Annotated in this window: 87 protein-coding genes, 2 tRNA genes and 2 pseudogenes; 47 read left to right on the plus strand and 44 right to left on the minus strand. The window is 68.7% G+C overall.

The window, feature by feature from the left end; translation table 11 throughout:
* Nucleotides 1–359 precede the first annotated feature (359 nt).
* From QZ258_RS08710 to QZ258_RS08725, 4 genes and pseudogenes are all read right to left on the minus strand, one after another.
* Nucleotides 360–599: pseudogene (locus QZ258_RS08710) on the minus strand (IS3 family transposase); the annotation flags it as partial.
* Nucleotides 598–1,668 (minus strand): IS110 family transposase, encoded by a 1,071-nt coding sequence (locus QZ258_RS08715; protein ID WP_294180650.1) that lies wholly within the window; start codon nt 1,666–1,668, stop codon nt 598–600. The gene QZ258_RS08715 and the pseudogene QZ258_RS08710, both read right to left, overlap by 2 nt.
* A gap of 201 nt (nt 1,669–1,869) precedes the next feature.
* Nucleotides 1,870–2,622: an IS3 family transposase gene (locus QZ258_RS08720; RefSeq protein WP_294180652.1), complete on the minus strand. Its 753-nt coding sequence runs from the start codon at nt 2,620–2,622 to the stop codon at nt 1,870–1,872.
* Nucleotides 2,619–2,933: a transposase gene (locus tag QZ258_RS08725; protein WP_294180654.1), complete on the minus strand. Its 315-nt coding sequence runs from the start codon at nt 2,931–2,933 to the stop codon at nt 2,619–2,621. The genes QZ258_RS08720 and QZ258_RS08725 overlap by 4 nt, the downstream gene beginning before the upstream one ends.
* 281 nt (nt 2,934–3,214) lie before the next feature.
* On the opposite strand from QZ258_RS08725, the gene QZ258_RS08730 reads away from it, so the two are divergent.
* A complete protein-coding gene (locus tag QZ258_RS08730) occupies nt 3,215–6,796 on the plus strand; it encodes a hypothetical protein (protein WP_294180657.1) in 3,582 nt (1,193 codons plus the stop codon).
* On the opposite strand, the gene QZ258_RS08735 is transcribed toward QZ258_RS08730, so the two are convergent.
* The 3 genes and pseudogenes from QZ258_RS08735 to QZ258_RS08745 form a co-directional block, all read right to left on the minus strand.
* The gene (locus QZ258_RS08735; protein ID WP_294180659.1) at nt 6,793–7,206 is read right to left on the minus strand and encodes a hypothetical protein; all 414 of its coding nucleotides are present in this window, start codon (nt 7,204–7,206) and stop codon (nt 6,793–6,795) included. The genes QZ258_RS08730 and QZ258_RS08735 overlap by 4 nt on opposite strands.
* A gap of 71 nt (nt 7,207–7,277) precedes the next feature.
* A pseudogene (locus QZ258_RS08740) lies at nt 7,278–7,472 on the minus strand (transposase); the annotation flags it as partial.
* Nucleotides 7,473–7,661: 189 nt separating this feature from the next.
* A complete protein-coding gene (locus QZ258_RS08745; protein ID WP_294180661.1) occupies nt 7,662–8,846 on the minus strand; it encodes a CdaR family transcriptional regulator in 1,185 nt (394 codons plus the stop codon).
* Between the two features lie 155 nt (nt 8,847–9,001).
* Between QZ258_RS08745 and QZ258_RS08750 the strand changes: the two genes are divergently transcribed.
* From QZ258_RS08750 to QZ258_RS08780, 7 genes are all read left to right on the plus strand, one after another.
* Nucleotides 9,002–10,729, plus strand: a complete 1,728-nt coding sequence (locus tag QZ258_RS08750; RefSeq protein WP_294180663.1) for an aldehyde dehydrogenase family protein — start codon at nt 9,002–9,004, stop codon at nt 10,727–10,729.
* An 82-nt stretch (nt 10,730–10,811) separates the two neighbouring features.
* Entirely contained in the window at nt 10,812–12,404 is a 1,593-nt protein-coding gene (locus QZ258_RS08755; RefSeq protein WP_294180664.1) for a GMC family oxidoreductase, read from the plus strand.
* Nucleotides 12,394–13,977: an AMP-binding protein gene (locus QZ258_RS08760; RefSeq protein WP_294180826.1), complete on the plus strand. Its 1,584-nt coding sequence runs from the start codon at nt 12,394–12,396 to the stop codon at nt 13,975–13,977. Before QZ258_RS08755 ends, QZ258_RS08760 begins: the two co-directional genes overlap by 11 nt.
* Nucleotides 13,978–14,098: 121 nt before the next feature.
* Nucleotides 14,099–14,764: a hypothetical protein gene (locus QZ258_RS08765; protein WP_294180665.1), complete on the plus strand. Its 666-nt coding sequence runs from the start codon at nt 14,099–14,101 to the stop codon at nt 14,762–14,764.
* A gap of 680 nt (nt 14,765–15,444) precedes the next feature.
* Nucleotides 15,445–16,455: a DUF3179 domain-containing protein gene (locus tag QZ258_RS08770; protein ID WP_294180667.1), complete on the plus strand. Its 1,011-nt coding sequence runs from the start codon at nt 15,445–15,447 to the stop codon at nt 16,453–16,455.
* 51 nt (nt 16,456–16,506) lie between these two features.
* The gene (locus QZ258_RS08775) at nt 16,507–17,406 is read left to right on the plus strand and encodes an ABC transporter ATP-binding protein (protein ID WP_294180669.1); all 900 of its coding nucleotides are present in this window, start codon (nt 16,507–16,509) and stop codon (nt 17,404–17,406) included.
* Nucleotides 17,403–18,995 carry an ABC transporter permease gene (locus QZ258_RS08780; protein ID WP_294180673.1) on the plus strand — a complete coding sequence of 531 codons (1,593 nt, stop codon included), beginning with the start codon at nt 17,403–17,405 and terminating at the stop codon, nt 18,993–18,995. Before QZ258_RS08775 ends, QZ258_RS08780 begins: the two co-directional genes overlap by 4 nt.
* Before the next feature lie 134 nt (nt 18,996–19,129).
* On the opposite strand, the gene QZ258_RS08785 is transcribed toward QZ258_RS08780, so the two are convergent.
* Nucleotides 19,130–19,675: a peroxiredoxin-like family protein gene (locus QZ258_RS08785; protein ID WP_294180828.1), complete on the minus strand. Its 546-nt coding sequence runs from the start codon at nt 19,673–19,675 to the stop codon at nt 19,130–19,132.
* Between the two features lie 84 nt (nt 19,676–19,759).
* Here QZ258_RS08785 and QZ258_RS08790 point away from each other — a divergent pair, with 84 nt between their 5' ends.
* The gene (locus QZ258_RS08790; RefSeq protein WP_294180675.1) at nt 19,760–20,914 is read left to right on the plus strand and encodes an aminotransferase class V-fold PLP-dependent enzyme; all 1,155 of its coding nucleotides are present in this window, start codon (nt 19,760–19,762) and stop codon (nt 20,912–20,914) included.
* 7 nt (nt 20,915–20,921) lie between these two features.
* On the opposite strand, the gene QZ258_RS08795 is transcribed toward QZ258_RS08790, so the two are convergent.
* Nucleotides 20,922–21,263 (minus strand): DUF2200 domain-containing protein, encoded by a 342-nt coding sequence (locus QZ258_RS08795; protein WP_294180677.1) that lies wholly within the window; start codon nt 21,261–21,263, stop codon nt 20,922–20,924.
* Between the two features lie 138 nt (nt 21,264–21,401).
* Between QZ258_RS08795 and QZ258_RS08800 the strand changes: the two genes are divergently transcribed.
* Both QZ258_RS08800 and QZ258_RS08805 read left to right on the plus strand, forming a co-directional pair.
* Nucleotides 21,402–23,771: a heavy metal translocating P-type ATPase gene (locus QZ258_RS08800; RefSeq protein WP_294180679.1), complete on the plus strand. Its 2,370-nt coding sequence runs from the start codon at nt 21,402–21,404 to the stop codon at nt 23,769–23,771.
* Nucleotides 23,764–24,063, plus strand: a complete 300-nt coding sequence (locus QZ258_RS08805; protein ID WP_294180681.1) for a metal-sensitive transcriptional regulator — start codon at nt 23,764–23,766, stop codon at nt 24,061–24,063. The genes QZ258_RS08800 and QZ258_RS08805 overlap by 8 nt, the downstream gene beginning before the upstream one ends.
* Before the next feature lie 54 nt (nt 24,064–24,117).
* Here the strand turns inward: QZ258_RS08805 and QZ258_RS08810 are convergent, their stop codons facing one another.
* The 3 genes from QZ258_RS08810 to QZ258_RS08820 form a co-directional block, all read right to left on the minus strand.
* Nucleotides 24,118–24,990, minus strand: a complete 873-nt coding sequence (locus QZ258_RS08810) for a sialidase family protein (protein ID WP_294180683.1) — start codon at nt 24,988–24,990, stop codon at nt 24,118–24,120.
* Nucleotides 24,980–25,558 (minus strand): DUF305 domain-containing protein, encoded by a 579-nt coding sequence (locus tag QZ258_RS08815; protein ID WP_294180686.1) that lies wholly within the window; start codon nt 25,556–25,558, stop codon nt 24,980–24,982. The genes QZ258_RS08810 and QZ258_RS08815 overlap by 11 nt, the downstream gene beginning before the upstream one ends.
* A gap of 95 nt (nt 25,559–25,653) precedes the next feature.
* The gene (locus QZ258_RS08820; protein WP_294180687.1) at nt 25,654–26,085 is read right to left on the minus strand and encodes a DUF6153 family protein; all 432 of its coding nucleotides are present in this window, start codon (nt 26,083–26,085) and stop codon (nt 25,654–25,656) included.
* A 162-nt stretch (nt 26,086–26,247) separates the two neighbouring features.
* Here QZ258_RS08820 and QZ258_RS08825 point away from each other — a divergent pair, with 162 nt between their 5' ends.
* Nucleotides 26,248–26,856 (plus strand): DUF4956 domain-containing protein, encoded by a 609-nt coding sequence (locus QZ258_RS08825; RefSeq protein ID WP_294180689.1) that lies wholly within the window; start codon nt 26,248–26,250, stop codon nt 26,854–26,856.
* Between the two features lie 3 nt (nt 26,857–26,859).
* The gene (locus tag QZ258_RS08830) at nt 26,860–28,371 is read left to right on the plus strand and encodes a carbohydrate-binding domain-containing protein (RefSeq protein ID WP_294180691.1); all 1,512 of its coding nucleotides are present in this window, start codon (nt 26,860–26,862) and stop codon (nt 28,369–28,371) included.
* On the opposite strand, the gene heR is transcribed toward QZ258_RS08830, so the two are convergent.
* Nucleotides 28,361–29,164, minus strand: a complete 804-nt coding sequence (heR, locus tag QZ258_RS08835) for a heliorhodopsin HeR (RefSeq protein WP_294180693.1) — start codon at nt 29,162–29,164, stop codon at nt 28,361–28,363. The genes QZ258_RS08830 and heR overlap by 11 nt on opposite strands.
* A gap of 76 nt (nt 29,165–29,240) precedes the next feature.
* Nucleotides 29,241–29,366, minus strand: coding sequence for a hypothetical protein (locus QZ258_RS08840; protein WP_294180696.1), 126 nt, complete (start codon nt 29,364–29,366; stop codon nt 29,241–29,243).
* Between the two features lie 250 nt (nt 29,367–29,616).
* Between QZ258_RS08840 and QZ258_RS08845 the strand changes: the two genes are divergently transcribed.
* Entirely contained in the window at nt 29,617–29,904 is a 288-nt protein-coding gene (locus QZ258_RS08845; RefSeq protein WP_294180698.1) for a Fe-S cluster assembly protein HesB, read from the plus strand.
* A 63-nt stretch (nt 29,905–29,967) separates the two neighbouring features.
* Here QZ258_RS08845 and QZ258_RS08850 read toward each other — a convergent pair whose 3' ends face one another.
* Nucleotides 29,968–31,221 carry a hypothetical protein gene (locus QZ258_RS08850; RefSeq protein ID WP_294180700.1) on the minus strand — a complete coding sequence of 418 codons (1,254 nt, stop codon included), beginning with the start codon at nt 31,219–31,221 and terminating at the stop codon, nt 29,968–29,970.
* A 109-nt stretch (nt 31,222–31,330) separates the two neighbouring features.
* Between QZ258_RS08850 and QZ258_RS08855 the strand changes: the two genes are divergently transcribed.
* A complete protein-coding gene (locus tag QZ258_RS08855) occupies nt 31,331–35,059 on the plus strand; it encodes an AAA family ATPase (protein ID WP_294180702.1) in 3,729 nt (1,242 codons plus the stop codon).
* The gene (locus tag QZ258_RS08860; protein WP_294180704.1) at nt 35,043–35,285 is read left to right on the plus strand and encodes a hypothetical protein; all 243 of its coding nucleotides are present in this window, start codon (nt 35,043–35,045) and stop codon (nt 35,283–35,285) included. The genes QZ258_RS08855 and QZ258_RS08860 overlap by 17 nt, the downstream gene beginning before the upstream one ends.
* 27 nt (nt 35,286–35,312) lie before the next feature.
* Here QZ258_RS08860 and mscL read toward each other — a convergent pair whose 3' ends face one another.
* From mscL to QZ258_RS08875, 3 genes are read right to left on the minus strand one after another with little or no spacing between them, the layout of a single operon-like run.
* Nucleotides 35,313–35,738 (minus strand): large conductance mechanosensitive channel protein MscL, encoded by a 426-nt coding sequence (gene mscL, locus QZ258_RS08865; RefSeq protein ID WP_294180706.1) that lies wholly within the window; start codon nt 35,736–35,738, stop codon nt 35,313–35,315.
* A 25-nt stretch (nt 35,739–35,763) separates the two neighbouring features.
* Nucleotides 35,764–36,057, minus strand: coding sequence for an FmdB family zinc ribbon protein (locus QZ258_RS08870; RefSeq protein WP_294180708.1), 294 nt, complete (start codon nt 36,055–36,057; stop codon nt 35,764–35,766).
* 25 nt (nt 36,058–36,082) lie between these two features.
* Nucleotides 36,083–36,673, minus strand: a complete 591-nt coding sequence (locus QZ258_RS08875) for a 5-formyltetrahydrofolate cyclo-ligase (RefSeq protein WP_294180710.1) — start codon at nt 36,671–36,673, stop codon at nt 36,083–36,085.
* 42 nt (nt 36,674–36,715) lie between these two features.
* Between QZ258_RS08875 and galU the strand changes: the two genes are divergently transcribed.
* Together galU and QZ258_RS08885 are read left to right on the plus strand one after the other, a co-directional pair.
* Nucleotides 36,716–37,612 (plus strand): UTP--glucose-1-phosphate uridylyltransferase GalU, encoded by an 897-nt coding sequence (gene galU, locus QZ258_RS08880; protein WP_294180712.1) that lies wholly within the window; start codon nt 36,716–36,718, stop codon nt 37,610–37,612.
* Nucleotides 37,609–38,259 carry a GNAT family N-acetyltransferase gene (locus QZ258_RS08885; RefSeq protein WP_294180714.1) on the plus strand — a complete coding sequence of 217 codons (651 nt, stop codon included), beginning with the start codon at nt 37,609–37,611 and terminating at the stop codon, nt 38,257–38,259. Before galU ends, QZ258_RS08885 begins: the two co-directional genes overlap by 4 nt.
* 3 nt (nt 38,260–38,262) lie before the next feature.
* Here the strand turns inward: QZ258_RS08885 and QZ258_RS08890 are convergent, their stop codons facing one another.
* Nucleotides 38,263–38,958, minus strand: a complete 696-nt coding sequence (locus QZ258_RS08890; protein WP_294180716.1) for a hypothetical protein — start codon at nt 38,956–38,958, stop codon at nt 38,263–38,265.
* A 126-nt stretch (nt 38,959–39,084) separates the two neighbouring features.
* Between QZ258_RS08890 and QZ258_RS08895 the strand changes: the two genes are divergently transcribed.
* The gene (locus QZ258_RS08895; RefSeq protein WP_294180718.1) at nt 39,085–40,056 is read left to right on the plus strand and encodes a hypothetical protein; all 972 of its coding nucleotides are present in this window, start codon (nt 39,085–39,087) and stop codon (nt 40,054–40,056) included.
* Between the two features lie 294 nt (nt 40,057–40,350).
* On the opposite strand, the gene QZ258_RS08900 is transcribed toward QZ258_RS08895, so the two are convergent.
* Nucleotides 40,351–43,065 (minus strand): HAD-IC family P-type ATPase, encoded by a 2,715-nt coding sequence (locus tag QZ258_RS08900; RefSeq protein WP_294180720.1) that lies wholly within the window; start codon nt 43,063–43,065, stop codon nt 40,351–40,353.
* Between the two features lie 107 nt (nt 43,066–43,172).
* Between QZ258_RS08900 and QZ258_RS08905 the strand changes: the two genes are divergently transcribed.
* Both QZ258_RS08905 and QZ258_RS08910 read left to right on the plus strand, forming a co-directional pair.
* Nucleotides 43,173–43,248, plus strand: a tRNA-Ala gene (locus QZ258_RS08905).
* A gap of 164 nt (nt 43,249–43,412) precedes the next feature.
* Nucleotides 43,413–44,273 carry an SDR family oxidoreductase gene (locus tag QZ258_RS08910; protein WP_294180722.1) on the plus strand — a complete coding sequence of 287 codons (861 nt, stop codon included), beginning with the start codon at nt 43,413–43,415 and terminating at the stop codon, nt 44,271–44,273.
* A gap of 5 nt (nt 44,274–44,278) precedes the next feature.
* Here QZ258_RS08910 and QZ258_RS08915 read toward each other — a convergent pair whose 3' ends face one another.
* Nucleotides 44,279–44,821, minus strand: a complete 543-nt coding sequence (locus tag QZ258_RS08915; protein WP_294180724.1) for a TetR/AcrR family transcriptional regulator C-terminal domain-containing protein — start codon at nt 44,819–44,821, stop codon at nt 44,279–44,281.
* A gap of 120 nt (nt 44,822–44,941) precedes the next feature.
* Between QZ258_RS08915 and QZ258_RS08920 the strand changes: the two genes are divergently transcribed.
* Nucleotides 44,942–45,967, plus strand: coding sequence for an NAD(P)-dependent alcohol dehydrogenase (locus QZ258_RS08920; RefSeq protein ID WP_294180726.1), 1,026 nt, complete (start codon nt 44,942–44,944; stop codon nt 45,965–45,967).
* On the opposite strand, the gene QZ258_RS08925 is transcribed toward QZ258_RS08920, so the two are convergent.
* Entirely contained in the window at nt 45,968–46,768 is an 801-nt protein-coding gene (locus QZ258_RS08925; RefSeq protein WP_294180731.1) for an SDR family oxidoreductase, read from the minus strand.
* Nucleotides 46,769–46,898: 130 nt separating this feature from the next.
* Here QZ258_RS08925 and QZ258_RS08930 point away from each other — a divergent pair, with 130 nt between their 5' ends.
* A complete protein-coding gene (locus QZ258_RS08930) occupies nt 46,899–47,321 on the plus strand; it encodes a pilus assembly protein CpaE (protein ID WP_294180733.1) in 423 nt (140 codons plus the stop codon).
* Nucleotides 47,322–47,324: 3 nt separating this feature from the next.
* Here the strand turns inward: QZ258_RS08930 and QZ258_RS08935 are convergent, their stop codons facing one another.
* Together QZ258_RS08935 and QZ258_RS08940 are read right to left on the minus strand one after the other, a co-directional pair.
* Nucleotides 47,325–47,663 (minus strand): hypothetical protein, encoded by a 339-nt coding sequence (locus QZ258_RS08935; RefSeq protein ID WP_294180736.1) that lies wholly within the window; start codon nt 47,661–47,663, stop codon nt 47,325–47,327.
* A gap of 51 nt (nt 47,664–47,714) precedes the next feature.
* Nucleotides 47,715–48,569 (minus strand): DUF4349 domain-containing protein, encoded by an 855-nt coding sequence (locus tag QZ258_RS08940; RefSeq protein WP_294180738.1) that lies wholly within the window; start codon nt 48,567–48,569, stop codon nt 47,715–47,717.
* 223 nt (nt 48,570–48,792) lie between these two features.
* On the opposite strand from QZ258_RS08940, the gene QZ258_RS08945 reads away from it, so the two are divergent.
* Genes QZ258_RS08945 through QZ258_RS08955 form a run of 3 tightly spaced genes read left to right on the plus strand, consistent with a single transcriptional unit; the run spans nt 48,793 to nt 50,850 of the window.
* The gene (locus tag QZ258_RS08945; protein WP_294180740.1) at nt 48,793–48,990 is read left to right on the plus strand and encodes a hypothetical protein; all 198 of its coding nucleotides are present in this window, start codon (nt 48,793–48,795) and stop codon (nt 48,988–48,990) included.
* A 39-nt stretch (nt 48,991–49,029) separates the two neighbouring features.
* Nucleotides 49,030–49,854, plus strand: coding sequence for an alpha/beta fold hydrolase (locus QZ258_RS08950; RefSeq protein ID WP_294180741.1), 825 nt, complete (start codon nt 49,030–49,032; stop codon nt 49,852–49,854).
* Nucleotides 49,855–49,863: 9 nt separating this feature from the next.
* Nucleotides 49,864–50,850 (plus strand): aldo/keto reductase, encoded by a 987-nt coding sequence (locus tag QZ258_RS08955; RefSeq protein WP_294180744.1) that lies wholly within the window; start codon nt 49,864–49,866, stop codon nt 50,848–50,850.
* A 10-nt stretch (nt 50,851–50,860) separates the two neighbouring features.
* On the opposite strand, the gene QZ258_RS08960 is transcribed toward QZ258_RS08955, so the two are convergent.
* Complete coding sequence (locus QZ258_RS08960; RefSeq protein WP_294180746.1) at nt 50,861–52,069, minus strand: MFS transporter; 1,209 nt, start codon at nt 52,067–52,069, stop codon at nt 50,861–50,863.
* A 274-nt stretch (nt 52,070–52,343) separates the two neighbouring features.
* Here QZ258_RS08960 and QZ258_RS08965 point away from each other — a divergent pair, with 274 nt between their 5' ends.
* The 3 genes from QZ258_RS08965 (at nt 52,344) to QZ258_RS08975 (ending at nt 56,485) form a co-directional block, all read left to right on the plus strand.
* Nucleotides 52,344–54,812 carry a ribonucleoside-diphosphate reductase subunit alpha gene (locus tag QZ258_RS08965; RefSeq protein ID WP_294180748.1) on the plus strand — a complete coding sequence of 823 codons (2,469 nt, stop codon included), beginning with the start codon at nt 52,344–52,346 and terminating at the stop codon, nt 54,810–54,812.
* A gap of 116 nt (nt 54,813–54,928) precedes the next feature.
* Nucleotides 54,929–55,918, plus strand: coding sequence for a ribonucleotide-diphosphate reductase subunit beta (locus tag QZ258_RS08970; protein ID WP_294180750.1), 990 nt, complete (start codon nt 54,929–54,931; stop codon nt 55,916–55,918).
* Between the two features lie 9 nt (nt 55,919–55,927).
* Entirely contained in the window at nt 55,928–56,485 is a 558-nt protein-coding gene (locus QZ258_RS08975; RefSeq protein WP_294180754.1) for a GNAT family N-acetyltransferase, read from the plus strand.
* On the opposite strand, the gene hrpA is transcribed toward QZ258_RS08975, so the two are convergent.
* Genes hrpA through QZ258_RS08995 form a run of 4 tightly spaced genes read right to left on the minus strand, consistent with a single transcriptional unit; the run spans nt 56,475 to nt 62,888 of the window.
* Nucleotides 56,475–60,320 carry an ATP-dependent RNA helicase HrpA gene (gene hrpA / locus QZ258_RS08980; protein WP_294180755.1) on the minus strand — a complete coding sequence of 1,282 codons (3,846 nt, stop codon included), beginning with the start codon at nt 60,318–60,320 and terminating at the stop codon, nt 56,475–56,477. The two genes, QZ258_RS08975 and hrpA, sit on opposite strands and share 11 nt — an antisense overlap.
* A 37-nt stretch (nt 60,321–60,357) precedes the next feature.
* Nucleotides 60,358–61,164, minus strand: a complete 807-nt coding sequence (locus tag QZ258_RS08985; RefSeq protein ID WP_294180757.1) for a MetQ/NlpA family ABC transporter substrate-binding protein — start codon at nt 61,162–61,164, stop codon at nt 60,358–60,360.
* Between the two features lie 18 nt (nt 61,165–61,182).
* A complete protein-coding gene (locus tag QZ258_RS08990) occupies nt 61,183–61,884 on the minus strand; it encodes a methionine ABC transporter permease (RefSeq protein ID WP_294180761.1) in 702 nt (233 codons plus the stop codon).
* Nucleotides 61,881–62,888 (minus strand): methionine ABC transporter ATP-binding protein, encoded by a 1,008-nt coding sequence (locus QZ258_RS08995; RefSeq protein WP_294180763.1) that lies wholly within the window; start codon nt 62,886–62,888, stop codon nt 61,881–61,883. Before QZ258_RS08995 ends, QZ258_RS08990 begins: the two co-directional genes overlap by 4 nt.
* A gap of 230 nt (nt 62,889–63,118) precedes the next feature.
* Here QZ258_RS08995 and QZ258_RS09000 point away from each other — a divergent pair, with 230 nt between their 5' ends.
* Genes QZ258_RS09000 through QZ258_RS09010 form a run of 3 tightly spaced genes read left to right on the plus strand, consistent with a single transcriptional unit; the run spans nt 63,119 to nt 65,629 of the window.
* Entirely contained in the window at nt 63,119–63,592 is a 474-nt protein-coding gene (locus QZ258_RS09000) for a helix-turn-helix transcriptional regulator (RefSeq protein ID WP_294180765.1), read from the plus strand.
* Nucleotides 63,589–64,419, plus strand: coding sequence for an aldo/keto reductase (locus QZ258_RS09005; RefSeq protein WP_294180766.1), 831 nt, complete (start codon nt 63,589–63,591; stop codon nt 64,417–64,419). The genes QZ258_RS09000 and QZ258_RS09005 overlap by 4 nt, the downstream gene beginning before the upstream one ends.
* Before the next feature lie 7 nt (nt 64,420–64,426).
* Nucleotides 64,427–65,629: an MFS transporter gene (locus tag QZ258_RS09010; RefSeq protein WP_294180771.1), complete on the plus strand. Its 1,203-nt coding sequence runs from the start codon at nt 64,427–64,429 to the stop codon at nt 65,627–65,629.
* Here QZ258_RS09010 and QZ258_RS09015 read toward each other — a convergent pair.
* The 4 genes from QZ258_RS09015 to QZ258_RS09030 form a co-directional block, all read right to left on the minus strand.
* Entirely contained in the window at nt 65,604–66,122 is a 519-nt protein-coding gene (locus tag QZ258_RS09015) for a CoA-binding protein (RefSeq protein WP_294180830.1), read from the minus strand. The two genes, QZ258_RS09010 and QZ258_RS09015, sit on opposite strands and share 26 nt — an antisense overlap.
* Before the next feature lie 62 nt (nt 66,123–66,184).
* Nucleotides 66,185–67,507 (minus strand): O-acetylhomoserine aminocarboxypropyltransferase/cysteine synthase family protein, encoded by a 1,323-nt coding sequence (locus tag QZ258_RS09020; RefSeq protein WP_294180773.1) that lies wholly within the window; start codon nt 67,505–67,507, stop codon nt 66,185–66,187.
* A gap of 28 nt (nt 67,508–67,535) precedes the next feature.
* Nucleotides 67,536–70,937, minus strand: coding sequence for a hypothetical protein (locus tag QZ258_RS09025; protein WP_294180775.1), 3,402 nt, complete (start codon nt 70,935–70,937; stop codon nt 67,536–67,538).
* Between the two features lie 88 nt (nt 70,938–71,025).
* Entirely contained in the window at nt 71,026–72,531 is a 1,506-nt protein-coding gene (locus QZ258_RS09030; protein WP_294180777.1) for a dolichyl-phosphate-mannose--protein mannosyltransferase, read from the minus strand.
* Between the two features lie 25 nt (nt 72,532–72,556).
* On the opposite strand from QZ258_RS09030, the gene rsmI reads away from it, so the two are divergent.
* From rsmI to QZ258_RS09055, 5 genes are read left to right on the plus strand one after another with little or no spacing between them, the layout of a single operon-like run.
* Nucleotides 72,557–73,366 carry a 16S rRNA (cytidine(1402)-2'-O)-methyltransferase gene (gene rsmI / locus QZ258_RS09035; RefSeq protein WP_294180779.1) on the plus strand — a complete coding sequence of 270 codons (810 nt, stop codon included), beginning with the start codon at nt 72,557–72,559 and terminating at the stop codon, nt 73,364–73,366.
* A gap of 30 nt (nt 73,367–73,396) precedes the next feature.
* The gene (gene metG, locus QZ258_RS09040) at nt 73,397–74,992 is read left to right on the plus strand and encodes a methionine--tRNA ligase (RefSeq protein WP_294180781.1); all 1,596 of its coding nucleotides are present in this window, start codon (nt 73,397–73,399) and stop codon (nt 74,990–74,992) included.
* Nucleotides 74,989–75,948 (plus strand): TatD family hydrolase, encoded by a 960-nt coding sequence (locus QZ258_RS09045; RefSeq protein WP_294180782.1) that lies wholly within the window; start codon nt 74,989–74,991, stop codon nt 75,946–75,948. The genes metG and QZ258_RS09045 overlap by 4 nt, the downstream gene beginning before the upstream one ends.
* Nucleotides 75,945–76,787, plus strand: a complete 843-nt coding sequence (gene rsmA / locus QZ258_RS09050; RefSeq protein ID WP_294180785.1) for a 16S rRNA (adenine(1518)-N(6)/adenine(1519)-N(6))-dimethyltransferase RsmA — start codon at nt 75,945–75,947, stop codon at nt 76,785–76,787. Before QZ258_RS09045 ends, rsmA begins: the two co-directional genes overlap by 4 nt.
* Before the next feature lie 33 nt (nt 76,788–76,820).
* Nucleotides 76,821–77,756, plus strand: coding sequence for a 4-(cytidine 5'-diphospho)-2-C-methyl-D-erythritol kinase (locus tag QZ258_RS09055; RefSeq protein WP_294180787.1), 936 nt, complete (start codon nt 76,821–76,823; stop codon nt 77,754–77,756).
* A 206-nt stretch (nt 77,757–77,962) separates the two neighbouring features.
* Here QZ258_RS09055 and QZ258_RS09060 read toward each other — a convergent pair whose 3' ends face one another.
* Entirely contained in the window at nt 77,963–78,502 is a 540-nt protein-coding gene (locus QZ258_RS09060) for a molybdenum cofactor biosysynthesis protein (protein WP_294180789.1), read from the minus strand.
* 23 nt (nt 78,503–78,525) lie between these two features.
* Here QZ258_RS09060 and QZ258_RS09065 point away from each other — a divergent pair, with 23 nt between their 5' ends.
* A complete protein-coding gene (locus tag QZ258_RS09065) occupies nt 78,526–80,349 on the plus strand; it encodes an ABC-F family ATP-binding cassette domain-containing protein (RefSeq protein WP_294180791.1) in 1,824 nt (607 codons plus the stop codon).
* Nucleotides 80,350–80,362: 13 nt separating this feature from the next.
* On the opposite strand, the gene QZ258_RS09070 is transcribed toward QZ258_RS09065, so the two are convergent.
* Together QZ258_RS09070 and QZ258_RS09075 are read right to left on the minus strand one after the other, a co-directional pair.
* Complete coding sequence (locus QZ258_RS09070; protein ID WP_294180793.1) at nt 80,363–82,234, minus strand: DUF2207 domain-containing protein; 1,872 nt, start codon at nt 82,232–82,234, stop codon at nt 80,363–80,365.
* 68 nt (nt 82,235–82,302) lie between these two features.
* The gene (locus tag QZ258_RS09075; RefSeq protein ID WP_294180795.1) at nt 82,303–82,866 is read right to left on the minus strand and encodes a DJ-1/PfpI family protein; all 564 of its coding nucleotides are present in this window, start codon (nt 82,864–82,866) and stop codon (nt 82,303–82,305) included.
* Nucleotides 82,867–83,029: 163 nt separating this feature from the next.
* On the opposite strand from QZ258_RS09075, the gene QZ258_RS09080 reads away from it, so the two are divergent.
* Nucleotides 83,030–83,806, plus strand: a complete 777-nt coding sequence (locus QZ258_RS09080) for an IclR family transcriptional regulator (RefSeq protein ID WP_294180798.1) — start codon at nt 83,030–83,032, stop codon at nt 83,804–83,806.
* A 30-nt stretch (nt 83,807–83,836) separates the two neighbouring features.
* On the opposite strand, the gene epsC is transcribed toward QZ258_RS09080, so the two are convergent.
* From epsC to QZ258_RS09095, 3 genes are all read right to left on the minus strand, one after another.
* Nucleotides 83,837–84,391 carry a serine O-acetyltransferase EpsC gene (gene epsC, locus QZ258_RS09085; protein ID WP_294180832.1) on the minus strand — a complete coding sequence of 185 codons (555 nt, stop codon included), beginning with the start codon at nt 84,389–84,391 and terminating at the stop codon, nt 83,837–83,839.
* Entirely contained in the window at nt 84,388–85,323 is a 936-nt protein-coding gene (cysK, locus tag QZ258_RS09090; protein ID WP_294180800.1) for a cysteine synthase A, read from the minus strand. The genes epsC and cysK overlap by 4 nt, the downstream gene beginning before the upstream one ends.
* A 113-nt stretch (nt 85,324–85,436) precedes the next feature.
* Nucleotides 85,437–86,156, minus strand: coding sequence for an MIP/aquaporin family protein (locus tag QZ258_RS09095; RefSeq protein WP_294180802.1), 720 nt, complete (start codon nt 86,154–86,156; stop codon nt 85,437–85,439).
* A gap of 24 nt (nt 86,157–86,180) precedes the next feature.
* On the opposite strand from QZ258_RS09095, the gene QZ258_RS09100 reads away from it, so the two are divergent.
* Both QZ258_RS09100 and QZ258_RS09105 read left to right on the plus strand, forming a co-directional pair.
* The gene (locus tag QZ258_RS09100) at nt 86,181–87,074 is read left to right on the plus strand and encodes a metalloregulator ArsR/SmtB family transcription factor (RefSeq protein ID WP_294180804.1); all 894 of its coding nucleotides are present in this window, start codon (nt 86,181–86,183) and stop codon (nt 87,072–87,074) included.
* Nucleotides 87,075–87,095: 21 nt separating this feature from the next.
* Nucleotides 87,096–87,506: an arsenate reductase ArsC gene (locus QZ258_RS09105; protein ID WP_294180805.1), complete on the plus strand. Its 411-nt coding sequence runs from the start codon at nt 87,096–87,098 to the stop codon at nt 87,504–87,506.
* A 13-nt stretch (nt 87,507–87,519) separates the two neighbouring features.
* Here QZ258_RS09105 and QZ258_RS09110 read toward each other — a convergent pair whose 3' ends face one another.
* Complete coding sequence (locus QZ258_RS09110; protein WP_294180807.1) at nt 87,520–88,020, minus strand: MarR family winged helix-turn-helix transcriptional regulator; 501 nt, start codon at nt 88,018–88,020, stop codon at nt 87,520–87,522.
* Nucleotides 88,021–88,095: 75 nt separating this feature from the next.
* On the opposite strand from QZ258_RS09110, the gene QZ258_RS09115 reads away from it, so the two are divergent.
* From QZ258_RS09115 to QZ258_RS09135, 5 genes are all read left to right on the plus strand, one after another.
* A tRNA-Gln gene (locus QZ258_RS09115) sits at nt 88,096–88,167 on the plus strand.
* 61 nt (nt 88,168–88,228) lie between these two features.
* The gene (locus QZ258_RS09120) at nt 88,229–88,990 is read left to right on the plus strand and encodes a hypothetical protein (RefSeq protein WP_294180809.1); all 762 of its coding nucleotides are present in this window, start codon (nt 88,229–88,231) and stop codon (nt 88,988–88,990) included.
* Nucleotides 88,991–89,048: 58 nt separating this feature from the next.
* Entirely contained in the window at nt 89,049–89,795 is a 747-nt protein-coding gene (locus tag QZ258_RS09125) for a glutamine amidotransferase (RefSeq protein ID WP_294180811.1), read from the plus strand.
* A gap of 76 nt (nt 89,796–89,871) precedes the next feature.
* Entirely contained in the window at nt 89,872–91,314 is a 1,443-nt protein-coding gene (gene glmU, locus QZ258_RS09130; RefSeq protein WP_294180813.1) for a bifunctional UDP-N-acetylglucosamine diphosphorylase/glucosamine-1-phosphate N-acetyltransferase GlmU, read from the plus strand.
* Nucleotides 91,315–91,363: 49 nt separating this feature from the next.
* Complete coding sequence (locus tag QZ258_RS09135; RefSeq protein WP_294180815.1) at nt 91,364–92,341, plus strand: ribose-phosphate diphosphokinase; 978 nt, start codon at nt 91,364–91,366, stop codon at nt 92,339–92,341.
* A gap of 14 nt (nt 92,342–92,355) precedes the next feature.
* Here the strand turns inward: QZ258_RS09135 and QZ258_RS09140 are convergent, their stop codons facing one another.
* Together QZ258_RS09140 and QZ258_RS09145 are read right to left on the minus strand one after the other, a co-directional pair.
* Complete coding sequence (locus QZ258_RS09140) at nt 92,356–92,718, minus strand: hypothetical protein (RefSeq protein WP_294180817.1); 363 nt, start codon at nt 92,716–92,718, stop codon at nt 92,356–92,358.
* On the minus strand, nt 92,715–93,986 hold the full coding sequence (locus QZ258_RS09145) for an APC family permease (RefSeq protein ID WP_294180818.1): 1,272 nt from the start codon (nt 93,984–93,986) through the stop codon (nt 92,715–92,717). Before QZ258_RS09145 ends, QZ258_RS09140 begins: the two co-directional genes overlap by 4 nt.
* An 87-nt stretch (nt 93,987–94,073) precedes the next feature.
* Between QZ258_RS09145 and QZ258_RS09150 the strand changes: the two genes are divergently transcribed.
* Nucleotides 94,074–95,450, plus strand: a complete 1,377-nt coding sequence (locus tag QZ258_RS09150) for a CoA transferase (protein WP_294180820.1) — start codon at nt 94,074–94,076, stop codon at nt 95,448–95,450.
* Between the two features lie 79 nt (nt 95,451–95,529).
* On the opposite strand, the gene gndA is transcribed toward QZ258_RS09150, so the two are convergent.
* Both gndA and QZ258_RS09160 read right to left on the minus strand, forming a co-directional pair.
* On the minus strand, nt 95,530–96,981 hold the full coding sequence (gndA, locus tag QZ258_RS09155) for an NADP-dependent phosphogluconate dehydrogenase (RefSeq protein ID WP_294180822.1): 1,452 nt from the start codon (nt 96,979–96,981) through the stop codon (nt 95,530–95,532).
* A 69-nt stretch (nt 96,982–97,050) separates the two neighbouring features.
* Nucleotides 97,051–97,426: FCD domain-containing protein (locus QZ258_RS09160; RefSeq protein WP_294180824.1), on the minus strand; the 376-nt coding region annotated here is incomplete at its 5' end.

Here is a 97,426-nt window from a genome sequence, read left to right on the forward strand (position 1 = left end):
CAACACTTCGGCTTTGCTCACCTGCTGACACTGCCGCGGCCAGGGTGTCCACGATGACGTGAGACATCACGGCCTCACCAACCCTGCTGTCCACGATGACGTGAGACAGGTGTCCACGATGTACCGAAACCACACACCTCCAGGGGCACCAAAGTGCTCTTACCAAAACAGATCCCTGAAAGAAGTCCGGGATCTTGGTCGGGCTCCGACGATTCGACCACTCTCTGAGCGGCGCTTCCCTGACGGAAGGTGCCGCTCTTTTCATCGGCCGGTGTCCTGGCCGGGTTGGTGAGGGTCGCGAATGGCTCCAGCATCTGCGGTCGCGTGGTTCGCCCTGGGTTTCGTTCCTATCGGGCGGTTTAGGAGACGGGTGTTCCCAAGGGTGTGTCGGGGCCAGCGTAGTAGTCGGCTTCCACCTCGGCGGGAGTGCGCATGTCGAGCTCTCCGTGGAGGCGCTGGTTGTTCCACCACCAGACGTATTCGAGCGTCGCGAGTTCGACCTGCTCGACCGTGCGCCACGGGCCACGGCGGCGGATCAATTCGGTCTTGTAGAGCCCGTTGACGGCCTCGGCCATCGCGTTGATGCTCCTATAGTTGTCAACTCATGATTTCGCCGGTTCTCGGGTCGGTTTTGATGAGGTGATAGACCTCGCGGATCACGTAGCGTTTCAGGCAGCGGATGATGTCGCGTTTGCTCTTGCCCTCGGCGGTGCGGCGGGCGACGTAGGCGATCGTGGGTTCGTGAAATCTCATCCTGACGATCACGGTCCGGTAGATGGCCGCGTTGAGCTGCCGGTGACCGCCGTGGTTGATGCGGTGCTTCCCGCTGGTCATCCCTGAACCGGTCGGAACAGGGCTGATGCCGACGAGTTTCGCGAACGCGGCCTCGCTCCGGATGCGTTCGGGGTTGTCACCGGCGACGATGAGGATCTCAGCGGCGGTGTCGACGCCGATGCCGAACTCGTCGAGCAAGTGCGGGGCGCGCTGGAGAACGAGTTGTTCGATCTGAGCTTCGAGTTCCTTGATCTCGTCGTTGAGAGAGATCCACCGTCTCGCGATCGATCTGAGCGCGTGACGATTCGCGTCCTCGGGTGTCTCCAAGCCCCGAGGACGGAGCGCGGCGCAGTGCCGGGCGATCATCTTCTGCGTCTTCTTCGCCGTCTCTCGCCGCAGGTCCTCGGTGGCGTGGACGAGCATCGCTTTGAGGGTGATCATCGCTCCGGTGCGGTCTCTCACTGCGGTATCGTGCGCGACTTTCAGCTGCCGGATCATCTCCACGACTCCGTCCGCGGTCTTCGGGATCGCGGTCGCGAACCCGGCAAGGACCGCCCGGGCGGCGTTCTCGGCGTCGAGGGTGTCAGACTTCCCGTTCAGCCTCCGCAACCGCCGATCGGGTCGTGAGACTTCGATGACTTTGTGTCCGTGGCGGCGGACGAACGAGGTGAGCCCGGCCCCGTAGGACCCGGTTCCCTCGATGCCGAACGCGATGATCTTCCCAAACCCTGCCGCCCATTCCAGCAACTGCCGGAACCCCGCCATGTCGGTCGTGATCGTCAGGGTCGCGAGGATCCCGCCGATCGAGTCCATCACCGCAGCGACGTGGATGTGTTTATGCGTGTCGACGCCGATCACGACGTGCCCGGAACGAGCGGTCTCGAGTTCGGTCATGTGTGCTGTCTCCTTCACCGGTTAGCGTGGTGTCACGCTGTCGCCGGCGGGTGGACAGGACTGTCATGGGGACGCGTTGTCGAGACTGCTCCAGGCTCCTATCAGGTCACGCCCGATCCGGCGGCAGCGGTTACTGCGCGCCCGGCCGGAGGCTCGACAGATCAACGCCAAGGCACCATGCGGGCCAATCGTATGCAGGGGTCAGAACACTCCAGCCAGGACTACCCCATCCTCGCGAGATCGGGCAGAAACAGACTGACAGTCGAAACTGTCCCCAACGGTTCCGGTCGACGGCGTCGCGCCGAGCTCCTCGATGCGGTCGGTGTAGACCACGGCAAAGTAGTTCGACCCGTGGTCGGCGTGATGGACGAGTCCGTCGAGGTTCCCGCCCGCAGCCCACGCCGCCATGTTCAGCGCTTGGAGCGGCAGGATGTCGGCTTTGAGCGTCGAGGCGACGTTCCATCCGACGATGCGGCGGGAGACCACATCGGTGACGAAAGCGACGTGAGCGAACCCGGACCACGTCGCAACATAGGTCACGTCCGCGACCCAGAGCCTGCGCGGCGCGTCCGCGGTGAACCTGCGTTGCACGAGATCCCTCGGCTTCTCGTTCGCTGGGTCGGACTTGGTGGTGAAGACCTTCTTCGACCGCTTCACGCCGCGAACACCGCCCAGGCGCATCAGCCGGCCCGTCCGATCCCGACCGATCGCCCAGCCCTGCCGCCGCAGCAACGCATGCATATTGCGGACCCCGTAGACGCCGTAGTTCTCCGCATGCAACCGCGTGATCTCCGGGATCAGCAGCTCGTCCCGCAGCTGCCGGGCTGATGCGGGACGAGCTTTCGCGGCCCGATATCCGCAGGCGGTGAGGAAGCCCACCTCGGCTCGCCGCATCACACGGCAGACGAGCTCGACCCCGAAACGATCACGCATCTTGTCGACGAACGCGATCATCGCGACGAGGGGCGGCCGAGCTCGGTCGCGAAAGACACGCTCGCAGACCAGAGGATCTCGTTCGCCTTCTCCAACTCGGCAACCTGCTTCCTCAACCGCTTGATCTCCGCCTGCGCCTCGCTCGAGGTCCCCGGCTGACGGCCCTCGTCGACGTCGAGGCGTTTCTTCCACAATCGCAGCGTCTCGGGGTTGACGCCGAGCTTGGCGGCGACGTGCTTGATCGCGGCGTGATCGGTCTTGTGATCGGGGCGAGTCTCACTCAGCATCCGCAGTGCGCGCTGACGAAACTCGTCCGGATACGGTCCTGCCATGAATCCATCCTCCAAAAGGAAAGGACGGAACGAAACTCAGGGCGAATCACACAACCTGTTCGCCGCAGTTGAGCCTGGGTCATGTCGGACAGCGCCGCTAGCCTGAGTGCGACCTCTGCGGACAAGTAGACGTAACCACCTCGTGTGGAGGAGACCCAGGTATGGCACGACCCGCAAGCAAGCAGCAGAAGACTCTCGAGCAGACGCTCTGGGAGGCTAAGGCCGTCGAGCTCGTGCTCGAGCAGGCGGAGCTGTTCGCGACTGGAGAGGCGGATTCGTAGATGCCCGACTTCGGCCCCTTCTCCGTTGAGCCAGCGCAAGTAGCGGCACTCGGTGGAGCAAACTTTGGCCAGTTCGTGAGCCGATTACTCGCGACTGAGGTAGCCGCACACGGCATGGCCGGCGAGACTCTCGAAACGACCTACCTCGAGAACGTCGGAGATGGCGGAGTCGATGCGGGCGTTCGGCATGCGATCCCGACGCGATGGATCCCCGCAGGCGAGAGTGCTTGGCAGTTCAAGGCAGGCGACTTGACCCCTGCGAAGTGCAAAGCCGAGCTGAAGGGTGCTACGTGGGCAGCCGAGATTCTCCGCAATGGCGGCAAGTATCGCCTGGTGCTCGGCGCGAGTCTGACCTCAGCGAAGCTCGCAGCTCGACGGGCGAAGTTGATCGAGGCCGCAACCGAACTCGGCATCGCTGACCCTGAGTCCAAGATCGAGATTGTCGCCGCGGACCGACTCGCAGGTTGGATCGAGGAGTATCCGGCTCTTGCCGTTAGCCCGCTCCTGCGCGGCACCGGCGTGATCGGACAGACCCTCGACGAGTGGAGCCGCTCCAACCGCCACGCAACCTCATGGGTGTCGTCCGACGACCGCGACAACAAGATCGAAGCGATCCGCAATCTGGTTTCCGGCTCGGATCCGTTGGACTTGCACCTTGACGGGGTGAGTGGCCTCGGAAAAACGCGATTGGTACTCGAGGCGTTGCGTGGCCAGGACTGCGAACCGCTCGTCGTCTATTCCCTCGCGGCCGATAGCTTCCCTGTCACCGTGCTGAGCCAGCTTCAGTCCCAAGGCCGGACAGCGATCGTTGTGGTCGATGAGTGCGATGGCAAGCAACATGAGATCTACGCCTCCGCATTGGCAACTGGGTCTTCTATTCGGCTGATTACAGTTGGAGAACCCGGAGGCATCGCAACCCGAACGCCGATGATCAATCTCGGAGCGTTCGGCGACGAAGCGATGAAGGAACTTCTGCGGGCGAACCGGCCGCAGCTTTGGCCAGAAGCGGAACGCGTGGTCGTCGAAGTCGCCGCTGGCAACATCGACTACGCGTTGAAACTGGCGCAGGCTCTGCTCGAGCGCGGACCGGGGTCGGCTGGGACACTCGTCACCGACGACGACATCCGGGCGTTCTTCCGAGCTCAACTCCCGGACGGGCAACTTTTTTTAGCTAGTTGCGCACTGGCGCTCTTCACTCGCTTTGGCCACGACGGCGAAGTCTCGACTGAGATTGACACGATCGCTGCCGGGCTCGGTCTCGCACCCGCCGATTTGAGGGGTGCCGCAGCGGCTCTGCAGCGACAGGGCCTTCTCTCCAAGCAGGGGCGATTCAGAGCCGTCTCGCCTCACCCCTTGGCGCTGTATCTCGCCGCCCAGGCATGGGCACAGCTTGGGCACGAGATTGTCGCGGTTCTCCTGCCGATGCTGGACCCCGAACTTTCCGAACGGCTGTTTCGCCGCGCGGCCGAAATTGGGGAGCTTGAGAGCGACAGCCCGGCGATCACCGCCGTCCTTGCGGCGAGTGGCCCATTGGCTTCACTCGAGTCGCTCGCGGCGGACCGGAACTCAGCGCTACTGATTCACTTCGCGATTCTCGCGCCTGGAGCTGTCTCGGAGCGGTTGTCGGAGCTCATCAGTCAGGCCTCGGGTGACGAGTTGCGCGGCAGGAGCGCAATTCGGCGCGACCTCGTCTGGGCCCTGGAAAAGCTGGCGTGGCACTCCCGGACGTTCGCCCAGGCAGCTGACTCGCTCCTCGCTCTCGCGGTGGAGGAAAACGAGACCTACAGCAACAATGCAACCGGGACCTGGGTTGAGTTCTTCGGGACCATGCTCCCCGGAACTGCCGCGTCACCAGATTCGCGGATCGCCTACCTCTCTTCTTCAGCGACTTCGCCTAGCTCGCGCGTTCGGTTGTTGGTTGCAAAAGCGGCCGGGCGAGCCCTCGAGATCCAGGAGTCGATCATGGTCTCAGGAGAGGTGCAGGGGGGAGTTGTCGTAGAGCCTCGCGGACGCCCCGCGACCTACGGTGACGCCTGGGCGTACCGAAATTCGGCGATTGACATCCTCGCTGAACTTGCTCGTGACGGAGATGCGGAGGTGGCCGACGCGGCTCAAAAGGAGCTTGTCGACTCGATCCACGGTCTGCTTGAGATTCGTTCGAACAGGGAACACCTCGGAAGCGTCCTCGCCGGGCTGCCCGAGACCGCGATTTCGCGTGTTCGTGTTGAAATCGAGGGTCTCAAATCACTCTTCGATCGGGCTGATGTCACTGATGGTCGTCCGGCAGCGCTCGAGTCCCTCGAAGCGCTACTGCCGGAGGAGACGCCCGCTGCACGCCTGAAGGTGATCTGCAACACCCACTCATGGGATCGCCAGGTCGACGATCTTGCATCCGAAATTGCGGCTCTGGCGCGGAGGGTGAACGCGCTCGAGCCTGCCGACCCACTTCGACACCTTCTGGATCAAGATTCGGAGATCCCCGCCGCCTACGCGATTGGCCGAGCGCTCGTATCGCTCGGAATTGAGTACGAGGCTGGGATTGAAATCGTTGGCCCGCTCGCCGACAGCATTCACTCCGAGGCGCTCTATGGGTTCCTGCACGGTCGAGTCCTGGCTGGAGAAGAATCAGCCTTCGACACCTTTCTCGATGGCGCGGATCTTCCGGCGCTGTCGACGCTGCGCGCATCGGTGAGGGGGCCAAGGACTTCGGAAGCCGAGGAGCGGGTTCAGCGGCTAGTTCAGGAAGTGCCCGTGGCTCAGGGAACCCGCCTGCTGTTTGCGTGGACGCGTGACGCGACGGAGGCGGAGCGTGCACGGTACGTGCGAGAGTGGGCGACTCGGCTGGGAGACCAGGCCGACTACAACGCGCTTGTGGACTACGCAGCGATGCAAGTGTTTCGCGAGAACGAGCCCCTTGAGGAACTTGACCCCGTCGTTGCGGAATTGGTCTCTAGGCGCCGCGAGTTCCCTGCCGTAGGACAGGAGGAATGGGACTGGACAATGCTTGCTCGTCGGCAGCTCGCAACCAACGCGGTCGGGCTTGGCGCCCTCCTCGCCGACCTCATTGAGGCTGACGCGCTCACGGCCTACTCGTCCTCGGAAGAGGCGAAGCTGATGCAGGACGTTGTCGAGGTGGGCGGCGAGCCGGTGTGGGTGGACCTGATGAACCGTCTCGAACGAGGCGAGTGGCGCCTCTCGTTCTCAGTACGCGATTGGCTTGGGGACGCCGTACCGCTGGAAGTGGCAAGGAACTGGGTCGGGGGCAGCGTTGACCGTGCGCGCGTCCTCGCTGATGTCACGAAGCCAGGTGGGTCGACCTTGGCGCCCGCAGCACGATTCCTTATCGAGGAGTTCGGCACGGATGAGCGCGTCCCCTCACACCTCGTCGGCCAGTTCTACAGCGGGATGTGGAGTGGCAATGAATCTGATCGGATTGCCCGCCAGATTTCCGAAGTTGAGTCATGGGTGGACGAGCCGGGTCAGTCCGCAGCGGTCAAGTCCTGGGCGCGACGTCTCGCCCAGAATCTTGCCGCTCGCCGTCGCGAGGTTCTCCATCGTGAAGAAGAGGACGACCGTTACTAGTCGCGACGCCCGGCGTGAGTAGTGTGCGTGTCGGCCCCCATCTTCGGTTCGCCGGAGAGGCGCTTCTTCATGGTCTTTGGGTCAATGCCGAACTTCGCGCCAAGTCGATTCAGCGACCAGCCTTCATCCTGGAGCTGCCGCGCCTCTTTCAGAGCGGAAGGTTCGATTTCGCCGTGCTTGCGGGTCGCCGCGCCAGCGCGCTTTAGCGCCAGTCGTGCCGTCTCGCGATTGATGCCCCAGCGTACGGCGATGCTGCGCAGCGCCTCGCCTGCGTGGTACTCAGCCGTGATCTGCTCGACCTCCGCCGACGTCAATCGATGCTGAGCTTGGGTGAGTACCCTCCGGCCGGCGCCTTCGCGATCGTGCCGGGCGGGTGACGTAGCTTCAAGCTGTCGGACTGCAAGCAACACTTGTCGGTGTTTGTTTTGGTCAGTAGCACCTAGGGGCACCAAAATGCTCGTACCAAAACAGATCCCTGATTCGCCGCCCGCAACTCCGCCGACTCCGATGAGGGGACGCCGGGCCTGCGGCCATGGTCGATGTCGTCCTGCCGGATCCAATTCGAGAGCGTGACAGGGTGGATGCCGAGTTCGAAGGCGGTCTGCTTGGCCTGTTTGCCAGCGCGCACAAGCGCGACAGCACGAGCACGAAACTCCGGCGGAGAGGGGCGTGGCATGTGAATGAGCCTTCCGGATCAGGCCACCAGTTAGCCAGCGAAACTGGAACCATTTCCGTGGGGCAGGTCAAGATGTCACCTACTCGTGCAGCAGTCCCATCCGTGGGGCAGGTCAAGTTGTCACCACCCGTTGCATCAGACCCTGGGGCAGGTCAAGGAGTCACCAGAGCTGTCAGCATCCCCCTGGCTTTATTCGTGACCCCGGAGGCGAAGAGCTCGTAAGGCGATGACGAGTTCAGCCGACTCGGCTGGATGGGAAATGCGGCGTCCAGTGAGCTGAGCAATACGTTGCATGCGGTAGAGGACGGTGTTCCTGTGGCAATGGAGTGCGGCCGCGGCCGCGCCGGTGGACCCGCCCGCCTCGACCCACGCGTCCAGGGTATCGAGCAGCGCGTTCGCTCCGCTGGAATCTAGCGATAGCACTCCTCCCAAGACTTCCGTGATGAGATTGCGAACCGGGTCGGGATTCGAGACGAGCGTCAGCTCTATCGGACGTTCACCGTAGAGACTCAGTCGGTGTTCGCCGGGAGTTAGGCAGCGAAGCGCACTGCGTGCCTGATTAGCTGCGCGCGGGAGGTCGGAGACATTCCCGAAGGGATGGCTGGCGCCCGTTGGCGCGACAGTGGTGGCCGTCACGGCCGCGAGACCTGCCTTGAGTTTCTCGAGCGTGGAAGCTCCCGCCAAGCCAATGTGCATCCCGACATCTTGTGCCCAAACGATCACCGCGAACTCTTGTGCGCTCGTGTAACGCGGTTCCGGATCATCACCGTCTCCTCCGAGCGACGACGCGAGTGCTGCGTACCAACCTGTTTCGGGCAGTCCCAGGATCCGCAGGGAGTCCGTCGGGTGGGGGGCCATTCCCGAGAGCAAGGCCAGCAGGTGAACGCGGCGTGCTTGCTCGCTGCGGCGTTCGCTCTCGTCAATGACTTCGCGGTAGGCCTCAACCGCAGCGGTTGAGAATCGGTCCAAGACCTTCCACAGCTTCGCGGTGGCCGCCATGGCAGCGTCAGTCTCCCCGGTACTCTGCGTGACTTCGTCGATCTCATGGAGGAGCGTGATGCCCGCGAGCCGGTAAGCGTGTAAGAGGCTTGCCATCGGAATGCCGTTCTCGGCTTTGGTGCGGCCCGCACGCCTTGCGGGACTCAGGCTCGGTGGGCCGCCTCGCAACTCCTTGATGATCTCTTTGAGGTTCTGGTCGACAATGTCACTGAGATCGTATTGAAGTTCGGGATCGCGGTAGACCGGCTCATTTCGCAGGATCGCTTCCACGATGCGGCCAACCAGGGTGCTCCGTCGTTCATCGATGTGTGTGAGAAACGACAATGCGTGCGCCTGGGGTGTGATTGGGCGAATCTCCGACGTCGTTGTGTCCATGCTTGAGCGTACTCCCTAGCTCGGCCCTTTCGCCGATCACCCTTGTGCATACGCATAAGCATGATGAGCGAAGACTGGGCGGCGACATCTGGCGAGGCTGACTAGCCCAGAGCAGGATTGCGTCAGAAACCGGCTCGTGCTCGAAGGAGAGAAGAATGTCGGACTTGCAGCTGCTAGACGGAATCAATCCTGCGCGGATCGATGAGTTGATCACAGACTTGGCAGCCGGTGCTCAAGCCTGGGCGTATCTCTCATTGACGCGACGAGCTGAGCTGCTAGCAGAGGTGCACGCGACGGCTGAGGGTGTTGCGGAGCAATGGGTGCGTCTGGCGTGCGAGATCAAGGGAATCCGCTTCGAGGATCCATACGCCGGTGAGGAGTGGATCTCCGGACCATATGCGCTAGCGGCAGGCGCGGGCACGCTTGCTCACACGCTGTCGGCGTTGGCGCAGGGTAAGAGTCCGATTGGGCGCGACCGCCTAGGTCGGGCGGCTGGGGACCGAATAGTCGTGAATGCACTGCCTCGCTCGGTGCAGCAATGGACGCTGATGCACGGTTTCACCGCTGGCGTGTGGCTTCGGCCGGGAATCACTGCAGAGCTGGCAAAGGCGCGAGCTGGCCTTGGTGCACTGGACCGCACTGGCGTCAGCGCGGGTGTGGGAGTCGTTCTGGGCGCGGGCAATATCACCTCGATTGCTCCTCTCGATGTGCTCTACGAGCTGGTCGCGTCGAACCGTTCGGTGATCCTGAAGCTGAACCCAGTGCTTGAGCGGTTGGAACCGGTGCTGAGCGCGGCGCTTGCGCCGCTTATCCGGGAGGGTTTCGTGCGCATCGTGACCGGCGGGGCGGAGGTCGGTGAGTACCTGACCGCGCACGCGGGTGTTTCGCACGTTCACATCACGGGCAGCGCCGCCACACACGATGCCATTGTCTGGGGTACGGGGGAAGAGGCCGGGCGGCGCCGCGCGAGTGGCGAACCGCGGCTGACCGTGCCGATCACGAGCGAGTTGGGCGGGGTTTCGCCGGTGATCGTCGTTCCAGGCCGGTGGAGCAAGGCGGACCTGAGATTCCAGGCCGAGCATGTGGTGACCATGCGGATGCATAACTCGGGACACAACTGTGTGGCTGGCCAGGTGGTGATCGTGAGCAGCGATTGGAACCAGCGTGACGAGTTCGTCGCTGAGGTCGAGCGGGTGCTGGCGGAGCTGCGTCCTCGTCCGGTCTGGTACCCGCGAGGAGAGGAACGGCTCGCACAAGCGTGCGACGCGTATCCCAGCATGCAGCGCGTCGGGCCTGATGGCAGTCGCGCAGTGATCGATATCCCGGCCGGTGAGGACGCCACCGCACTCGAGCAGACGGAGTTCTTTGCGCCAGTACTCGGCGTCGTCTCCGTGCCCGGAGTGGGCTCTAAGTTCCTCCGGGCCGCAGTTGAGTATGCGAACGAGAAGCTCGCGGGCACCCTCGGGGCCAATGTCCTCATCGATCCGCGCACCCGCCGTCGCATCGGCAAAACGTTTGATGACCTTATCGCCGAGCTGCGGTACGGCACGGTCGCGATCAACACCTGGACGGGTCTGGGCTTCCTCACCGCCACTGCCAGTTGGGGAGCATACCCGGGCGCCACGATCGACGACATTCAGAGCGGGACCGGGATCGTTCACAACGCACTGCTGCTGGACGATGTTGAACGCACAGTGGTCGAGGGTGCCTTCCGGCCTTTCCCTCGGTCGATCGCCGGCGGGGAGTTCTCGCTGTTCCCGAAGGCGCCGTGGTTCTCCACCGCCCGCTCCGCGCACACCACCGGGCGTCTCCTGGCTGGGTACGCGGCTCATCCGTCGTGGGCGAAATTGCCAGGCATCTTCCTGGCCGCGTTCCGTGCCTGATCGGACGGACCCGGTCCGACCAGTTCACCCACTCACCGAGTCACGAAGCTTCACACACGCACTGCGAAGAAGGAGATCGCGTATGTCCACTCATCCCACCCCCGAGCGCTATGACTTTGTCGTCGTCGGCGCTGGTTCCGCAGGCTGCGCCGTCGCCGCCCGGCTGAGCGAGGATCCCGAGACGACGGTGCTGTTGCTGGAGGCCGGTGGCACCGACCAGCGCCAAGAGGTGCAGATTCCGGCCGCCTTCTCGCAACTATTCAAGTCGGATGCGGACTGGAACTATCAGACCACCCCGCAGAGGAATCTTGGCGGGCGCAGAATCTACTGGCCTCGCGGCAAGGTCCTCGGCGGCTCCTCGTCAATGAACGCCATGATGTGGGTGGTCGGCTTCGCCGCCGACTACGACCACTGGGCCGAACTGGCCGGTCCCGAATGGTCGTGGGAAGCGCTGGCACCGCTGTTCGCGGACAACGGCATCACCGTGTCTGCGCAACGTGACCCACGCAGCCACACAGCGGCCTTTCTGCGGGCTTTCGAGGAAGCTGGGTACCTGGTCGAGGAGGCGAACAAGCCCGAGCCTGGAGGGTTCGCGCAGACTCTGGTCACACAGAGCGGTGGTGCGCGCTGGAACTCCGTGCGCGGCTATCTAGATGCCGCCGCGGGGCGCGAGAACCTCTCCGTTCTCTCCGAAGCCCATGTCGACCGGGTGCTTTTTGACGGGCGGCGCGCCACCGGGGTCCGATACCACACGGACGGACACTGGCGCGAGGCGGTCGCCGATGCAGAAATCATCCTCTCCGCCGGTGCGGTGAACACGCCGACCATCCTGCTGCGCTCCGGAATTGGCCCGGCAGACGATCTCCACAAGCTCGGCATCCCCGTGCTGGTCGACTCGCAGGACGTCGGGCGGCAGATGCGCGATCATCTCGTGACCTTCCTCACCCGTGAGGCCTTCGAGGACACCCTGTTCGATGCAATGACACCAGAACAGCTCGAGAAGTACGGCACAGAACAGATGGGCATGCTCACGTCGAACGTCGCCGAGTCGTACGGATTCGTGAAGACCGATCCGGGTCTTGAGCACGCGGACATTGAGATCCTCGCCGCCCCGGCTGCATACGTAAAGGAAGGGCTCGAGGGCATCCCCGGTCACGGTCTTTCGATCGGCAGCATCCTGCTGCTGCCGGAGAGTCGAGGCTCGGTGACCCTCGCCGACGCCGATCCCTTCAGCGCACCGCTCATCGACCCTGGCTATCTCACCGACCCGGGTGGAGCGGACCGTGCTCGGCAGCTAGAGGGTGTACGCGTCTGCGAACGCATTCTCGCCACGGATGCCATGAGTAGGCACATTGGGGCCCACTACATCGAGCCCGAGAACGGCGAGACGCTCGAACCGGAACAGCGGGCGGAGGTCGCGATTAGCACGCTCTCGCACACGCTGTATCACCCGACGTCCACGGCGCGCATGGGTTCTGACGAGGGATCGGTCGTCGACCCGGAGCTACGGGTACGTGGTGTGCACGGCCTGAGAGTCGCCGACGCGTCGATCATGCCCGAGATCATCCGGGGGCACACACATGCTCCGTCCGTGGTCATTGGTGAAAAGGCAGCGCAATTCATTCGTCGTAGCGTTGTTGAGAGTGCCCGCGAAGGAGCTTCTCGTGTTTCCTAGTCCGTACCCTGACGTTGAGATCCCCGAAGTGAGCATCTACGACCACCTCTTCGGGAGCCTTTCGGAGGAAGACTTCAAACGGGTTGCTTTCATCGATCCTGACTCCGGGGCACCGACCAGCTACGGTCAGCTGAGGGACGATGTCGATGCGCTGGCTGGCGCACTCGCCGCGCGCGGGATCCGAGAGGGCACCGTGGTCGGTCTGCTGAGTCCGAACGTCCCCGCTTTTGGCACCGTGTTCCACGCAGTGTTGCGCGCCGGGGGTACCGTGACCCCGCTCAACGCGCTCTACACAGCGCCGGAAATCGAGAAGCAGTTGCGTGATGCCGGCGCGACCGTCCTGTTCACAGTTGCACCGCTTCTTGACAACGCAGAAGGTGCGGCCGCGGCGGTCGGTATCGGCGCGGATCGGCTCATTCTGATGGACGGAGCGCCGGGCTACCCTGGCCTCTCTGACCTGCTAGCCGAGGCCAGGACTGCGCCGCGGGTTGACATCGAACCCGCGACCCACGTCGCTGTGTTGCCCTACTCTTCAGGAACGACCGGAACACCCAAGGGAGTTATGCTCACGCACCGAAACCTGGTCGCGAACGTCGAGCAGTGTCGAGCTGTGATCGACGTCTCGGCTGAGGATCGGGTATTGGCGGTGCTGCCGTTCTTCCACATCTACGGCATGACCGTCCTGCTGAATCTTGCGTTGCGCGCGCGCGCAGCGCTCGTGACAATGCCCAGGTTCGAACTCATGCGATTCCTGGAACTCATTCAGCAACACGCGTGCACCTTTGTCTTCGTCGCCCCCCCGATCATGGTCGCCTTGGCGAAGCACCCGATGGTCGATGAGTACAACATATCGAGCCTGCGGACAATCTTCTCGGGCGCGGCGCCGCTTGACGCTGTTACCGCCGAACGCGCGGCCGCAAGGATCGGCGCTCGGGTTCGCCAGGGATACGGCATGAGCGAACTCAGCCCAGTGTCACACGTCATCCCGGATGACCGTGACGACATCCCGCGATCATCGATCGGCGTGCCCGTTCCCAACACCGTTTGCATGCTGGTCGACGTCGAGACCGGGGAAGAGATTGTCGCGACGGACGAGCAGGGTCTGACCCGTCCGGGGGAGTTGTGGGTGAAAGCACCCAACGTCATGCTCGGCTACCTAGGGCGTGACGACGAGACCGCGCAGACCATCACGGCGGCCGGCTTCTTGCGCACCGGGGACATCGCCGTCCGTTCCGACGCGGGATGGTTCGCGATTGTCGACCGGGCGAAGGAGCTGATCAAGTACAAGGGGTATCAGGTGGCCCCGGCCGAACTCGAGGCATTGCTGCTCTCGCACCCGAAGGTGATGGATGCCGCCGTGATTGGGATACTCGATGAGGACGGCGAAGAGGTACCCAAAGCGTTCGTCGTGCCAGCGCCGGACAGCGGGCTCACCGACATCGAGGTCATCGAGTACGTCGCCGACCGCGTTGCACCGTACAAGAAGGTCCGGGCCGTGGAGTTCATCGACGCTGTCCCCAAGTCGACTTCGGGCAAGATCCTCCGGAAGGAGCTCCGGACACGCAAGGATTGAGCGACGAACATCGATCGTGGCGTCGAGAGGCTTGCGCAGTGATGAGAAGCCTGGCCCTGCCTGCGGGTGCCTGGCGCAGCCTAGACGCAGCGGCCCCATTCGACCGCGAGAGAGGTGAATCGTGCAGATTTCCGAGAAGTCTCGTCCAACAGGCGCCTCATCGCGCCGCGCACCGGCACATCGTGATCGTATGGTCAAACGTGTCGTGTACGCGGCCCGCGCTGCGCTGTCGGTGGGCCGGGGCGTATCGCCGGAGCTCATCGCCGATATCTGCGCGCAGATCGGACTGCACCCTCATGCCTTCCGCACTTTGTTTCCGACGGACGACGCTCTCCTCGATGAGGTGAACGAAGTCCTCGTGTCGGAGTGCGCCGATCGGCTCAAGGCCGGCATCGCTCGATTTCGCCCGGTCGAATCGGGCGACGCGGTGTTCGTCCAGGCTGCCGAAGCGCTCGCCGCGTCCTGGCCACTTGACCGCGCCGGCCTGACGATCCGCGCCGAACGACGCTTTCGAGCACTCCGCGACGGGCGCCACGGAGACACTGCGGTGGCGGGCGACCGGCGATTCGCTGCCGAACTCGCGGGGGTGTTCGAAGACCTGATGGTCGTGTTGGGCCGGAAGTTTGCTTGGCCGCCGCCGCTCGCGGTCCGTGTGATCATCGACACTTATGAGCGATCCTTCGAGGCATGGGTGCTGGACGGCAACCCGGAGAGCCAATTCGAGGAGTCGCCCTTCGTGCAGCGCACGCTGCCGACCCTCATACGCGAACTGAGTGTTCCCGCGTGATCCGATCGCAGTCGACGCCCGGTCGCGCAGGAACGCATCAGAACTTGGGACCTGGGAAGGTATTTGCGCCAGGTTCGGGTAGGCCGCGTCCATTCGCGCGGACAGGTCATCCTTCACGCTCGAGTCTCATCCGTCACGCCCGAGTCGATCAGGTGCTGACGGGTCCGGTGCAGGCACTGACGGCAGTTTGACATGCACCAGACCCTTCGGCCGAATAATGTCAGCCTTGGAGGGCACCCGAGTCGGATCAACCGTGATGAGAGCCACTAACTCGGCTTTGGGCGCCGTTTCCTGATTTCGTTTCGGTTCAGGCGGTGATGAACTGCCCATTCGCTGGTTCCGACTTCGTGCGATTTCGACAGGTCGTTCGCCATCTTCGTACATTGCCACAATCTGCCCTTTCTGTTCCGCCGATAGCCGTGTCGGCCCTTTGATCCGGAGGGATGGGCACGCTCGATGTGCTCGGATTCAGCACCCTTAGATGGGCGGTGTAACGCCTCGGCCTCCCGATTCGAGTGCCGTCCCAGTAGCCACACCTGACGTCGCTATCCCTCGGTCGTGATCGCGGCGTGAGGCCGGGCACGCGGGCGAGGCATCGGTGAGCCGGCATCTGCCAGCGCGCCGCCAGCGCCACCTCTAGCCTTGAATTGGGGAGCCCGCTCGACGAAGAGAGGCACCGCATGGCTCGGCTCGCAGTCGGCATCGGAATCGGCGTCACGGCAGCACTCGTGGCCGCGGGGGTCGTGGCCCTCACGATGCTGCCGCGCGGCGAGGACTCGACCGCGCCGACCGGGTCGGCGGAACCGCCGGGCTTCCTCGCTCTGCAGTTCCCCGGCATCGACTGGGAGACGGCCGATCCGGCGATCTTCGACGCGGTGTCGGGCGGGCCGCGGCGCGACGGAATCCCCGCAATCGACAACCCCGACTTCGTGCCGATCGCCGACATCTCGTGGGGCGATGACGTGCGGGCGATCGTGCTCGACGACGGCACCAACGCCGTGCGCGTGTACAGCTACAACGTGCTGGTGTGGCACGAGATCGTCAACGACACGGTCGGGGGAGTGCCTGTCGCGGTGACCTTCTGCCCGCTGTGCGGCAGTGCCAGCGTGTTCGAGCGCACCCTGCCCGACGGCACCGACACCACCTTCGGGGTGAGCGGGGCGCTCATCGAGAGCAACATGGTCATGTTCGACCGCGCCACCGAGGGGCTGTGGCAGCAGAGCACCGGGCGCGCGCTCGCGGGGGAGCACGTCGGCACGGAGTTGGCGCTGCATCCCTTCCAGCTTCTGACCCTCGGGGAGGTGCGGGCGTCGCATCCCGGTGCCCTCGTGATGAGCGACGATACCGGCCACGCCCGTGACTACGAGAACAACCCCTATGGCGACTACGACGAGAACGACGTCTTCTACTTCGCCCCGTCGACGCTGGATGGGCGATACCCAGCCAAGATGATCGTCGTCGCGTTCCTTGTCGGCGAGCAACGGGTCGCCGTGCCGTGGCTGGCCTTGCGCGAGGTCGGGACGTTCGAGGCGGAGGTTGAGGGCGAGTCGGTGACGCTTCGGGTCGAGGGAGGTGAGCTGGACGTGCGAGACGCCGGGGGGCAGTCCCTGCCGTTCTATTTCGAGATGTGGTTCAGTTGGGCTGTGCAGAACCAGGAATCGGGCATCGTGCTCGACCCTGAGGCCGGATAGACGGCCGAACTCTCGCGATCGCCCGGTTCCGCGGAAGGCGAGGAGTGGCCGATGGACACGCCAAAGGATGACGTCATCGTCATCGAAAACCTGCACAAGTCCTACGGCAGGTCCCCGGCGCTCACCGGGCTCGACCTCACCGTGCGCCGCGGCGAGGTGATGGGGTTCCTCGGTCCCAACGGGGCCGGCAAGTCCACCACCATCCGTATCCTGCTGGGCCTGCTGAAAGCGGATGCGGGGCGCGTCGAACTACTCGGCGGCGACCCGTGGCGCGACGTCGTCGCCCTCCACCGTCGGCTCGCCTACGTGCCGGGCGACGTGTCGCTGTGGCCCGCCATGACCGGTGGCCAGGCGATCGACCTGCTCGGCAAGCTGCGCGGCGGGCTCAACGAGCAGCGCCGCGCCGAGCTCATCGAGCGCTTCGAACTCGACCCGAGCAAGCGCGGCCGGCAGTACTCCAAAGGCAACCGGCAGAAGGTCGCGATCATCGCGGCCCTCGCCTCCGACGTCGAACTGCTCATCCTCGACGAGCCGACGAGCGGCCTCGACCCGCTCATGGAGGCGGTGTTCCAGAGCGAGATCACCCGCGAGCGCGAGAACGGCCGCAGCATCCTGCTCTCCAGCCACATCCTGAGCGAAGCGGAGGCGCTCGCCGACCGCATCAGCATCATCCGCGCAGGCGAAATCGTCGAGGTCGGCACGATCGACGAACTGCGCGCGCACACCGCGTCGACCATCACCGCCACCCTCGCCACCCTGCCCGACAGCCTCAGCGCGCTCGACTTTGTCGCCGATGCCCGGCTCGACGGGCACGTCTTCAGCTGCCGCGTCGAACGGCACGATCTGGCCCGCGCGCTCGACATCCTCGGCCCCTTCGGCTTCACCGACCTGACGGTTGCGCCGCCGTCGCTTGAGAGCCTGTTCCTCGAAAAGTACGAGGAGAGCGCGTGAGCAGCCCGGTCGCCGGCGTTCGCCCGCTGCTCGCGGCATCCCTGAAACAGGATGCCCGCAACTTCGCGCCGTGGATCGCACTCGTCTCGGTACTCCCGGCCTCGTCGATCGCGCTGTACATCTGGATCTTCCCCGAGCAGAGCGCCCGCGCAGAGCTGGCGATGGCGGTCGGGCTGAACCCCGCCCTCGCCCTCATCTTCGGCACCGCCGGCGACCTGCTCACCGACGAAGGATTCACCGCGTGGCGTTCGCTCGCGCTCGGCTGCTTCTTCGCCTCGCTGATGGCGATCTTCATCGTGGTGCGCACCAGTCGCGCCAGCGAAGACTCCGGCCAGGCCGAACTGTTCGCCTCCGGGGTGATGGGGCGCGAGGCGCGGCTGGCCGCCTCCGTCGGGCTCGCTTTTCTCGCCTCGATCGGTCTCGGCGTCGTCTCGTTCCTGGCGACCATCGCCTTCGGCGCCGACCCCGCCGCGATCGCCGTGCTGAGCCTCACCTACACCGCGAGCGGGTTCATGTTTGCCGGCGTCGCCGCGATCGCCGCGCAGCTGGCGTCGGAGGCGCGGGCCGCCACGGCGATCGCGGTCACCGTGCTCGGGGTGCTGTTCGTCGCGCGCGGATACTTCGAGGCGAGCGGCGCGGAGGAGTGGACAAGCTGGGTCACCCCGATCGGGTGGATGCAGCAGACCGATCCCGCATCCGAGCAGAATTACGCCCCGTTCCTCATCGCGCTGGCGTTCACGATCGTCACCCTCGGCATCGCGTTCGCCCTGCACGCCCACCGCGATTTCGGTGCCGGCGTGATCCCGCCGCGGCCCGGCCCCGCGCGCGGCGGGCTCACCTCGAGCGTGTGGGGGCTCGCGATCCGCCTGAACGCCGGCTCGATCGTCTCGTGGCTCATCGCCTTCGTCGCCCTCGGCTTCGTGTTCGGCTACTTGAGCATCTCGATCGCCGACCTGATCGAGACCGACGCGACCGTCGCCCAGCTGCTCGCCGTCGGTGCCGCCTCCGAAGACGAGCTCGTCTTCCGGTTCATGACGACGCTGCTCGCGCTCGCCGGCATCATCGCCGCGGTCAGCGGGGTCGGCGTCATCATGCGCGGCTACGCCGACGAGGTCGCCGGCCGGGTCGACCCGATCCTGGCCACCGCCGTCTCGCGCACGCGGTACCAGGCCAGCAACACGGTCGTCGCCCTGCTGACCTCGGGGTTGGCGCTGCTGATCGGGGTGGTCGTGATCGGCGTGGTCGCGGCGAGCCTCACCGACCAGTTGGAGGCGGGGGAGATCATCCGCCAGGGGCTCGCCACGATCCCGGCGATGTGGGTGCTGGTCGCCCTCGCCCACGCCGTCGTCGGCGCCGAACCCTCACGCCGCATCGCCGGCTGGATGGGCACCGTGGCGACGTTCGGCCTGACCATCCTCGGCCCGATCTTCAACCTGTGGGACTGGATCCTCGGGATCAGCCCGTTCTACCACGTGCCGATCGTGACCGCGGCGGACGCCGATTTCACCGGCTGGTGGATCGTCAACGGCGTGGGGTTGCTGCTACTCACGATCGGATTCGCCGGCTTCCGGCGCCGCGACCTCGCTTGACGACGCGGTCGCGGTCGCGCGTTCGGCGTCTCAGGCCCCGCCGAAACGGATTGCCGCCGTGAGCACGCGCGGATCCGGCCAGTCCTCGCAGTGCTGGTAGCGGTAGGCGAGTTGCACCGTGCCCGCGGCGTCGATCACGAATTCGCCGGGGAGCTGCCACGGCTGTCGACCGTCGCGCGATCGGTGCCGTGGCGCGAGGCGGCGAGCTCCTCGCCGGCCGCCGCGTCGCAGCGCAGGAAGGGATCGGGAGCGTCGAACAGGATCTGGGCGGGAGTACCGTCGAGCAGATCGAAAGCCCGGTACGCCGTGCGATCCGGGTCCGACAGGATCGAGCACTCGAGGACGTTGCGCGTGCGGTAGGCGGACGAGCGCTCCGGACTCGCCTGCCCGATGACCACCACCGAGGCACCGTGCTGGAGGAATTCCGCATACTCGGCGCGGAGCCGAGCGGCGCGCTCGATGCCGCAGCTGCACCCGAAGTGACGCCAGAACAGCACGAGCGCCGGACCATTCGCCCAGAATTGCGACAATCGCACCGGTTCGCCGGTGTGGTCATCGAGCTCGAGATCCGGCGCCGCATCACCGACCTGAAGTGGGATGTGATCCCATCGCAGATTCTGCGGGCCGACATGCCAGAAGTCGAGCCATCGTTGTTCGGCCTGTACCTGATCATCGAGCATGCTCACGGGGAGCCTCCGGATCTTTGCGGGTTGCGCCGAACTCTACTCGCTCGCCGATCGAGCCGCGCGAGTACGCTCCCGTTCATGACCTCCCCGGCGCCCCACGGCGCGCGTCCCGATGTTCGCGAGGCGCGCGAGCTCTACCCCGCGGCGGCGTCCCTCGCGTACTTCAACACGGCCTCGGTCGGGCTTGCCAGCACGACGCTCGCCGAAGTGTTGCACCGGGCCGTTAACGAGTGGACGGCCCGTGGGCTCGACTTTTCGGCCTGCGAGGCGGCGGCGGAGCGATCCCGGGGGCAGGTCGCGAGGCTCCTCGGCACGACGCCCGACAATCTCGCCCAAATCGCGTCGGTGTCGGCAGCCGCGGGTTTCGTGGCCGCGCAACTCCCGCCCGCGAGCACCGGGTGGAACGTCGTCATCGGCGAGCGCGAGTTCAGTTCCAACCACTTCCCGTGGCGCATGCTCGCCGACCGCGGCTACGAGGTGCGCCAGGTTCCGTTCCGCAACGGCGGAGTCGAGCCCGAGACCATCGAGTCGTACGTCGACGGTGCGACCCAACTCGTGGCGTTTAGTGCCGTGCAGACCGCGAGCGGACATCGCAGCGACATCGGAGGCATCGCCGAGATCGCGCACGCGCAGGGCGCGATCGTCTTCGTCGACGGGACGCAGGCCGTCGGCGCGCTTTCCCTCGTCGAGGAGTTGCCGAGCATCGACGTGCTCGCGGTCCCGGATCACAAATACCTGCTGAACGCCGCGCGGGGGGTGGGGTACTGCTACCTGTCCACCGCGATGCAGCAGAGGTTTCGACCGACCAGCCCGGGGTGGAAGGCAGGTCGCCGCCCCGCCGAGAGCTACTTCGGCCCGACGATGGATCTGTCGGACACCGCATCCCGTTTCGATCACTCGATCGGGTGGCTTGCCGCGCTCGGCGATGAGGCCGCGCTCGCCGTGTTCGATCGGTTCGGTGCCGACGCGATCTACGCGCGCAACCGGGAACTCACGGAGGTGCTGCGGGAGGCGTTGCGCGACGCCGGCTGGCCACCCACCGAGCTTCCGGAGGTGAATCGCAGCACGATCGTGGCCGTGCCCCTCGACGGACGCGAGCCCGGTCCGTTGCTCGCCGAGCTCGCCTCCCGGGGGGTCGTCTGTTCGGCGCGCGACGGCAACCTGCGCCTGGCGGTGAACTTCTACAACAACGCCGACGACGTGGCGCGGCTCGTCGACGCGCTGCCGCGGTGACCCGCGGCTACGCCCGCAGTACCTTCGCCATCGCCTTGCCCTTGGCGACCTCGTCGACGAGCTTGTCCAGGTAGCGGATCTTCTGCATGAGGGGATCCTCGATCTCTTCCACCCGCACCCCGCAAATGACGCCGGTGATGAGCGGCGCGTTGGGGTTAAGCGAGGCGGCGGCGAAGAAGTCCTCGAAGGTGGTTTCGGCGTCGAGGTGGTGGCGCAGCTCCTGCTCGTCGAAGCCGGTGAGCCAGTGGATGACCTCGTCGAGTTCGGCCTGGGTGTGACCCTTCCGCTCGAGCTTCTGCACGTACAGCGGGTACACCTTGGCGACGCTCATGGTGAAGATCCGGTGCATGGGTGTCAGCGTATCGGCCGCACCTTGCGGCGAGACGGAAATTTGTGTCGCGGCACCGGCGTTGAGATCGCTATTGACACGAATACCCTACCCCCCTAGGGTATTGGACAGAGAAGGTCCGAAGGGATGGAGAACGTCATGTCGAACGATCATGATCACGATCACTTTTCACCGACAACACTCGAGCGCCCCGAGCATGAGCTCGCGGTCTGCCCGGTGATGCCCAAGAACGTCGTCGTCAAGGCGCACGCCGAAGCGAAGGACCTGGTGCGCGACTACGCGGGCACCCGCTACTGGTTGTGCTGCTCAGGATGCGCGACGAAATTTGATGCCGACCCGGGGCGTTTCGCCGCGGACGCCGTGTCACTTCCGTCGCCTGCGGACGTGCTTGCTGCTCGCGGGGATCATGCGGGGCACACCGAGCACGGCGATCACGCCGAGCACGCGGGTCACGGCCATGGCGCTCACGGCGACCACGGGGGTCACGCGGGGCACGGCGACCACGTCGGCCAGTTCCGCCGGCTGTTCTGGATCATGCTGGGGCTTGCCGTTCCCGTCATCGCCTTCTCCGGGATGTTCGCCATGCTCCTTGGCTACGAGCAACCCGACGCGGCCTGGGTGGCGTGGGTGTCGCCGATCCTCGGGACGGTCATGTTCTTCTGGGGCGGCTGGCCGTTCCTGTCGGGCGCGGCCTCCGAGATTCGGGCGCTGCGGCCCGGAATGATGCTCCTCATCGGACTGGCCATCACCGTCGCATTCACGGCGTCACTCGGCGCGAGCCTGGGCATCCTCGACCATCAGCTCGACTTCTGGTGGGAGCTCGCGCTGCTGATCGTCATCATGCTGCTCGGGCACTGGGTCGAGATGCGGTCGCTCGCACAGACAACCTCGGCGCTCGACACGCTCGCGGCACTCTTGCCGGATGAGGCGGAGATCGTTGACGGTGACGAGATTCGTCCGGTCGCGCCGTCGGATCTTCGAGTCGGCGATGTCGTCGTCGTGCGAGCGGGAGGCCGCGTTCCGGCCGACGGCGAGATCGTTTCCGGATCGGCCAGCATGGACGAGTCGATGATCACGGGAGAGTCGCGAACGGTCCGGCGCGCCGAGGGTGCCGCCGTCGTCGCGGGCACGATCGCGACAGATTCCTCCATCCGGGTCGCCATCGCCGCGGTGGGCGACGACACGACGCTCGCGGGGATTCAGCGACTTGTGGCGGAAGCACAGGGCTCGAGCTCGCGCGCGCAGCGAATCGCAGATCGCGCCGCGGCCTGGTTGTTCTGGTTCGCTCTCGGTGCGGCGCTGATCACCGTCGTCGTGTGGAACATGGTCGGGCTGCCCGACGAGGCGATCATCCGCACCATCACCGTTCTGGTGATCGCGTGCCCGCACGCTCTCGGGCTCGCGATCCCGCTCGTGGTCTCGATTGCCACCGAGCGCGCCGCGCGTGGGGGAGTGCTCGTGAAGGATCGACTGGCGCTCGAAAGCATGCGCACCGTCGACACGATCCTGTTCGACAAGACCGGAACGCTCACCAAGGGAGAACCGACAGTTACGGCCGTGGAGCCGGTCGGTGGGCACACGGCAGATCAGGTGCTGGCGCTCGCGGCGGCGGCCGAAGTCGACTCGGAGCACCCTCTCGGTCGCGCCATCGTCGAGTCGGCCACGGACCGCGGGCTTGCGCTCGTCGCGGCGACCAGCTTTGCGTCGTCGCCCGCGGTCGGCGTCACCGCGACTGTCGACGGAGCGCGGATCCGGGTCGGCGGTCCGCACCTGTTGGACGAAGAGAACGCGAGCGAGTTGTCGGTCGCGGAGGCCTGGCGCGCCGAGGGGGCAATCATTCTCCACGTCACGCGGGACGGCGCCGTGATCGGGGCGCTCCGCCTCGCAGACGCCGTGCGCGAGGAGTCGCGTCACACCGTCGACGCGTTGCACGCCTTGGGACGCCAGGTGGTCATGATCACCGGTGACGCGGAAGCGGTCGCGAAGACAGTGGCGGCCGAGCTCGGGATCGACCGGGTGTTCGCGGGGGTTCGGCCCGAGGATAAGTCGACCAAGGTGCGCGAACTGCAGGCCGAAGGTCGGAAGGTCGCGATGGTCGGCGACGGCGTCAACGACGCCCCGGCGCTCGCGCAGGCCGATGTCGGCATCGCGATCGGGGCAGGCACGGATGTGGCAATCGCATCGGCCGGTGTCATCCTCGCCAGTTCCGACCCGCGGTCGGTGCTGTCGGTGATTCAACTCTCCCGCGCCTCCTACGCCAAGATGAAGCAAAATCTCTGGTGGGCGGCGGGCTACAACCTGCTCTCCGTTCCGCTCGCGGCGGGTGTGCTCGCGCCGCTGGGGTTCGTCTTGCCGATGTCGATCGGTGCGGTCCTGATGTCGCTCTCGACAATCGTCGTGGCGCTGAACGCGCAACTGTTGCGTCGCCTCGACCTGCGGCCGGGGACCAGCGCGCGCGATATTCTCGGCACCGACATCACCGAGCGGAAAGAGGTCGCGCATGTCTGACGGACACGCCGAGCACGGCTACATCTCGGATAAGGCGAAGTACCTGGCCCGGTTGAAGCGAATCGAGGGACAGGCGCGCGGCATCTCCCGAATGGTCGACGAGGAGCAGTACTGCATCGACATTCTGACGCAGATCTCGGCGCTCACGAGCGCGTTGCAAGGGGTCGCGATCGGCCTCCTCGACGATCACCTCAAGCACTGCCTCGCCGATGCTGCGCGTTCCGGTGGCGCCGTTGCTGAGGCGAAGCTCGACGAAGCAAGTCAAGCGATCGCTCGACTCGTTCGGTCGTAGAGCGCGGCAGCCGGTGCGAGGGGCGGCCCGGGCCGCCCCTCGCACCGGGCAGCATCACCCGAGCGGAATGATCGTTTCGATCGAGTCGTTGATCCAGATGAGACCGCGGTCGTCGATCAAGACGACAGCGCCGTCTGCCGAGACCCCGAGCGCCTGCACGCCACCCGTCGCGGTACCGAACGACTCCCAGTTGACGGCGTCCGCGCTTCGCCAGAGCACGCCGGCAATGTCCACGCCCACGATCACGCCGTCCGGCGTTGTCGCGAGCTGGTACAACAACGGCGTGCTTCCGATGACCTCGAAGGTCGCGCCGCCGTCGCCGCTTTGCTGCAGGCCGGCTTCGGTTGCGGCAATCAACCACCCGTCGGCGGTCACCGTGAGGTCGACCGCACCGACCTCGGCGCCGACGCTCCAGGTCGCCCCGCCGTCGACGCTCGCGCGCACGGCGGCAGTGCTGGAGCCAACCCCGTACAGCACGCCGTCGGGCCCGGACGTCAGGACGTGGAAGTCCTCGTCGCTGGCGAAGGCCTGCGAATACCAACTCTCGCCGTTGTCGTCGCTCCGGATGATGCCGAGGTGCGGCGACCCCAATTCGCTCGGAGTGGTTGCCCCCGGGTGCCCGGATGCCACGAAGCTTCCCGCGCTGACGGCGAGGCCCATTGCGTCGAAGTCGGCATCACCCAGCGGCCCCGCAACGACGCCGTCTCGACTGATCGTGTAGAGACCGGCGTGCGTTCCGAGGGTGACCTGGTCGCCCGACGGTGCGGCCACAATCTGGTGGACGTGACTCAGCGCGGCCGCCGTGGTCTCGGGCGTGCTCGAGTCGCTCGCCGCGGCGCACCCAGACACCAACGCGACGACGGTCGCGGCGACGAGGCCGACTTTCTTGGAGACCCCGGTGACCGGAGCGCGGAACTCAGAGTTCATTGAGGAGCTCCCGCATGATATTGATTTCGGTGGTCTGGCCGTCGATGATGGCCTGGGCTAGTGCGATCACGTCCGAGTCCTGCCCGCTGTCGACGACGGCTTGAGCCATCTCGATGGCGCCATCGTGGTGGACGATCATCTGTTCGAGGAAGAGGCGAGTCGCGTCGGCTCCGGAGGCAACGTCGAGCGCGGCGAGGTCGGAGTCTGACATCATCCCGTCTCCGTGGCCCATGTCCGCCATCGACGAATCCCATTCGGCAACTCCCCACTCGGCGAGCCACCCGCGCATCGTCTCGATCTCGGGCTCCTGGGCGTCCATGATCCCCTCGGCGAGTTCGACGACCCGGGGGTCGATGTCGTCCTTGGCAAGAATCAGTTCGGCCATTTCGACCGCCTGCTCGTGGTGCGGGATCATCATGAGCACGAACATCTCTTCCACGAAGCTGACCTCGACGGCCGATTCGGATGTGGATGAGGTGTCGACGTTGCTGGACGGGGAAGTGCATCCTGCGAGAAGCAGGGTGGTGAGCAGCGCGCCTGAGACGGCCGCGGTTGTGGTGAATCCCATGGGGAATTCCTTTCAAAGAGTCGTATGAAGTGTCGTGAAGTGTCGCCCGGGCAGGGCGAAACCAGGTTCGGGCGGAGACCCGAGACCCGGTGGGATCACGTTCGACTAATTGACAGCGCGACGAGAGAAGGCGGCGGCGCGAAGCGGGCGCGCAGGTCCTGGGGTGCGCTCGTTGGTCGCAAGACGGACGACGCGTGGCGAGTGAGAAGCGCGGGTGCCACGAGCGCGAGAGCCGCGACGACCAGTGCGAGTGCGCACACCATCAGGACCATCGAATGCGCGGGGTCGGACGGTGCGGCACTGCACGCGCCGGCGCAGTGGTCACCCGACGTCGTTGTGCCGTGAGCGCTGATCTCGGCGTCGGCCTGCACTGAGGCGACCGTCGAGCCGACGTCGGCGTGATCCGTCGACGCGGCGACGCTGTGCATCGCGAGGAGTCCGACAATGACCGCCGAGGCGATCACGAACGCGAAAATCAGGCGATGGGTCGCCGATCGCGGGTGCATCACCCCACGAATCACATCCATCGTTCCGCCTTCTCTCGACTCCTGAAGATTACCGCGCCGCGACTGAAGATGCCCCCGTCGGGACCTGAGCGACACAGTCACACCGCGCGCATTGTTCAGTCATAGAAAGCGCATAGCGAGCGCGAGTGGGATAGACCCTGTCACCCACCGACAGGAGTTCTCATGGTCACCGCCGTCATGATCGCGATCGATCTGGTCGCCATCGCCGTACTGACGTTCGGCCTCTACTTTCCGCGCCACCGCCGCAAGGATCTCGTCATCGCGTTCCTCGCCGTCAACGTCGGCGTGCTCGGGGTCTCGATCGTGCTCGCCAGCGCGACGGTCGGCATCGGTGTCGGGCTCGGCCTGTTCGGCGTGCTCGCGATCATCCGCCTGCGGTCCACGCCGATCAAGCAGCACGAGATCGCCTACTACTTCGCCTCGCTCGCCCTCGCGCTGATCGCCGGGCTCTCGACCACGATCGAGCCGCTCTTCCTCGGCCTCATGGGCCTCATGATCCTGGTGCTGTTCGTCGCCGACCACCCGCGGCTGTTCGCGCAGTACCGGCAGCAGACGATGCTGCTGAACCGCGCGTACACGAACGAGACCGAACTCACCCAGGCGCTCGCCGAACTGCTCGGCGCACGCGTGCACCGGGTCAGCGTGCAACACGTCGACCTGGTGAAGAAGACCACTCTCGTCGACGTCCGGTTCGAGCTTGACCCGCGCATCCGCCGCCTCGACGACGAGCCCCGCTACCAGCCCGCCCACCGCAACACCGAAGGAGCCTGACCGATGCGCAACCACACATTCACCCTGACCGCCGCCACGAGCACCCTGCTCATCGCGGGACTGCTTTTGAGCGGATGCGCGGTCGCCGCGACCACCGAGGCCACCACCAGCACCGAGACCTCGACCGCGCAGACGGCCGCGCTCGACTGGACGCTCGGCGCCGAGGAGGTGCTGGCCGAGAACGCCAACGCCACCACCGTGAACGATGACGAGTGGAGCATGACGGGCGCCGTGGAGATCGCGCTCGCCGGCAGCACCGCGAGTGCCGGCGGCGAGGGCGTGACGGTCGACGGATCCACCGTCACGATCACCGCGGCCGGCACCTATGTGCTGAGCGGCGAGCTGCAGGGGCAGGTCGTCGTCGCCGCGGGCGAGGAGGACGTCGTCGCGCTCGTGCTCGACGGTGCCTCCATCACCAGTCAGACCACCGCCGCCATCTCGGTCGTGAGTGCGGACGACGTGGTCTTCTCACTCACCGGCAGCAACACGCTCGCCTCGACCGGCGACGACGCGGAGGCCAACGCGACGCTGCACAGCTCCGCCGATCTCACGATCGCCGGCACCGGCTCGCTCACCGTCACGAGCGCCGCCAACGACGGCATCACCAGCACCGACGACCTGGTCGTCCTCGGCGGCACCCTCACGGTGACCGCCGCGGATGACGGGCTGCGCGGCAAGGACTCCCTCACGATCGAGGGCGGCGACATCACCGTCGACGCCGGCGGAGATGCGCTGAAGTCCGAAAACGAGGAGGAGACCGACCGCGGCTTCGTGCACCTCGCGGGCGGCACGCTCGACCTGAGTGCGGGCGACGACGGCATCCAGGCCCAGACCGACCTGGTGATCACCGGTGGCACAACGACGCTCACCGCGGCCGACGACGGCCTGAAGTCCGAGATCTACCTCGTGGTCGCGGGCGGCGACACCACCGTCGCCGGTTCCTACGAGGGCGTCGAATCGCTCTTCGTCACGGTCACCGGCGGCACGCTTGACGTGACGGCGAGCGACGACGGCGTGAACGCCACCACCGGCACGAGCACCACGACCGACGTCGGCGGCGTCGTGGAAGCCGACGACGGCGCCATGATCACGATCACCGGCGGCGACGTGACGATCGACTCGGCCGGCGACGGCCTCGACTCCAACGGCTCCACCATGATCACCGGCGGCACCACCACGATCTTCGGCGCCGCCACGGATCGCGAGGGCGCCCTGGATGCCAACGGCACCATCGCCGTCGACGGCGGCACCGTGCTCGCCGTCGGCATGGCGGGCATGGCCGAGACCCCCGAGTCGGACTCGGAGCAGGCCTGGCTCGCGGCGACGCTCACCAACTCGTACGCCGCGGGTCGCACCGTGCAGGTGCTCGACGCGAGTGGAACGGTGATCATCGAGTTCACCTCGGTGAAGGCGTTCCAGTCGGTCGTGCTCTCCGATGCGGCGCTCGAAGACGGGGCCAGCTACACGGTCACCGTCGACGGGCAGCGCTTCCAGTTCGTCGCGGCTACGCGGTGAACGCGGGGATGATCGCCCCCGAGAACACCTGCCAGGCCAGGGCGGTCTTGGCCACCAGGCTCAACGTGATGTAGACGCGTTCGCCGTAGAGGTAGTCGCGCCACTTGCCGACCTGGCGGTACTGCAGCGCCTGGTTGATCGCGAAGGTGTTGAAGAACAGGAACAGCGAGATCACGATCCCGTAGACGAAGGCCGGCGGCTCGGTGTCGCTCGACGAACCGGGGGAGAAGAAGTAGATCACGATCACGATCCACGGCACCGCCCCGACCATGGAGCCGAGGACGAACGGCGTGAAGTTGCCGCTTCCGGGCTTCTCGTACTTCTCCTGCAGCGCCCCGAAGCCGATCATGGCGGCGTTGACGGCGAAGATCGAGAACAACGCGGCGATGTCGGAGATCCCGGTGGTCTGGGCGATCAGCCAGATCATGATCGACGAACTCAGCGAGTATTCGACCCAGCGGAAGTAGTTGCGGCTCTGCCGCAGTCCGGCGCTGTAGCGGCCGAAGAACCACGGCGAGGCGACGAGGAAGTGGAACAGCGCCGAGAGCGCGAGGAACGCGACCACGCCCGCGCCGACGTTGACGGCGAACAGGTCGACGCGCTCGGGCGGGATCGGGAATCCGGGAGGGCCGGCGAGGTAGTCCGCGGTCACGCCGAAGGTCACTTGCGTCGACAGTTGCGCCAGGATCACCGTGAAGACGATCGCCTGCACCAGGTGCAGAACCCCCGCGACCAGGTTGTAGGGGCGAAGTCGGCGGATGTTGTCGTCGACCGTGCGGACCGTGCGAGCCATGGCGTACTCCTCGTCGAGCGTTCCGGAAAGGCTAGTGACGCTCACGCTAGCAGGGAGGCCTCACGGCGCGACGGGGCTACTCGGCGATCGGCCAGACGATCTGCGTCAGCGTGGCCTCAGGGTTCGCCTGGTCGGGTTCGGTGAGGTAGATCTCCCACATCTTCGGCTGCATCTCGAGCTTCTGCTCCTCGATCCACGCCATCAGGCGGTCCTAGCTACGCGTCAGCTCGTTGTAGCTGCCGACGTGCATGAACTGCACGGCGCGGCCACCGGGCAGCGTGTCGGCGCAGACATGGTGCCTCCTCGTATCGCTGGGGTTCACGCTACGCCGACCCGGCGGCGGAGGCGCGCTCGCGAGGTGTGAATTCCCTCCACGTCTGCGTCAAAGGTTGAGACCGACCGGGATTCTCGGAATCGTGGCTGGCTCGACGGAATCCCCGAAAGGACCCTTCATGCTGACTTTGACCGAGACCGCGAGCACCGTCATCAACACGATCGTCGCCCAGTCGCCGACCACCGACACCGGTGGCCTGCGCATCCAGGGCACCGGAACGCCGGAGACGGAGTTCCAGGTGACCGTGGCCCCCGCGCCCGAGGCGACCGACGCGGTCGTCGAGAAGGACGGCGCGCGCGTCTTCCTCGAGCCGAGCGCCGCACAGGTGCTCGACGACAAGACCCTCGACGCTCAGGTCGCCGACGACGGCTCGGTCCGTTTCGCGATCAGCGGCCCGACCGCGTAGGCGCGTCCGCTCCCGAGCCGTTCGGCCCCGTGATCTTCGGATCGCGGGGCCGTTTCGCTGTTCTCAGCCACGATAGCGGGCGAGCGCATCCGCGTCGCGCGCGTGGGTCTGCGCGCGCCGGGCGGCGTCGAGGGCCTCGACCGGGTCGGCTTCGTTCTCGGCCAGGAGCAGGTGGCGTTCCGCCTCAGCGAGCCGGGTCCGGGCGCCCACGCCCGAGCGGCGCGTGCCGATCAGATCCCGGACCGCCGCGATCTGCGTTCGCGCCGACAGCAACGCCCCGGCGAGAGCTCCGCGCGCGCCGTCGAGCCGGCGCTGCTGGTTGCGCGCGGCGGCGACCGCGACGTCGAGCTCGGCGCTGGACTCGACGAGAGCATCGAGCGCAGCAACGGGGTCGCGGCGCTCGCCGTCCTTCGTGCGGGCCGCCGCGAGTGCCGACTCGAGCCCCGCGATCGCGCGGCCGACCGCCGCACCCGAGTCCGCATCGGGAGGCGCATCGCGCAGCTCCCGCGCCGCGCGCAGGTCGGCCTCGATCTCGTCGCGCAGCGTCGCGAGCCCGGCGTCCGCATCCGCGAGTTCGCTGCGGCGGTGGTCGATCGCGGCGAGTAGGTGGGCGCCGCGTCCGAGCCCGGAACGGGCCTCGCGCAGCGCATCGCCGACCGCCGTGACGCGGGAGGTCTCGACGATCGCACGCGCGGCCTCGAGCTGTCGAGCGACGTCGTCGAGTTCGGCCTCGGCGCGGTCCGGGTTTTCGGCGATCGTCTCGACGAGGTTCGGGAGGTAGACCGCGCCGAGGGACTCGACCAGTTCGCGGGCCGACGGCAGCTCCCCGCGAAGCTCGGCGAGGCGCTTCTGAAGCTCCTCGGTGGCGGCGGCCGCCCCCGACTCCTCGTCGCGGCGGGCCACGAAGCGCAGCCGCTCCTCGGCGAGGACGCGTCGGGTGCGGCTCGCGATCGCGGCGACCTCGCGCGACAACGCGCGGCGTCGCTGGTCGCTGGCGGAAGGCTGATCGAGGCGCTGATACAGCTCGAAGGCGCGCCGCAGCTCCTCCTCGGCGACCGCCACCCGCGCGGCGAAATCCCGCGTCGAGTCGCTGCCGAACTGGGCGCGGGCGAACTCGAGGTCGTCGCGCGCGTCGCGGAGCGCGTCGTCGGCTCGGAGCAGCTCCGCTCCCGCCTCGGTGCGCCCGGGAAGGGCGCGGACACCGCCGGTGCGCGCACGTCGAGCGAGCAGGATGACGCCCACGACGGTGAGCGCGACGAATCCCGCCGCGCCGATGCCGACCACGACGCCGATCAGGGTCACCACGGCGTCGCTCATGACTGGAAAGTGTAGTTCGCGAAACCCGCGCAAGGTCCCGGGATTCGGGAGGATCGGGACGTATCGTGGCGGCGTGTGGTATGCGGAAGAGCGCGACGAGGAGCGTGACATGAGCGACTCCGAATCGCCGCGCGCCGAGCGCCAGCTGACGTCGCCGCACGCGATCGCGGTCGCGGGCGAAGACTGGTCGACGGCCAACATCGCCGATCCGCAGCGCACCGCCTGGCGGGCCGAACTCGCCGCGCTCGGCGGGCGCTCGCCGCTCATCCACTTCGCCGACCATCCCTCCACGCGCATCGAGTTGAGCGCGACCCACCCGGGCGGACTCGCGCGCTTCATCACCGGCTCGAGCACCCTGCTGTCGCAGCTCATCCGCGACGACGTCGCGCTGCGCACGGCACGGCTCGCCGCCGATCGGATCGCCGCGCGCGGCCTCGAACTCGCCACGACGCGCGGGATCGACGCCGTGCACCTCGGGATCGGCATTGCCCGCTGGCGCTGCGACGGTGAGTCGTTCTGCGCCCCGATCCTCGTGCGCCCGCTCGCCATCCGCCGTCACGGCCGGGACTTCGAGGTTAAGTTGCGCGGGATGCCCGAGCTGAACCCGGGGCTCGCTCGCGCCCTCGAACAGCAGTTCGGGATCGAACTGGACCCGCGCGCGTTCGTCGCCCTCACCGATGCGGACGGCACCTTCAAGCCGAACGCCGTGATCGATCAGTTGCGTGCGCTCACCGGGCACCTCGACGACTTCTCGGTCGAACCGCGCCTGGTCGTCTCGTCGTTCGCCGAAGTGGCCCCGCAGCTCGTCGGCGATGCCGACGAGCTGGAGCATCCCGTGCTCGACGCGCTCGCCGGGAATGCGACCGCGCGCTGGGCGATCGAAGAGGGGCACCGCGAGGTCGCCGTCAGCGACCCCGACCGCCGGGACCCGCAGGCCGACCTCCTCGTGCTCGACGCCGACGCGGAGCAAGAGCATGTGGTGGCCCACATCGCCGCCGGCAACTCGCTCGTCGTGAAGACGCTGCCGGGAACCGGCGGAACACAGACGATCGTCAACGCGATCGGTGCGCTTGTCGCGCAGAACAAGCGCGTCCTCGTGGTGAGTCCGAGGCGCGCGAGCATCCGCTCGATCACCCAGCGCCTCACCGACATCGGCCTCGGCGGCATTGCGGCCTCGCCGCGCTCCCTGCGACGCGACATCGTGCGCAGCATCGCGCGCAACGAGAAGGTCTCCCAGCCTCACCTGGGTGACGTCGACGAGGCCCTGTCGCGCCTGCGCGGCGTGCTTCTCGACTACCGGGCGGCGCTGTCGCGTCCCGATCCCGTGCTCGGGGTTTCGGTGCTCGAGTGCGTGAGCGAGCTATCACGGCTCGCGCTGCTGCCGCATCCGCCGACCACGACCGCCCGGCTGTCTCGCGACACGGTGGAGAAGATCGCCGGCGACCGGGCCTCCGTCGCCGCGATCATGCTCGAGGCCGCGCGCCTCGGTGAGTTCCGCTACGGCCCCGCCGATTCGCCCTGGTACGGCGCCAAGTTCGACAGTGGCGAGGAGGCGGCCCGCGCGCACGAGGTGGCCCGGCGCCTGCACGCGGAGGAACTGCCGCGGCTGCTCGAACTCGGCACCCGTCTGATCGGCTCGACGCGCATGCGCCCGTTCGAGACGATCGCCGAACTCGGTGTCTACGTGCGGTTGCTCGCGGACATCCGCGACACCCTCGACCGCTTCGATCCCGCCGTCTTCGACCGTTCGCTGAGCGAGCTGATCGTCGCCACGGCGCCGCGCCGCGATCACCCGACGATGAGCTCGGGCAACCGTCGTCGGCTCAAGAAGCTCGCCAAGGAGTACGTGCGGCCCGGAATGCACGTCGGCGACATGCACTCCGCGCTGACCAAGATTCAGCAGCAGCGGATGCTCTGGCAGCGTTTCGTTGCGGCCGGCGTCACCCCGGAGGTCCCGGTCGGGCTCTCCGACGTCCACGTCGCGTGGCAGCAGGTCTCGGCGGACCTCGATGGACTCGACGGCCCGCTCGGCCACGTCACCCGCGAGAACAAGCTCGCCAGCCTGCCGCTCTACCGCCTGACCGAGCTCCTCTCGGCGCTCGCCGAAGACTCCGAGGTGCTGCACAACCTGCAGGAGCGCAGCGAGATCGTCGGGCGCCTGCGCGACCTCGACCTTGGCGACCTGGTCACCGATCTCGCGGGACGCCACGTGCCCGAATCCCGGCTGGCGGCCGAACTCGAACTCGCCTGGTGGCGTTCGGCGCTCGACGCGCTGCTCGCCGCCGATCGTGCGCTGCTCGGCGCCCAGACCGCCGTGCTCGATCGCCTCGAGGCCGACTTCCGGCTGGTCGACGAGTCGCACACGGCGGGAAGTGCGCGCCTGCTGGCGTGGCAGCTCGCCGAGAACTGGAAGCTCGGTCTCGTCGATTGGCCCGAAGAGGCCGAGGAACTGAAGCGCCTGCTGCGTCGCGAGCACGTGGAGTCGGGTCGTCTGAACGCCGTCGCCCCGCACCTCGCCCGCACGATTGCGCCGGTCTGGGTCAGCTCCCCGTACGAGATCGACCGCATCTCCGACACGATCCGCTTCGACACGGTGCTGCTGCTGGATGCCGGTGCCACGACTCTCGCCGAGAACGTTGGCGCGATCCGTCGCGCCGCGCAGGTGGTGGCCTTCGGTGACCCCGTGACGCAGACGCCCGCCCCGTTCGCGGTCGGACTCGAACCGGGCTCGGGGCTCGCCGCCGAGAACGCCGGGCTGGACGCGGAAGAACTCGACGCCCTGCACGATCGCTCGGCGCTCGCGCAGCTCGGCGGACTGCTGCCGGAGCTGGCGCTCACGCGCAGCTACCGCGCGGGCGGCGAAGACCTCGCCGAGCTCGTGAACCGACGCTTCTACGGCGGGCGCATCGACGCGCTGCCCTGGGCGGGAACGTTCCTCGGGCACGGCAGCCTGGTGCTCGACTATGTCGACGGCACGGGGATGCCCGACCCCGACTCGGGCGCGGTGGAAAGCATCGACGCCGAGGTCCAGCGCGTCCTGGAACTCGTCATCGACCACGCCGAGGCGAAGCCGCGCGAGTCGCTCATGGTGGTCACCGCGAGCGCGAAGCATGCCGTTCGCGTCATGCAGGCCGTGCTCGACGCGATGCCGTCGCGCCCCGCGCTCAGCGAATTCGTGATGAGTGAACGTTCCGAGCCGTTCGCCGTCTCGACGATCGAGAGCGCCGTCGCGCAGAGCCGCGACCGCGTGATCTTCTCGATCGGCTACGGGCGCACCCCGCACGGCCGGGTGCTGAGCGACTTCGGTGCCCTCGGAAAGCCGGGCGGCGCGCGACTGCTGGCCGTCGCGATGACCCGCGCGCGGCGCTCGCTCGTCATCGTGAGCTGCTTCCGCCCGAGCGACGTCGACGATGACCGCATGGAGCACGGCGCGATCGCGCTCGCCGAGATCCTCGACGAGATCGAGGCGCGCCGAGCCGAGCCTCCCGTTCCCGACGACTCCGACCCGATGCTCGTCGACCTCGCCCGCCGCCTGGCGTCCCGGGGCCTGCGGGTGGCGCTCGGCCACCGCGGCAAGCTCGGGCTGGTGGCGGCGCACGGCGGCACCTGCATCGTTGTCGAGACGGATGCCGTGCTGCAGGGGCGCTCGTTGCGCGACGCGTTGCGGCTGCGACCCGAGGTGCTGCGCCGGCTGGGCTGGCACTACGCCCGCGTGCACGCGTTCGAGCTGTTCCGCGACCCCGACGCGGTCGCCGATCGCATCGCCAAGCTCGCGGGGCTCGCCGCGGGTCCCGTCACGGAAAGCATCCCGGTCGTTGCCAGTGCCGAACGCAACTGAGCCGAACGCAACTGAGCCGAACGCCACTGAGCCGACACCCGACGAGGCGGCGCGCGAGGAAACGACCCCGGACGCGGAGGACGCGGCTGCGCGCCCGCGCCGACGCCGTCGGGTGACGACGGCCCCGCCGCCGGGGACCGATCCGGAGCCCGCCGCCGAACCCGAGCGCCATCGCGACGGCGAGAACGACGACCGGCTACGCGGCGACAAGCCGCCGCACTACTAGACCGGCCGCGACCGGTCGAGGCCTTCGCTAGGAGCCGGCCTGTGCCTTCAGCAGGTCGCGGATCTCGGTGAGCAGCTCCTGCTCGGTCGGCGGCACATCCTCCGCGACCGCGGGCTCGCCGGCCGCGGCGCGCTCCTCGGCGCGGCGGCGGAAGATGTTCATCGGGAGGACGACGCCGAAGTAGATCACGGCCGCCACCAGGACGAACTGGATGAGCGCCGAGAGCACGAGGCCCCAGGCGAGCACGATGGCCTCCTGGTCACCGCTCGCCTCGCGCAGCGTGATGCCCACGGTGGCGATCGCATCCGCGTTGAAGAGGATCGCGATGACGGGGTTGAACACGCCCGAGACGAGCGCGTTGACGATCGCCGTGAACGCCGCACCGATGACGACCGCGACGGCGAGGTCGATCACGTTGCCGCGGACGATGAATTCCTTGAATCCCTTGAACATGGGAGCTCCTTTCGAGAGGCGGGGATCAGCTCGCCGACGCGGAGGACGCGGCGGGAGCCGCGGCGCTCGAACCCGAGTCGGACTTCGCGCCGGAACTGCTGCTGCCGGAGCTGCTGCCGCCGCTTCCCGAGCCGCTCGAGGCGGCGCGGCTGTCGGTGCGGTAGAAGCCCGAGCCGTTGAAGGTGACGCCGACCGCGTTGAACAGCTTGCGCAGCTTGCCCTGGCAGGTGGGGCACTCGGTGAGCGAATCGTCGGTGAACGACTGCTGGATGTCGAAAGCGGTGCCGCACTCGGTGCAGCGGTACGAATAGGTGGGCATACGTCCTCAGGGGTCCCGGTCGGGCTCAGTCGTGGTCAGAAAAAGTCACGATGCCACGAGGCATCACCACCCCGTCGACGGGGACGTCGTGACGTTCCCGCGGGACGGAGTCGACGAGCTCCTCGTCGAAGATCACAGCATAAACGGGCGGGCAGCGCTCCATGGATCCGAGCGTCTTATCGAAGTAGCCCTGGCCCCAGCCCATCCGCGTGCCGTCCGGGCCGACGCAGGCGGCCGGCACCAGGATCAGATCGACGTCGTTGATCGCGATCGGGCCGAGCAGTTCGCCGCCCGAGGTCGGCATCCCGACCGCATCGAGTTCTTCGTGCTCGTCGTCGAACGGCGCCCAGTCGAGCAGGCCGTCCTCACGCGAGACCGGCAACAGCACCTGGATGCCCGCCCCCTCGGCCCAGCGCAGGAACTCGCGCGTCCCCGGCTCGTCGGGCAACGACAGGTAGGCCGAGAGCGACGCGGCGCCGGTCTGCTCGACGAGTGCGCGCAGTTGCGCCGTGAGCGCCGCCTCGGCGTTCTGCCGCTCCGTCGAGGTGCGAATGCGGCGTCGCTCGCGCAGCTCCGCGCGCAGAGCGCGCTTTTCGTCCGCTACCACGTCCGGCATCCTCCGAGTCTACGGGGCTCGGAGACAGATAACCTTGTCGGCATGACTTCACGGATCACCAAGGCCGTCATCCCCGCCGCCGGAATGGGCACGCGCTTCCTTCCCGCCACGAAAGCGATGCCGAAGGAGATGCTTCCGGTCGTGGATGCTCCCGCCATCCAGTACGTCGTGCAGGAGGCGGTCGCGGCCGGTCTCCATGACGTGCTCATGATCACGGGGCGCAACAAGAACGCGCTCGAGAACCACTTCGACCGGGTCGGGGAACTCGAGCAGATCCTGATGGACAAGGGCGACACCGCGAAGCTCGCCAAGGTGAAGTACGCCACCGACCTCGCCGACGTCCACTACGTGCGCCAGGGTGACCCGAAGGGTCTCGGCCACGCGGTGTTGCGCGCCAAGATGCACGTCGGTCGCGAGCCCTTCGCGGTGCTCCTCGGCGACGACATCATCGACGACCGCGACGTGCTGCTCAGCCGCATGCTCGAGGTTCAGCAGCAGCGCAACACCTCCGTCGTCGCCCTCCTCGAGGTCGACCCGAGCGCCACCCACCTCTACGGCATCGCGACCGTCGAGAACACCGACGAAGACGATGTCGTGCGCATCACCGGCATGGTCGAGAAGCCCCCGCCGGGCGAAGCCCCCTCGAACCTCGCGATCATCGGTCGCTACGTGTTGCGCCCCGAGGTGTTCGACGTGCTCGAGCACACGGCGCCGGGCAAGGGCAACGAGATTCAGCTCACCGATGCGCTGCAGGAGATGGCGGCCGACACCGAGAACCTCGGCGGCGTCTACGGAGTCGTCTTCCGCGGTCGGCGCTACGACACCGGCGACAAGCTCGACTACCTGAAGGCGATCGTCCAGCTGGCCAGCGACCGCTCCGACCTGGGCCCCGATTTCCGTCCCTGGCTCAAAGAGTTCGCCGCTACGCTGACCGAGTGAGCAGTATTCCGACGCTGCGCGAGGGCGAGGTCACGATCCGCCCCATTCGCGTGCGGGATGCCCGGGCGCTGGAGCGCGAACTGGTCACCAACCGGCGCTGGTTGCGTCCGTGGGAGGCGACCAACCCGCACGGACCGCTGTCCTTCGACACCCGCGCGGGCATCCGCTCGCTGCTGTCCAACGCGCGCGCCGGGTCGGGGCTGCCGTTCGCCGTCGAGTTGGGCGGCGAATTCGTCGGGCAGCTGAACATCTCGGGGATCAGCTACGGCTCGCTCTCCTCGGCGACCATCGGGTACTGGGTCGCGGAACGCACGGCGGGCCGGGGCGTGACCCCGACCGCCGTCGCTCTCGCGACCGACCACTGCTTCTTCGGGGTGGGGCTGCATCGCATGGAGATCTGCATCCGTCCCGAGAACGCGGCCTCGCTGCGCGTGGTCGAGAAACTCGGCTTCCGCTACGAGGGGCTGCGCCGCCGGTTCATCCACATCAACGGCGACTGGCGCGACCACTTCTGCTTCGCGCTCACCGTCGAAGAGGTGCCGCAGGGCGTGCTGCGTCGCTGGCTCGACGGCAAGGTGCCCGCCGGCGCCGGGCGCGTCCCCGACGTCGACCGGCACCTGGCGAAGGCGCCGCCGCGTTTCAGTTAGCGCCTACAGCGAGATGAACGGGATCGCGAGCGTGAGGCCGAGCGCCAGCACGTAGATCGCGCCGCCGACCGCGATCAGCACGTACTGCATCCGGCGCTGAGCGAGCACGGCCGCGACACCCAGGAGGAACAGCGTGATCGCCATCAGCACCGTGTTCAGGGTCAACCGGTCGCTGAACGAGTTCGCGGCGTCACCCTGTGCAAGGAACGCGGCGCTCTCGTCGTCGAGCTCAGCCCAGGCGCCGAACAGCGCGGCCTCGTAGTCGTCCGAGTCGAACGGGCTGGTGTAGGTGCCTGGATCGGCGTCGTTCTGCTCCTGCGACCAGATGATCGCGGCATCCAGATCCTCGCCCACGGAGACGAAGTAGAGGGTGTCAAACTTGGCGTTCGCGGCGGCGGCCGTTTCGGCATCCGAGCTCTCCATGTCGATGCTCAACTCGGTCAGTCGGGCCCAGGTCTGCACATCCTGGATGTACTGCTGGTTGGCCTCCAGGTAGAGCGACTCGGCCTCGGTCTGGGCCGCCTGGCCCTTCGAGTAGTTGCCCGCCATGCTGCTGTCGTAGAGCGCCGCCTGGAACGAGGCGTAGGCGGTCGTCACCGACACGATGCCGAGCAGAATCACGATGACGAGTTCGACGTTGCCGAACAGTGAGGCGAGGCGCTTCGGGGCGCCCGGGGTCTCAGGGGCGAGCTCGGCCATGCCGGTCTCCAATCAGATCTCAGGGATGCGGCAGCGGCCGTGACTGGAGCATATTGCCAGCCGGGTACCAGACTTCGCGCCGCGCGCCTTCAGGCTGACGCGTGTCGCGCTCCGTACCCTCAATGCATGGATCTGACAGGGGCGAGCACGACGGTCATGCTGGCCGCCGCGGCACTCCTGTGGTTCTTCTACTTCGTGCCGAGCTGGATTCGGCGCCGCGAATACCTGGCGACCGAGCGCACCGCGACCCGCTTGCAGCAGACGATGCGCGTGCTGGCCGAGACGGCGGAGGTGCCGGAGACGGTGCGCGTCGAGGCGAGCATCCATGAGGCGGCGAAGCAGGAACGGATCCGTCTCGCGCTCGAGCGGCAGTCCGCACGCGCGGCGCTGCGCGAGGCCGAGGCGGCGGCGCGCGCCCAGCGCGAGATCGAGCAGGCCCGCACCCAGACCGACAAGCTGCGCGCCCGCACGGTGTCGGCGCCGCGCGACGGCATGATCTCGCTCACGCAACGACTGCGTCGCACTCGCCGCGCGGCTGGGCTGCTGCTACTCGCGGCGCTCGTGGTCGCGGGCGCGCAGCTCTGGGTGAGCGCGTCGTCCGCGTTCGTGCCCGGCGCGGTCGTGCTGCTGACCGGATGCGCCGTCGCCGCGATGGCGTCGCTCATCGTGCAGGCGCGGGTGCGGGTGCGCCTGGCGAGCGTCCAGCGCGTTGTTCCGAGTGCGCCTCGCGTCGCCCGCCCGGTGGATGTGCCCCTCGACGCGGCGCGCGAGCCGCGAGTGTGGACGCCGGTTCCGTTGCCGAAGCCGATCTACGTCGAGCACCCGCACGCGGCGCGTGTGCGCCCGACGCTCGGCGCGCCGACGATGGACTCGGCGGCGCTCCTGCGCGCGGCCGCGGCGGAAGCCGAACGAGCGCAACGAGAGAGCCCGGAGGCGCCCGCGGTCGTGTCGATCACCTCGCGCACGCCGGCGCAGAAACCGGCGGCCCCGCAGGCCCCGGCGCCGAGCCGCTACGCGCGCATGGGGATCGTGGACGACGCGCTCACCGCGGCGCCCGACCTCGACGAGGTGCTGCGCCGCCGCCGCAACGTCGGCTAACGATCCGCCGCCTGGCGCAGCCGCCTCCCGCCTCCCACCTGCTGCTACTGGCTTGCCGCGTCCCGCCTGCTGCTACTGGCTTGCCGCGTCCCGCCTGCCGCTACTGGCCTGCCGCGTCCCGCGTCCCGCGTCCCGCTTGCCGCCTGCTGCCCTCCCGAAAGTCGGAAACCCCGCCGACTCGTCCATGGGTCGTGGACGGTGGGCCCGATTCTCCGACTTTGCGCGCGGCGGCGCGGAGGCGCGGAGGCGCGGCGGCGCGGAGGCGCGGCGGCGCGGGCGGAATCGGGGGGACGTTCACCGCGCGGTGGCGAACTCCCGTGAGCGATCCGCCGCCTGGCGCAGCCGCCGGCGTAGCAACCACTTGTCGACCTCGACGACGGCCAGCACGCTCGTGCCGAGCGCGGCGGCGGTCAGCCAGAGCTGCCACGGGAGCGGGGCGAAGCCGAGCACGAGGGCACCGAACGAGGTCTCGACGGCGACCACGTGCAGGGTGAGCGCGCCGAGCGCCGCGACGAGCAGCAGCCGGTTGCCCCACAGCGACTGGCGGAAGAGCGACCGCGTCGCCGAGCGCGAGTTGAAGGTCTGAAACAGGTTGAGGAACGCGAACACCGTCAACGCGAAGGTGCGCGCGACCTCGAGCTCCGCCCCGTTCGCGAGCGCGACCTGGAACGCGGCGAGAACGGTCCCGCCCATCCAGATCGCGGTCAGCGCGATCCGCGTCCACAGCCGCGCGCCCAGCAGGCCGTCCGTCGGCGCCCGCGGCGGGCGTTCCAACTCGTCGCCCTCGCCGGGCTCGAAGGCGAGACCCACATCTTGAACGCCGTTGGAGACGAGGTTGAACCAGATCATCTGCACCGGCAGGAAGAGCAGCGGCGAGTCGAAGAGCAGGTTTCCCATGACGGCGACGAGCGCCGCGATACCGGTCGAGATCAGGAAGAAGGTGGCCTTCTGGACGGCCGCGAAGGTCACGCGGCCTTCCCGCACGGCGCGCACGATCGTGCTGAAGTCGTCGTCGGTGAGCACGATGTCGGCGGCGTCGCGCGCGACGTCCGTGCCGGAGCGGCCCATCGCCACGCCGAGCGACGCCGCCTTCAGGGCCGGGGCGTCGTTGACTCCGTCGCCGGTGACCGCGACGACTTCGCCCGCCGCCTCGAGCACACGAACGATGCGCAGCTTGTCGCGCGGGGTCACGCGCGCCGCAATGCGCGCCGAACGCACGCGGGCGACGAGGGCAGCGTCGTCGAGGGCATCCAGATCTGCCCCGGTCACGGGTGCCGAGGTGCCCCCGAGCCCGAGTCGGCGGCCGATCGCGGCCGCGGTGCTGGGGTGGTCGCCGGTCACCATCATGACCAGCACGCCCGCCCGGCGGCACGCCGCGATCGCCTCCGCAACGCCCTCGCGCGGGGGATCGCTCATCCCGAGCAAGCCGACGAACTCGAGGTCGCTCAGGGACGCGAGGGCGTCGTGGGTGGACTCGCCGGGCGCGAGCCGGCGCTCCGCCACGGCGAGCACGCGCATGCCGTCGTTCGCCATCGCGTCGTGCGCCGCGAGCACCCGGGCGCGGTCGAGCGGCTCGCGGCCGTTCGGGCCGGTCATCCACTCCGACAGCCCGAGCAGCAGGTCGGGGGCGCCCTTGACGAGCACGAACCGTTCGTCGCCGTCTTCGGTGATCGTCGTCGAGCGGCGATGCTCCGGTTCGTAGGGCAGGTGGGCGAGCGCGGGGGCGTCGAAGGCGTCGACCGTGACCGCGCCGCGCGTCAGGGCGAGCTCGGCGAGCGCAACATCGACCGGGTCGCCGATGACGTCGCCGGATTCGGGATCGCGACGGGCATCGTTGCTGAGGGCACCGACGCGCGCGACGCGGCGGCACCCCGCGGGCAGCTCGGCGTCGGCGCTGCGCAGGTGCCCGGAATCCACTTCGTCGCGCGCCGTCCAGACCCGCTCGACCGTCATCCGGTTGATGGTCATCGTTCCGGTCTTGTCGGAGGCGATGACCGTCGTCGACCCGAGGGCCTCGACCGCAGGCAGGGTGCGCACCAGGGCGCGGTGCCGCGCCATGCGCGACACCCCGAGGCTCAACGCGATCGTCAGTACGACCGGCAGACCTTCGGGGATCGCCGCGACCGCAAGCGCGACGGCCTGAAGGAACGCGTCGGCGAAGCTCAGCCCGGTGAGGAGTGATCCGCCCAGCGTGATCAGGGCGGCGAGGCCGACTGCGATGCCGAGCCGACCCTCGAAGCGGTGCATGAGCCGCTGCAGGGGAGTGGGGGTGTCGGAGGCGCGCACCATCGAGTCGATCTCGCCGATGGCGGTGCGCACTCCCGTCGCCACGACGACCCCGAGCGCTCGACCGGAGACGACCAGCGTGCCGCTCCAGGCCATGTCGGTCTGCTCGGCGAGCGGGGCGGCACCGTCGACCGCATCCGGGTCCTTGGTCACGGGAAGGGATTCGCCGGTGAGAAGCGACTCGTCGATGCGGAGGTGGTTGGCGCTCAGCAGGCGCAGGTCGGCCGGCACCCGGTCGCCGGATTCGAGCACGACCAGGTCGCCGACCACGAGCGTCGCCGCATTCACCTCGCGCACGCCTCCGGCGCGTCGCACCCGGCAGCGCAACACGGTGAATTCGCGCAACGCGGCGACATCGCGCGCCGCCTTGCGCTCCTGCGCGAAGCCGAGCGCGATGTCAACGAAGACGGCGATGCCGATCGCGGTCGCGTCGATCCAGCGTTGCAGGATCGCGGTGACGATGATCGAGGCGACGAGGAGTTGGATGATGATGCTGCTGAACTGGCGAGCGAGGGTGGTCGGCCACTTCTCGATCCCGCTCGCGCGCAGTTCGTTGGGCCCGTCCCGCTCGAGGCGCTCGGCGGCGGTCGCGGGGCTGAGCCCGTTCGGCGTGGAGTCGAGCCGGTCGAGGGTCTCGGCGACCTCCAGCTCGTGCCAGGCCGTCTTCTCGGCGGGCAGCGCCGGTGTGGGCTCGTTTTCGGGCGTCGTCGCAGTCCTCACCATGCTCTCGACGCTAGGCGGCGCCGTGTCGAGCGTCGAGGGGCGAAGGTCCCGAGCGGGTGCGGTTCGAATCGGCGGCACGCTAGTGGTATTCTGACGAAGTTGTTTTCGGGCCCTTGGCGCAGTTGGTAGCGCGCCTCGTTCGCATCGAGGAGGTCAGGAGTTCGAATCTCCTAGGGTCCACCAGAACAGAGAACGACAAGGCTCGCCCCGCATTCGTGCGGGGCGAGCCTTTTTCTCCGCCTCCGCTCCGGCGCCCGGGATGCCGCTCGCACGCCCCGGCACGCGCCGCGTGCCACGGCTAGGGTCGGAGCGTGCGGTGCCACGAGCCGCGCGGGAACGGACGAGGCATGAAGGTCGCGATCACCGCCGTCGGTGGACAGCTCGGTTCGGAGATCGCGAAGGCGGTGAGCGAACTGCTTCCGAAGGGCGACGTGATCGGCCTCGCCCGTACGCCGGAGAAGGCCGCGCACCTCGGGATCGAGGTCCGCCCCGGCGACTACAACAAGCCCGCCGATCTCGAAGCGTCGCTGCAGGGCATCGACGTCCTGCTGCTGGTGTCCGGAATGGATGCGCCGGATGCGCGCATCGGCCAACACCGCAATGTGATTACCGCGGCCCGCAACGCCGGGGTGCGCAAGATCGTCTACACGAGCGTGCAGGGTGCCGAGCACGGCACCGCATTCTCGCCCATCATCGGGAGCAATCGACAGACGGAAGAGGATGTGCGCACGAGCGGCCTGGACTGGGTCATCGGGCGCAACGGCATCTACATCGAGCCCGACGTCGAGTACGTCGATCGGTACATCGAGGCGGGCGGAATCACCAACTGCGCCGCCGAGGGGCGTTGCGGCTACACGACGCGGCCCGAGCTCGCCTACGCCTACGCACGGATGCTCACCGACGACCGCCACAACGGGCAGACCTACAACCTCCACGGCGGGCTCCTGACGCAGGCCCAGCTCGCCGACTATCTGGGCCGGGTCGTCGGCACCGAGCTCCCCTTCACCTCGATGTCGGTGGAGGAGTACCGCGCCGATCGCGTCGCGGAACTCGGCGACTTCATCGGTGGCGTGATTGCGGGAATCTACGAGGGAATCCGCAACGGCGAGGCGGACCGGCCGAGTGATTTCGCTGCCGCGGCTGGCCGCGAGCACGAGAGCTGGGACGACTACTTCGATCGGCTCGCCCAGGAGCGCGCCGCGGACTGAGCGCATCACGGCCGCTCGGAGGCCCGCTCGAGCGCGTCGAGGAGTGTCTCGAGACCGAAGTCGAAGGAGTTGCCGGCCGCGCGACCCGGGCGCGCCGCGTCACGTAGCGCACAACCGGAGACGACGGCGTCGACGGTGACGTTGGCGTGGGCGACGAGGGGGAGCGGGAAACCCGCGCGAAGCCAGACCGCGAGCGCGGCGTCATGGTGCGCGAGCACCGAGGCGGTGGGGTTTCGTCGAGACTCCATGAGCGGGATCGCCCACGGGTGGCGGTGCAGAACGGCGCGCGTTGAGCGCGCTCGGATGCGCACCGCATCCTTCCAGGGCGCGTCGGAGGCGGGTCTCTCGATCTCGGCGAACACCTGTCCGACCATCCCGTCGACGAGGTCGTTCTTGCTGCTCACGTAGGTGTAGATCGACATCGGTCGGACGCTGAGGTGGTCGGCGAGGCGCCGCATCGTGAGGGCGTCAACTCCGATCTCGTCCGCGAGCTCGACGGCGCCGCGGATCACGCGGGCGCGGTCGAGGTGGTTCTGGGCTGGTGACATCGATTCTCCCGATCCGGGTCTTGACAGTCGTACTTTGTACGGATAGCGTACCTGCTGTTGCGTACTTAGTACGAACTCCCCACCCACGAGCCAGACAGTTCGCGAGAAAGAGAACGAGACATGACGATGCACCACGACACGAACGCGACCAGCGCCTCGACGACGTCGACGATGACCGCCATCACCCAGCACCGCTACGGCGGCCCCGAGGTGCTCGAGGTCGCCACCCTGCCCGTGCCGACGCCCGGACCGACCGACGTGCTTGTCACGGTGCACGCCGCCGGTCTCGACCGCGGAACCTGGCACCTGATGGCCGGCAAGCCCTTCGTGGTGCGGATGATGTTCGGGCTTCGCTCGCCCCAGCGCCCCGTTCCCGGCCTCGACGTCGCCGGCGTCGTCGCGGCGGTCGGCGACGAGGTGACGCGCTTCGCCGTGGGTGACGAGGTCTTCGGAATCGCCCAGGGGAGCTTCGCCGAGTTCGCGGTCGCGCCCGAAGCGAAGCTGACGAACAAGCCCGCCAACGTGACCTTCGAGCAGGCGGCCGTCGTGCCGGTCTCCGGGTTGACGGCGTACCAGGCGGTGCACGAGCGCGGCAACGTCGAGGCGGGCCAGCGCGTCCTCGTGGTCGGAGCCTCGGGCGGCGTCGGCAGCTTCGCCGTGCAGATCGCGGCGGCCGCTGGTGCCCACGTGACGGGCGTGGCGAGCGCCGCCAAGCATGATCTCGTCCGCGGACTCGGGGCCGAGACGGTCATCGACTACGCCGTCACCGACATCGCGCAGCTGAAGGAACGCTTCGACCTCATCATCGACGTCAACGGACGCACCCCCGTGCGCGCGCTGCGCCGCCTGCTGACCTCGCACGGCACGGCCGTGCTGGTCGGCGGCGAAGGCGGTTCCGGGCCGCTCGGCGGCGCCCAGCGTCAGATGCTGGCCCCGCTGCACGCCCTGTTCCGCTCGCAGACGATGGTCGGAATGCTCTCCGTCGAAGACCAGGGAACGATCGAGCGCCTCGGCGAGCTGCTCGCCGCGGGCACGATCACTCCGGCGATCGGCGAGGTCTATCCGCTGGCCGAGGCGCCGCGCGCGATGGCCGACCTGATCTCGGGCACGATCCGCGGCAAGGCCGCGATTCGCGTCGCTCGCTGATCAGCCGAGCAGGTCCTTCATCTGCTTGGCGATGAGCAGCGTGGCGCGTCGCGGCGAGAGCCGCGAGAGCCGGTCGAGCATTGTGGCGTCGCTTCCGATGCGCACGCGGAATTCGCCCTTGGCGATCGCCTCGACGATCACGAGCCCGGCCTCCGCCGGGCTCGTGGTCTTCCGCTGTGCTGCGTCGGCATCCGGCATGTTCGGAATCTCCACTCCCGAGTTCGTCGCGATTCCGGTGCCGACCGCGCCCGGGAACACGACCGTGACTGCCACGTTCGTGCCCTGCAGTTCCGCGTAGAGCGCCTCGGTGAAGAGTTTCACGGCGGCCTTGCTCGCGCCGTAGGCCGCCTGACCGGGCACGGGCGCGAGCGCCCCCATGCTGGAGACGTTGACCAGGCTCGCCGCCGGACGCGCCAAAAGCGTCGGAAGCAGCGTCTTGGTGGTGTTGACGACGCCCCAGAAGTTGACGTTCATCACGCGCTCGATCTGGTCATAGCCGAGCTCGGCGACCTTGACGAAGGGCTGGATGATTCCCGCGACATTGACGAGACCATCGATAGCGCCGTGTGCGGCGGTCACCGCCGCGGGCAGGGCCTCGACCGCCGACCGGTCGGTGATGTCGATCGTGTGGGTGCTGAGGGCGTCGTCGGCCGCCGCGAGCGAGGCGGTCTCCGCGAGAGCATCGGCGTTGAGGTCGACGGCGGCGACCCGCGCGCCGCGCGCGAGCAGCTGAAGCACCACTTCGCGCCCGATCCCGTTGCCGCCACCGGTGACGACGAAGACCTTGCCGCTGACGTCCATCTCGTGCTCCCTTGCCTGAGTGACTGTGCTCTCCCCGAAGTCGACCACGGCGGTCGGAATGGCGCAAGAGCCCGGCGTCTTCGCAACACCGCGATCGGCGCGGCGACTCGTGGCACGCGATGATGGAGACATGATCTCCACCGCGCTCGCCGCCGAGCTCCGCGCCGCGGGAGTCGTCTGGGCGCCCGTGTCGGGCGACGCCTTCCAGATCGCCCGCGACGACTTCGAGGGCGACGTGTTCACGGTGAGCGACATGACGATCGAGGCCCACCACTACCCGGGCGGCACGATCCTCGGCTTCAACGGCACGACCGAGTGGGCGCTGGATTCGCTCGCGCTCGAGGACGCCGTGTGGCTGCCGCGCGAGGATCAGCTGCGCGATCTGCTCCGCGGCGCCTTCGTCTCGCTGCGCCGCGAGGTGCGCGAGTCGGGCACGCAGACCAGATACCTGGTCGAGGCGCGGATCCGCGATCGCGTGCAGGTGTTCGACAGCGACGACCCGGCCGAGTCGTACGGACGGGCGCTGCTGGCGCTCATCCGCGCCGCAGACTGAGGCTCATTCCCAGTCGAAGTACCAGTCGTGCTCGGCGGCGGCACGCAGGCGCTGGGCCACGCCGAGCGCACTCTCGCGCCCCGGCGCCTCGCGCACCCAGCCCTCGATCCACTCGGCCGTCGCGCGCGCGTCGTCGGGGGAGAGCAGCTTGTTGTCCCAGCCGTGGAAGAGCCGGCTGAACACGTCGTCGAAGTGCTTGCTCGCCGACCCGAGAAACGGGGGAGCGTCCGGGCTCGCGTCGAGGGCGGCGATGATGTCATTCGGGAGCGTGATCGGCGCGAACGGCGGTGCGATCACTTCTCCGCGCCACCGCCGGCTCGGGCCCCACGCGAGATAGCGCATGCCTCGACGCTAGCCGCTCTGGCGGCACCTCGCGCTCACGGCATCGCGCGCTCACTCGCTCGGCGGCGCCGCTCGGCGGCGCAGGGCCTTGACGAGGACGACGATGCCCACAGCCAGCAGACCGAGGAAGACGAGCCAGGGCGCGAGCACGCCGAGCACCACGAGGGCTCCGGCCCAGAAGGCGACGAAGGCGTCCCACCCGGTGACGAGTCCCTCCCAGAAGTTTCCGGGCTCCGGGTCCGGAGCGGTCCGGTCGCTGCGCAGATCCACGGTGATCGTCGACATGCTCACCTGGTCGGCGAGGTAACGCTGCTGAGCCTCCAGGCTCTCCAACTGGCCCTGGCGCGAGCTGATCTCGGCCTCGAGCGCGATCAGGTCGGCGATCTTGTCGGCGCGACTGATCAGTGCGTTCAAGCGGTCGAGGGAACTGCGCAACGCGGTGATGCGCGCGTCGAGGTCCTGCCGTTCCACGGTGACATCGGTGCTCTGGATCGATACCGAGTCGGCCCGGCCGAGTTCGCGCAACGCATTCAGTGTCGGCGTCAGCTGGTCGGAGGGGATGCGCAACACGAGCGTCGCGCTGCCGCCATGGAATTCGGTGGGCGCGTACTCCTGACGCGAGTCGACCCGGCCGCCGATGCGCTCGACGATGCGCACCGCCTCGCGCGCCGCATCCAGCGGTTCCTCCACCGTCACGACCATGTAGCCGGTGACGATGACCGAACGGTCGACGCTCTGGTCGGAGCTCTCGCGATCGGCGCCGGCGCTGTCGCTGACCTCGACATCGACGGGACCGGAGATCCCCTCGTCGGGCGCCACTGACTCCTCGACGCCGCTCAAGGCACTGCACCCGCCGAGCGCGAGCACCGCCATCAGGACAAGTCCACCGATCACTGTTCGCCTCATGTCTGCCACGTTAGGCATCCCGCTCGGCAAGCGGAACCCAACGTTCCCCGCCTGTCGGTCGTCGCCTGGTCACAACTTGGTGACGGGCCTGGCTGGAGGCGCCCTGAACGCCGTGTCCGAATCGGGTGAGAGGCGGGCCTGCGGCGGGGCGAAGGGTCGTAACGTCGGGAACCGGCGGGCACGAAACGAGCCCCGTCAGAAGTCCACTCACAAGGAGGATGACATGGGATTCATGGATGACGCCAAGGACGCCGCTCAGAGCACCGGTGAGAAGGTCGGCGACTGGGTCGACGAGCAGAAGGAGCGCGCCTCCGACAAGGTCGACGAGCTGCAGGCCGAGGCCGAGGTGAAGAAGGCCGAAGCGCACCGCGACGAGGTGAAGGCCAAGAACGAGTACAAGGAAGAGCTTCGCGACAGCTGAGTCTGCCTCTACGCTGAGAGCATGGGGTGGGTGAGTCGCATGTTTGCGAGACCGCCCCTTCTCCACGTCGCGATCGACGAGGGCGAGGGTCCGATTGTCGTGCTCCTGCACGGCATCGCCTCGTCCTCCGTCACGTTCGAGAACCTCGTTCCGCTCTTGACGCCGAGCCGCCGTGTGATCGCGATCGATCTGCTGGGCTTCGGTGAGTCGCCGTCCCCCGAGGACTCCGAATTCACCGTCGAAGAGCACGTGGCGGCGTTGCGTCGCACCCTGCGGCGCGTCGTCGGGCGCGAGCACTTCATGCTCGTCGGTCACTCCATGGGCTCGCTCATCGCCACGCGGTACGCCGCGCAGTACCCGAACCGGCTCGACCGGCTCGTGCTGGTGAGCCCGCCCATCTACCTGCCCCCGCGGTCCATCGGGACTCCGTGGGATCGCGCCGCCGTGGGGCTGTACCTGAAGGCGTACGAGTATCTGCGCGACCACAAGGAGTTCACGATGCGCAGCGCCGCGCGGCTCGCGGCGATCTCGCCGATCAAGAACGTGCTCGAGGTGTCGGAGCGCAACTGGCGGGCGTTCTCACTCTCGCTCGAGAACGCCATCGAGAGCCAGACCACCGTGAGCGACCTCGCCGCCGTGCGCGCCCCGATCGAGCTCGTCTACGGCACCCTCGACCCCTTCCTGGCGACGAGCGGGATCCGACTCGCCGAGCAGCTGCGCTCCGTCACGGCGCACCGCGTCGACGGCAACGACCACCTCGTGCGCCCGCGGCTGGCGCGCGTGGTGGCCACCGCGATCCTCGCCCGGCCGCGTGCCGCGGCGCCGGCGTCGGCGCTGCCAGCCGGGACCGCATCCGCTGGTTAGGCTCGCGCTATGGACACACGCATTCTCGGGCGCACCGGCCGCGCCGTCTCAGCAATCGGACTCGGAACCTGGCAGCTGGGCGCCGACTGGGGTGACGTCTCCGAAGCGGATGCGCTGCAGATTCTGGATGCCGCCTTCGAGGCCGGCGTGACCTTCTTCGACACCGCCGACGTGTACGGCGACGGCCGTAGCGAGCAGACGATCGCGGCCTGGCGACGGGCCAACCCCGAGGCTCAGGTGATGGTCGCCACCAAGATGGGGCGCCGCGTCGAACAGCGCCGCGAGAACTACGTACTTGACCACTTCCGCGCCTGGACGGAGCGCTCGCGCCGAAACCTCGGCGTCGACACGCTCGACCTGGTGCAGCTGCACTGCCCGCCGACCGACGTTTACGGCAGCGATGAGGTCTTCGACGCGCTCGACACCCTGGTCGATGAGAAGGCGATCGCCGCGTACGGCGTCAGCGTGGAAGAGACCTCACAGGCGCTCGCCGCGATCGCGCGCCCGAACGTGGCGAGCGTGCAGATCATCCTCAACGCGTTCCGGTTGAAGCCGCTGGACGAGGTGCTTCCCGCCGCGGGCGACGCGGGGGTGGGCATCATCGCGCGCGTTCCGCTCGCGAGCGGGCTGCTGAGCGGCCGCTACACGCGCGAGACCGCGTTCGCGGCCAACGATCACCGCAACTACAACCGCGATGGCTCTGCCTTCGACGTCGGCGAGACCTTCTCGGGCGTCGACTTTGAGGAGGGCATCGAGGCCGCTCGCGAGTTCTCCGAGCTGGCGAGTGCCCGCGGGCTCGAACCCGCCACGGCCGCGCTCGCCTGGGTCGCCCAGCTGCCCGGTGTCACCACGGTGATCCCGGGGGCCCGCACGGTCGCGCAGGCGCGCGCCAACGCGGCCGCGGGCGAGGTGCCCCCGCTCAGGGCCGACTTCATGGATGCGGTGCGCGAGCTGTACGACCGACGCCTGCGCGCCTCCATTCACGGGCGGTGGTGAGCGGGTCCGCTCAGCTCGGCTGCACCGGGACGGGCTCGGTGTCCGGAATCGGGCTCGCGTCGCGGCCGCGCAGGTCCGGGTGGGCGCGGTGGAAAATCGTCGGCACGAGGAATCCGACCAGCGCGAAGATCGCGCCGACCATGATGCCGCCGTCGGGGCCGATCGCGTCGATCACGAATCCGGCGATGGCGGCGCCCGCCGCCGCCCCGATCAGCTGGCCGGTGCCGATCCAGCCGTAGGCCTCGGCGGTGTCGCTGAACTTGACGCTCGCCGACACGATCGCGAACATCACCGCGAGGGCGGGGGCGATGCAGAGCCCCGCGATCACGAGCAGTAGCGAGAGCGACCAGAACTCCCAGGCGAAGATCGCGAGCGTCGCACCGACGAAGACGACGAACATGCGCCGGGCCAGCGCCCACGGGCCGACCGGGATGTGTCCGAAGGCGAGTCCGCCCGCGAACGACGAGATCGCCCAGATCGCGAGCACGAAGCCGGCCTCCGGTCCGTGGTCGCCGAAGGTGGCGACCACGCCGGTCTCGATCGCGGCGCACGAGCCGATGAGCAGGAAGCCGGTGACGGTCGACAGCAGCACCGGGGGCTTGGCGAGCACAACGCCGAAGCGACGCTTGCTGCGCGGGATGCGGACCTGGCCGACCTCCGGAGACGCGATGAACAGCAACCCACCGCCGACGAGGAACGCGACCGCGGTGAGGATGCCGGCGACGGTGGAGACCTGGGTGCCGATGAACGTGACGACGACGGGGCCGGCGACCCAGATGATCTCCTGCGCCGAGGCGTCCAGCGAGAACAGCGGGGTGAGTTGGCGCGAGTTGACCATCTTCGGGTAGATCGTGCGCACCGCGGGTTGGATCGGCGGGTTGCTGAGGCCCGCGACGAGCCCCGCGAGAACGTAGCCCCACAAGGGAAGCGGGGCGAGAGCGACGGTGATGAGGGCGACGGTGCTGACGCTCGTCGTCAGAATCAGCACCGGACGCATCCCCCACACGCCCATCCAGCGGCTGGTGAGCGGCCCCGACAGTGCCTGCCCGGCGCTCGTGGCGGCAAGCACGAGACCGGCCGCGCCGTAGGAGTCGAAGATCTTCTCGAGGTGCAGCAAGAACCCCAGCGAGATCATGCCGCCGGGGAATCGGGCCAACAACTGCGCCGTGATGATCCGCGCGACGCCGGGGGTGCGAAGGAGGTCGGCGTACGCGTTCATAGCCTTCCGAGCCTAGTCGCCTCTCGGGCCGCCACAGCCTGTGGAAACTGTGCACAATTCGGCGAAGTTATGCACATTCTGTGGACGACACGCCCACAAGATCTTGTGACTCCCCAGTGTCGGTGACCCGATATATAGTGATCGAACCGCTCAGCCGGGGGAGTGGCTGAAACACCGTTCGTGACCGCGAACGGACCGAAGAAATGCAGGTCCGCAAGACAAAAAGCTGGGTCTGCTGGGGAACGTGCGCAGGGCGCACGAGAGGAGTCCACACGTGTCGATCACGGTCGTGAAGCGCAACGGAGAGCGCGAGCCCTACGACGCCAACAAGATCAACCTCGCGATCGAGCACGCGAGCGCGGGCCTCGACGAGAACATCACGTGGGTCACCCAGATCGCGAGCGAGCTCGAACTCACCCTGTTCGACGGCATCACGACGCAGCAGCTCGACGAGGCCGTCATCCAGGTCGCCCTCCAGAACGTCAAAGACGACCCGCAGTTCGACACCGTCGCCGCGCGGCTCCTGCTGAAGACCATCTACAAGCGCGTCCTCGGTGACTACACGACCGCCGACGAGCTCAAGTCCCTGCACGCCAGCCACTTCCGCGCGAGCGTCGAGCGCGGGGTCGCCGAAAACCTGCTCGACCCGCGCTTCCCGGACCTGTTCGACCTCGACCTGCTCGCCACCAAGCTCGAGCCGAGCCGTGACGAACTGCTCAAGTACATCGGTGTGGTGACGCTCAACAACCGCTACGGCATCAAGGCCCGCAACGGCGACCCGCTCGAGGTGCCGCAGTTCTTCTGGATGCGCATCGCCATGGGCCTCTCGCTCAACGAGGCCGACCCGACGAGCCACGCGATCGCGTTCTACGACAAGATGTCCAAGCTCGAGTACGTCGCCGCGGGCTCGACCCTCGTCAACGCCGGCACCAGCTACCCGCAGCTCTCCAACTGCTTCGTCATGGAGATGCAGGACGACATCGAGCACATCGCCAAGAGCGTGCGCGACGTCATGTGGCTCACCAAGGGCACCGGCGGCATCGGCCTCTCGGTCACCAAGCTTCGCTCGCAGGGCTCGCCGATCCGCTCCAACAACACCACCTCGACCGGTCCGATCCCCTTCATGCACACGATCGACTCGGTGCTGCGCGCGGTCAGCCGCGGCGGCAAGAAGTTCGGCGCGCTGTGCTTCTACATGGAGAACTGGCACCTCGACTTCCCCGAGTTCCTCGACCTGCGTCAGAACTCCGGTGACCCCTACCGCCGCACCCGCACCGCGAACACCGCGGTGTGGATCAGCGACGAGTTCATGAAGCGCGTCCAGAACGACGACGACTGGTACCTCTTCGACCCGCTCGAGGCCCCCGACCTCAACGAGCTCTACGGCGCCGAGTTCTCGGCCCGCTACGCCGAATACGCCGCCAAGGCCGAAGCCGGCGAGATGCGCATGTTCAAGAAGATCGGCGCGCGCGAGCAGTTCAAGTCGATCCTGATCTCTCTCCAGACCACGAGCCACCCGTGGCTCACCTGGAAGGACACGATCAACAACCGTGCCCTCAACAACAACACCGGCACCATCCACCTCTCGAACCTCTGCACCGAGATCTGCCTGCCGCAGGATGTCGACAACGTCTCGGTCTGCAACCTCGCCTCGATCAACCTGTCGACCCACCTCCACGTCGACGCCGAGGGAACGCTTGGCTTCGACTGGGCAAAGGTCGAAGAGAGCGCCCGCCTCGCGGTGCGTCAACTCGACAACCTCATCGACATCACCGAGTCGAGCGTCGACGAGGCCGACTTCTCCAACCAGCAGAACCGCGCGATCGGTCTCGGCGTCATGGGCTTCACCGACGTCGTCGAGAAGCTCGGCATCAGCTACGAGAGCGAGGCGGCCTACGACCTGATCGACGAGATCATGGAACACGTCTCCTACGCCGCGATCGACGAGTCGGCCGACCTTGCGAAGGAGCGCGGCGCGTACACCAACTTCGCGGGCAGCCGCTGGGCGCAGGGCCTCGTGCCCTTCGACTCGATCGCGCTCACCGAAGAGAACCGCGGTGTGCCGATCAACGTCAACCGCACGACGCGCCTCGACTGGGACGCGCTGCGGGTGAAGGTCAAGGGCGGGATGCGCAACGCGACGCTCATGGCGATCGCACCCACCGCATCCATTGGTCTCGTCGCCGGCACCACGCCCGGCCTCGACCCGCAGTTCTCGCAGATCTTCAGCCGTGCCACCAGCAACGGCAAGTTCCTCGAGATCAACCGCAACCTCGTCGAGGCGCTGCAGAGCGCGGGCATCTGGGAGTCCACCAAGGAGCAGATCCTGCGCTCGCAGGGAGACATCCAGAACATCGCCGAGATCCCGGACGAGATCAAGGCCGTCTTCAAGACCAGCTTCCAGCTCTCGCCCTACGCCTTCCTCGACGTGGCGGCGCGCGCCCAGAAGTGGATCGACCAGGCCATCAGCCGCAACATGTACCTCGAGACGCGTGACCTCGGCGACATGATGGACATCTACTTCGGGGCCTGGGAGCGCGGCGTCAAGACGACGTACTACCTGCACATGAAGCCGCGTCACACCGCCGAGCAGTCGACCGTCAAGGTCAACAAGTCGATCCAGGTCGACGAGGGCGCTCCCGCCAAGCGCGGATTCGGTGCCGCCTCGTCGGTACCGGCGGAGCCCGCCGCCGCGGAGCAGCCCGCCGCCGCCCCCGCGCGTCGTGGATTCGGAGGCCTGTGATGGGTCCCTTCGACGAAGTCGGCGGCTACGACGTTCCGGTCGACCCGATGGACGACCTGCAGTGCGAGTCCTGCCAGTAACTCTCTACCCACCGCGACATTAGGACACCACAACACATGCCGATCCTCGGAACCGGAATCACGGAGGGCCTCCTCCTCAAGCCCGTCACCTACAAGTGGGCGATGGACCTCTACGACCAGGCGGTGGCGAACACCTGGTTCCCCAACGAGATCCAGCTCGGCGAAGACATCGCCGACTTCAAGAAGATGACCGACGAGGAACGCCACGCGATCACGTTCCTCATGTCGTACTTCAACCCGAACGAGCTGCTCGTCAACAAGGCGCTCGCCTTCGGCGTCTACCCCTACATCAACGCCCCCGAGGCGCACCTCTACCTCGCGAAGCAGATGTGGGAAGAGGCCAACCACTGCATGAGCTTCGAGTACGTGCTCGAGACCTTCCCGATCAACCGCGACGAGGCGTACAACGCCCACGTCGATGTGCCCTCGATGGCGCGCAAGGAAGAGTTCGAGGTCAAGTTCATCAAGCGCATGACCGAGCAGACCCTCGACATCACGACGACCGAGGGCAAGCAGGACTTCATCCGCAACCTCGTCGCCTACAACGTCATCCTCGAGGGCATCTGGTTCTACTCGGGCTTCATGGTCGCGCTGAGCTTCCGCCAGCGGAACCTGCTGCGCAACTTCGGCAGCCTCATGGACTGGGTGGTGCGCGACGAGAGCCTGCACCTCAAGTTCGGCATCAACCTGATCCTCACGGTGCTCGACGAGAACCCGGACCTGCAGACGCCGGAGTTCGCCAACGAGATCAAGCAGATGATTCTGGATGCCGTGGAGATGGAAGAGGAGTACAACCGGGACCTGCTTCCCGGCGGCATCCTCGGCCTCAACGCGAGCTACATCAACCAGTACGTGAAGTACCTCGCCGACCGCCGACTGGAGGAGCTCGGCTTCGAGCCCGAGTACAAGGTCTCGAACCCGGCCAAGTGGATGGCGGCCGCGAACGACACCCTGCAGCTGGTGAACTTCTTCGAGTCGACGAACACGTCCTACGAGTCGAACGCGAGCGCGGGCTCGAAGCGTTAGTGGTGCCGGTTGAGTAGCCGCGAAGCGGCGGACGGCCGGTTGAGTAGCCGCGAAGCGGCGTATCGAAACCCCGTCGAGTTCGCACCCGTCGACTGGCTCGACCCGCGCGCCGTGGCCCTCCGCGCGGCCATGGACGCCGAGACCGGCGCGATGTACGCCGACTTCGTGGCGAGCCTCGACCCGGCGGTCGCCGCGAAGTCGGCGCGAGCTCTCGTGATCGACCCGGCGACGATCGCGGTCACCGTCCTCGCGCTCCAGGACGGCGCGCCGGTCGGGCACGCCGCTCTGCGGCCGTACGGCGCCGAGTTCGAGGTGAAGAAACTGTTCGTCGCGCCGGACGCGCGCGGGACCGCCGCGGCGCGGGGACTCATGACCTGGCTCGAGGAGTTCGCGATCCAACAGGGCGCCGCATCCCTGGTGCTGCAGACCGGCCCGCGCCAGATCGCGGCGATCGCGCTCTATGAGCGCCTCGGCTACCACCCGATCCCGCCCTACGGCTTGTACGTCGACATGGTCGACGCGCGCTGCTATCGCAAGGTGCTCGGCGGGGAGCCGGTCATCCCGTGAGCGCCTTGCTGATGCGCTGAACGCTCACCGGTCCCTGGGCTCCGAGGTGCTGGGCGAAGAGCGAGAGGCGCAGCTCTTCGAGCATCCAGCGCGCGGTGTGCAGGTGCTCGGGGGCGGTGAGCGGCAGGGGTAGCTCGCCGCCCGCATCCCGCACGAGCGCCGTCGCCTTCTCGACCTCGGTCTGCCACTGCCGATCGCGGCCGAGGTTCGCGGCCATCTTCTCGGTGCGGTGGGTGATTCCGGCGAGGTACAGCGGAACGCGGCGCAATCGGTCGATGCCGGTCGCGCGGATGAAGCCGGGGTAGACAAGATTGTCTAGTTGGGCGCGCGCATCGGCGAGTGGCGACATCAGCGCCAGGCTCGACCGTGCCGAAATCGCCTTGTCGGCGACGCGCGCGGCGTCGAGCACGCGCGCGGTGAGCTGCACCGCCTCGAACACGCCGTCGATGAGCCCCGCCGAGACCTCGTCGCGCAACGCCTCGAACTCAGGTCTCGTGACGGGCGCGCGCGGGCCCGCCGCCTGGTCGATCACCGCGAGAAGTGCGTCATCGAGGAGCGCTGCCGTCGAGCGGTACGGGCTCGCGGCGAGCTGCAGCTTCTCGGGCCCGGTGAGGTGCTCCTGCACATAGCCGAGCGGGCTCGGCAGGCTCAGCGCGATCAGCCGCCTGACCCCCAGCGGATGCGCGGCGGCCTGCTCGGCGGCCGTGCCGAAGACCCGAATCGCGACACTCGCCCCCTCGTCGACGAGGGCGGGGAAGGCCCGGACCGTGGAGGCGCCCTGCTTCGCTTCGACGAGCCTCGGCAGCTCGTCGAGATCCCAACTGGTGAGCCCTGAGCGTTCCAACTCGCGCCCCGGTGTGGCCGTCTGGGCCACCTTCGCGACGCTCGAGCGCGCCCGTTCGGCGAAGCGTGACTGCAGCGCGGCGAGGCTCTTGTCGAGCCCGACGCGCCGACCGCGCGCGTCGATCGCGGCGAAACCCATCCGCAGATGCGCCGCGACGCGGTCGAGGTCGAAGTCGGAGGCGGCCACGACCGTGTGCGTCGCACGCCGGATTTCCTGCGCGAGCAGGTCCGTCAACGGGGAGTCGGCGTGCTCGGGGAGTTCCGCCATGAGCTTTCTCGCCCAGTCGGCGGCCGGCACGACGTTCTTCCGGATGTGCTTGGGCAGGCTCTTGATGAGCGCCGTCACGAGCTCCTCGCGAAGCCCCGGCACGAGCCAGTCGAAGCCGCGATCCTCCAGCCGCGGCAGCACCGCGAGCGGGATCTCGAGCGTCACCCCGTCATCCTCGGCCCCCGGCTCGAAACGGTAGGCGAGGCGCAGCCGCTGCTCGCCGGCCTGCCAGTGGGTGGGGAAGCCCTGTTCGTCGCGCGCGGGCGCGGCCTCCTCCTCGCCGAGGAGGGCCTCCCGCGTCATCGTCAGCAACTCGGGTGTCGCGCGGCGGGCGTCGCGCCACCAGCGCTCGAAGCGCCGTACGTCGGTGACGTCGGCGGGAATCCGTCGGTCGTAGAAGTCGACGACGGCCTCGTCGTCGACCAGGATGTCGCGGCGGCGGGTGCGCTCCTCCAACTGTTCGAGTTCGCGACGCAGCGCCCGGTTGGCGCGATCGAACTCGAACAGTGCGTTGTTCCGGATCTCGAACGGCCACTCCCCGGGCTTGCCGTCCATGCCGACGAGGGCATGCCGGATGAACAGCTCGCGGGCCTGCTCGGCGTCGATCCGCGCCAACTGGATGCGGCGCCTCGGCACGATCGGAACGCCGTAGAGGGTGACCTTCTCGTCGGCGACCGCCGAACCCTGCCTCTTCTCCCAACGCGGCAGCCCGTAGCTGCGCTTCACCAGGTGTTCGGCGAGCGGCTCCGCCCAGGCCGGGTCGATGCGCGCCACCGTGCGGGCGAACAGGCGGCTCGTCTCCACCAGCTCGGCGGCCATCACCGCGGCGGGCGGCTTCTTCGCGAGCGCCGACCCGGGGAAAATCGTGAAGCGCTGCTGGCGCGAGCCGAGGAACTCGGTGGAGCGGCGCCCCTTCTCGCCCGGCTTCGCGCGCGAGCGCTCATCGAGCAGGCCGATGCGGCTGAGCAGCCCCGAGAGCAGCGAGATGTGGATCGCGTCGGCGTCGGTGCTCGCGCCCTGGGGCACGATGCCGAGCGGCTTGGCGGCGCGCACCAGCTGGCGGTAGAGCTCCTGCCACTCGCGCACCCGCAGGTAGTTCAGGAACTCGGACTTGCACAGGCGCCGGAACGCGCTGCTGGAGAGTTCGCGCTGCTGGTGCTCCACGTGGTTCCAGAGGTTCAGCAGGCTGATGAAATCGCTCGTCGGGTCGGTGAAGCGGGCGTGGGAGGCATCCGCTGTTCCGCGCTTTTCGAGCGGTCGCTCGCGCGGATCCTGGATGCTCAGCCCGGCCACGATCGCCATCACCTCGCGCGCGACCCCGCGCCGCTCGGCCTCCACGATCATGCGGCCGAAGCGGGGGTCCACCGGCAGCCGGGCGAGGTCGCGCCCGGACTTGGTGATGCGGGTGTGGCCGGTTGTCGGGTCGGCGGAGATCGCGCCGAGTTCGAGCAGCAGGTCGGTGCCGTCCTTGATGCCGCGCGCATCCGGCGGCTCGACGAACGGGAATTCGGAGATGTCGCCGAGCCGCAGGTCGATCATCTGGAGGATGACGGCGGCGAGGCTCGTGCGCAGGATCTCGGGGTCGGTGAACTCGGGGCGGGAGTCGAAGTCCTCCTCCGAGTACAGCCGGATGGCGATGCCGTCGCTCGTACGCCCGGCGCGACCCGAGCGCTGGTTGGCGCTCGCCTGGCTGATCGCCTCGATCGGCAGACGCTGCACCTTCGAACGCGCCGAGTAGCGGCTGATGCGCGCGGTGCCGGTGTCGATCACGTACTTGATTCCCGGAACCGTGAGGCTCGTCTCGGCGACGTTGGTGGCGAGCACGATGCGGCGGCGGATGCCCGGCCGGGCCTGCTCGAAGACGCGATGCTGCTCCGCGGAGCTCAATCGGCCGTAGAGCGGCAGCACCTCGGTGGACTCGCCGGCGGCGCCGCGCGAGGTGAGGCGTCCGCGAATGGCGTCGGCGGCATCCCGGATCTCGTTCTCGCCGCTGAAAAAGACGAGCACGTCGCCGGTGCCCTCGCGCTCCAACTCGTCGAGCGCATCCAGCACGCCCTGCACGATGTCGCGGTCGTCGCGGGTCGCGCCGTCGTCGCTGTCGTCGTCGCCGGACTCGGCGACGAGCGGGCGGTAGCGGATCTCGACCGGGTAGCTGCGTCCGCTCACCTCGACGATCGGGGCGGGGGAGCCAGCGGTGGCGAAGTGTTTCGCGAAACGCTCCGGGTCGATCGTCGCGCTCGTGATGATGACCTTGAGCTCGGGGCGACGCGGCAGGAGCCGCGTGAGGTAGCCGAGCAGGAAGTCGATCGTGAGGCTGCGTTCGTGCGCCTCGTCGATGATGATCGTGTCGTAGCGGCGCAGGTCGCGGTCGCGGTTGATTTCGGCGAGCAGCACGCCGTCGGTCATCAGCTTGACCGCCGTCTCGCGCTTCGTGCGGTCGTCGAAGCGCACCTGATAGCCGACGAGGGTGCCGAGCTCGACGCCGAGCTCCTCGGCGATCCGCTCGGCGACGCTGCGTGCGGCGATCCGGCGCGGCTGGGTGTGTCCGATCTTCTCGCGTCCGAGCTCCAGCAGGATCTTCGGCAGTTGGGTCGTCTTGCCCGAGCCGGTCGCGCCCGCCACGATCACCACCTGGTTGTCGGCGATGGCGCGCGAAAGCTCCTCCCGCGCGGCGCTGACGGGCAGCTCCGGCGGGTAGGTGATCGGCGGCAGGTCGAGGGGCATAGCCGTCCAGGCTAGCGCCCCTCGACCGCCGCGCGCGCTACGCGGCCGGCGTGACGAGGCCCGAGTACTGCTCCAGGATCCAGGCGGCGGTCTCCTCGGACGTGAGCAGCTCGTAGAGCGTGGCGACGCGCGGGTCGTCGGCGAGCTCGGCGCGCGTCGCGAGGATGTTGAAGTAGCTGCTCTCGGCGCCTTCGGCGAAGAGCTGGAGGGAGCTATCGAGCCCCGCGGCGGCCGCGAAGCTGAAGTTCACGATCGCGGCGTCCTTCTCGTCGAGTGCCTGGGGCAGGCTCGCGGCGTCGATCTCACTGAACTCGAAGCCACGCGGGTTGGCGGTGATGTCGGCGACGGTGCTCGGCGCATCCGTCGTCTCGATCAGGCCGTGGGCGGCGAGCAGCAGCAGGGCGCGCGACTCGTTGCTCGCATCGTTCGGCAGCGCGATGCTGGCGCCGTCGGGCAGGTCGGCGATGTCGTCCACGGTCTTCGAGTAGAGCGCCAGCGGCGGCAGGTAGACCTTGCCGACAGCGACGAGGTCGTCGCCCGACTCCGAGTTGTAGAGGTTCAGGTAGGGCTCGTGCTGGAACAGGTTGACGTCGTTGGTGCCGTCCGAGAGCGCCTGGTTCGGGGTCACGTAGTCGGCGTACTCCTGGACGCGGAGGGTGAGCCCCGCCTCCTCGGCCTGACCGGAGTCGATCACGAACTGCAGGATCTCGGCGGCGGGAACGGCGGTCGCGCCGACGCTGAGTGTCGAGTCGTCGTCGGCCGTGGCGCCGCACGCGCTCAGGGCGAGGGTGGCGGCGACCGCGGCGGTGGTGGCGAGCGCGGCGCGCGAGAAGCGGTGGAACATGGTGGGCCTTTCGAGGATCTAGCGGTGAGAGAGTCGCGTGGCGAGGCGGTTGCCGAGCCACTGCAGGAGGTGAACGAGGGCGACCAGGAGCGCGACCACGGCGAGGATGTGGATCACGCTGTAGCGCTGGTAACCGTTCACGTAGGCGAAGGAGCCGAGCCCGTAGTTGCCGACCACGGTGACGATCGCCGAGTAGTTGACGATCGTCACGAGCGTGGTGGTAAATCCGCGCAGGAGTGCCGGCACGGCCTCCGGGACGAGCACCTTGACGAGCAGTTGGACGGGGGAGGCACCCATCGCGGTGCCGGCCTCGACGAGGCCTGCGGGGACCTCCCGCAGCGCGATCTCGGCGATGCGGGCGAAGAACGGAACGGCGGCGACGCAGAGCGGCACGATGGCGCCCTCGAGACTGTAGGCGCTGCCGACCAGGAACCGCGAGACGGGGATCAACGCGACCATCAGGATGATGAACGGCACCGAGCGCCCGATGTTGACGATGGTGCCGAGCACGAGGTTGATGCCGCGGCCGAGCGCGCGCGAGCCGAACGGGGCGGCGAGGACGCCGTCCGAATCCGTCGCGACGAGAATGACGCCGAGCGCGAGTCCGCCGATGAGGGTGACGATGCCGGTGACGACGAGCATGATGAGCGTCTCGGCGCTCGCGACGAGGAGCCCGTCGACAAGGCGCGGCCAGAATGCCGGGTCGGTGGGGTCGATCACGCGGCACCCCCGCTCGTGGCGGCGACATCGACGACGTAGCCCTCGGCCCGCAGGCTCTCGATGGCGGCCGCTCTGGTCGCGGCGTCGCCGGGCAGTTCGAGTCGGATGCGCCCGGTTTGTTCCCCTGCGACCGTTTCGATCATGGCGCCCAAGATGCTGATGTCGAGTCCGTGATCGCGGGCGAGGCGCGCGATCACCGGGCGGCTTGAGTCAAGCCCCGTGAATGTGACCTCGACGATCGTGTTGCCGCGCTCCGGGGCGTGCTCGCCGAGCGGGAACAGCTGGTGGGCGATGCGCGAACCGGGCGTCCCGAGCAGCTCACGGATGCGTCCCTGCTCGACGATGCGGCCGTCCTCGATCAGTGCGGCCGAGTGGCAGACCTGCTTGATGACCTCCATCTCGTGCGTGATGAGCACGATCGTGAGGCCCAGCTCGCGGTTGAGTTTGGCCAGCAGGTCGAGGATTGAGCGGGTGGTCGCGGGGTCGAGGGCGCTCGTCGCCTCGTCGGAGAGCAGCACCCGCGGGCGCGGGGCGAGCGCGCGGGCGATGCCGACCCGTTGCTTCTGGCCGCCCGAGAGCTGGGCGGGGTAGGCATCCGCACGGTCGGTGAGTCCGACCAGCTCGAGGATCTCGTCGACGCGCGCGCGACGTTCGCGCGCCGGGACGCCCAGCACCTCGAGCGGAAGCGCGACGTTGTCGCGCACGGTGCGCCGAGACAGCAACTGAAACTGCTGGAAGATCATTCCGATTTGGTGGCGTTCGCGGCGCAGCGCGCGCTCGTCGAGCGCGGTGAGGTCGGTGCCGTCGAGGAGGATCTTCCCTGCGTCGGGGCGCTCCAACAGGTTGAGCAGGCGCACCAGCGTGCTCTTGCCGGCGCCGCTCTGCCCGACGATGCCGAAGATCTCGCCCTCGGCGATTCGGAGGCTGACGTCATCGACGGCGCGCACCGGATTCTGGGAGTCGGTGCTCGCGAAGGTCTTGACGAGCCGTTCGGCGACAATCACGCGCGGGCCTTTCTGGGCTGGGATTCGCGCATCGTCGAGCGGTGTTCGTGGGGCGGGGCGGGGCGAGGCGTGGCCCCGCGGTTCTCCGACCCTAGGTCGGGGAGCGCGCGCGTCGAAATCGCATGACGAAATGTTGCCGCCCCTCCTCCCCAGCCCCCTGCGGCGGGTGCCCTCTCTCAGGAGTGATGCCAATTGAACTTGGCGCCATGCTCAATTGGCACCATGTTTTTGTGCATGTGTTCGAGGTGGTGGCGGAGCCGATTCGGCGGCGGCTCGTCGAGGTGCTCGCGTCGGGATCGCACTATCTGGGGGATCTGGAGGACGTCATCCGGCACGAGTTCGGTGTCAGCCGCGCGGCTGTGCACCACCACCTGAAGGTGTTGCGCGAGAACGGGGCCGTCCTCCAGCACGACGACTGGCCACGCAGCCTCTACGAGCTCGATTCGGCGCTCTTGGAGCACATCGCCAGCGAACTCGACCATTGGGATTACCTGTTCGATCGCCGAATCGGGTGGCGCACCGAACAGCATCTGCTCCCCGATGAAGAGCTCGGGCCGGCGAGCACGCGCGGCTGGCGCGGCCGCGGCCGGGACCCGGATGATCCGTGGCGACGTCCGTCGCGGCGCGCGAGCGACGGGCGGCGCACCGCGTGGGAGGGGCCAACCGGCGAGCCGCCAGCAACCCGTGCCAGCATAGGAGCATGACGGTTCCCACCATTGCGCTCAACGACGGCCACCAGATCCCTCAGCTCGGATTCGGGGTGTTCAAAGTCGATGCGGCCGAGACGGAGCGCATCGTGCTCGACGCGCTCGAGGTCGGCTACCGACACATCGACACCGCCGCGGTCTACGGCAACGAAGAGGGGGTGGGCCGCGCGGTCGCGGCCTCCGGCATCCCGCGCGACGAGTTGTTCATCACCACCAAGCTGTGGAACACCGACCACGTGAACGGCGCCGCCCCCGCCGCCATCGCGGAGAGCCTCGACAAGCTCGGTCTCGACTACGTCGACCTGTACCTGATCCACTGGCCGCGCCCCGACGCCGACAAGTACGTGGATGCCTGGAAGGCGCTCGAAAACATCAGGTCGGCCGGCCTGGCGCGTTCCATCGGCGTCAGCAACTTCCACGTGCCCCACCTGGAGCGACTGGCTGCCGAGACCGGCACCGTTCCCGCCGTAAACCAGATCGAGCTGCACCCGGGCCTCGCGCAGAAGGAGCTGCGCGCCTACGGCGCCGAGCACGGCATCGTCACCGAGGCCTGGGGGCCGCTCGGACAGGGCAAGTACCCGCTGCTCGAGATGGCGCCGATCGCCGGTGCCGCCGCGGTCCACGGGGTGACACCCGCGCAGGTGGTGCTGCGCTGGCACCTCCAGCAGGGCATCGTGGTGTTCCCGAAGACCACGAGTCGCGAGCGGATGGCCAAAAACTTCGACGTGTTCGGCTTCGAGTTGAGCGCCGACGAGATGGCGGCGATCGACCGACTCGACTCGGGCCTGCGCCAGGGGTCGAACCCCGAGACTGCCACCTTCTGAGCTGCGCGTGCGGGGGTTGACCGCGGCGAGCTATCTCGCCGCCTCGGTGCCGCTGCGGTTGGCCACCTCGGGCGTGATGGTGGCGTTGCCGATCCTGGCCGCGACGGAGCTCGGTGATCTCGCCCTCGGCGGTCAACTCGTCGCCGCGACGCTCGGGCCGAGCGTGCTGGCGGCACCGCTGGTCGGGGTGACGCTCGACCGGACGCGGCACCCGCGGCGCTGGATGCTGGCGGGCGCCGGCGTGACGGCGGCGGCGTTCGCGCTCGCCGCATCCCTCGGCAGTGTTCCGACTCCGCTGGTCATGCTCGCGCTGGTGGCGAGCGGCATGTTCGCCCCGTTCTTCATGGGTGGCTTGTCGAGCTTCGTCGCCGATGAGTTTGTCGACGCACGTCGCGGCTACGCGCACGACGCGCTCTCCTACAACGTTGGCTCCGTCGGCGGCCCGGCGCTGGTCGCGGTTCTCGCGGTCGCGGGCTCGCCGCGCACTGCGCTGCTGGTGCTCGCCGCGATCGGGTTGCTCGGCTGCGCGGGCCTGTTCGCCTTGCGGTTGGCCCCGCGCCCCGCGCCGAGGGTCGGCGCGGTGCGCACGATGGCGACCGGGATGCGGCACCTCGTGGCACACCGGCCGATCGCGATCGTGACGCTGTCGGGCACGCTCAGCCAGTTGGGTGCGGGCGGCCTTGCGGTGGCTGCGGTCGCGGTCGCCCTCGAACGTGCCGGAAGCGCCGAGCGGGCGGCGTGGGTGGTGACCGCGTTCGCTATCGGCGGCCTGCTCGGCGCGCTCGCGGTGGCGGCGCGGCGCTGGGGCTCCGCTCCGCCGATCGTCGTCATGGGGGCGGGCTTTGCGGCGACCGGCGTCGCGACCGTGGTGGCCGCGATCGATCTGGGCTTCGTGTGGACGGTCGCGGCGATCGGGGTCTCGGGGCTGTTCACCGCATCCAGTGCCGCGGCGATGCTGCTGCTTCGCAAAGAACAGAGCCCGCTCGCGGTGCGCTCGCAGGTTTTCACGGTCGGCGCGGGGCTTCGCGCCTCGGCGGCAGCCGCGGGTGCTGCGATCGCCGGCGCCATGGCACACGCCAGCGGCGGGGTGCTGCTCGCCACGATCGGCGGGGTGTGGGTGATCTCCGCGCTCGTGCTGCTGGCCTACCCGCGGAACGCGGTGCCGCTGGCGACGGGACCGATCCCTACCGGAGCTGCTTCTTCGAGCTGATCACGCCGGTGTCGAAGCCGAGCAGGTGCAGCCCGCCGTGGAAGCGCGCGTGCTCGACCTTGATGCAGCGATCCATCACGACGGTGAGGCCGTGCTCTTCGCCGTAACGCGCCGCCTCCTCGTTCCAGATCCCCAGCTGCACCCAGACGGTTGTCGCGCCGATCGCGAGCACATCGTCGATCACCTGCGGGATGTCGCTTGCGCGCCGGAAGACGTCGACGATGTCGGGAACCACCGGCAGGTCGGCGAGGGACTTGTAGACGGGGCGTCCCAGAATCTCGGTCGCGTTCGGGTTGACGAAGTACAGCTCGTAGTCGCTCGACTGCGAGAGGTAGGTGGCGACGAAGTAGCTCGAGCGCGCCGGGTTCGCCGAGGCGCCCACGATCGCGACCGTCTTCGCACGGCGCAGAATTCCGAGGCGCTCCTGCGCGCTCGGCCCGACCCAGGTGCGCTGGCTGCGCATGAGCTTCGCGAGCGGCGAATTCGCCGGCATGCTGCAGCTCAGCCCATTGGTCAGCTGCACCGTCTCGACCGCGTCCGTTGTACCCATTTCGCTCATCCCTCCACCGCGATGCTCAGCGCTTTGTCGAGGTCGTAGATGATGTCGTCGACCTCTTCGATGCCGACGCTGATCCGGATCAGCCCGGGCAGCACGCCGCCGTCGAGCAACTGCTGCTCCGACAGCTGTGCGTGGGTGGTCGACGCGGGATGGATGACGAGCGTCTTCGCATCGCCGATGTTCGCCAGGTGGCTCGCGAGTTCGACGTTCTCGATGAAGCGACGGCCGACGTCGCGCCCGCCCTTCACCCCGAAGCTGAACACCGATCCGGGGCCGAGCGGCAGGTAGGTCTGGGCGCGCTCGTGGTGCGGATGCGAGGCGAGCCCCGCCCAGTTGACGAACTCGATGCGCGGGTCGGCCTCCAAGAACTCGGCGACGGCGCGCGCGTTGCCCACGTGCGCCTCCATCCGGTAGGGGAGCGTTTCGACGCCCTGCGCCAGCAGGAACGCCGAGTGCGGGGCGAGCGTCGGCCCGACGTCGCGCAACTGCTCGGCGCGCAGCCGGGTCAAAAACGCGTACTCCCCGAAGTTGCCGTGCCAGTTGAGCCCGCCGTAGTGTGCGGCGTCTTCGCTGAACAGCGGAAAACGCTCGCTCGCCCAATCGAAGCGTCCCGACTCGACGACGACACCGCCGAGGGTGGTGCCGTGCCCGCCGAGGAATTTCGTGGCCGAGTGGATGACGATGTCGGCGCCCCACTCGATCGGACGGTTGAGATACGGGGTGGCGACCGTCGAATCGATGATGAGCGGGATTCCCGCCGCGTGCGCGACGTCGGCGAGCCCTTCGAGGTCGGCGATCTCGCCGGAGGGGTTGGCGATCGTCTCGGCGAAGATGAGCTTGGTCTTGTCGGTGATCGCGGCCGCGTAGTCGGCGGGGTCGGTGCCGGGCACGAAGGTCGTCTCGACGCCGAACCGGCGCAGCGTCACGTCGAGCTGGGTGACGGTGCCGCCGTACAGGCTCTGCGCCGCGACGATGTGGTCACCGGCGCCCGCGAGCGAGGCGAAGGTGATGAACTCGGCGCTGAGGCCGGAGGCGGTGGCGACGGCGCCAAGCCCGCCCTCGAGCGAGGCGAGGCGTTCCTCGAAGCTCGCCACGGTCGGGTTTGACACGCGCGAGTAGATGTTCCCGTACTTCTGCAGCGCGAAGCGGGCGGCGGCATCCTCGGTCGAGTCGAAGACGAAAGCACTCGACTGGTGGATCGGCAGCGCGCGCGAGCCGTGCACGGCATCCGGGATGTTGCCGGCGTGGATCGCGCGCGTGCGGAATCCCCAGTTGCGATCGGACGCGCGCGGGGTTTCGGGCGAGGCGGAGTCTGGCATTCCGCCAGGCTACCGGCGAGTCGTGATGCTAGACCGTTGTGTTGCGTTCCATTGCGTCGGCGGCCGCACGCTCCTCGGCCCGCGCGCGCCAGGCGAAGTAGCCCCAGGCGGCGAAGGTGAGTGCGCCGAAGACCGCAAGCACGACGTACCAGATGCCCACGTCGGCCGGGTCGGTCTCGTCGAGGGCGGTCGGAAGCACGAGGAGCGCGAACGCCGTCGCGATCAGCAAGAACGCACCGAGCCACAGGGACTTGGATGCCACCCAGAGCGTGCGGCCCTCGAGGAACGCGAGCGGCAGGATCGCGATCGCGACACCCGTAAGGCCCTCCGAGGTGATCGCGGCGAGCGTGTCGACGGTCAGGGCGCCCCAGAAGTCCTCGGGCGGGCCCGACATGGTCAGCGCCGAGTAGCCGAACCAGGCGGCGATGCTCAGCGCGAACACACCCGCGAACTGGATCAGGGCGGCGCCGAGTTCGGCGCGACGCGAGGCGTTGAACATCTCGACGCCGATCACGACACCGATGAAGATGCCGGGCGCGAAGCCGACGAGCCGGGAGAAGACGACGCCGAGGATCGCGAACAGCACGATCGACGGCTGAATCATGACGACCGAGGGCACGTGCCAGCGCCGCTCGACGAGGACGCCGGTCAGCCAGCTCACCCCGTAGAACAGGATGAAGAAGGCGATCGCGAGCGACAACACGAGGCGCAGCGACACGAGATCGAAGCCGAAGGCGGGGTCGCTGAAGCCGAAGACGATGCTGACCAGGACGATGAGCACGGCGGCGGCGGCGGCGCGGCTGCCGGTGACGGCGATGAACCAGTCGCGGACGCGGTCCGTGAGGTTCTCGACGCGCGCGATGCCGCGACCCATCCGCCCGGTGTTCGAGGACAGTGTCGCCGTCAGCAGCTCGGTCGGGATCGCGACCAGGAACAGCAGGGCGAGCGCGAGGCCTCCCGCGGCGGCGAGCAGCCCAGGGTTGTCAACGATGCGGGCGAAGGTGGCCAGCGCGTTGGTGAGCACGCTCGGCGCCGCGGGTTCGGTGCGCGCGCTGCCGAGAACTCCGGATCCGGTGCTCCCGTCGTCGTCGACGACGGTCGTCGTCTCCTCGGTGGACGGCTGCTCGGGAGACGCCGTCGGGAGGTCGATGACGATCGGCTGGGTGACGATGGAGACGGCACCGCTTTCGCCCATCACCGCGAGCACGAACTCGTGTTCGCCGGGGTCGACATCCTCGGGAATCACGGCGACGATGCGGAAGCTGCCCGCGCTGTCGGCGGTCGTCTGGCCGAGCAGGATCGGGGTGGAGTGCAGTTCGGCGGTGACGTTCGCGCCCGCGGGCACGCCGCGTCCGCTGAAGGTCACGGTGTCGCCGGGGAAGTACGGACCCGCCGAGACGGTGAACGACCAGGGGGTGAGGCCGCCGGCGGTCGTCCCCGACGGCGTCGGCGACGAGGTGGGCGTGGGCTGCGTGGCGACCTCGACCACCACCGCGGTGGGGGCGCTCCAGGCGGAGTAGCCCTGGAAGGAGGCGCCGTACTCCTCGGGTTCGTGGAGGGCCTCGACGTCGATCTCGAACCCGTGCGAGCGGGAGATCGCACGGAAGGTGTGGGTTCCCGCGCCGGGGTTCGCGCTGCAGGTCCAGGTGTCGGACTCGGAGGCCGTGGTCGAGCACATCTCCTCGCCCTCGAGCGTGAAGACGGAGACCAGGTCTCCGGCCGTCGCGCTGCCGCTGAAGGCGACGGTGCCGGTCGTGTTCGCCGTGGAGGTGAGCGTCGGTGCGCTCGGAATCATGACGTAGTCGTCCAAGTACTTCGTCTCGGATGACTCGTCGCCGAAGTAGCGCGTCTCCCAGGAGTAGATGCTCCAGACGCCCGGTTCGAGTTCGTCGAGCGCGCACGTGATCGTCGACGTGTCGTCGTCGGTTTCGCCGTGATCGCAGGTCAGCACGGGGAAGCCGTACGAGTAACCGCCTTCGCCGTCGCTCGTCACGCGGTAGAACTCGACGCCCGTGTAGCTTCCGGCGGCTCCCGTGATCAGCACCTCGACCGCCGCGGCATCCAGGGTGAGCGCGCTCGCCGGGCGGAACGGCTCGACCTCGACCTCGACGATCTCGGAGCGGGGCGAGACGCCGTCGTGGTAGCCGTCGAGCACGCCGGCGACGTCCGGGTCGTCGGCGAAACCGCGCGAGATCGCGACGGCCTGGAACGACCGCGGGCCGCTCGGGGCGACGCCGGTGCACTCCCACGCGCCCGTCTCATCGGTGTCGGCGGTGCAGAACTCGAACCGGTCGACCACATCGACGACGACGGTGCTGCCGTCATGGAGGGTGGGGAACGGGCTGTCCCAGGTCGGATCGACGGTGCCGCGCACGGTGAGGGAGCCATCCGCGTTGGTCACGATCTCGGTGATCTCGGGGATCTCCGGAATGCGGACAAGGTCGCCGCGGTCGAACGAGTAGGTTCCGTTCGCGAAGTCGACGCTCGTCAGCAGGTAGGTTCCCGGCGTCGGGTCGGGGACGGCGCAGTCCACCTCGGCGCCCCCGGTCGGCGGGTACACGTCGTAGTCGCCGCCCCATCCGTCGGGGCACAGCCAGAAGCCGGTGACCGACTCGCCGTCGAACTCGCGCCAGATCGCGCCGGCGTCCCCACCCGAGGTCGCCGTCGTGCGCGACTGCAGCCAGCTGGGGCCCATCGCGATGTCGACGTCCGGCTTGTGCGGGTAGATCGTGAGCCATTGGGACTCGCTGTACTCCCGCGTCTCGCCTTCCGCGTCGTCGATCTGCAGCGACTCGACAAAAATTTCGTACAGCCCGGGGTCGATCGATTCGACGAGGCAACTCCAGTTGCCGTCGATGTCGATCTCGGCCACGCACCACGACATGGTCCCTTCGCCCTCGAAGTAGCCGAGTTCGAGGGAACCAAGCGCGGGCCCGGTGCCCGAGAAGCTCACGTCGCCCGTTTCCCGGGAGGAGTCCGGGGCCGGAGTCTCGATCGTGGGCGACTGGGTGCCGCCGCGGGTGACGGTGATCGCGACTGAGTCGCCCGCTTGTGCATCGTCGGCGAAGGACTGGGCCGTGACGAGGTTGTCGCCGACCGCCAGCGCGGCGTCACAGCTCCAGGCGGTCTCGTAGTACTCCAGGGGCCCCGAACTGCAGGAGTCGACCAGCCCCTCGTCGTTGGTGACCGTGACCTCGACGTAGCCGCCGGCCTCGGTGTCCCACTCTTCGACGGTGCCGCTGATGGTGGCGACGCTGCTCGTGGTGACCGCGCCGTCGCTCGGCGAGGTGATGCTCGGGGCGGCGGGCGCGGCGATGGCGGCGGGCGCAGCGCCGAAGGCGATGACCGCGATCGCGAGCACGGGCGCGGCGAAACCGGCGGTGCGACGACGACGTGAGGGCGCAGAACGGGGGGAACGTGGAGCAGTCATGGGGGACTCCAGCGGGGGACGCTGCTTCGGGCGCAGGGTGACAACACTGTAGCGAGAAAGTCTCGTACTCGAAAGGCTCAGTTTCGCGTCAGATCCAGCTCGCGAACCAATAGTGCGCACGCAGATATTCGATCGGGATCGGCTGCCCGATCCAGATCGGCCAGAAGAATGCGCTGAGCGCGACGACGGCGGCCAGAAACACGCCGACGATCACGCGGCCGACGGCGAACTCGCGCCGCTCGGCGCCCGGCGGCCCGATCAACAGCGCGACCGCCGCGACGAGCGCGAGCACCAGAAACGCCTCGAAGGCGATCGTGTAGAACTGGAACACCGTGCGGTGCAGGTACAGCATCCACGGGAGGTAGCCCGCGGCCATACCGGTCAGGATGAAGGCCTCGGTGTGCGCCACACGACCGTGTCGCACCAGCCAGACGAAGCGGACGAGCACCGCGACGAGCGCGGCCGTGCCGGCCCACCAGATGAGCGGATTCCCGAGGTCGAGGATCTCCGCGGCCGTCCCGTCGCCGAAGTCCTCGTAGTACATGCTCGTCGGGCGCGCGAGGAACAGCCACCCGAGCGGGTTCGCCTGGTACGAGTGCGGGGTGTTCTCGCCAAGGTGATAGCCGTACATCGACGCCTGGTAGTGCCACCAGTTCTGGAGATCGAGCGGCACCCAGGAGAGGCCCCCGGTCCAGGCCTCGCCGCCCTCCTCGACCCAGCGGCGGTAGTAGCCACCCGAGGTGGCGAACCATCCCGCCCAGCTGGCGACGTTGACGAGCAGGGCGAGCGGCACCAGCAGCACCGCGTTGACGGGGGCCTGGCGCAGCACCGCGCCGCTTGCCCACAGGTCGGTGCCGGCGCGGCGGCGATCCAGCGCATCCGCGATGACCGAGGAGATGCCGAACACCGCCAAGAAGTAGAGCCCACTCCACTTCACCGCCGAGGCGAGTCCGAAGCTCGCGGCCGCCGCGAGCAGCCACGGTCGCGCCCAGAAGACCGGACCCCAGTCCCGCACCGCGACCGTGCCATCGCCGCCGGCGACCCAGGCGGCGAGCCGGGCCCTGGCTTGCACCCGGTCGAGCAGCACGAAGCACGCGCCGAGCAGGGCGAACAGTGCGAGGGCGCTGTCGAGCAGCGCGACGCGGCTGAGCACGATCGCGTTGCCGTCGATCGCGATCAGTCCGCCCGCGATCGTTGTCAGCAGCGGGCGGTGAAACAGTAGGTGCGCCGCGAACATCGTCACCGCCACGAGCAGGATGCCGGTGACCGCGATCCCGATCCGCCAGCCCCAGCTCGACTCGGCCCCGAACGCGGCGAGTCCGAGCGCGATGATCCACTTGCCGAGCGGCGGGTGCGCGATGAACGAGGGGTTCGTCGAATAGACGTCGGGGTTGCCGCCCGCGAAGTTGTCGTTCGCCCCCTCGCCCCACGATCCCTCATAGCCGAGGTTCATCAGCGTGTAGGCGTCTTTGACGTAGTAGGTCTCGTCGAAGACGAGCTCGTGCGGGCGATCGAGTGCCCACAACCGGGTGGCCGCGGCGACGGCCATGACGGCCGCCGGGCCCGCCCAGGTCGGAAGTCGCGAGACGATCACCCGCTCATGCTAGGAGAATGGACGCGTGCTCATCCTCGCGGCGACGCCCATCGGCAATCTCGGCGACGCCTCGCGGCGCCTGATCGAGGCGCTGCAGAACGCCGAAACGGTCGCGGCGGAGGACACCCGCACCGCCATCCAGCTGATGCGCGCGCTCGGGGTCGACAACCGCCCCCGCCTCGTGGCGCTGCACGAGCACAACGAGCGCGAGCGCGCGGCCTCGCTCGCCGAGGAGGCCCGCGACGCCGACATTCTGGTGCTGACGGATGCGGGCATGCCGACCGTGAGCGACCCCGGTTTCGTACTGGTGCAGACCGCGGTCGCCGCCGGGGTGACCGTCACGGCGATTCCCGGGCCGAGTGCGGTGCTGACCGCGCTCGCCCTGAGTGGGCTGCCGACGGACCGCTTCGCCTTCGAGGGCTTCGTGCCGCGCAAGGGCCGCGTCGCCGCGTTCCGCGCCGTCGCAGGCGAGCCGCGCACGCTGGTCTTCTTCGAGAGCCCGCACCGCATCGGCGACGCCCTGCGCGATGCCGCCACCGCATTCGGCGCCGATCGGCTCGCCGCCGTCTGTCGCGAACTGACCAAGCTGCACGAGGAGATCGCCCGTGGCACCCTCGCCGCGTTGGCGGAGCGTTTCGCCGAGGGCGCTCGCGGGGAGATCGTGCTCGTGATTGCCGGGGCCGCCCCGGTCGAGGCCTCGATCGACGACGGCGTGGCGCGCGTGCTCGCGCTGGTCGCCGAGGGCTCGCGCCTCAAGGATGCGAGCGCCGAGGTCGCCGAGCTCACCGGGCTCTCCCGCAAGGAGCTCTACGACGCCGCCCTGCGCGCCCGGTAACACGTCCGCGCCCTCAGTAGACTGACCCTCATGCCTGCAGGCGCCCCCTTCTACATCGCGACGCCCATCTTCTATGTCAACGACGTGCCCCACATCGGCCACGCGTACACGGAGGTGGCCGCCGACGTTCTTGCGCGCTGGCACCGGCAAGCCGGTGACGACACCTGGCTGCTGACCGGCACCGACGAGCACGGGCAGAAGATCCTGCGCACCGCGGTCGCCAACGACACCACACCGAAGGCCTGGGCCGACAAGCTCGTCGCGGATGCCTGGCAGCCGCTGCTTCAGACGATCAACATCGCCAACGACGACTTCATCCGCACGACCGACGAGCGCCACGAGAAAGCGGTCGCCGTCTTCTTGCAGCAGCTCTACGACGATGGCCACATCTACGAGGGCTTCTACGAGGGCTTCTACTGCGTGGGCTGCGAGGAGTACAAGCAGCTCGACGACCTGATGGAGACCGACTCGGGCGAGTTCGCCGGCCAGAAGCTGTGCAAGATCCACTCGCGCCCGGTCGAGATTCTGAAGGAGAAGAACTACTTCTTCCGGATGAGTGCCTTCGCCGACGACCTGATGAACCTGTACCAGACGCAGCCAGACTTCATTCAGCCGGAGAGCGTCCGCAACGAGATCATGCAGTTCGTGCGGCAGGGGCTTTCAGATCTGTCGATCTCGCGCTCGAGCTTCGACTGGGGAATCAAGGTGCCGTGGGACGAGACGCACGTCGTCTACGTCTGGTTCGACGCGCTGCTGAACTACATCTCGGCGATCGGCTACGGCGTCGACGAGGAGCAGTTCCGCCGGCGCTGGCCCGCGGTGCAGCTCGTCGGCAAAGACATCGCACGATTCCACGCGGTCATCTGGCCCGCGATGCTGCTGGCCGCCGGGCTCCCCGTGCCGTCGCGCGTGTTCGGCCACGGCTGGCTGCTGGTCGGCGGCGAGAAGATGTCGAAGTCGAAGCTCACCGGCATCGCGCCCAGCCAGATCACCGACACCTTCGGCGCGGATGCGTTCCGCTACTACTTCATGAGCGCGATCAGCTTCGGCCAGGACGGCTCGTTCTCGTGGGAGGACCTGTCGGCCCGCTACCACGCCGAACTCGCCAACGGCTTCGGCAACCTCGCCTCGCGCGTCGTCGCCATGGTGGGGCGCTACTTCGAGGGCGTCCTGCCCGCGGCGGGCGCATCCACGGAGGCCGAGCTGGCGATCCAGCGCACCGTCGCGGCGGCGGCGCTGAACGCCGACGCGGCGATCGAACGACTGGCGATTCACGAGGCGATCGACGCGATCTGGACCATCGTCGACGAGCTCAACGGCTACATCACCGAGCAGGAGCCGTGGGCGCTGTCCAAGGATCCGGCTCAGCGTGAACGCTTGGGCACGGTGCTCTACACGGCCGCGGAGGGCCTGCGGGCGCTCGCCGTCCTGCTGCACCCGGTCATCCCTGAGGCCACCGCGAAGCTCTGGGCTGCGCTCGGGGCGGAGCCGGTGCTCGGGGTGCTCGAGGATCAGCAGATCCGCGAGGCGGGAAGCTGGGGTCAGCTGCCCGAGGGGGCGGCGATCCAGGCCCTGCAGGCCCTGTTTCCCCGCATCGAGGAGCCCGCGGAGGTGGGCTCGGCGTGAGCGACTCCTTCCTCCGGGCACGGGAACAGGCGGTCGCGTCGCGCGGCCGCGACTACCCGCCGCTGCCGGAGGCGCTCGTCGTGCCGGTGTACGACAACCACACGCACATGGAAATCGCCGACGGCGATGCCCCCCTCGACTACCGCGAACAACTCGATCGCGCCTCGAGCGTCGGCGTCCGCGGGGTCGTGCAGGTGGGCACCGACCTGGAGACCTCGCGCTGGAGCGCCGAGGTGGCGGCGCGCGAGCCGCGGGTGCTGGCCGCGGTGGCCCTGCATCCGAACGAGGCTCCGGAACTTGCCGAGCGCGGTGAGCTCGACGACCACCTCGCGGGCATCGCCGAACTGGCGGCCCGGCCGCGCGTGCGCGCCATCGGCGAGACCGGGCTGGACTACTTCCGCACCGAGAGCGAGGAGGGCAAGGCCGCCCAGGTGCGCGCCTTCGAGGCGCACATCGAGATCGCCAAGGAGCGCGGGCTCGCGTTGCAGATCCACGACCGCGACGCGCATCTCGACATCGTGCGGGTGCTCGACCGCGTCGGCGCGCCCGACCGGGTCGTCTTTCACTGCTTCAGCGGCGATGCCGAATTCGCCGAGCTGGTCGCCCGCCGCGGCTGGTACCTCTCCTTCGCCGGCACGGTGACGTTCAAGAACGCGCAGAACCTGCGCGACGCGCTCGCGGCGGTGCCGCGGGCGAACCTGCTCGTCGAGACGGACGCGCCGTACCTGACGCCGACGCCGTACCGCGGTCGCCCCAACTCCGCCTACCTGATGCCGTACACGGTGCGGGCGATGGCCGAGCACCTCGGCACGGATGCGTCGATGCTGGCGGCGCAGCTGAGCTCCAACACCGAACTCGTCTACGGCCATTGGGATGACGAGCCGGTCGATGCGCCGCCCGGACCGTTCGCGCCCCCGACGACGCCGATCGACCTGCCGGATCTGGGCTCGCGGTGAGCCTGCTCGGTCCCGCCGAGATTCGCGACCTCGCGGCGCTGCTGGATGTCCAGCCCACCAAGAAGCTCGGCCAGAACTTCGTCGTCGACGCCAACACCGTGCGTCGCATCGTGCGACTGGCGAAGATCGAGTCGGGCGACGAGGTGCTCGAGGTCGGTCCCGGTCTCGGGTCGCTCACCCTCGGCATCCTGGAGGCGGGCGCGCGCCTGACGGCCGTCGAGATCGACCCCAGACTCGCCGCGCAGCTTCCGATCACGGTCGAGTCGCTGCAGCCGGGTGCGCCGCTTCAGGTCATCACCGCGGACGCGCTACGGGTGACCGAGCTGCCCGCGCCTCCGCGCCGTCTCGTCGCGAACCTGCCCTACAACGTCTCGGTTCCGGTGCTGCTACACCTGCTCGAGACGTTCCCGAGCCTCGAGTCCGCGCTCGTCATGGTGCAGGCCGAGGTCGGGCAGCGCCTCGCCGCCGCGCCGGGGTCGAAGGTGTACGGTTCCCCGTCGGTGAAGGCGGCCTGGTACGGGCGCTGGTTCACGCAGGGACAGGTGAGTCGGCAGATCTTCTGGCCGGTGCCCAACGTCGACTCGATTCTCGTCGGCTTCGAGCGGGCCGAACGGCCGGGCACCGAGGAGGAGCGTCGCGCGACGTTCCAGATCATCGATGCGGCGTTCGGGCAGCGTCGGAAGATGATGCGCCAGGCGCTCGCCGAACTGTTCGGCGGCTCCGCCGCCGCGAGTGCGCGGCTGGAGGCGGCGGGCGTCGAGCCCACCGTGCGCGGCGAGCAGCTGACCGTCGCGCACTTCCTGGCGATTGCGCGCGCGGGTGCCCATTCCCCCGCGTGAGGGCATGATGCGCGTCCCGACTAGGGTTATGACATGGTGTCTCGGGGGCAGCTGAGTCGGGTGCACGTTCGTGCCCCCGGCAAGATCAATGTGTTCCTCAAGGTCGGTGCGCTGCAGGACGACGGCTATCACGATGTGGCGATCGCCTACCAGGCCGTGTCGCTCTCGGAGGATGTCATCGTCACGCCCGCGGATGACTTCTCGGTCTCGGTGACCGGCAGCGTCGAGCTCGGGCGCGTGCCCGTCGACGGGTCCAACATCGCGATCACGGCCGCCCGTCTGCTGGCGGCCAAGACCGGGTACCGCGGTGGGGCGCACATCGCGATCGAGAAGCACGTTCCCGTCACCGGCGGCATGGGCGGTGGCTCCGCGGATGCGGCCGCGACCCTGGTGGCGTGCGATGCGCTCTGGGGCACCGAGTTGCCGCGCGACGACATGTACGAGCTCGCTCGTCGGCTCGGCGCCGACGTGCCCTTCGCACTGACCGGAGGCACGGCGATCGGCACCGGCCGCGGCGACGAGCTCTCGCCGGCGCTGGCGTCGGGCACCTTCCAGTGGGTGCTGGCGCTTGCCGACTTCGGGTTGTCGACCCCCGCCGTCTATCAAGAATTGGATGCGCACCGCGAACGCCACGCGCGTGACATCTTCCCCGCCGACCCGAGCCCGAGCGTCGACACCGACGTGCTGCAGGCGTTGCGCGCGGGGGATCCGCACATGCTCGCCGCGGCGATGCACAACGATCTGCAGGCGCCCGCGCTCCACCTCGAGCCGGGGCTCGGCGACGTGTTGGAGCTGGGGGAGCGCAACGGCGCCCTCGCCGGCATCGTCTCCGGCTCCGGGCCGACCGTGGCGTTCCTCGCGGCCGACCTCGACGCCGCCCTCGAGCTGCAGGTGGCGCTCTCGGCCGCCCAGCTGAACGTCGTGCGGGCCACCGGGCCGGTGCACGGCGCCCGCATCATCGCCGACTGAGCCCGCCCCGCCCCGCCCGCGCCCGCTCGCGCCGAGCCCCGCGCGCTCATCCCGCGCCGCCCCACGCCGCGCCGAGTGTGACGTTTCTCCGGAGGTTTCGCGGCGAGGGAGTCCTCGAGCTCAACGATCGCGGGCGTGCGGGTGAGTTGCGCAACGGATTCTCCGGAGAAACGTCACACTGCGGGGGCGCGAGGCTCCGCCGGCGGTCAGCTCGCAGCGCTCGTGTGCACGGTGAGGGTCGCGGCGCCGAGCGTCAGAGCGCCGTCGCTCAGCGGTTCGGCACGGATGCCGCCGCGACCGAGCAGCGCGCGGTGCGCCCCCGGCGCGATCGCCTCATTCATCCAGGCGCACGGGTTCGCCGGCCGATGCGCGCGAACGCGGACCGGGCCGGCGCCGGAGTCGAGGGTGAAGGTGGTGCCGACCAAGGCATCCACGTCGATGCCGCGCAGCAGAACGTTGCGGCGCGTCTCGGTGAGACCGGGCAGCGGAACGCCGAGCTCGCGGGCGACGTGCTCGAGTGCCTCGACGCTCTGAAGCGTCAGGCTCGCCTGACGGTGCGCCGGATGCGCGAAGTGCCGATCCCCGACCACGCCCAGTCCGGCGCGCAGCGCGATTGACTCCCGCAGCTCGGAGCCCTCGACCGGCACCGGCCCGTCGGCGGGGCGCCCCTCGTAGCGGTGCACCGGGGAGGCGAGCAGCTCGACGATCTCGACCTCGTGCACCCCGACCGCGGACTTTGCCTCCATGCCGACACCTTAGGCTCGAAGGCATGGCACATCTGCTCGGCGCGGAGGAGCTCGCGCTCGAGTATCCGACCAAGGTCGTTTTCGAGAGCATCACCGTCGGCATCGAGGAGGGCGACCGGATCGGCGTCGTCGGGCGCAACGGTGACGGCAAGTCGACGCTGCTGCGTATCCTCGCCGGTCGTCAGGAGGCGGACTCGGGGCGGGTGACCCGCCGCGGCGGCGTGACCCTCGGCATGCTCGACCAGTCGGACGACCTGCCCGACGACGAACTCGTCTCGCACGCTGTGGTCGGTGACCGCGCCGAACACGAGTGGGCGGGCGATGCCCGGGCGCGCGACGTGATCGCGGGCCTGCTGCGCGATCTGCCCTGGGAGGCGCGGATCGGCGACCTCAGCGGAGGCCAGCGCCGTCGCGTCGCGCTCGCCGCCCTTCTCACTCGCGACTGGGACATCATCTTCCTCGACGAGCCCACCAACCACCTCGACGTCGAGGGGGTCGCCTGGCTTGCGCAGCACCTGAAGACGAGGTGGTCGCCGAAGCAGGGCGGGCTCGTGGTCGTCACCCACGATCGGTGGTTCCTCGACGAGATCTCGCTCGACACCTGGGAGGTGCACGACCGCATCCTGGAGCCTTTCGAGGGCGGGTATGCCGCCTACGTGTTGCAGCGCGTCGAGCGCGACCGGATGGCGGCGGCGAGCGAGGCGAAGCGCCAGAATCTGATGCGCAAGGAGCTCGCCTGGCTTCGCCGCGGCGCCCCCGCGCGCACCAGCAAGCCGAAGTTCCGCATCGACGCCGCCACCCAGCTGATCGAGAACGAGCCGCCCGTCCGCGACAGCGTCAGCCTGTCGCAGCTCGCGGTGACGCGCCTCGGCAAGGACGTCGTCGACCTGCTCGACGTGGGCGTTCGCTACGGCGAAACCGAGGTACTGAAAGACATCGAGTGGCGCATCGCGCCGGGGGAGCGCACCGGCATCCTCGGGGTGAACGGCGCGGGCAAGTCGACGCTGCTCGGCCTGGTGGCGGGCACGGTCGCCCCGACCAGCGGACGCGTGAAGCGCGGCAAGACGGTCAAGATCGCGGTGCTCGATCAGCGTCTCGATGAGCTGGCGTCGATCGCCGAGGAGCGCGTGAGCGCGGTGATCGGGCGGCAGAAGGCGGAGTTCGTGAGCAACGGCGTCGCCTTGACGCCGGGGCAGCTGCTCGAGCGGCTCGGTTTCACGAGTGCGCAACTGTCGACGCCGGTGAAAGACCTGAGCGGTGGCCAGAAGCGTCGGCTGCAGCTGCTGCTGATCCTGCTGGATGAGCCGAACGTGCTGATCCTCGACGAGCCCACCAACGACCTCGACACCGACATGCTCGCGGCGATGGAAGACCTGCTCGACTCCTGGCCCGGCACGCTGCTGGTCGTCAGCCACGACCGGTACCTGCTGGAGCGCGTCACCGACCAGCAGTACGCCGTGCTCGGCGGCCATCTGCGCCACCTGCCCGGCGGCGTCGATGAGTACCTCGCCCTCCGCGCCGCCTCCCTCCGCTTTTCAGGAGATTCTGCGACGGGAGTGGCTGGTGGGGCTTCCGGCGCCACTTCCACCACATCCGTCACACAAACTCCTGAAAAAGGGCTCGGGGGGGCGGAGCGGCGCGCGGCCGAGAAGGAGGTGTCGGCGATCGACCGGCGGCTCGTGAAGCTCGCCGAGGCGATCAAGGATGCCCACATCGCCTTCGCCGAGCACGACCAGTCGGACTACATCGGCCTTGCCGCCCTGCAGGAGAAGCTCGCGGCGCTCGAGCGCGAGTCGGCCGAGCTCGAGGAGCGTTGGCTGGAGCTGTCGGAGTCGCTCGACGCCTAGGGTCTCGCGGGCGTCAGATGCCCCCGCCGCCGCCGCCGCCCCCGCCTCCGGAGGAGCCGCCGCCGCCCGAACCGCCGGAGGACGACGAGCTCGCCGAGCCCGAGTACGAGCTCGACACGGTTGAGCTGAACGAGCTGACTCCCGCCGCGAAGCCCGCGACGGTGAAGGTGCCGTGTGAGCTCGAATACCAGTCGGGTGACTCGTCGGCGTAGAACTTCGAAAGCTCGGACGCCCACTGCTTCTCGAGCCCGAACAGCACCGCGTACGGCAGCAGGCGTTCGTAGACCCGCACGACGCGCTCGCGGTCGCGGGTCGCGACGATGCCACCATCGACCGCGATGCGCTCGGCGCCGGTGACGCTCTGCAGCATCTGCAAGCGGTCGGCCTCGGCCCAGCGGATGAACTCGGCGAGCCCTTCGAGATGCTCCTTCAGTTCGGAGCCGGCCGCCGTGCGCGGGTTGCGGCTTCCGAGCGCCGCCGAGACGATGATCCCGATCCAGAGCACCGCCATCGAGCTGAGCACGCCGAACGCGACCGCGGGCTCGCTCTCACTCGAGGTGCCGGAGACCATGCACAGCACGAACGCGACCGCCGCCGCGAGCACGACGATCCAGACCGGTCCGCGCGAGGGCTTGCGGCGCAGCCCGCTCTTCACCGCGAGCGTGCGGGCAGACTTCACCTCGCGGATCACCTTGCGGCCGAGCGCGGTGTCGTTCTTCTTCAGCCACTTCACGCCGTTCTCGCGGCTCGTGGATAGCGCGGCGAGGATGCGTGCCTCGTCCGGCAGCAGCGCGTCACCGCTCGGCGGTTCGAGCGCTTCGATTCCGAACTCGGTGCGCCCCCAGCTGCCGTCGCGCTCGCGGATGCGCACCCAGTGCCGCACCGCCAGGTCGAGGATCGTGGACGGCATCGCCTTGTTCTTCCGCCCGAGGATCTCGGCGGCGAGGAACAGGCTGACGCCCTCGGGCGGCTCGTACTGGGCGATCACGGTGCCGCGACCGGGCTCGTCACGCCACCGGCCGAAGCGGATGTATCCGGCGTAGATGAGCGAGAGCAGGCTGACCGCGACGCCGACGACCCCGATCGCGGGGATCAGCGCGAACGGATCCCAGGGCGCCGCCGCGAAGGTGCCGGCGGTGAAGGCGACGACGACGGTGACGTTTTGGTAGGCCCCGAGGTCGGTGGCGAGCACGCTGACCGTCTCGCCGGATTCGATGACCTCGCAGCGGTCGGTGGAGCCTTCCCAGCCCTGATAGCAGGCGGTTTCGGTCACCGCGCGCGAGAGTCCCGGCGCGAGGCTGACGGTGGCCGAGACGCGGCCGAAGGGCTGCGCCCAGCCGGTGCCGTTGACGTCCCAGTAGAACTCGTCGTCGTTGGTGTCGGCGAAGTATTTGGTGACGTCCTGCTGGGTGTACTCGATGACGTAGTGCTGCTCGCCGTAGACGTACTGGCCGAGCGGCACCGCGATGGTGATGGTGCGGAAGTCGCCGTCCGTGCCGAGTTCGAACTCGCGCGGCGCCCCGGTCTCGTCGGTCACCGAGACGACATCCAGGCGTGTCGAATGTCCGTCGTAGAGCGCCGGGATCGCGCGGATCATGCCGCGGTTCTGGTCGTAGTCGGGGAAGACGGCGACGAAGTGCTCGACGGTGCGCAGGGTCGAGCGGCCGTCGTCGTCGCGCCCGAGCTCGTATTCCACATCGAGGCTCGAAAAGACGAAGTCGTTGACCCCGGTGACCTGGTTCGGGGCACCCACCACCGAGACGGGGGCCGGGTCGTCGGCGGGGCTCGGCGCGGCCGAGGCGGCACTCGGCGCGAGAGCGAGCGGCAGTGCCAGGAACGGCAGGGTCGTGAGCAGCAGGGAGGCGAAGCGGCGTCGACGTGTCACGCCCGAGAGCGTATCGGGGTCGGTGGCGCGACGCGAGGACGGCGTCGCGCCACCGACGGGATCGCGGCTCAGGCGGTGATGCCGGCGGCCTCGAGGTTCTTCAGGAAGGCGCGCATCCAGACGCCGTTGTCGGGCCAGGCGCGCGCGCTCACCAGGTTGTTGTCGACGACGTCGCCGCCGCCAGAGAAGGTGGCCCCGGCGAGCTCGACGTCGATCGCGAGCTCCGGGTACGCGGAGGTGGTGCGTCCGTTGAGCACGCCGGCCGACGCGAGCAGCAGCGGGCCGTGGCAGGTGGCGGCGACCGGGGATTGACGGTCCAAGAACGCGCGCACGATGCGCTTGGCGTCCTCGTTATTGCGGATGTATTCGGGCGCCCGCCCGCCGGGGATGACGGCCGCGACGTAGTCATCCGGGTTGACGTCGGCGAAGGCGATGTCGGCATCCCAGCTGTGGCCGGGCTTCTCGGTGTAGGTGTCGTAGCCCTCGACGAAGTCGTGCACCACGAACTGCAGCTTCTTCTTCGTCGGGGCGGCGATGTCGACCTCGAAGCCGGCCTCCTGCAGGCGGTGGTACGGGTAGAAGACTTCGAGCGTCTCGGCGGCGTCGCCGGTGAGAATGATGATGCGAGCCATGCGGCCAACCTCCTTGTCAGCGGGCGGCGGTGTGCCGCCCTCGAGCATGGTGCGCGCGGGCGACGCGCCGCGACAAGGCGCGTTCCCACGATGTGCGAATCCGGTGCCGATCGGGCGGGGGAAGCCCTGGGTGCGACGCGCACCACGGTCGTACGATGGCGGGGTGAGCACTGCGATGGAGCAGGAGAGCGCGTCGGGCACGCAAGCGGCCGAGCGCCTCCTCGCGGTGCTCGAAATCGTCGGCTCGAGCGACGACGGCGCTGAGGTGGCCTCGATCGCCTCCGCCCTGGGGCTCAGCCTGTCGACGACCTACCGACTCGTGGGCGTGCTGCACAAGCAGGGCTACCTACTGAAGCGCCCGCACGAACCGCGCTACGTGCTGGGCCGGACGGTCGCTCTGCTCGGGATGGCGGTGAACCGCCAGGTGCTCGCCACCCCGGAGGTGCGCTCACTGCTGGAGTCGGCCCGCGACGAGCTTCACGCGCCCGTGTATCTGACGGCCTTTCACGCCGACGAGATCGTGGTGGCGCACATCGCCGACTCGCCCGCGCATCCGCGGATCGGGCAGCTGCATGTCGGCTTCGCCGAGTCGGCGCACGTGACGGCCTTCGGCAAACTGATGCTCGCGGCGAAGAGCCGCGACGACCTCGATCGGCACCTGGAGGAGCGCTCGCTGCGGGCGATCACCGGGCGCAGCACGACGGATGCGGCGGCGCTGCGCGCACAACTCGACACCGTGCGCCACGAGCGCATCGCCATCGAGGTGGAGGAGTACATGCCGCAGCTGGCGTGCATCGCGGCCCCGGTGCGCTCGGCGCACGGGCACACGATCGGCGCGGTTTCGGTCTCGGTGACGGCCGACGATTTCACCTCGCGCGCGGATGCGCTGGAGCGGGTGGTGCGCCGCACCGCGTGGACGGTGTCGTCGAGGCTGTCCTGAGGGGGATGGCCCGAGCGGCGACGGGCGTCGTCAGATGACGTAGATCGCCGGGTCGGAGTAGCGCTCGTCGGAGGCCGCACAGCGGGGCCGCGCGACGGCGGGGGCGCCGACCAGGAGCGAGTGTTCCGGGGCATCCGCGACGACGACCGCGTTGGCGCCGATTACCGAGTGCGAGCCGATGGTGACCGCGCCGAGCACGGTGGCACCGGCGCCGACCACGATGTCGTCGCCGAGGGTCGGGTGCCGCTTGCCGTGGCCGAGGCTCGTGCCGCCGAGGGTGACCCCGTGATACATCAGCACGTCGTCGCCGATTTCCGCCGTCGCGCCGATGACGATGCCCATGCCGTGGTCGATGAAGAGGCGGCGGCCGATCGTGGCGCCGGGGTGGATCTCGACGCCGGTGAGGAAGCGCGTGAATTGTGAGACGGCGCGGCCCGCGGTCTTCAGGTGATGCGTCCACAGCCAGTGCGCGACGCGGTAGCCCCACACGGCGTGCAGCCCCGAGTAGGTCAGCCACACCTCGAACGCGGAACGCGCGGCGGGGTCGCGCTCGCGCGCGTTGCGGATGTCGTCAAGCACTCTCAGTTGGCCAGGTCTTCGTAGAGCACCGTCGACAGGTAGCGCTCGCCGTAGCTCGCCAGCACGACGACGATCGTCTTGCGGGCGTTCTCGGGGCGGGCGGCGAGCTGCACGGCCGCCTCGACGGTGGCGCCGGAGGAGATGCCGGCGAGGATGCCTTCCTCAACAGCGAGGCGGCGCGCCATCGCCACCGACTGGGTGATGTTGACGTCGATGACCTCGTCGTACACCTCGCGGTCGAGGATCTCGGGAACGAAGTTCGCGCCGATGCCCTGAATCTTGTGCGGGCCGGGGGCACCGCCGTTGAGGATGGGGGATTCCTCCGGCTCGACCGCCACGATCGTCACCTCGGGCTTCTGCTGCTTGAGGTAGTTGCCGGTGCCCGAGATGGTGCCGCCGGTGCCGATGCCCGCGACGAAGATGTCGACGGCGCCATCGGTGTCCTCCCAAATCTCGGGGCCGGTGGTCGCGAAGTGGATCGCGGGGTTGGCTTCGTTGGCGAACTGCTTCGCGAGGATGGCGCCGGGGGTCTTGGCGACGAGCTCTTCCGCCGCGGCGACCGCGCCCTTCATCCCCTCGGAGCCGGGGCTGAGCACCAGCTCCGCGCCGTAGGCGCGCAGCAGCGTCTTGCGCTCCTGGCTCATCGTCTCGGGCATGGTGAGCACCGCCTTGTAGCCGCGCGCCGCCGCCACCATGGCCAGGGCGATGCCGGTGTTGCCGCTGGTGGCTTCGACGATGGTGCCGCCGGGCTTGAGTTCGCCGGACTTCTCGGCGGCATCCACGATCGCGATGCCGAGTCGATCCTTGACGCTCGCCGAGGGGTTGTAGAACTCGAGCTTGGCGAGCACCGTGGCGTCGAGGCCCTTCGTCACGGAGTTCAGGCGCACCAGCGGCGTCTTTCCGAAGACCTCGGTGATGTCGTTGTGGATGCGGGCCATGGCGTGTCCTTTGATCGAGCGGTTGCCGGTGCAACACGGGGCGGGGCGGCGGAAGTGATCCGAAGCCCAGTGTTACAGCGCGCACGCCGCGCCAGAAATTCCCCGGGCGAATGTTACGCCGACGTCAGCCGGGCGGGTGCGGTGACGGATGCCGGGGCGGGGAACAGCACCGTCACGAGCACCAACGCGACGCCCGCTCCGAGTAGCTGCGCGGCGATGAACCAGGGGGCGGAGGCGGCGGCGATCCCCGCGAAGCTGTCGCTGAAGATGCGCCCGATGGTGATCGCGGGGTTCGCGAAGCTCGTCGAGCTGGTGAAGAAGTAGGCACCGCCGATGTAGGCGCCGACGGCTGGGGCGGCGAGGGAGCCCCGCCCGGTGCGGACGAGGGCGAAGATCACGAGCACGAGTCCCGCGGTCGCGACCAGCTCCGAGAGCAGGGTGCCGGGGGTGGCACGCTCGGTGGTGCTCCAACTGATTGCCGGCAGCTCGAACATGAAGTTCGCGACGATCGCGCCGGCGATGCAACCGAGGACCTGGGTGGGAATGTAGCGCGCGGTCTCGGCCCACCTGCGCCCGCCGAGTGCCGCATCCACGAGGGTGACGACCGGGTTGAAGTGCGCGCCGCTGATGGAGGCGAAGACGGCGATGAGCACGGCCAGCCCGAGGGCGGTCGCCCAGGCGTTGCCGAGCAGCTGCAGCGCGACATCGTCGGTGAGTCGGGAGGCCATCACCCCCGAGCCGAGCACGATGACGGCGAGCCCGGCGCTGCCGAGAAACTCGGCGAGCAGGCGCGCGGTCGGGCGGTCTGTGGCGGGGCGCGAGGAGTCAGGCACGGGAGCGATCATAGACTGCTGTCTATGGTTCGAACGATCGACGACGGCGCGGCTCTCGCCCTGCTCGCCGATCCGACCCGGCGGCGGCTCGTGGCGCTCATTCTCGAGGCGCCGGAATCGCGCGCGCTCGTCGGGCGGCTCGCCGAGACGCTCGGGCTGACCCAGCCCACCGTGAGTCATCACGTCAGGGCCTTGGCCGAGCACGGCATCCTCGTCGGTCGGCCGGAGGGGCGGCGCACCTGGTACTCGGTCTCACCGGATCGTCTCGACGCCGTGCTCGACCTGCTCGGCGGCGCGCGCTCGGGGGTTGACGCCGACGAGGTGTTGGGCCGCATCGTCGACGACCTGGTGACACGGTTCGCCGGCACCTTTTCGCGCGAGACCGTCGAGCGGTACGTGCGCGAGAGCCATGACCTGCTGGCCGAGCGTGCGCACGACGGTCGCTATTTGTCGTCGCGGAGCGCCGAGTTCGCGGCCGATCGGCTCGCGGCGCTGGCGGCGGTGGGGCACGCGCCCGGCGGGACGCCCGAGGTGCTCTTCGTGTGCGTTCAGAACGCCGGGCGTTCACAACTCGCGGCCGCGATTCTGCGCCAACTCGCGGGCGACCGTGTCGTCGTGCGCACGGCCGGGTCGGATCCGGCGGACGCGGTGCGCTCGTCGATCGTGACGGTGCTCGACGAGATCGGCGTGCCGCTCGGCGCGGCCTTCCCCAAGCCGCTGACCGATGAGGTGGTGCGCGCCGCCGATGTTGTCGTCACGATGGGCTGCGGCGACGCCTGCCCGGTCTACCCGGGGCGGCGCTACCTCGACTGGGAGCTGGAAGATCCGGTGGGCCAGCCGCTGGAGCGGGTGCGCGAGATCCGCGACGACATCGAGCGGCGCGTGCGCGAACTGCTCGCCTCGCTCGCCCTTTCATAGATCGTGATCTATGATTTGAGCATGGCTGAGATCCCCACCGTCCTGTTCGTCTGCGTCCACAATGCGGGTCGCTCCCAGATGGCCGCCGGATTCCTGTCGGCGCTCGCCGGCGACCGCATCCAGGTGCTGTCGGCGGGTTCCGAGCCGAAAGACCAGATCAACCCGATCGCGATCGAGGCGATGGCCGAAGAGGGCATCGACATCACCGGCAACGTGCCGAAGATCCTGACGACGGATGCGGTGAAGGCTTCCGACGTCGTCATCACGATGGGCTGCGGCGACACCTGCCCGATCTTCCCCGGCAAGCGCTACGAGGACTGGGAGCTCGAAGACCCGGCCGGCAAGGACCTCGACACGGTGCGGCGCGTGCGCGACGACATCAAGGGCCGCATCGAGACGCTGATCTCGGAACTGCTGCCCGCCTCCGTCTGAGCGTGGTGGCGCGCTAGTCGAAGTCGAGGCTGAGGCGCCGCAGCAGCCCGCTGAGGCGTTCGCGATCGGCGGGGCTCAGGTGGGCGAGAAGCTCGGCCTCGCCGACCAGCAGGGTGCTGATGGCGGCATCCACGCGCTCGCGGCCCTCCGGCGTCATCGCGACGAGCACGCCGCGTCCGTCGTGCGGATCGGTGTGGCGCAGCACCAGGCGGCGCTCCACCAGCCGGTCGATGCGGTTCGTCATCGTGCCCGAGCTGACCAGGGTCTGCTGCAGCAGCGCCTTCGGGCTCAGGGTGTACGGCGAGCCGGCGCGGCGCAGCGCGGCGAGCACGTCGAATTCCCACGGCTCCAGGTTCGAGGCGGCGAAGGCCGCGCGGCGGGCTCGCTCGAGGTGGCGCGACAGCCGCGCGACGCGGCTGAGCACCTGCAGGGGAGCGAAGTCGAGATCCGGCCGCTCGCGCTGCCAGGCGTCGACGATGCGGTCGACTTCGTCGGCAGAAGGTTCGGCGGTCATTGACCCATTATCCCGGGCAACGCCGCACATGCCCGGCACCACGACGTGGCAAACTGGGTGGGCGCACTCGCGCGGTCCGCTGTGGTGTAACGGCAGCACGACAGCCTTTGGAGCTGTTAGGTCTAGGTTCGAATCCTGGCGGCGGAGCTTTAATGAGTTTGTGGCCGCATCGGATGCCTTTCCCGCACCGCCTCAACGCCCGCCGGACGTGGAAGATGACTTCCGTTCGTCCGATCTTCGTGACGACCTCTGGATCGCTCACTACCTGCCGCACTGGTCGACGCCGGAGCGCTCCCGGGCACGCTACGCGATCGCGCCCGGGGAGGGGCTCCGCCTGCTGATCGAGCACGATCAGCTCGATTGGCGCGACGAGGACGCCCCGCTGCGGGTCTCCAACATCCAGACCGCCGTGTTCTCAGGGCCGGTCGGCTCCGATCGCGGCACCCACCGTCACCGGCCCGACGGCCTCGCCGTGCGCACCGAGACCCCCGAACGGCTGCTCTGGGCGCCGTCATCGGGCCGCGTCGACGTCACCGCGAGCGCGAGTGTCGACGAGGGCTGCATGCTCGCGGCCTGGCTCGTCGGCACCGAGCATGTGTCGCCGAACGCCAGCGGTGAGGTCTGCATCTTCGAGATCGACGCGTCGGCGATCGGGCCGGCGAAGAGTGGCGCCCGGTGTGGAGTCAAGGCGCACGGCGATGCGTCGCTCGAGACCGACATGAGCGAGGTCGTCGTTCCCCTGTACGCATCGCGACCGCACACTTGGTCGGTCATCTGGGGCTCCGGCGAAACGGTGATCGGGTGCGAGGGGGTCGTCATCAAGCGCGTCCCTCAGGCACCGGACTATCCGCTGGTGCTGTTGATCGATCTTTTCGAGCTCGTGCCGCGCGGCACGTCCAGCGGCTATCCGAAGTCGGCGACGCTGCACGCGGTCCGCGGCTGGGCGGGCTCGGCCCGGGGCTCCGATTGATAGCGTGGACCTCGTCGCTCGGCGACAGCATCCGCACCCCTGCGCTGAAAGGCACTACGTGAAAAACGCACTCCTCCTCGGTGAGTCCTGGACGACCCACATGATCCACCAGAAGGGGTTCGACAGCTTCACGTCGACCGAGTATGTGGAGGGCGGGCAGGAGTTCCGCGCCGCGCTCGAGGCCGACGGCTGGACCGTCACGCACCTGCCCGCGCACACCATCGAGACCGCCTTCCCGGCGACGGCCGAGGCGCTCGCCGAGTACGACCTCGTCGTCATCAGTGACGTCGGCGCGAACACGTTCCTGCTGAGCCGCGCAGTCTTCGGCCGCAGCGTCTCGGAGCCGAACAAGCTGACCGCGATCCGCGACTACGTGCTTGCGGGCGGCGGCCTGCTGATGGTCGGCGGCTACCTCTCGTTCTCGGGAATCGACGCCAAGGCGAACTACGCCAACACCGAGCTGGCCGAGATTCTGCCGGTCGGGATGCTCACCACCGACGACCGTGCGGAGCGCCCGGAGGGCGCCCCGATCGAGGTGCTCGCTCCCGAGCACGCGGCACTTGGCGGCGTCGGAACCGAGTGGCCGGCGCTGCTCGGCTACAACCGCACCACCCCGCGCGAGGGTGCCGAACTGCTGGCGACCGTCGCCGGCGACCCGCTCGTCGCCGTCACCACGGCGGGCGCCGGGCGCACCGGCGTGTTCACCTCCGACATGTCGCCGCACTGGGCGCCGCCGCCGTTCATGGAGTGGGACGGCTACGCGCCGCTCTGGCGCGCGCTGTCGAGTTTCGTCGCGCGCTCCTAGCCCCGGATCGCCCGGGAACCGGCGGCATCCGCCCGTTCCCGGGTGTGAACCCGGCCAGGTAGGGAAGAATCACCCCATGACCGATTCCCGTCTTGCCGTGATCGTTTTGGCCGCCGGGGCTGGCACTCGCATGAAGTCGCGCCGCCCCAAGGTTCTGCATCCGCTCGCGGGGGTGCCGCTCATCGGCCACGTGCTGGCGAGCGCCCGTGAGTTGTCGGCGGAGTTCGTCGTCACCGTGGTGCGGCACGAGCGCGACGCCGTGGCGAGCGCGATCCACGAGCTGCTGCCGGAGGCGATCCTGGTCGACCAGGATGACATCCCCGGCACCGGCCGTGCCGTCGAACTGGGGCTCGCCGCCCTGCCTGCCGACTTCGAGGGCGAGGTCGTCGTCGTCAGCGGCGACGTGCCGCTGCTCGATGTGGCGACGCTCTCGACCCTGCTCACCGCGCACCGCGGCGACGGCGCCGCGGCGACCGTGCTGAGTGCGATCGTGGATGACGCCACCGGCTACGGCCGCATCGTGCGCGATGCGGCGGGGGCGCTCGATCGCATCGTCGAGCAGCGCGACGCGAGCGACGACGAACTCCAGATCACCGAAATCAACTCCGGCACTTACGTGTTCGCGGCGGCCGCCGTGCGCGAACACCTCTCGCAGCTCGGCTCGCAGAACGATCAGGGCGAGCGCTACCTCACCGACGTCGTCGCGATGCTCCGTCGGGCCGGTCACCCGGTCTCGGCCGTTCCTGCCCCGGATGCCTGGGTCGTCGAAGGCGTCAACGACCGCGTCCAGCTGGCCCGCACCGCCGCGCGCCTGAACGCGATGATCGTGCGCGGCTGGCAGCTCGCCGGCGTCACCGTGGTCGACCCTGCGACCACCTGGATCGACCTGCGTGCCACGCTCGCCGAAGACGTGGAGCTGCTCCCCGGTACGCACATCGCCGGCTCCACGACGGTGGCGCGCGGCGCCCGGATCGGACCGCAGACCACGCTGCTGGATTGCGAGGTGGGGGAGGACGCCGTCATCACCCGCACCGATGCCACGCTCGCCGTGATCGGCGACCGCGCCACCGTCGGGCCGTTCGCCTACCTGCGCCCCAACACGCAGCTGGGCGCCGACGGCAAGATCGGCACCTTCGTCGAGACGAAGAACTCACAGATCGGCGCGGGCAGCAAGGTGCCGCATCTGAGCTACCTCGGGGACACGACCGTGGGGGAGGGCTCGAACATCGGCGCCGGCACCATCACCGCCAACTACGACGGTGTGAAGAAGCACCCGACGACGGTCGGCTCGCACGTGCGCACCGGCTCCCACAACGTGTTTGTGGCGCCCGTGACGATCGGTGACGGGGCGTACAGCGGGGCCGGCACGGTCATCCGCAAGGACGTTCCCGCCGGCGCGCTCGCGATTCTGCAGGCGCCGCAACGCAACGTGGAGCGCTGGGTGGCGGCCAACCGGCCGGGTTCCGCGGCGGCCGAGGCGGCCGCGCGTGCACAGGGCGCCCAGGAGACCGACAACTAGCCGCACCTCGGGTCGCTAGACTGGCACTCCAAGGGCGAAAGGCGGAGGCGTGGCGGCCATCAAAATCCAGGGTGAGAAACGTCTGGTCCTGGTATCGGGCCGAGCGCACATGCAGCTCGCGGAAGACATCGCGACCGAGCTCGACTCCGAACTCGTGCACACCGATGCCCGCACCTTCGCCAACGGCGAGATCTATGCGCGCTTCGACGAAAGCCTGCGCGGCACCGACGTGTTCGTGATCCAGTCGCACACGAGCCCGATCAACGAGTGGCTCATGGAGCAGCTCATCATGATCGACGCGGCCAAGCGCGCGAGCGCCAAGCGCATCACGGTCGTCGCCCCCTTCTACCCCTACGCGCGTCAAGACAAGAAGGGCCGCGGCCGCGAGCCGATCTCGGCCCGACTCGTCGCCGACCTGTTCAAGGCGGCGGGTGCCGACCGCATCATGAGCGTCGACCTGCACGCCGCGCAGATTCAGGGCTTCTTCGACGGACCCGTCGATCACCTGTTCGCCATGCCGGTGCTGCTCGCGCACTTCCGGCAGAGCCTCAACCCCGAGACCCTCACCGTGGTCAGCCCCGACATGGGCCGCGTGCGCGTGGCGGATGTCTGGAGCGACAAGCTCGGCGCTCCGCTCGCGATCATCCACAAGCGCCGCGACCCGATGGTGCACAACCAGGTCACCGTGCACGAGATCGTCGGTGAGGTCGAGGGTCGCGTCTGCCTGCTCGTCGACGACCTGATCGACACCGGCCGCACGATCGTGCGCGCCGCCGAGGCGCTCAAGGATCACGGCGCCATCGGCGTCGTCGTCGCGGCCACCCACGCGGTCTTCTCCGACCCGGCGCCCGAGATCTTGCAGAGCTCGTTCATCGACCAGGTGGTCGTCACCGACACGCTGCCGGTGCCGGAGGAGAAGCGCTGGGATCGCCTGCAGGTGCTCCCGATCGCGCCGCTCATCGCGCGCGCCATTCACGAGGTCTTCGACGACGGTTCCGTCACGTCGATGTTCGACGGCGCTGCCTAAGCCGCCCCGGCGCGCTACGCCGGAACGCCCGGCTCCGGCAGGTTGCTCAAGCCGGGGATGAGTCCCAGGTAGTTCAGCACCGTGTCGGTGCCGTCCGAGTCGCGGGCAACGCAATACCAGCCCGGCCCGGCGGGGGCGAAGAGCTCGATCGTCGCCACCGGGGTGACGCCGCGCAACTGCAGCGAGTTGACGATCGTGGTGCACGCGAGCGTCGCGGTGCGGCTCTGCGTCGTGAACGCCGACAGCACCGAGGGCAGGATCAGCGCGAGCACGCCGATCACGATGACGATGCGCAGCACGCGCTGCATCATCGGGTTCCGCACCGGCCGTTCGTCGGGGGACGGCTGCGAGAGTTCGGGGTGGGCGTCGTCGTTCATCGTCCCGACAGTCTGTCACCCCGTCGCGCGGCGATGCCGAGCCGGGTGGCGCGCACCGCGAGTCCCACCGCGACGACGAGCGCGCCGCCCAGCACGCCGGGAAGCGGCAGCGTGAGCGCGAGCCCCAGGCATCCGACGATCCCGATCACCGCGATCGCGCGCGGGGAGCGCCGCTCGGCGGCGGGCTGCCGAAGCGCCGACAGGTTGGCGACGAAGTAGTACAGCAGCACGCCGAACGACGAGAACGCGATCGCGCCGCGCAGGTCGGCGACCAGCACGATTCCGGCCACCAAAACGCCGAGGCCGAGCTCGGCGACGTAGGGCGTGCGGAATCGCGGGTGGATGCGCGCCAGCACTCCGGGCAGCTCGGCATCCCGCGCCATCGCGAGGCTGGTGCGACCGATGCCGGCGATCAGGGCGAGCAGCGCCCCGAGCGAGGCGAGCGCGGCGCCGACGCGCACGAGCGGCACCGCCGACTCCCAGCCGGCCGCCGCCACCACGTCGGCGAGGGGTTCGCGACTGCCCGCGAGCCCCTCCGCGCCGAGGGCGCTGAGCGCCGCGGTGGCGACAAGGGCGTAGACGAGGAGCGCGGTGCTGAGGGCGATGATGATGGCGCGCGGGATGATCCGGGCGGGGTCTCGCACCTCCTCGCCCATCGTGGCGATGCGCGCGTAGCCCGCGAAGGCGAAGAACAGCAGGCCCGCGCCTTGCAGCACCCCGAACGCGGATGCCGGGTCGAGCTCGAGGGCGATCGCGGGCGCCGGGGAGGCGACGAACCCGGCCGAGACGACCAGGGCGAGCACCGCGAGCGAGCCCGCGACGAGGATCTTGGCGGCGAGGGCGGTGCGCGTGACGCCGAGCGCGTTGATGACGGCGAGCGCGAGCACGGCCGCCGCGGCGACCGGTTTCTGCCACTCGGCCGGCACCGCATAGGCGGCGAAGGTGAGCGCCATCGCGGCGCAACTGGCGGTCTTGCCGACGACGAAGCTCCACCCGGCGAGATACCCCCACCACGGCCCGAGCACCTGCCGGCCGTAGAGGTAGGTGCCGCCGGCGGCGGGGTAGCGCGCCGCCAACTGGGCGGAGGAGAGCGCGTTGGCGATCGCGACGACGGCGGCGATGCCGAGCCCGATGAGCAGGGCGCCGCCCGCGGCCTCGGCGGCCGGGGCGAGGGCGGCGAAGATGCCCGCCCCGATCATCGAGCCGAGCCCGATCGCGACGGCGTCGGTCGTGCCGAGCCGGCGGGCCAGTCGGGGAGAATCGCTCACGCCCGGATGTTAGCGGAGCGAGGTGGCCGGTCCACATCGCCGCGATCGGCTCTCGCCCGCGGCGCCGCGTCGGCGTAGCGTCAGAGCATGGACGACGACGCGACGAGCTGGATGCGGGAGCGCTTCACCGCCGCGCTCGGCATCGCGCCGCGCCCGATCGAGAACGTCGGCGAGCCGCGCCTGGTCTCGAGCTACCCGGTTTCGGCGCTCGCGACCGCGTCGATCGGGGCCGCCGCGAGCGCCGCGGCCGAGCTGATCGGCGAGGCCTCGAACGCCCGCCCCGCCGTGCGCGTCGACCGCGCGCTCGCCGATGTCTGGTTCGGCACCGCCGTGACGCCGGTCGGGTGGAGCCTTCCCTCGCCCTGGGATTCGATCGCCGGCGACTACGAGGCGGCCGACGGCTGGATCCGGCTGCACACCAACGCGCCGCACCACCGCGCGGCCGCGCTCCGGGTGCTCGGTGTCGCGGGGGAGCGCGAGGAGGTCGCCCGGGCGGTGGCGGTGTGGAACGCGGGAGAACTGGAGACCGCGGTCGTGAACGAAGGGGGCTGCGCGGCCGAGCTGCGCTCGCCCGCGGAGTGGGCCGCGCATCCGCAAGGCGCCGCCGTCGCGCAGGAACCGCTGATCGGCTGGGGGTCGACCGGAGATTCGAGCGGCGTGCCGAGCGGGTGGGAGCCGACGGCCGAGCGCCCACTCGCCGGGCTCCGCGTGCTCGATCTGACGCGCGTGCTCGCGGGACCGGTCGCCACCCGCCTGCTCGCCGGGCTCGGCGCGAACGTGCTGCGGATCGATCCGCCCGGCTGGGCGGAGCCCGCGCTCGAACTCGACCTGACCCTCGGCAAGCACTGCGCCCTGGTCGACGGTCGCGACCCCGCGGGGCTCGAGCGGCTGCTCGAACTGCTGGCGAGCGCCGACGTGCTCGTGCACGGCTACCGACCGGGGGCGCTCGACTCCTTCGACTTCGGCGAGGCCGTGCGCCGGGCCACCCGGCCGGGCCTCGTCGAGGTCTCGCTCGACGCCTACGGGCACACCGGGCCGTGGGCCCGGCGTCGCGGCTTCGACAGCCTGGTGCAGATGTCGAGCGGGATTGCCGCCGCGGGGCTCCTCGACGGCACCTCGTCGACACCGACCCCGCTGCCGGTGCAGGCGCTCGACCACGCCACCGGATACCTGATGGCCGCCGCCGCGCTGGCCGGGGTGACCCGGCGGGTGCGCGGAGGTGAGGGGTCGAGTGCGCGTCTGTCGCTCGCGCGCACGGCGCTCGAACTGGAGTCGGCACCTCGCGGCGACGGCGATGTCGGCGACGCTGGAGCCGCCCGCGAGCGAGCGGTGATTCCGACCACCCCGATCGAGTCGCCGTGGGGTCCGGCCGCGCGCGCCGACCCGCCGTTCCAGATCGAGGGGGCCCCGCTCAGCTGGGAGCGTGCGCCGCGCGCGCTCGGAAGCGATCCTTCGGCCTGGTGACGCTGACGCTCACCGCCGCCCACGCGAACGGGCGGTGCTGCGAGGTGGCAGCACCGCCCGTTGGCGAATCGACGCGCAGTTAGTGCGTGTCGGTGGCGCTGATCTCGGTGCGGTCGCCCGACCACAGTGTGTGGAAGGTGCCGTCCTTGTCGACGCGCTTGTAGGTGTGCGCGCCGAAGAAGTCGCGCTGACCCTGCACGAGCGCCGCCGGCAGACGGTCGGCGCGCAGGCCGTCGTAGTACGACAGCGACGATGAGAACGCGGGCGACGGGATGCCGGCCTCGGCGGCGGCAACGACGACGCGGCGCCAGGCCTCCTGGGTGCCGGTGAGCGCCTCGCGGAAGTAGGGCGCGGTCAGCAGCGCAACGAGCCCGGGGTTCTCGGCGTAGGCCTCGGTGATGCGGTTCAAAAACTGCGCGCGGATGATGCAGCCGCCGCGCCAGATCTTGGCGATCTCACCCTTCTGGATGTCCCAGCCGTACTCCTCGGCGCCGGCGATGATCTCGTCGAAGCCTTGCGAGTAGGCGACGATCTTGGAGGCGTAGAGCGCGCGGCGCACGTCCTCGACGAAGGCGTCGGCGTCCGCGACGGCCCACGCCTCGGCGGGGCCGGGAAGGTCGGCGGCGGCGGCGCGCTGGGCGGGCTTCGACGACAGCGAGCGGGCGAAGACGGCCTCGGCGATGCCCGAGACGGGGATGCCCAGGTCGAGCGCCGACTGGACGGTCCAGGCGCCGGTGCCCTTCGCTCCGGCCTGGTCGAGGATCACGTCGACGAGAGGAGCGCCGGTTTCGGCATCCACCTGGCGCAGCACCTCGGCGGTGATCTCGATCAGGTAGCTCTCAAGCTCGCCCCGGTTCCATTCGGCGAAGATGTCGGCGATCTCGGCCGGGCTCTTGCCCGTGCCGCGACGGATCAGGTCGTAGGCCTCGGCGATGAGCTGCATGTCGGCGTATTCGATGCCGTTGTGGATCATCTTGACGAAGTGGCCGGCGCCGTCGGTGCCGACGTGCGTGACACAGGGCTCACCCTCGGCGACCGCGGCGATCGACTTGAGGATCGGGCCGAGCGTGACCCACGCCTCGGCGGAGCCGCCGGGCATGATCGAGGGGCCGAGCAGGGCACCCTCTTCGCCGCCGGAGATGCCGGCGCCGACGAAGTTGATGCCCGTGGCGCGGACCGCCTTCTCGCGGCGGATGGTGTCGGTGAACAGCGCGTTGCCGCCGTCGACGATGATGTCGCCCGGTTCGAACACCTTGACGAGCTCGTCGATCACCGCGTCGGTGGCGCGGCCGGCCTGCACCATGATGATCGCGGTGCGCGGCGTGCTGAGCGATTCGGCGAAGTCGGCGTAGGTCTTCGCGGGCACGAATCCGGCCTCGGGGTGTTCGGTCACGAGGGTCTCGGTCTTCTCATACGACCGGTTAAACACGGCGACGGTGTTGCCTTCGCGACTGGCGAGGTTCCGGGCCAGGTTTGAGCCCATCACCGCCAATCCGATGACGCCGATGTTGGCCTTCGACTGCTCTGTCACGTCACTCCTTGTGGATGATGGGCCCGTGGGTACGGGAGGTGTTGGGGGGCTGCGGACAGCCGCTTCAGCCTAGCCCGCCTCGCGCGGATGCTCGCCGCGAGCGGCGTCGCCCACCTCGCGGGCGATGAGCGTGACGTAGGTTCGCGCGCCGGCTTCGGCGGCGTCCGCGTCGCTCGCCGAGATGGCCGCGGCGGTCGCCACATGGTTCTCCAGCGTGCCTTCCGCGGGCATCGCGGGCGTGAGTCCGAGCGCCGCACGGCCGCGAAGCACTTCCTCGACGGGCACCGCGAGTTGCGCCAGCATGGCGTTTCCGGATGCCTCCAGCAGCAGCCGGTGGAAGGCGACGTCGACCTCGAGGTACTCGGGGCTGTTGCCGAGTCCGCGGCGACCGAGGGCGTCGAGCTCGTCGCCGAGTTGGCGCAACCGGGCACGCTCGGTGAAGCTC

Source organism: uncultured Schumannella sp. (assembly GCF_905479755.1).
GTDB lineage: Bacteria > Actinomycetota > Actinomycetes > Actinomycetales > Microbacteriaceae > DCRR01.

What these genes read in the sequence shown, in the direction of transcription:
- QZ258_RS08715 (WP_294180650.1), bottom strand. Translation starts at nt 1,668, where the DNA reads ATGACCGAACTCGAGACCGCTCGTTCCGGGCACGTCGTGATCGGCGTC.
- QZ258_RS08720 (WP_294180652.1), bottom strand. Translation starts at nt 2,622, where the DNA reads ATGATCGCGTTCGTCGACAAGATGCGTGATCGTTTCGGGGTCGAGCTC.
- QZ258_RS08725 (WP_294180654.1), bottom strand. Translation starts at nt 2,933, where the DNA reads ATGGCAGGACCGTATCCGGACGAGTTTCGTCAGCGCGCACTGCGGATG.
- QZ258_RS08730 (WP_294180657.1), top strand. Translation starts at nt 3,215, where the DNA reads ATGCCCGACTTCGGCCCCTTCTCCGTTGAGCCAGCGCAAGTAGCGGCA.
- QZ258_RS08745 (WP_294180661.1), bottom strand. Translation starts at nt 8,846, where the DNA reads ATGGACACAACGACGTCGGAGATTCGCCCAATCACACCCCAGGCGCAC.
- QZ258_RS08750 (WP_294180663.1), top strand. Translation starts at nt 9,002, where the DNA reads ATGTCGGACTTGCAGCTGCTAGACGGAATCAATCCTGCGCGGATCGAT.
- QZ258_RS08755 (WP_294180664.1), top strand. Translation starts at nt 10,812, where the DNA reads ATGTCCACTCATCCCACCCCCGAGCGCTATGACTTTGTCGTCGTCGGC.
- QZ258_RS08770 (WP_294180667.1), top strand. Translation starts at nt 15,445, where the DNA reads ATGGCTCGGCTCGCAGTCGGCATCGGAATCGGCGTCACGGCAGCACTC.
- QZ258_RS08775 (WP_294180669.1), top strand. Translation starts at nt 16,507, where the DNA reads ATGGACACGCCAAAGGATGACGTCATCGTCATCGAAAACCTGCACAAG.
- QZ258_RS08785 (WP_294180828.1), bottom strand. Translation starts at nt 19,675, where the DNA reads ATGCTCGATGATCAGGTACAGGCCGAACAACGATGGCTCGACTTCTGG.
- QZ258_RS08790 (WP_294180675.1), top strand. Translation starts at nt 19,760, where the DNA reads ATGACCTCCCCGGCGCCCCACGGCGCGCGTCCCGATGTTCGCGAGGCG.
- QZ258_RS08795 (WP_294180677.1), bottom strand. Translation starts at nt 21,263, where the DNA reads ATGCACCGGATCTTCACCATGAGCGTCGCCAAGGTGTACCCGCTGTAC.
- QZ258_RS08800 (WP_294180679.1), top strand. Translation starts at nt 21,402, where the DNA reads ATGTCGAACGATCATGATCACGATCACTTTTCACCGACAACACTCGAG.
- QZ258_RS08805 (WP_294180681.1), top strand. Translation starts at nt 23,764, where the DNA reads ATGTCTGACGGACACGCCGAGCACGGCTACATCTCGGATAAGGCGAAG.
- QZ258_RS08810 (WP_294180683.1), bottom strand. Translation starts at nt 24,990, where the DNA reads ATGAACTCTGAGTTCCGCGCTCCGGTCACCGGGGTCTCCAAGAAAGTC.
- QZ258_RS08815 (WP_294180686.1), bottom strand. Translation starts at nt 25,558, where the DNA reads ATGGGATTCACCACAACCGCGGCCGTCTCAGGCGCGCTGCTCACCACC.
- QZ258_RS08820 (WP_294180687.1), bottom strand. Translation starts at nt 26,085, where the DNA reads ATGGATGTGATTCGTGGGGTGATGCACCCGCGATCGGCGACCCATCGC.
- QZ258_RS08825 (WP_294180689.1), top strand. Translation starts at nt 26,248, where the DNA reads ATGGTCACCGCCGTCATGATCGCGATCGATCTGGTCGCCATCGCCGTA.
- QZ258_RS08830 (WP_294180691.1), top strand. Translation starts at nt 26,860, where the DNA reads ATGCGCAACCACACATTCACCCTGACCGCCGCCACGAGCACCCTGCTC.
- heR (WP_294180693.1), bottom strand. Translation starts at nt 29,164, where the DNA reads ATGGCTCGCACGGTCCGCACGGTCGACGACAACATCCGCCGACTTCGC.
- QZ258_RS08840 (WP_294180696.1), bottom strand. Translation starts at nt 29,366, where the DNA reads ATGGCGTGGATCGAGGAGCAGAAGCTCGAGATGCAGCCGAAGATGTGG.
- QZ258_RS08845 (WP_294180698.1), top strand. Translation starts at nt 29,617, where the DNA reads ATGCTGACTTTGACCGAGACCGCGAGCACCGTCATCAACACGATCGTC.
- QZ258_RS08850 (WP_294180700.1), bottom strand. Translation starts at nt 31,221, where the DNA reads ATGAGCGACGCCGTGGTGACCCTGATCGGCGTCGTGGTCGGCATCGGC.
- QZ258_RS08855 (WP_294180702.1), top strand. Translation starts at nt 31,331, where the DNA reads ATGAGCGACTCCGAATCGCCGCGCGCCGAGCGCCAGCTGACGTCGCCG.
- mscL (WP_294180706.1), bottom strand. Translation starts at nt 35,738, where the DNA reads ATGTTCAAGGGATTCAAGGAATTCATCGTCCGCGGCAACGTGATCGAC.
- QZ258_RS08870 (WP_294180708.1), bottom strand. Translation starts at nt 36,057, where the DNA reads ATGCCCACCTATTCGTACCGCTGCACCGAGTGCGGCACCGCTTTCGAC.
- QZ258_RS08875 (WP_294180710.1), bottom strand. Translation starts at nt 36,673, where the DNA reads ATGCCGGACGTGGTAGCGGACGAAAAGCGCGCTCTGCGCGCGGAGCTG.
- galU (WP_294180712.1), top strand. Translation starts at nt 36,716, where the DNA reads ATGACTTCACGGATCACCAAGGCCGTCATCCCCGCCGCCGGAATGGGC.
- QZ258_RS08890 (WP_294180716.1), bottom strand. Translation starts at nt 38,958, where the DNA reads ATGGCCGAGCTCGCCCCTGAGACCCCGGGCGCCCCGAAGCGCCTCGCC.
- QZ258_RS08895 (WP_294180718.1), top strand. Translation starts at nt 39,085, where the DNA reads ATGGATCTGACAGGGGCGAGCACGACGGTCATGCTGGCCGCCGCGGCA.
- QZ258_RS08900 (WP_294180720.1), bottom strand. Translation starts at nt 43,065, where the DNA reads ATGGTGAGGACTGCGACGACGCCCGAAAACGAGCCCACACCGGCGCTG.
- QZ258_RS08910 (WP_294180722.1), top strand. Translation starts at nt 43,413, where the DNA reads ATGAAGGTCGCGATCACCGCCGTCGGTGGACAGCTCGGTTCGGAGATC.
- QZ258_RS08915 (WP_294180724.1), bottom strand. Translation starts at nt 44,821, where the DNA reads ATGTCACCAGCCCAGAACCACCTCGACCGCGCCCGCGTGATCCGCGGC.
- QZ258_RS08920 (WP_294180726.1), top strand. Translation starts at nt 44,942, where the DNA reads ATGACGATGCACCACGACACGAACGCGACCAGCGCCTCGACGACGTCG.
- QZ258_RS08925 (WP_294180731.1), bottom strand. Translation starts at nt 46,768, where the DNA reads ATGGACGTCAGCGGCAAGGTCTTCGTCGTCACCGGTGGCGGCAACGGG.
- QZ258_RS08930 (WP_294180733.1), top strand. Translation starts at nt 46,899, where the DNA reads ATGATCTCCACCGCGCTCGCCGCCGAGCTCCGCGCCGCGGGAGTCGTC.
- QZ258_RS08935 (WP_294180736.1), bottom strand. Translation starts at nt 47,663, where the DNA reads ATGCGCTATCTCGCGTGGGGCCCGAGCCGGCGGTGGCGCGGAGAAGTG.
- QZ258_RS08940 (WP_294180738.1), bottom strand. Translation starts at nt 48,569, where the DNA reads ATGAGGCGAACAGTGATCGGTGGACTTGTCCTGATGGCGGTGCTCGCG.
- QZ258_RS08945 (WP_294180740.1), top strand. Translation starts at nt 48,793, where the DNA reads ATGGGATTCATGGATGACGCCAAGGACGCCGCTCAGAGCACCGGTGAG.
- QZ258_RS08950 (WP_294180741.1), top strand. Translation starts at nt 49,030, where the DNA reads ATGTTTGCGAGACCGCCCCTTCTCCACGTCGCGATCGACGAGGGCGAG.
- QZ258_RS08955 (WP_294180744.1), top strand. Translation starts at nt 49,864, where the DNA reads ATGGACACACGCATTCTCGGGCGCACCGGCCGCGCCGTCTCAGCAATC.
- QZ258_RS08960 (WP_294180746.1), bottom strand. Translation starts at nt 52,069, where the DNA reads ATGAACGCGTACGCCGACCTCCTTCGCACCCCCGGCGTCGCGCGGATC.
- QZ258_RS08970 (WP_294180750.1), top strand. Translation starts at nt 54,929, where the DNA reads ATGCCGATCCTCGGAACCGGAATCACGGAGGGCCTCCTCCTCAAGCCC.
- hrpA (WP_294180755.1), bottom strand. Translation starts at nt 60,320, where the DNA reads ATGCCCCTCGACCTGCCGCCGATCACCTACCCGCCGGAGCTGCCCGTC.
- QZ258_RS08985 (WP_294180757.1), bottom strand. Translation starts at nt 61,164, where the DNA reads ATGTTCCACCGCTTCTCGCGCGCCGCGCTCGCCACCACCGCCGCGGTC.
- QZ258_RS09005 (WP_294180766.1), top strand. Translation starts at nt 63,589, where the DNA reads ATGACGGTTCCCACCATTGCGCTCAACGACGGCCACCAGATCCCTCAG.
- QZ258_RS09015 (WP_294180830.1), bottom strand. Translation starts at nt 66,122, where the DNA reads ATGCCGGCGAATTCGCCGCTCGCGAAGCTCATGCGCAGCCAGCGCACC.
- QZ258_RS09020 (WP_294180773.1), bottom strand. Translation starts at nt 67,507, where the DNA reads ATGCCAGACTCCGCCTCGCCCGAAACCCCGCGCGCGTCCGATCGCAAC.
- QZ258_RS09025 (WP_294180775.1), bottom strand. Translation starts at nt 70,937, where the DNA reads ATGACTGCTCCACGTTCCCCCCGTTCTGCGCCCTCACGTCGTCGTCGC.
- metG (WP_294180781.1), top strand. Translation starts at nt 73,397, where the DNA reads ATGCCTGCAGGCGCCCCCTTCTACATCGCGACGCCCATCTTCTATGTC.
- QZ258_RS09055 (WP_294180787.1), top strand. Translation starts at nt 76,821, where the DNA reads ATGGTGTCTCGGGGGCAGCTGAGTCGGGTGCACGTTCGTGCCCCCGGC.
- QZ258_RS09060 (WP_294180789.1), bottom strand. Translation starts at nt 78,502, where the DNA reads ATGGAGGCAAAGTCCGCGGTCGGGGTGCACGAGGTCGAGATCGTCGAG.
- QZ258_RS09065 (WP_294180791.1), top strand. Translation starts at nt 78,526, where the DNA reads ATGGCACATCTGCTCGGCGCGGAGGAGCTCGCGCTCGAGTATCCGACC.
- QZ258_RS09075 (WP_294180795.1), bottom strand. Translation starts at nt 82,866, where the DNA reads ATGGCTCGCATCATCATTCTCACCGGCGACGCCGCCGAGACGCTCGAA.
- cysK (WP_294180800.1), bottom strand. Translation starts at nt 85,323, where the DNA reads ATGGCCCGCATCCACAACGACATCACCGAGGTCTTCGGAAAGACGCCG.
- QZ258_RS09100 (WP_294180804.1), top strand. Translation starts at nt 86,181, where the DNA reads ATGGTTCGAACGATCGACGACGGCGCGGCTCTCGCCCTGCTCGCCGAT.
- QZ258_RS09105 (WP_294180805.1), top strand. Translation starts at nt 87,096, where the DNA reads ATGGCTGAGATCCCCACCGTCCTGTTCGTCTGCGTCCACAATGCGGGT.
- QZ258_RS09110 (WP_294180807.1), bottom strand. Translation starts at nt 88,020, where the DNA reads ATGACCGCCGAACCTTCTGCCGACGAAGTCGACCGCATCGTCGACGCC.
- glmU (WP_294180813.1), top strand. Translation starts at nt 89,872, where the DNA reads ATGACCGATTCCCGTCTTGCCGTGATCGTTTTGGCCGCCGGGGCTGGC.
- QZ258_RS09140 (WP_294180817.1), bottom strand. Translation starts at nt 92,718, where the DNA reads ATGAACGACGACGCCCACCCCGAACTCTCGCAGCCGTCCCCCGACGAA.
- QZ258_RS09150 (WP_294180820.1), top strand. Translation starts at nt 94,074, where the DNA reads ATGGACGACGACGCGACGAGCTGGATGCGGGAGCGCTTCACCGCCGCG.